Origin of the sequence: Lentzea sp. CC55 (assembly GCF_021056325.1) — a bacterium.
GTDB lineage: Bacteria > Actinomycetota > Actinomycetes > Mycobacteriales > Pseudonocardiaceae > Lentzea > Lentzea jiangxiensis.
The window spans coordinates 1-112,257 of the sequence record NZ_JAJCXE010000021.1 but is presented as its reverse complement, the minus strand read 5'-3'; the positions used below and the strand labels follow the sequence as shown (position 1 = coordinate 112,257).

95 protein-coding genes, 1 tRNA gene, 1 other RNA gene and 1 pseudogene are annotated in these 112,257 nt (G+C 71.3%); 38 read left to right on the top strand and 60 right to left on the bottom strand.

The features are described from left to right. Nucleotides 1-383 precede the first annotated feature (383 nt). Nucleotides 384-3,914 carry an FkbM family methyltransferase gene (locus L6E10_RS40805; RefSeq protein ID WP_236220237.1) on the bottom strand — a complete coding sequence of 1,177 codons (3,531 nt, stop codon included), beginning with the start codon at nt 3,912-3,914 and terminating at the stop codon, nt 384-386. A gap of 18 nt (nt 3,915-3,932) precedes the next feature. After that, complete coding sequence (gene glnA / locus L6E10_RS15530) at nt 3,933-5,276, bottom strand: type I glutamate--ammonia ligase (protein ID WP_236220236.1); 1,344 nt, start codon at nt 5,274-5,276, stop codon at nt 3,933-3,935. Nucleotides 5,277-5,317: 41 nt separating this feature from the next. Here glnA and L6E10_RS15525 point away from each other — a divergent pair, with 41 nt between their 5' ends. Beyond that, a complete protein-coding gene (locus L6E10_RS15525) occupies nt 5,318-5,953 on the top strand; it encodes an LppX_LprAFG lipoprotein (RefSeq protein ID WP_236220235.1) in 636 nt (211 codons plus the stop codon). An 11-nt stretch (nt 5,954-5,964) separates the two neighbouring features. Then, a pseudogene (locus L6E10_RS15520) lies at nt 5,965-7,482 on the top strand (MFS transporter); the annotation flags it as partial. On the opposite strand, the gene L6E10_RS15515 reads toward L6E10_RS15520, so the two are convergent. Both L6E10_RS15515 and L6E10_RS15510 read right to left on the bottom strand, forming a co-directional pair. Then, nucleotides 7,437-8,960: an alpha/beta hydrolase gene (locus L6E10_RS15515; protein ID WP_236220233.1), complete on the bottom strand. Its 1,524-nt coding sequence runs from the start codon at nt 8,958-8,960 to the stop codon at nt 7,437-7,439. The pseudogene L6E10_RS15520 and the gene L6E10_RS15515 overlap by 46 nt on opposite strands. Beyond that, a complete protein-coding gene (locus tag L6E10_RS15510) occupies nt 8,960-10,522 on the bottom strand; it encodes an alpha/beta hydrolase (protein ID WP_236220232.1) in 1,563 nt (520 codons plus the stop codon). Before L6E10_RS15510 ends, L6E10_RS15515 begins: the two co-directional genes overlap by 1 nt. 29 nt (nt 10,523-10,551) lie before the next feature. Here L6E10_RS15510 and L6E10_RS15505 point away from each other — a divergent pair, with 29 nt between their 5' ends. From L6E10_RS15505 to L6E10_RS15495, 3 genes are all read left to right on the top strand, one after another. Continuing rightward, the gene (locus L6E10_RS15505; RefSeq protein ID WP_236220231.1) at nt 10,552-12,264 is read left to right on the top strand and encodes an NAD+ synthase; all 1,713 of its coding nucleotides are present in this window, start codon (nt 10,552-10,554) and stop codon (nt 12,262-12,264) included. 69 nt (nt 12,265-12,333) lie between these two features. Beyond that, nucleotides 12,334-13,524 (top strand): sensor domain-containing protein, encoded by a 1,191-nt coding sequence (locus tag L6E10_RS15500; RefSeq protein WP_236220230.1) that lies wholly within the window; start codon nt 12,334-12,336, stop codon nt 13,522-13,524. A 3-nt stretch (nt 13,525-13,527) separates the two neighbouring features. Then, a complete protein-coding gene (locus L6E10_RS15495) occupies nt 13,528-14,175 on the top strand; it encodes a response regulator transcription factor (RefSeq protein WP_236220229.1) in 648 nt (215 codons plus the stop codon). 6 nt (nt 14,176-14,181) lie between these two features. Here the strand turns inward: L6E10_RS15495 and L6E10_RS15490 are convergent, their stop codons facing one another. Genes L6E10_RS15490 through lysX form a run of 3 tightly spaced genes read right to left on the bottom strand, consistent with a single transcriptional unit; the run spans nt 14,182 to nt 19,153 of the window. Further along, nucleotides 14,182-14,718, bottom strand: a complete 537-nt coding sequence (locus L6E10_RS15490; protein WP_236220228.1) for a hypothetical protein — start codon at nt 14,716-14,718, stop codon at nt 14,182-14,184. After that, nucleotides 14,715-15,794, bottom strand: a complete 1,080-nt coding sequence (locus tag L6E10_RS15485; RefSeq protein WP_236220227.1) for an ImmA/IrrE family metallo-endopeptidase — start codon at nt 15,792-15,794, stop codon at nt 14,715-14,717. The genes L6E10_RS15490 and L6E10_RS15485 overlap by 4 nt, the downstream gene beginning before the upstream one ends. Before the next feature lie 56 nt (nt 15,795-15,850). Then, on the bottom strand, nt 15,851-19,153 hold the full coding sequence (gene lysX / locus L6E10_RS15480) for a bifunctional lysylphosphatidylglycerol synthetase/lysine--tRNA ligase LysX (protein WP_236220226.1): 3,303 nt from the start codon (nt 19,151-19,153) through the stop codon (nt 15,851-15,853). Between lysX and L6E10_RS15475 the strand changes: the two genes are divergently transcribed. Continuing rightward, complete coding sequence (locus L6E10_RS15475) at nt 19,124-19,954, top strand: alpha/beta fold hydrolase (protein WP_236220225.1); 831 nt, start codon at nt 19,124-19,126, stop codon at nt 19,952-19,954. The two genes, lysX and L6E10_RS15475, sit on opposite strands and share 30 nt — an antisense overlap. Here L6E10_RS15475 and L6E10_RS15470 read toward each other — a convergent pair. Continuing rightward, the gene (locus L6E10_RS15470) at nt 19,932-20,291 is read right to left on the bottom strand and encodes a VOC family protein (RefSeq protein WP_236220224.1); all 360 of its coding nucleotides are present in this window, start codon (nt 20,289-20,291) and stop codon (nt 19,932-19,934) included. The two genes, L6E10_RS15475 and L6E10_RS15470, sit on opposite strands and share 23 nt — an antisense overlap. A gap of 125 nt (nt 20,292-20,416) precedes the next feature. Between L6E10_RS15470 and panB the strand changes: the two genes are divergently transcribed. Continuing rightward, nucleotides 20,417-21,271 (top strand): 3-methyl-2-oxobutanoate hydroxymethyltransferase, encoded by an 855-nt coding sequence (panB, locus tag L6E10_RS15465; protein ID WP_236220223.1) that lies wholly within the window; start codon nt 20,417-20,419, stop codon nt 21,269-21,271. A gap of 10 nt (nt 21,272-21,281) precedes the next feature. Here the strand turns inward: panB and L6E10_RS15460 are convergent, their stop codons facing one another. Further along, on the bottom strand, nt 21,282-22,139 hold the full coding sequence (locus L6E10_RS15460; protein ID WP_236220222.1) for a glutathione S-transferase family protein: 858 nt from the start codon (nt 22,137-22,139) through the stop codon (nt 21,282-21,284). A gap of 18 nt (nt 22,140-22,157) precedes the next feature. Between L6E10_RS15460 and pip the strand changes: the two genes are divergently transcribed. After that, nucleotides 22,158-23,099 carry a prolyl aminopeptidase gene (gene pip, locus L6E10_RS15455; RefSeq protein ID WP_236220221.1) on the top strand — a complete coding sequence of 314 codons (942 nt, stop codon included), beginning with the start codon at nt 22,158-22,160 and terminating at the stop codon, nt 23,097-23,099. On the opposite strand, the gene L6E10_RS15450 is transcribed toward pip, so the two are convergent. The 12 genes from L6E10_RS15450 to L6E10_RS15395 form a co-directional block, all read right to left on the bottom strand. Then, nucleotides 23,096-23,521 carry an RICIN domain-containing protein gene (locus L6E10_RS15450; protein WP_236220220.1) on the bottom strand — a complete coding sequence of 142 codons (426 nt, stop codon included), beginning with the start codon at nt 23,519-23,521 and terminating at the stop codon, nt 23,096-23,098. The two genes, pip and L6E10_RS15450, sit on opposite strands and share 4 nt — an antisense overlap. Before the next feature lie 50 nt (nt 23,522-23,571). Next, the gene (locus L6E10_RS15445) at nt 23,572-24,333 is read right to left on the bottom strand and encodes a helical backbone metal receptor (RefSeq protein ID WP_236220219.1); all 762 of its coding nucleotides are present in this window, start codon (nt 24,331-24,333) and stop codon (nt 23,572-23,574) included. Further along, the gene (gene npdG, locus L6E10_RS15440; RefSeq protein ID WP_236220218.1) at nt 24,333-24,998 is read right to left on the bottom strand and encodes an NADPH-dependent F420 reductase; all 666 of its coding nucleotides are present in this window, start codon (nt 24,996-24,998) and stop codon (nt 24,333-24,335) included. Before npdG ends, L6E10_RS15445 begins: the two co-directional genes overlap by 1 nt. A 423-nt stretch (nt 24,999-25,421) precedes the next feature. After that, nucleotides 25,422-26,828, bottom strand: a complete 1,407-nt coding sequence (locus L6E10_RS15435; RefSeq protein WP_236220217.1) for an RNB domain-containing ribonuclease — start codon at nt 26,826-26,828, stop codon at nt 25,422-25,424. Between the two features lie 18 nt (nt 26,829-26,846). Continuing rightward, nucleotides 26,847-27,041, bottom strand: a complete 195-nt coding sequence (locus tag L6E10_RS15430; RefSeq protein ID WP_236220216.1) for a hypothetical protein — start codon at nt 27,039-27,041, stop codon at nt 26,847-26,849. Further along, the gene (locus tag L6E10_RS15425) at nt 27,038-27,511 is read right to left on the bottom strand and encodes a hypothetical protein (protein ID WP_236220215.1); all 474 of its coding nucleotides are present in this window, start codon (nt 27,509-27,511) and stop codon (nt 27,038-27,040) included. Before L6E10_RS15425 ends, L6E10_RS15430 begins: the two co-directional genes overlap by 4 nt. An 18-nt stretch (nt 27,512-27,529) precedes the next feature. Further along, nucleotides 27,530-28,531, bottom strand: a complete 1,002-nt coding sequence (locus L6E10_RS15420; RefSeq protein WP_236220214.1) for a C40 family peptidase — start codon at nt 28,529-28,531, stop codon at nt 27,530-27,532. Nucleotides 28,532-28,533: 2 nt separating this feature from the next. Beyond that, entirely contained in the window at nt 28,534-29,130 is a 597-nt protein-coding gene (locus tag L6E10_RS15415; RefSeq protein ID WP_236220213.1) for a hypothetical protein, read from the bottom strand. Between the two features lie 12 nt (nt 29,131-29,142). Next, complete coding sequence (locus L6E10_RS15410; RefSeq protein ID WP_236220212.1) at nt 29,143-31,011, bottom strand: hypothetical protein; 1,869 nt, start codon at nt 31,009-31,011, stop codon at nt 29,143-29,145. Continuing rightward, nucleotides 31,008-33,869, bottom strand: a complete 2,862-nt coding sequence (locus L6E10_RS15405) for an ATP-binding protein (protein ID WP_374236685.1) — start codon at nt 33,867-33,869, stop codon at nt 31,008-31,010. Before L6E10_RS15405 ends, L6E10_RS15410 begins: the two co-directional genes overlap by 4 nt. After that, on the bottom strand, nt 33,844-34,320 hold the full coding sequence (locus L6E10_RS15400; RefSeq protein ID WP_236220211.1) for a hypothetical protein: 477 nt from the start codon (nt 34,318-34,320) through the stop codon (nt 33,844-33,846). The genes L6E10_RS15405 and L6E10_RS15400 overlap by 26 nt, the downstream gene beginning before the upstream one ends. Before the next feature lie 3 nt (nt 34,321-34,323). Beyond that, nucleotides 34,324-34,602, bottom strand: a complete 279-nt coding sequence (locus tag L6E10_RS15395; RefSeq protein ID WP_176960163.1) for a hypothetical protein — start codon at nt 34,600-34,602, stop codon at nt 34,324-34,326. A gap of 415 nt (nt 34,603-35,017) precedes the next feature. Between L6E10_RS15395 and L6E10_RS15390 the strand changes: the two genes are divergently transcribed. After that, entirely contained in the window at nt 35,018-35,281 is a 264-nt protein-coding gene (locus L6E10_RS15390; RefSeq protein ID WP_236220210.1) for a hypothetical protein, read from the top strand. Nucleotides 35,282-35,327: 46 nt separating this feature from the next. Here L6E10_RS15390 and L6E10_RS15385 read toward each other — a convergent pair whose 3' ends face one another. The 3 genes from L6E10_RS15385 to rnpB all read right to left on the bottom strand — a co-directional run bounded on the left by L6E10_RS15385 (nt 35,328) and on the right by rnpB (nt 38,592). Beyond that, entirely contained in the window at nt 35,328-36,914 is a 1,587-nt protein-coding gene (locus L6E10_RS15385) for a DUF6345 domain-containing protein (RefSeq protein WP_236220209.1), read from the bottom strand. A gap of 155 nt (nt 36,915-37,069) precedes the next feature. Then, nucleotides 37,070-38,194 (bottom strand): threonine synthase, encoded by a 1,125-nt coding sequence (locus L6E10_RS15380; protein WP_236220208.1) that lies wholly within the window; start codon nt 38,192-38,194, stop codon nt 37,070-37,072. 17 nt (nt 38,195-38,211) lie between these two features. Continuing rightward, nucleotides 38,212-38,592, bottom strand: an RNA gene (gene rnpB, locus L6E10_RS15375) — RNase P RNA component class A. Nucleotides 38,593-38,764: 172 nt separating this feature from the next. Between rnpB and L6E10_RS15370 the strand changes: the two genes are divergently transcribed. Continuing rightward, nucleotides 38,765-39,286, top strand: coding sequence for an NAD(P)H-dependent oxidoreductase (locus L6E10_RS15370; protein ID WP_236220207.1), 522 nt, complete (start codon nt 38,765-38,767; stop codon nt 39,284-39,286). Here the strand turns inward: L6E10_RS15370 and L6E10_RS15365 are convergent. Continuing rightward, nucleotides 39,279-40,415: a bifunctional RNase H/acid phosphatase gene (locus tag L6E10_RS15365; protein WP_236220206.1), complete on the bottom strand. Its 1,137-nt coding sequence runs from the start codon at nt 40,413-40,415 to the stop codon at nt 39,279-39,281. The genes L6E10_RS15370 and L6E10_RS15365 overlap by 8 nt on opposite strands. A 60-nt stretch (nt 40,416-40,475) precedes the next feature. On the opposite strand from L6E10_RS15365, the gene L6E10_RS15360 reads away from it, so the two are divergent. Further along, nucleotides 40,476-40,558: transfer RNA gene (locus L6E10_RS15360), tRNA-Leu, on the top strand. 95 nt (nt 40,559-40,653) lie between these two features. After that, nucleotides 40,654-41,856 (top strand): HNH endonuclease, encoded by a 1,203-nt coding sequence (locus tag L6E10_RS15355; protein ID WP_236220205.1) that lies wholly within the window; start codon nt 40,654-40,656, stop codon nt 41,854-41,856. A gap of 72 nt (nt 41,857-41,928) precedes the next feature. Here L6E10_RS15355 and L6E10_RS15350 read toward each other — a convergent pair whose 3' ends face one another. From L6E10_RS15350 to L6E10_RS15335, 4 genes are read right to left on the bottom strand one after another with little or no spacing between them, the layout of a single operon-like run. Next, entirely contained in the window at nt 41,929-42,666 is a 738-nt protein-coding gene (locus L6E10_RS15350) for a zinc ribbon domain-containing protein (RefSeq protein WP_236220204.1), read from the bottom strand. Continuing rightward, nucleotides 42,663-43,487, bottom strand: a complete 825-nt coding sequence (locus L6E10_RS15345; RefSeq protein ID WP_236220203.1) for a Nif3-like dinuclear metal center hexameric protein — start codon at nt 43,485-43,487, stop codon at nt 42,663-42,665. The genes L6E10_RS15350 and L6E10_RS15345 overlap by 4 nt, the downstream gene beginning before the upstream one ends. Beyond that, nucleotides 43,484-44,479 (bottom strand): Rv2231c family pyridoxal phosphate-dependent protein CobC, encoded by a 996-nt coding sequence (gene cobC, locus L6E10_RS15340; RefSeq protein ID WP_236220202.1) that lies wholly within the window; start codon nt 44,477-44,479, stop codon nt 43,484-43,486. The genes L6E10_RS15345 and cobC overlap by 4 nt, the downstream gene beginning before the upstream one ends. 36 nt (nt 44,480-44,515) lie before the next feature. Beyond that, nucleotides 44,516-44,722 carry a hypothetical protein gene (locus L6E10_RS15335; RefSeq protein WP_090104856.1) on the bottom strand — a complete coding sequence of 69 codons (207 nt, stop codon included), beginning with the start codon at nt 44,720-44,722 and terminating at the stop codon, nt 44,516-44,518. Nucleotides 44,723-44,872: 150 nt separating this feature from the next. On the opposite strand from L6E10_RS15335, the gene L6E10_RS15330 reads away from it, so the two are divergent. From L6E10_RS15330 to L6E10_RS15310, 5 genes are all read left to right on the top strand, one after another. Continuing rightward, entirely contained in the window at nt 44,873-45,325 is a 453-nt protein-coding gene (locus L6E10_RS15330; RefSeq protein ID WP_236220201.1) for a low molecular weight protein-tyrosine-phosphatase, read from the top strand. Further along, nucleotides 45,304-46,032: a fructosamine kinase family protein gene (locus L6E10_RS15325; protein ID WP_236220200.1), complete on the top strand. Its 729-nt coding sequence runs from the start codon at nt 45,304-45,306 to the stop codon at nt 46,030-46,032. The genes L6E10_RS15330 and L6E10_RS15325 overlap by 22 nt, the downstream gene beginning before the upstream one ends. Before the next feature lie 93 nt (nt 46,033-46,125). After that, complete coding sequence (locus L6E10_RS15320; protein ID WP_236220199.1) at nt 46,126-46,584, top strand: helix-turn-helix domain-containing protein; 459 nt, start codon at nt 46,126-46,128, stop codon at nt 46,582-46,584. Next, nucleotides 46,585-47,139: a PIN domain-containing protein gene (locus L6E10_RS15315; RefSeq protein WP_236220198.1), complete on the top strand. Its 555-nt coding sequence runs from the start codon at nt 46,585-46,587 to the stop codon at nt 47,137-47,139. Between the two features lie 21 nt (nt 47,140-47,160). Continuing rightward, complete coding sequence (locus L6E10_RS15310) at nt 47,161-47,985, top strand: SURF1 family protein (protein WP_236220197.1); 825 nt, start codon at nt 47,161-47,163, stop codon at nt 47,983-47,985. On the opposite strand, the gene L6E10_RS15305 is transcribed toward L6E10_RS15310, so the two are convergent. Then, nucleotides 47,893-48,825, bottom strand: coding sequence for a cobalamin biosynthesis protein (locus tag L6E10_RS15305; protein WP_236220196.1), 933 nt, complete (start codon nt 48,823-48,825; stop codon nt 47,893-47,895). The genes L6E10_RS15310 and L6E10_RS15305 overlap by 93 nt on opposite strands. A gap of 72 nt (nt 48,826-48,897) precedes the next feature. Between L6E10_RS15305 and L6E10_RS15300 the strand changes: the two genes are divergently transcribed. From L6E10_RS15300 to L6E10_RS15285, 4 genes are all read left to right on the top strand, one after another. Continuing rightward, nucleotides 48,898-50,370, top strand: coding sequence for a DUF2397 family protein (locus L6E10_RS15300; protein WP_236220195.1), 1,473 nt, complete (start codon nt 48,898-48,900; stop codon nt 50,368-50,370). Next, complete coding sequence (locus L6E10_RS15295) at nt 50,367-51,560, top strand: TIGR02678 family protein (protein WP_236220194.1); 1,194 nt, start codon at nt 50,367-50,369, stop codon at nt 51,558-51,560. The genes L6E10_RS15300 and L6E10_RS15295 overlap by 4 nt, the downstream gene beginning before the upstream one ends. Continuing rightward, the gene (locus L6E10_RS15290; protein ID WP_236220193.1) at nt 51,557-55,609 is read left to right on the top strand and encodes a TIGR02680 family protein; all 4,053 of its coding nucleotides are present in this window, start codon (nt 51,557-51,559) and stop codon (nt 55,607-55,609) included. Before L6E10_RS15295 ends, L6E10_RS15290 begins: the two co-directional genes overlap by 4 nt. Before the next feature lie 123 nt (nt 55,610-55,732). Then, nucleotides 55,733-56,752 (top strand): DUF2399 domain-containing protein, encoded by a 1,020-nt coding sequence (locus L6E10_RS15285; RefSeq protein ID WP_236220192.1) that lies wholly within the window; start codon nt 55,733-55,735, stop codon nt 56,750-56,752. Here the strand turns inward: L6E10_RS15285 and L6E10_RS15280 are convergent. Next, nucleotides 56,741-57,208, bottom strand: a complete 468-nt coding sequence (locus tag L6E10_RS15280; protein ID WP_236220191.1) for a MarR family winged helix-turn-helix transcriptional regulator — start codon at nt 57,206-57,208, stop codon at nt 56,741-56,743. The two genes, L6E10_RS15285 and L6E10_RS15280, sit on opposite strands and share 12 nt — an antisense overlap. A 56-nt stretch (nt 57,209-57,264) precedes the next feature. On the opposite strand from L6E10_RS15280, the gene L6E10_RS15275 reads away from it, so the two are divergent. Next, entirely contained in the window at nt 57,265-58,470 is a 1,206-nt protein-coding gene (locus tag L6E10_RS15275; protein ID WP_236220190.1) for an FAD-dependent monooxygenase, read from the top strand. A 24-nt stretch (nt 58,471-58,494) separates the two neighbouring features. Here L6E10_RS15275 and nudC read toward each other — a convergent pair whose 3' ends face one another. The 4 genes from nudC to L6E10_RS15255 are packed head-to-tail and all read right to left on the bottom strand — an operon-like array spanning nt 58,495 to nt 63,793. Beyond that, nucleotides 58,495-59,445, bottom strand: a complete 951-nt coding sequence (gene nudC, locus L6E10_RS15270) for an NAD(+) diphosphatase (RefSeq protein WP_236220189.1) — start codon at nt 59,443-59,445, stop codon at nt 58,495-58,497. Beyond that, complete coding sequence (locus L6E10_RS15265) at nt 59,442-60,863, bottom strand: pitrilysin family protein (RefSeq protein ID WP_236220188.1); 1,422 nt, start codon at nt 60,861-60,863, stop codon at nt 59,442-59,444. Before L6E10_RS15265 ends, nudC begins: the two co-directional genes overlap by 4 nt. After that, complete coding sequence (locus L6E10_RS15260; RefSeq protein ID WP_236220187.1) at nt 60,860-62,143, bottom strand: pitrilysin family protein; 1,284 nt, start codon at nt 62,141-62,143, stop codon at nt 60,860-60,862. Before L6E10_RS15260 ends, L6E10_RS15265 begins: the two co-directional genes overlap by 4 nt. Before the next feature lie 9 nt (nt 62,144-62,152). Continuing rightward, nucleotides 62,153-63,793 (bottom strand): DUF2207 domain-containing protein, encoded by a 1,641-nt coding sequence (locus L6E10_RS15255; protein ID WP_236220186.1) that lies wholly within the window; start codon nt 63,791-63,793, stop codon nt 62,153-62,155. A gap of 75 nt (nt 63,794-63,868) precedes the next feature. On the opposite strand from L6E10_RS15255, the gene L6E10_RS15245 reads away from it, so the two are divergent. The 3 genes from L6E10_RS15245 (at nt 63,869) to L6E10_RS15235 (ending at nt 67,406) form a co-directional block, all read left to right on the top strand. Next, nucleotides 63,869-65,149, top strand: coding sequence for a neutral zinc metallopeptidase (locus L6E10_RS15245; RefSeq protein ID WP_275676576.1), 1,281 nt, complete (start codon nt 63,869-63,871; stop codon nt 65,147-65,149). Between the two features lie 127 nt (nt 65,150-65,276). Further along, on the top strand, nt 65,277-66,500 hold the full coding sequence (locus L6E10_RS15240) for a neutral zinc metallopeptidase (RefSeq protein ID WP_236220185.1): 1,224 nt from the start codon (nt 65,277-65,279) through the stop codon (nt 66,498-66,500). 12 nt (nt 66,501-66,512) lie between these two features. Beyond that, nucleotides 66,513-67,406 carry a neutral zinc metallopeptidase gene (locus tag L6E10_RS15235; protein ID WP_236220184.1) on the top strand — a complete coding sequence of 298 codons (894 nt, stop codon included), beginning with the start codon at nt 66,513-66,515 and terminating at the stop codon, nt 67,404-67,406. Here the strand turns inward: L6E10_RS15235 and L6E10_RS15230 are convergent. From L6E10_RS15230 to L6E10_RS15220, 3 genes are read right to left on the bottom strand one after another with little or no spacing between them, the layout of a single operon-like run. Then, nucleotides 67,403-67,876, bottom strand: a complete 474-nt coding sequence (locus tag L6E10_RS15230; RefSeq protein WP_236220183.1) for a hypothetical protein — start codon at nt 67,874-67,876, stop codon at nt 67,403-67,405. The genes L6E10_RS15235 and L6E10_RS15230 overlap by 4 nt on opposite strands. A gap of 33 nt (nt 67,877-67,909) precedes the next feature. Next, on the bottom strand, nt 67,910-69,172 hold the full coding sequence (locus L6E10_RS15225) for a cell wall metabolism sensor histidine kinase WalK (protein WP_236220182.1): 1,263 nt from the start codon (nt 69,170-69,172) through the stop codon (nt 67,910-67,912). Next, entirely contained in the window at nt 69,169-69,837 is a 669-nt protein-coding gene (locus L6E10_RS15220; protein ID WP_236220181.1) for a response regulator transcription factor, read from the bottom strand. The genes L6E10_RS15225 and L6E10_RS15220 overlap by 4 nt, the downstream gene beginning before the upstream one ends. 80 nt (nt 69,838-69,917) lie before the next feature. On the opposite strand from L6E10_RS15220, the gene L6E10_RS15215 reads away from it, so the two are divergent. Next, entirely contained in the window at nt 69,918-70,487 is a 570-nt protein-coding gene (locus L6E10_RS15215; protein ID WP_236220180.1) for a hypothetical protein, read from the top strand. Nucleotides 70,488-70,532: 45 nt separating this feature from the next. Continuing rightward, the gene (locus L6E10_RS15210) at nt 70,533-70,994 is read left to right on the top strand and encodes a hypothetical protein (RefSeq protein WP_236220179.1); all 462 of its coding nucleotides are present in this window, start codon (nt 70,533-70,535) and stop codon (nt 70,992-70,994) included. On the opposite strand, the gene L6E10_RS15205 is transcribed toward L6E10_RS15210, so the two are convergent. After that, entirely contained in the window at nt 70,963-72,006 is a 1,044-nt protein-coding gene (locus L6E10_RS15205; protein ID WP_090099617.1) for a TrkA family potassium uptake protein, read from the bottom strand. The genes L6E10_RS15210 and L6E10_RS15205 overlap by 32 nt on opposite strands. Then, the gene (locus L6E10_RS15200) at nt 72,003-73,427 is read right to left on the bottom strand and encodes a M20/M25/M40 family metallo-hydrolase (protein WP_236220178.1); all 1,425 of its coding nucleotides are present in this window, start codon (nt 73,425-73,427) and stop codon (nt 72,003-72,005) included. Before L6E10_RS15200 ends, L6E10_RS15205 begins: the two co-directional genes overlap by 4 nt. A 62-nt stretch (nt 73,428-73,489) precedes the next feature. Here L6E10_RS15200 and L6E10_RS15195 point away from each other — a divergent pair, with 62 nt between their 5' ends. Both L6E10_RS15195 and L6E10_RS15190 read left to right on the top strand, forming a co-directional pair. Next, nucleotides 73,490-73,870, top strand: a complete 381-nt coding sequence (locus L6E10_RS15195) for a hypothetical protein (RefSeq protein WP_236220177.1) — start codon at nt 73,490-73,492, stop codon at nt 73,868-73,870. Between the two features lie 75 nt (nt 73,871-73,945). Next, nucleotides 73,946-74,485, top strand: coding sequence for a hypothetical protein (locus tag L6E10_RS15190; protein ID WP_236220176.1), 540 nt, complete (start codon nt 73,946-73,948; stop codon nt 74,483-74,485). Nucleotides 74,486-74,811: 326 nt separating this feature from the next. On the opposite strand, the gene L6E10_RS15185 is transcribed toward L6E10_RS15190, so the two are convergent. The 4 genes from L6E10_RS15185 to L6E10_RS15170 form a co-directional block, all read right to left on the bottom strand. Continuing rightward, entirely contained in the window at nt 74,812-78,177 is a 3,366-nt protein-coding gene (locus tag L6E10_RS15185) for an ATP-dependent DNA helicase (RefSeq protein WP_236220175.1), read from the bottom strand. Between the two features lie 30 nt (nt 78,178-78,207). Next, nucleotides 78,208-81,345, bottom strand: a complete 3,138-nt coding sequence (locus L6E10_RS15180; protein ID WP_236220174.1) for an ATP-dependent DNA helicase — start codon at nt 81,343-81,345, stop codon at nt 78,208-78,210. A 139-nt stretch (nt 81,346-81,484) separates the two neighbouring features. Then, on the bottom strand, nt 81,485-83,605 hold the full coding sequence (locus L6E10_RS15175) for a bifunctional diguanylate cyclase/phosphodiesterase (protein ID WP_236220173.1): 2,121 nt from the start codon (nt 83,603-83,605) through the stop codon (nt 81,485-81,487). 105 nt (nt 83,606-83,710) lie between these two features. Beyond that, nucleotides 83,711-84,526 (bottom strand): SAM-dependent methyltransferase, encoded by an 816-nt coding sequence (locus L6E10_RS15170; RefSeq protein ID WP_236220172.1) that lies wholly within the window; start codon nt 84,524-84,526, stop codon nt 83,711-83,713. A 164-nt stretch (nt 84,527-84,690) separates the two neighbouring features. On the opposite strand from L6E10_RS15170, the gene L6E10_RS15165 reads away from it, so the two are divergent. Further along, on the top strand, nt 84,691-86,004 hold the full coding sequence (locus L6E10_RS15165) for a cytochrome P450 (protein ID WP_236220171.1): 1,314 nt from the start codon (nt 84,691-84,693) through the stop codon (nt 86,002-86,004). 18 nt (nt 86,005-86,022) lie between these two features. Continuing rightward, nucleotides 86,023-87,021: an alpha/beta fold hydrolase gene (locus L6E10_RS15160; protein WP_236220170.1), complete on the top strand. Its 999-nt coding sequence runs from the start codon at nt 86,023-86,025 to the stop codon at nt 87,019-87,021. On the opposite strand, the gene L6E10_RS15155 is transcribed toward L6E10_RS15160, so the two are convergent. Next, nucleotides 87,018-89,027 carry a bifunctional diguanylate cyclase/phosphodiesterase gene (locus L6E10_RS15155; RefSeq protein ID WP_236220169.1) on the bottom strand — a complete coding sequence of 670 codons (2,010 nt, stop codon included), beginning with the start codon at nt 89,025-89,027 and terminating at the stop codon, nt 87,018-87,020. The two genes, L6E10_RS15160 and L6E10_RS15155, sit on opposite strands and share 4 nt — an antisense overlap. 634 nt (nt 89,028-89,661) lie before the next feature. Between L6E10_RS15155 and L6E10_RS15150 the strand changes: the two genes are divergently transcribed. Then, entirely contained in the window at nt 89,662-89,985 is a 324-nt protein-coding gene (locus L6E10_RS15150; protein WP_236220168.1) for an MGMT family protein, read from the top strand. Nucleotides 89,986-90,387: 402 nt separating this feature from the next. On the opposite strand, the gene L6E10_RS15145 is transcribed toward L6E10_RS15150, so the two are convergent. The 11 genes from L6E10_RS15145 to L6E10_RS15095 form a co-directional block, all read right to left on the bottom strand. After that, a complete protein-coding gene (locus L6E10_RS15145; protein WP_236220167.1) occupies nt 90,388-91,032 on the bottom strand; it encodes a sirohydrochlorin chelatase in 645 nt (214 codons plus the stop codon). Then, the gene (locus L6E10_RS15140) at nt 91,029-92,117 is read right to left on the bottom strand and encodes a uroporphyrinogen-III synthase (protein ID WP_236220166.1); all 1,089 of its coding nucleotides are present in this window, start codon (nt 92,115-92,117) and stop codon (nt 91,029-91,031) included. Before L6E10_RS15140 ends, L6E10_RS15145 begins: the two co-directional genes overlap by 4 nt. After that, nucleotides 92,114-92,428, bottom strand: coding sequence for a nitrite reductase small subunit NirD (nirD, locus tag L6E10_RS15135; protein WP_236220165.1), 315 nt, complete (start codon nt 92,426-92,428; stop codon nt 92,114-92,116). Before nirD ends, L6E10_RS15140 begins: the two co-directional genes overlap by 4 nt. Then, nucleotides 92,425-94,881, bottom strand: a complete 2,457-nt coding sequence (nirB, locus tag L6E10_RS15130; protein WP_236220164.1) for a nitrite reductase large subunit NirB — start codon at nt 94,879-94,881, stop codon at nt 92,425-92,427. The genes nirD and nirB overlap by 4 nt, the downstream gene beginning before the upstream one ends. A 111-nt stretch (nt 94,882-94,992) precedes the next feature. Then, complete coding sequence (locus tag L6E10_RS15125) at nt 94,993-96,294, bottom strand: MFS transporter (protein ID WP_236220163.1); 1,302 nt, start codon at nt 96,292-96,294, stop codon at nt 94,993-94,995. 101 nt (nt 96,295-96,395) lie between these two features. Further along, nucleotides 96,396-97,859, bottom strand: coding sequence for an FAD-dependent oxidoreductase (locus L6E10_RS15120; RefSeq protein ID WP_236220162.1), 1,464 nt, complete (start codon nt 97,857-97,859; stop codon nt 96,396-96,398). Next, on the bottom strand, nt 97,856-99,775 hold the full coding sequence (locus tag L6E10_RS15115; protein WP_236220263.1) for a molybdopterin oxidoreductase family protein: 1,920 nt from the start codon (nt 99,773-99,775) through the stop codon (nt 97,856-97,858). Before L6E10_RS15115 ends, L6E10_RS15120 begins: the two co-directional genes overlap by 4 nt. A gap of 106 nt (nt 99,776-99,881) precedes the next feature. Beyond that, nucleotides 99,882-100,679: a TIGR02569 family protein gene (locus L6E10_RS15110; RefSeq protein ID WP_236220161.1), complete on the bottom strand. Its 798-nt coding sequence runs from the start codon at nt 100,677-100,679 to the stop codon at nt 99,882-99,884. Nucleotides 100,680-100,811: 132 nt separating this feature from the next. After that, complete coding sequence (gene moeZ / locus L6E10_RS15105) at nt 100,812-101,984, bottom strand: adenylyltransferase/sulfurtransferase MoeZ (protein WP_090099641.1); 1,173 nt, start codon at nt 101,982-101,984, stop codon at nt 100,812-100,814. Nucleotides 101,985-102,063: 79 nt separating this feature from the next. Then, nucleotides 102,064-103,059 carry a DUF3152 domain-containing protein gene (locus L6E10_RS40800; RefSeq protein WP_236220160.1) on the bottom strand — a complete coding sequence of 332 codons (996 nt, stop codon included), beginning with the start codon at nt 103,057-103,059 and terminating at the stop codon, nt 102,064-102,066. Nucleotides 103,060-103,099: 40 nt separating this feature from the next. Further along, nucleotides 103,100-104,053 (bottom strand): alpha/beta fold hydrolase, encoded by a 954-nt coding sequence (locus tag L6E10_RS15095; protein ID WP_236220159.1) that lies wholly within the window; start codon nt 104,051-104,053, stop codon nt 103,100-103,102. Between the two features lie 127 nt (nt 104,054-104,180). On the opposite strand from L6E10_RS15095, the gene L6E10_RS15090 reads away from it, so the two are divergent. Then, the gene (locus L6E10_RS15090; RefSeq protein WP_090099643.1) at nt 104,181-104,810 is read left to right on the top strand and encodes a TetR/AcrR family transcriptional regulator; all 630 of its coding nucleotides are present in this window, start codon (nt 104,181-104,183) and stop codon (nt 104,808-104,810) included. Nucleotides 104,811-104,867: 57 nt separating this feature from the next. On the opposite strand, the gene L6E10_RS15085 is transcribed toward L6E10_RS15090, so the two are convergent. Together L6E10_RS15085 and L6E10_RS15080 are read right to left on the bottom strand one after the other, a co-directional pair. Beyond that, entirely contained in the window at nt 104,868-105,650 is a 783-nt protein-coding gene (locus tag L6E10_RS15085) for an alpha/beta fold hydrolase (protein ID WP_236220158.1), read from the bottom strand. Next, entirely contained in the window at nt 105,623-106,510 is an 888-nt protein-coding gene (locus L6E10_RS15080; RefSeq protein ID WP_236220157.1) for a diiron oxygenase, read from the bottom strand. Before L6E10_RS15080 ends, L6E10_RS15085 begins: the two co-directional genes overlap by 28 nt. 62 nt (nt 106,511-106,572) lie before the next feature. On the opposite strand from L6E10_RS15080, the gene L6E10_RS15075 reads away from it, so the two are divergent. Continuing rightward, nucleotides 106,573-107,256, top strand: coding sequence for a TetR/AcrR family transcriptional regulator (locus L6E10_RS15075; RefSeq protein WP_090099646.1), 684 nt, complete (start codon nt 106,573-106,575; stop codon nt 107,254-107,256). After that, nucleotides 107,256-107,570 carry a DUF4873 domain-containing protein gene (locus L6E10_RS15070; RefSeq protein WP_236220156.1) on the top strand — a complete coding sequence of 105 codons (315 nt, stop codon included), beginning with the start codon at nt 107,256-107,258 and terminating at the stop codon, nt 107,568-107,570. The genes L6E10_RS15075 and L6E10_RS15070 overlap by 1 nt, the downstream gene beginning before the upstream one ends. A gap of 66 nt (nt 107,571-107,636) precedes the next feature. On the opposite strand, the gene L6E10_RS15065 is transcribed toward L6E10_RS15070, so the two are convergent. Both L6E10_RS15065 and L6E10_RS15060 read right to left on the bottom strand, forming a co-directional pair. Beyond that, entirely contained in the window at nt 107,637-107,861 is a 225-nt protein-coding gene (locus L6E10_RS15065) for a DUF3107 domain-containing protein (RefSeq protein ID WP_090099650.1), read from the bottom strand. 210 nt (nt 107,862-108,071) lie between these two features. Next, entirely contained in the window at nt 108,072-108,713 is a 642-nt protein-coding gene (locus L6E10_RS15060; protein WP_236220155.1) for a ferritin-like fold-containing protein, read from the bottom strand. Nucleotides 108,714-109,032: 319 nt separating this feature from the next. Between L6E10_RS15060 and L6E10_RS15055 the strand changes: the two genes are divergently transcribed. From L6E10_RS15055 to L6E10_RS15045, 3 genes are all read left to right on the top strand, one after another. After that, complete coding sequence (locus tag L6E10_RS15055) at nt 109,033-110,661, top strand: DEAD/DEAH box helicase (RefSeq protein WP_236220154.1); 1,629 nt, start codon at nt 109,033-109,035, stop codon at nt 110,659-110,661. A gap of 5 nt (nt 110,662-110,666) precedes the next feature. After that, nucleotides 110,667-112,010, top strand: coding sequence for a hypothetical protein (locus L6E10_RS15050; protein WP_236220153.1), 1,344 nt, complete (start codon nt 110,667-110,669; stop codon nt 112,008-112,010). Between the two features lie 8 nt (nt 112,011-112,018). Next, nucleotides 112,019-112,257, top strand: a 239-nt coding sequence (locus tag L6E10_RS15045; RefSeq protein WP_236220152.1) for an alpha/beta hydrolase, incomplete at its 3' end; no start/stop codon positions are given.

Sequence of the window (112,257 nt, the reverse complement as noted above, 5' to 3'; positions counted from 1 at the left end):
GGCTGTGTTATCGGCACGCTGTTGAGTTCTCAAAGAACACGCGCTCACCGGATCCTCACTCCGTTTCCGGAGTTTCTCTCTCGGGGCTTGTGTTTGAAGCTTAGCCAGTTCGTTTTCGCTTTGTCAAATCGGCCGTTTCGGCTTCTTCGCTGCGGCGCAAACTCGCTTCGCATTCAATTTTGCTTGGTTCAGAAGTTATCTGAGTGGCTTTCCCGGTGTCAAATCGGGGTCATTTTCAGATCCCGGACAGCACGTTAGGCCGATCATTTACTTCTGGGGGTTTGACGCCGTGAGACTCTACCCGGCCCGCTTCGCGGTGTCAACCGCTCGTTCCGAGGTCTCGCTTGCGACTTGGAGAAAGTTACTCACGGGCAGGACCGAAGTCAAATCGCCTGGTCAGCGGGCTGCTTGATCGGCACGGACGGCGTCGGAGCAGCCGGCTTGGCCCCGACGGGACGCGGGCGCAGCCACAGGGTGACGGACCGAAGTCCCTCCATCGCCTTCACGATCTGGTCCGGCGCGGCGGCCTGACGGGTCGCCACCGGCACCAGGTCGTAGCCCCAGACGCCGAACTCCTTGAGCACCGTCACCGGATCGTCACCGAAGTCGGCCGTCGCGGTCGCGGAGAACTCGAGGAACACGTGCGGCCTGTCGCGGCGCAACAGCCGGACCAGTCCCGCGAGAGCGCGATGTCCACGTCCAGGCGTGTCGACCCGGACGACGGAAAGCTTCATGCCCTGCACCAACGCGATCTCGTCGAGCTCCTTGTCCAGGCGCACGGCACGGACGCGGGCGACGTCGTCCCCGGCGTCGCCGGCCAGCGGCGACACCGACACACCACCGGTCAGCGTCGGCGAGGCCGCGAGCTCGCCCGCGCTCTCCCACGCCGCGCCCTCGACCACGGTCAGCCGGGACGCCACGGCGGCGGGCAGGTTCGCCGAGACGTTGTGCCTCAGCAGAGCGGCGGCGGACGCGTCCGGCTCCACGGCGACAACGGCGCCCATCAACCCGAGCCGCGACAACACGCGGATCGAGTGGTAGCCGACGTACGCGCCGACGTCGAGGAAGATGCCGTCCGGCTCCAGCACGGAGTCGAGCAGTTCCACGAGGTCCGGCTCCCACACGCCGTTGGACGACAACAGCGGGAGCATGAACGCGTCGTCGGAGGGCAGCCGCATCATGCCCGCGTCGCACAACACCAGTGACGAACGCACTCCAGGCGCGTCGCCGGCGGCCTCGTGCTGACGAACCACCACGCGGCGCAACGCGTCCGCGGTCTGCTGCGCGTGGTTGGCCGCGCGGATCGCCACGTCGAGCCGCGAGTCCCGTTCGCGGAACACCTCGACGACCTTGGACTCCAGGCTGTCGATCCGGTCCAGCGTGCGGTCGAGCGCCACGGTCAGCTTGTCGATCCGTTCGGCGAGCACCTCGTCCGACTTGGCGCGCTTGGCCGCCTCGGCGACGACCGCGTCCTCGACGTCGCGCTGCCGGCGACCCTGACCGGCCATGTCCGCGCGCACGCGCACGACCCCGTCGTCGACGCCGACCAGCTGGTCGGCGAAGTGGGCCTGCCGGGCGGCGACCTGCTCGACCTCCGCGCGCAGGAGCTCCAGCTCACCGGCACCGACCCCGGTCTTCAGCGCGTCCTGCCGGTTGACCAGCTCGGACACCGTGCGCTCGACCCCGTCGATCAGGGTGTGCAGCACCTGGCGCATGTGGTTGTCGTAGTGGTCCAACGCGCGCAACACGACCTTGCGCAGCGCGGGTGCCATCGGCGTCCGATGGGGTCCGTCGACGGTCGGCTGGCGCAGCAACGCGTGCTTGGCCGACTGGAGGGCGAGCATCGGGTCGACCTCGTCCTTCGGCTTCGGCCGACGCGCCCGCCATCCGCGGTAGGCGTGCTCGACTCGTTCGCGAAGAACCTCGGCGACGCGCGCAACAGAACGCACGGACAACACGTGCTCACGTCCGGCCGCACCCAGCGCCACGGCCGTGGGCAGGTCGTCGGCCAGCGAGCGCAACAGCCGCGAGGCCGCCTGCACATCGGGTTCGGAGCCCTGGTGGCACGGCACGAGAACAGCCGTCTTGCCGAACAGCTCGGCGACGGCGCCGTGGTCCGACGCCACGATCGGCACTCCCCGCACCGCGAGCTCGGCGAGGCGCAACGCGATCCGGTCGTCCGCCCCGCCGCGGTGCAACGACACCACGGCGTCGGCGCTCAGCAGCACGTCCTGGTCTTCGACCAGCGAGATCCGCTGGTCGGAGGCCGTGGCGAGGCGCAACCGCTCGGCCGCCTCGGGGTGCTCGAACGCGCCGGACACGGCGATGCGCAGCTCGACGTCCGTGCGGTCCGGGAAAGCGCTGAGGAACGCCGACACGGCACCGAGCACGTTGCCGGACCGGTCGAGGGAGTGGTCCGCGATCGCCGCGAACACCACCACATCGCCGGAAGAGTGCTCACGGACGCCGAGGTCCTGCACCGGCACGGGTACCACGCGCCCGATGGGGCCGCCGATGCGTTCGGCGGCGGCCCGCGACACCTCGGACGACAGCCACAGCTCGTTCACGCCCGCGCGGTCGTCGGCGGCCGTGGCGTCCAGCGCCACCTCGACGACGAACCGCCCGTCGGGCACCTCGTCGGCGGAAGAGGTGCGCACGACCACGGGATACCCCGCGGAGGTCGACACCGGCAGCCCGGACGCCCGCGCGGCGGCGAGCACCAGCTCGGCCAGCGGCCCCGACCCGACGACGGACACCCCGAGCTGGTCGAGCAGGGCGGGCCCCTCCGACCGGGGCTGCGGCACGGCGGGTGCCGGCAACCGGCCGGAGGCCACGCCGACTCCGGCGCACCACTCGCGCCAGGCTTCCGCGTCCGCGCCGAAAGGCGCCGGGAACTGCTGCTGGAGCGACGTGTCGGCACGCCAGACCGCGTCGGCCCACCGCGTGCCGCCGTTCTCCGTCCGCTCGCACGCCCAGAGGAGGAACCCCCCACCACCGTCCTCGCCGAACGCGGGCGGTGGCGTCGGCACGGACGTCCGGTAGTCGGCGCGCAGCTCCGAGGGGATCGAGGTGCCGTCGATCAGCGAGTCGAACCGGTACGGCACGGGCACCGGGGACCAGCCGCAGCGGACCAGCTCGGCGCGGTAGGCCTGGCAGAGCTCGGCGACCTCGGGGTGCTCGGACAACAGCACGCGCGGGCATTCGGCGAAGTCGGCGGAGAGCAGCCACGGGCGACGGGGGTCGAACCCGCGGAAGTGCACGGTCAGCAGGTCCTGGCCGACGACGGCGAGCGTCCCGGACTCGGTGCGGTGCAGCGGCCGGTCGGCGACGTTCCACACCGACAAGCCGACCCGTGCGTCACGCACGACGTGATGCGGCACGATCGCCGGCATGTCCAGCGATCCCAGGTAGGGCTCGGAGCCTTCGCCGACGGCGATGAAACCGGGGTCGAACGCGCCCAGGTCGTGCAGCTCGGCGGGTCCTGGCTGCAGGCCGTCCGACGGCAGCGGCCGCAGGGTGCGCGGCAGCAGCACGACCGGTGCGGTGCGCAACGCCTCCAGCACGAGCTTCGTCAGCGACCCGAACACCTGGACCCACGGGTCGAGGTACAGCACGGGCATGCCCTGCGACAGCAACGCCTCCAGCAGCCTCGGCACCATCGCGGCTTTCAGCCCGGCGGCGTCCAGCGAGGTGGCGAGCTCCCGCAGCTCGACCTCGGTGACACCGATGTCGAGGGGCGTCATCAGCCCGGGGCCGGAGTGCTCCGGCTGCGCGTCGACGACCAGCGCGACGAACCGGCCCTCGGGGTGCTCCGCGAGGAACGAGCTGGACAGGACCTTGACCGCGGGCAGCTCGGCCGCCGTGGCGACCGTGCAGGCGCAGATCGCCGGCTGGAACTCGGGTACCTCAGTCACGGAGAGCACGGATCTGCCTCACAGCATGGGAAGAAGAGTGCGCAACTCGTACGGGGTGACGCTACGACGGTACGCGTCCCACTCCGTTCGCTTGTTGCGCAGGAAGAAGTCGTAGACGTGCTCGCCCAGCGCCTCGGGGAGCAGCTCCGAGTTCTCCATCTCGGCGAGCGCCTCGCCGAGGTTCTGCGGCAGGTTCGCGTACCCCGCCGCGCGCCGTTCGCGATCCGTCAGCGACCACACGTCGTCCTCGGCGGGCGGCGGCAGCTCGTAGCCCTTCTCGATGCCGCGCAGGCCGGCGGCCAGCACCACCGAGTACGCCAGGTACGGGTTGCACGCGGAGTCCAGCGAACGGACCTCGACGCGCCGCGACGACGACTTGCCCGGTGAGTACATCGGCACACGGACCAACGCGGAGCGGTTCGCGTGACCCCAGCACACGGCCGTGGGGGCTTCACCGCCGACGATCAGCCTCTTGTACGAGTTGACCCACTGGTTCGTGACGCCGGAGATCTCGCGCGCGTGCTTGAGGATGCCCGCGACGAACTGCTTGCCGATGTCGGAGAGCTGGTACGGGTCCTCCTCGTCGTAGAAGGCGTTGCGGTCGCCCTCGAACAGCGAGAAGTGCGTGTGCATGCCCGAGCCCGGCTGGTCCGAGAACGGCTTGGGCATGAACGAGGCGCGCACGCCCTGCGTGATCGCGACCTCCTTCACCACGTAGCGGAACGTCATGACGTTGTCCGCCATGGTCAGCGCGTCGGCGTAGCGCAGGTCGATCTCCTGCTGGCCGGGCGCGCCCTCGTGGTGGCTGAACTCGACGGAGATGCCCATGGCCTCCAGCGCCTCGATGGCGTGGCGGCGGAAGTGCGTGGCGGTCTCGTGCGAGGTCTGGTCGAAGAACCCGCCGTTGTCCGCGGGCTCGGGCTCGCTGCCGTCGCCGGGCAGGCCCTTGAGCAGGAAGAACTCGATCTCGGGGTGGACGTAGCAGGTGAACCCGGCCTCGCTGGCCTTCGACAGCGTGCGGCGCAGCACGTGGCGCGGGTCGGCCCACGACGGGGAGCCGTCCGGCATGGTGATGTCGCAGAACATGCGCGCGGAGTAGTTCGTGCCCTCCGGCGTCTGCCACGGCAGCACCTGGAACGTCGCGGGGTCCGGCTTCGCGACCATGTCCGACTCGTAGACGCGGGCGAAGCCCTCGATCGCCGAGCCGTCGAACCCGATGCCCTCGCTGAAGGCGCCCTCGAGCTCGGCCGGCGCGACCGCCACGGACTTCAGGAAGCCCAGGACGTCGGTGAACCAGAGCCGGACGAACCGGATGTCGCGTTCCTCTAGCGTGCGGAGCACGAACTCCTGCTGGCGGTCCATAGGGCGCAGCTTAAGGGCTACCGACTCTCTACGATCAACGCATGTCCGCCCGTTGGTTGTCGGTTTGCGCACTCGCCCTGCTCACGAGCTGCACGTCAGGGGGAGATCTCCCCGATGGTGCGACCTTGCTCTCGAAGTCCTCCGAGTCCATGAGCTCGGTGAAGAGCGTCCACTTCACGATCAAGGTCGACGGCGAGCTGCCGGACGTGCCGGTGAAGGAGGCCGACGGCGACCTCACCTCCGCCGGGGAGTCCAAGGGCACCGCGAAGGTGACGTTCGGCGGGCAGCTGCTGGCCGTCGAGTACGTGCTGACCGGCGGGAACCTGCACTTCAAGGGCCCGACCGGCGGGTACAGCAAGCTGCCGGCGGCGTTCGCGGGGCAGGTGTACGACCCGTCCGCGATCCTGGATCCCGGCAAGGGCGTGGCGAAGGTCCTCTCCTCGGCGAAGGACGCGAAGACCAAGTCGTCCGGTGACGTGTCGGTGGTCGAGGCGACCGTGCCGAAGGACGTCGCGGCCGGGCTGGTGCCGGGCATCTCCGCGGACGTGAAGTCGACCTTCTCGGTCGGCAAGGACAACAAGCTCAAGAACGCGCTGTTCGAGCTGCCGGGTGGCCAGAAGGTCGACATCGGGCTGACGGACTTCGACGAGCCCGTCACCGTGACGGCACCCGCGTAGAGGGTGCCCGGGAGATGAGACGGGTCGCTCTCGCCGCGTCCGGCGCGGCCGTGCTGCTGGGTGCGCTCGACGCGTACGTCGTCGTCGGTGTCCTCACGGACATGGTGCGCGACCTCGGCATCGCGGTGAACGAGCTTCAGCAGGCCACGCCGATCGTCACCGGGTACCTGCTCGGGTACGTGGCGGGCATGCCGCTGCTGGGGCAGCTGTCGGACCGGCTGGGGCGGCGGTTCGTGCTGCAGGTGTCGCTGCTCGGGTTCCTGGTGGGCTCGGTCGTCACGGCACTGGCCGCCGACGTGCCGCTGCTCGTCGCCGGGCGGGTGGTGCAGGGGCTCGCGGGTGGCGCGCTGCTGCCGGTGACGATGGCGCTGGTGGCGGACCTGTGGGAGGAGCACCGGCGGTCGACCGCGCTCGGGACCGTCGGCGCCGCTCAGGAGCTGGGGTCCGTCCTCGGCACCCTCTACGGCATCGCGGTGGCGTCGTTGTTCAACGCGTTGCCGTTGTTCGAGGCGTGGGAGCCGCAGAGCTGGCGCTGGGTGTTCTGGGTGAACGTCCCGTTGGCGGTCATCGCGATGGTGATCGTGCAACGCACCGTGCCGAACACACGGCGTGAGGTACGTATCGACGTCGTGGGCGGGGTGTTGCTCGCTCTCGCGTTGTCGTTGCTGGTCGTGGCGCTCTACAACCCGACGCCGGCCGAGTCGATGCTGCCGTCGTGGGGCTGGCCCGCGTTGGCAGCGGCCTTCGTGGTGCTCGGTGCCTTCTTCTTGTGGGAACGCCGTGCTGCTGTGCGGCTCATCGATCCCGAGGGCGTGCAGTGGCGGCCGTTCTGGGCCGTGCTCGGTGTCTCTCTCGCGGCCGGGGCGGCGTTGATGGTGACGCTCGTCGACGTGGAGTTGTTCGCGCAGACGGTGTTGCGCCGCGACTCGGCGGCCGCGGCGACCCTGCTCACCCGGTTCCTGGTCGCGTTGCCGATCGGCGCCGTGCTGGGCGGGTTCCTCGCGTCCCGGCTGGGCGACCGCTGGGTGTCGTTCGGCGGCCTGGCCATCGCATCGGTGTCGTACGTGTTCATCGCGCAGTGGCCCGCCGATGTCAGCGGGGTCGTGCTCACGCGTGACCTGGCCGTCGCCGGCTTCGGGCTGGGCCTGGTCATCGCGCCGTTGTCCGGTGCCGTGCTCCGGGTCGTGCCGCCCGTCAGGCACGGCGTCGCGTCGGCGTTCGTCGTCGTCGCGCGCATGACGGGCATGCTCGTCGGAGTGGCGGCGTTGTCAGCGTGGGGACTCCACCGGTTCCGCGAGCTCACGGCAGACCTGAACACACCGCTGCCGTTCGGCGTCGAACCCGCCGAGTTCCAGCGGCGGATGGCCGAGTACCAGCGCGGGCTCACCGAGGCGCTGCTCACCGAGTACCACGAGATCTTCCTGATCACGGCGGTGATCTGCGCCGCCGGCGCGCTGGGGTCGGTCCTGCTGCCGGGGAGGCGTCAGCAGACCGCGTCCGTTTCCGGCAGCCGCAGGTCGACCAGGTAGTTCGTGCCCACGCCGTCCACGCAGCCGACACCCGCGAGGAACGCCGTGTGCTGGTTGCCGTTGTACGTCAGCAGCCGCGCGCCGAGGGCCTGGGCGAGGTCCACACCGGACTGGTAGGGCGTCGCCGGGTCACCGGTCGTCGAGATCACCAGCACCTGCGGCAGCCCTGTCACGGTCGGCGGGTGCGGTTCCGACGTGTGCGGGGCCGGCCAGAACGCGCACGGGCCGAGCGCGGTCTCGTCGGTCGGGACCGTGTCGTTGCCCAGGAGCTCCAGCAGCCTCCGGCGGTTGGTCTCCAGGGTGGCGCGGTCCTTGATCGGCGGTTCGTCGACGCAGCGGATGGCCACGAACGCGTCCTGGATGCGGCTGTAGGTGCCGTCCTGGGCGCGGCCGAGGTACTGGTCGGCGAGCTGGAGCAGGGTGGTGCCCCTGTTCTGCCGCAGTTCCTGCAGGCCCTTGAGCGCCGTCTCCCACAGCCGGTCGGTGTACATCGCCTGGATGATCGCGGTGTTGGCGTCCGAGTGGGACAGCTTGCGGTCGCCGACCTGCAGCGGGGTCTTCTTGAGCGGCTCGATCAGCTGCCGGAACCTGGACTCCGCCGTGGTCGTGTCCCTCCCGAGGGGACAGTCGCGCTGGGCGCACCAGCCCGCGAACCGCTGGAAGGACTCCTCGAAGCCCTGCGCCTGACGTGCCGACGCGGCCACCTTGTCGCCGTTGACCTCCACCGCGCCGTCGAGCACCATCGCGCGCACGTTGCGGGGGAACATCTCGGCGTACAGCGTGCCGATGCGCGTGCCGTAGGAGTAGCCGAGGTAGCTCAGCTTCTTCTCCCCCAGCGCGGCACGCAGCACGTCGACGTCGCGCACGACGTCACGGGTGCCGACGTTGCGCAGGAGGTCGAGGCCGCTGCGTTCGGCGCAGCGGTCGACGAAGAACTTGTTCTCCTGCTCGGTCTGGTTCGCGCTCTCGCCCTTGGGCCGCAACCGTTGCGCGTCGCGTTCGGCGTCGGTCAGGCACTGCACGCGGGGCTGGCTCGCCCCGACGCCGCGCGGGTCGAAGCCCACCACGTCGAACCGCTTGCCGACCGGGTTGCCCGGCTGCATGTTCGCGACGTGCGCCATGCCCGACCCGCCGGGACCGCCGGGGTTCAGCACGAGAGAACCGACCCTGCGGTCCTTTTCGGTCGCAGGACGGCGCAGCAGCCCGACCGTGATCGTCCCGGCGTCCGGTTTCGCGTAGTCGAGCGGGACCTGCAACCGCGAGCACTGGATGCCCTCGCGCTCGAACAACCCCTTGCTCTTCGCATCGGTCGCGTAGGGCTGGCACGCGCCCCACGACAACACCTGCGAGTAGAAGCGCTCAATGCCCTTGCGACCGGCGACGGGCGAGCCGTCGATGCGCGCGTAGGACGTGGACGTGCCGAGTACGACGATCAAGGCGAACAGGGCCGCGGTGACTCGGGATCGCCTCTTCGTCATTAGGCGCACCGGGTTCCGTCGGCGGGCAACGTCTGGTCGACCAGGTACTTCACGCCGGCCGCGTCCACGCACGGGTCGCCCTGCAGGAAGACCGTGTGCTGCACGCCTTCGAACGTGAGCAGCCGCGAGTTGAGCGCCTTGGCCAGGTTCACGCCCGCCTCGTACGGCGTCGCGGGGTCACCGGTCGTCGAGATGACCAGCAGCGGCGGGATGCCGTCGGCCTTCGGCGGCGCGGGCGTGGCCGACACCGGGGCCGGCCAGAACGCGCACGCGTCGAGCGCCGCGCCGGGCGGGTTGCCGTCGTCGAGGAACGGCGCCGCCGCCTTGTACTGCTTCTGCGTCTCGAGCAGGGCGTTCTTGTCCGTGAGCCGCGGGTCGTCGACGCAGTGCACGGCGTTGAAGGCGTCCGTGATGGTCGAGTACTCGCCCTGCTCGTCGCGGTCGAAGTACGCGTCGGCCAGGCGCAGCAGCGTGGTGCCCTTGCCGTTCTTGAGCTCGTCGAGGCCGTTGACCAGCAGCGGCCACAGCTGTTCCGAGTACATCGCCTGGATCGCGGCGGTGATCGCGTCGTTGTAGGACAGCTTGCGGCTGCCGACGTCGACCGGCTTCTGGATCAACGGGGTCGTGAGCTGCCGGAAGCTCGCGTTGGCGTCGTCGCCGAGGGGGCACTCCCCCTTTTGGCGGCACCACTTCACGAACTCGTCGAAGGCCTTCTGGAAGCCGGCGGCCTGGGCGACCAGCGACGCGAGCTGGTCCTGGGTCGGGTCGACGGCACCGTCGAGGATGAGCGCGCGCACGTTCTGGGGGAAGGTTTCGGCGTACTCGGTGCCTATGCGCGTGCCGTACGAGTACCCGACGTAGCTCAGCTTCGCGTCGCCGAGCGCAGAGCGGAGGACATCCATGTCCTTAACTACGTCCCGCGTGCCCAAGTTGGCGAGCATTGCCGCCCCGAATTTTGTCCCGGCGGCACACTTCTCGGCATACGCCCTGTTCTCCTGCTCCGTTTGGGCGATTCCGGCCGGGCTGGTGTCGATGTCGAGGTCCAGGCGCTCGGCGTCGCGCTCCGGTCCGGTGAGGCACCGGACCGCCGGTTCGCTCGCCCCGACGCCCCGCGGGTCGAACCCGACGAGGTCGAACCTGGCCGCGAGGTCGGTCTTGCGGTAGGCGGAGACCATGCCGGCGGCCGACGCCATGCCGGACGCGCCGGGGCCACCGGGGTTGGTCAGCAGCGAGCCGATCTTCTGGCCGGTGGCCTTGTACCTGAGCACGCCAATCGTGATCGTGTCGCCGGTTGGCTTCGAGTAGTCGAGGGGAACCCTCAGACGGGTGCATTCGACATCGCGCTTCTTGCCGTATGCGTCCCTGCTGGACCCGGTCGTGGCGTACGGCTCGCAGTTCTCCCAGCCGAGCTTCTGGCCGTAGAACTCCTCCAGACCGGCGGGAACGACGCCGGCCGGGCCCGGCTTCTCGAAGGTCACGCCGGGCTTGGACGTCCCCTCGACGATCGTCGTGCAGGACGCGAGCAGCGGAATGACGAGCAACACGCTCAAGAGACGGACCACGACCCGATGGTATGGGAGATGATGAGGGCATGCCGCAGCTTCGGATCGCGCTCGCCCAGGTCAACGCCACTGTTGGCGATCTTGCGGGCAACGCTTCGCTGGTCGTGGAGTGGACGCGCAAGGCCCGGGAGGGCGGCGCCCACCTCGTGGTGTTCCCCGAGATGGTGCTGACCGGCTACCCGGTCGAGGACCTCGCGATCCGCACGTCGTTCGCACGGGCGTCGTCGGAGGCCTTGGAGGCGCTGGCCGGCTCGCTCGACGCGGCGGGCCTCGGCGAAGTCGCCGCCGTCGTCGGGTACCTGGACCGCGACTCGGAGGGCCCGCGCAACGCCGCCGCCGTGCTGCACGGCGGGAGCGTCGTGGCGCGGCAGTTCAAGCACCACCTGCCCAACTACGGCGTGTTCGACGAGCGGCGGTACTTCGAGCCCGGCTCGTCGCTCGACGTCGTGCGGGTCAACGGCGTCGAGGTCGGCCTGGTCATCTGCGAGGACCTCTGGCAGGACGGCGGCCCGATCACGGCGCTCGGCGAGGCCGGCGTCGACGTGGTGGTCTCGCCCAACGCCTCGCCCTACGAGCGCAAGAAGGACGACCAGCGGCTGCCCCTGGTCGCGCGCCGTGCGGCCGAGGCCCGCGCGCCCCTCGCCTACTGCAACCTCGTCGGCGGCCAGGACGAGCTGGTGTTCGACGGCGACTCGCTCGTCGTGTCGGCCGAGGGCCAGCTGATCGGACGGGCGCCGCAGTTCGTCGAGCACCTGATGTTCGCCGACTTCGACGTGCCCGGCGGCCTCGAGTACGCCGAGGGCCCGGTCAGGGGCTTCGAGGTGCGCCGTGTCGCCCTCTCCGACGCCGGTCCCGCCTACGAGCCGCTGCCCGCGCCGCGCGTGTTCGAGCCGCTGTCCGACGAGGCGGAGGTGTGGCACGCCCTCGTGACGGGTCTGCGCGACTACGTGCACAAGAACGGCTTCCGGTCCGTTGTGCTCGGTCTGTCCGGTGGCATCGACTCGGCCGTTGTCGCTGCTCTGGCCGTGGATGCTCTCGGTGCCGACGCGGTCTACGGCGTCTCGATGCCGTCGTCCTACTCCTCGGAGCACTCGCGCTCGGACGCCTCGGACATGGCCGCCCGCACCGGCCTGCACTTCACCACCGAGCCGATCGGCGAGATGGTGTCGGTGTACGTGGACCAGCTGAAGCTGACCGGCCTGGCCGAGGAGAACATCCAGGCCCGGTGCCGCGGCATGCTGCTGATGGCGTTGTCCAACCAGCACGGCCACCTCGTCCTCGCGACCGGCAACAAGTCCGAGCTCGCGGTCGGCTACTCGACCATCTACGGCGACGCCGTCGGTGGCTACGCGCCGATCAAGGACGTGCTGAAGACCCTGGTCTGGGACCTCGCCCGGTGGCGCAACGCCGAGGCGGAGAAGCGCGGCGAGACCCCGCCGATCCCGGAGAACTCGATCTCCAAGCCACCGTCGGCCGAGCTGCGCCCCGGCCAGGTCGACACCGACTCGCTGCCGGACTACGAGCTGCTCGACGACCTGCTCGACGACTACGTCGAGGGCGACAGGGGCTACGACGACCTGCTGGCCGCCGGGTTCGCGCCGGAGCTCGTGGACCGGGTGCTGCGGATGGTGGACAGGGCCGAGTACAAGCGGCGCCAGTACCCGCCGGGCACGAAGATCTCGAACAAGGCTTTCGGGCGGGACCGGCGGCTGCCGATCACGAGCGGGTGGCGCGAGGGCTGAGCCCGCACCACGGCAGGAGTGGAGCCTGCTCCACCGCGCGGCAGCGGCGCGTCCGGCTACGTTTTCGGCATGAAACGGATCTGGGCCGCGTTCGTCTACCTGGCGACGGGGCTGCTGACGGCCATCGTGTCGTGGCTTTCGGTCGGCGTCTTCCTGCTGTCCGTGGTCGTCCTGCCGTTGCTGCCCGTCACCGCGCCGCACCTGCGCCGGATCGTGGACTTCGACCGGTTGCGGCTCGCCCGCTACACCGGGGAGCGGCTGCCGTCGCCGCCGCCGCTCGACGGGCCGTGGCTGCTCAGGGCCCAGCGGGTGCTGGCCGATCCGGACGGCCGGCGGGACGGGATCTGGCTGATCGCGCACGCGGTGTTCGGCACGGTGTTCGGGGCGGTCGCGATCGGTGTCTCCGGGGCGCTCCTCCAGCAGCCGTTCGCATTCCTGACCTGGTGGTTCATCCCGGGTGGTGTCGAGAACTCCTTCGGCCTCCGCGTCGACTCGTGGCCGAAGGCGTTCCTGAGCGTGCCGATCGCGGTCGTGCTCGCGCTGATCGTCACCCAGCTGCCGCGGCTGGCGGACCTGGACGCGGTGTGGGCGCGCAAGCTGCTGTCGCCGCCGAAGGCCTCGCTGGAGAAGCGGCTGGCCGAGGTCGTCGCCACGCGGGCCGCCGCGTTGCAGGCGCACGGGGCCGAGTTGAGGCGGATCGAGCGCAACCTGCACGACGGGACGCAGAACAAGCTGGTCGGCGTCGTGATGATGCTCGGCATCGCGGAACGCACGCTCGAGCAGAACCCCGACAACGCGTTGCAGGCTCTGCTGCGGGCGCAGGACGCGGCCGGGGACGCGCTGGAGGAGCTGCGCAACGTCGTGCGCAGCATCCACCCGCCCGTGCTGGAGGACCTGGGGCTCGACGGGGCGATCCAGGCCCTCGCCGCCCGGTGCCCGGTGCCGTGCGTGCTCACGGCCGAACACCTCGGACGGCTGCCCGCGGCGGTGGAGGCCGCCGCGTACTTCGCGGTGGCCGAGGCGCTCACGAACGTGGCCAAGCACAGCGGCGCCCGGCACGCGTGGGTCAGCCTCGGCGTGAACGACGACAAGCTGGTCGTCGTGGTCCACGACGACGGCAAGGGCGGTGCGGACGAGAAGCAGGGCACCGGCCTGGAGGGCATCCGGGGACGGGTCGCGGCGCTGGACGGCACCGCGGAAGTGAGCAGTCCCGAGGGTGGCCCTACCGTTCTCACCGTCGTGCTACCTGTGGGGAAGTGACCTATGCGCATCGTGATCGCCGAAGACGACGCTCTGCTCCGTGAAGGGCTGACGTTGTTGTTGCGCAACGAAGGCATCGAAGTCGCTGCGGCGACGGACAACCCGGACGACTTCCTCGACGCCGTGGCCGAGCACGAGCCGGACATCGCCGTGGTCGACGTGCGGATGCCGCCGACGTTCACCGACGAGGGCCTGCGGGCCGCCGTGGAGGCACGCCGCAGGCATCCGAAGCTGGCCGTGCTGGTCCTCAGCGCGTGGGTCGAGCAGAGCTATGCGCACGAACTGCTCGCCGGCACCAACGGCGGCGTCGGCTACCTGCTCAAGGAACGCGTCGGCAAGGTCGCGGACTTCCTCGAGTCGCTGCACCGCGTCGCGAACGGCGGCACGGCGCTCGACCCCGAGGTCGTGTCGCAGCTACTGGTGCGGCGCAAGGCCGACGACGCGCTCAGCGTGCTGTCACCGCGTGAGCGCGAGGTCCTCGGGCTGATGGCGGAAGGTCTGTCGAACACCGCCATCGGCGAGAAGCTCGTCCTCAGCGCGGGAGCCGTGCACAAGCACATCGGCAACGTCTTCCTGAAGCTCGGCCTCAACAGCGAGGACGGCTCGGGGGACCGCCGGGTGCAGGCCGTGCTCGCGTACCTCGAACGCTGAGGAACTTCACAGCAAGCCGTGCTTGGTCGCGAACGAGGTGAACTGCGCTCCGGTGCAGGGCAACCGCATGCCGCTGTCGCGCAGCATGTCGATCAGGTTTCCCGCACCGGACTCCGCGATCTTGCCTTCACGGCACAACTGGGCCAGCAACCAGACAGTGCCGTGCACGTCCAAGCCGTTGGCACGGGCGACCTTGGTCGCCTTCTGGTCGTCGGTGAGCGCGATGCCGCCGAGCAGCTCGCTGACCGCGAACACGCTCGCTTCTCCGTGGTCGCGGTCAGTGGTGCCGATCAGTCTCGACCACTTCGCGAAGAGCTGGATCTCGTTCAGATCATCCAACGCCGCGACGTGCAGCCAGGGCAGGTCGAGTGCGTTGCGGAGCAGCGGACGGTCTTGGACTCCGTTGGCCATCTCGCCCTTGACGATCGCCGTGGTCCAGCATTCCTTGCCGCTCAGGAACTCACCGAGGACGTCCAACCGTTCGATCAGCGCGAAGTGCGACAAACACATCGTGTCCAGGACCAGCGGTCCGATCCGCGTCATGGAGCAACTTCGTCCTCTGGCACCACCGGCAGATCGCTCTCCACGAGCTGGCCGTGCATGAGCTCGACCGCGCGTGATGGTGTCACCTTGTTGCGCATCAGTGCGTCCATCACCGCCGTCGCGTAGCGACGGGGCACCCTGGTCGATTCCAGATCGGGTTGAGGGGCCCACCCGATCGCGTTCGAGAGCTCCGCCTTCGTGGGCCTCTGCTGACGCCACGCCTGAGCCTCGGCAGGGCCGATCACGCCGACGTGCACGGCCTGGTGCGTCGCCAACGACCACGACGTGCGGTAGCGAGCAGCGAGCTCGACCAGGCTCCCGCGTCCGTCCACCTCTGCCACCACGTCCGACGGGAGCAAGAGCTCGGCCGCGAACGCGTCGATGACCGACTCCCGGTCGCGTCTGGACGCGTTGACGCCGATGTCGTTGGAGTACTCGTCGCCGAGCACCATGTGTCCGAGTTCGTGTGCCGCCGTCGCCCGGCGCCGGCCCGGGTCTGCCGAACGGCTGACCACCGCCACCGCCAGCTCGTCGTCGACCACCATCGACGCACCATCACCCGGGAGGTCAGCGACCAGCACGAACTGCCCTGCCTGCTCGCAGACGTCCATGAGGGTGGGAATCGGGTCGAGCCCCAGCTGGAAGTGCGTCCTGAAACGCGAGGAAACGAGCCTTGCCTCGTCTTCGTCGGCCGCACCCCCGGACCGGTAGATCTTCGACGCGGAGAGTGAGCCGAAGCCGAGCAGCTGCTGAACGTCCCGCGCCCAGGCTTCCAGCCGCGCTTCCAGGCGGTAGGCCTGTCGCCCCGCATCCGTGGTGGTGTCTTCGCTCAGATCCGCACGCCTGGACAACACGGCTGGGGCGCGGTGGAGGAAGTAGTCCAGCGGGACGTCGAGTGCGCCGGCGAGCCTGGTGAGTTCCAGAGCGTCGACCTTGCGCGTGCCGGCCTCGATCTTCGCCACCATGGTCCGGTCGAGCGACAACGCCGCAGCGAGTTCGGCTTGGGAGAGCCCGGCGCCGATTCGGGCGTCGCGCACCCGCTCGCCCACCTCGCTCCACTCCCGCGCTTCCGCCATGGTGCGATTTTCGCACGGTTCGGCAGCCGCGGCACACCTGATCACCGGATCAGGCGTCACCGGGGCCGGACGAACGGGAAGAGCACCGTCTGCCGGATCGACGTGCCGGTCAGCATCATCAGCAACCGGTCGACACCCAGGCCGAGCCCGCCCGTCGGCGGCATGCCGTGCTCCAGCGCCCGCAGGAAGTCCTCGTCCAGCTCCATCGCCTCGACGTCACCGGACGCGGCCTTGAGCGACTGCGCCTCCAGCCGGCGCCGCTGCTCCAGCGGGTCGGTCAACTCCGAGTAGGCCGTGCCGATCTCCGCCCCGAACGCCACGAGGTCCCAGCGCTCGGCCAGGCGCGGGTCGGCGCGGTGCTGCCGGGTCAGCGGGGACACCGAGGTCGGGAAGTCGACGTAGAAGGTCGGGCCGACGGTGGTGGCCTCGACGAACGAGTCGTACGCCTCCTGCACGAGCTGCCCGTGGTCCCAGTCCTCGTTGACCTCCACGCCGCGGGACGACAGCAGTGAGCGCAGCTCCGGGACGGACGTGTCCGGTGTGACGGAGGCGTCCAGAGCCGTGGAGACCGCCGTGTAGACCGGAACCACCGGCCACTCCCCCGAGAGGTCGAACGCGCCCTCCGGGCGATGGGCGACCTCTTCGCCGAACGCTTCCCTCGCCGCGTGCTGGATCAGCTCGCGCACGAGGTCCAGCATGACCCGGTAGTCCGCATAGGACTGGTAGGCCTCCAGCATCGTGAACTCGGGGTTGTGCGTGGCGTCCGCGCCCTCGTTGCGGAAGTTGCGGTTCAGCTCGAACACCCGGTCCACGCCCGCGACGCAGAGCCGTTTCAGGTACAGCTCCGGCGCGATCCGCAGGTACATCCGCATGTCGTAGGCGTTGATGTGCGTGACGAACGGCCGGGCGTTCGCACCGCCGTGCACCGCCTGCAGCATCGGCGTCTCGACTTCGAGGTACGAGTGCGAGTGCAGGAACTCGCGCACGGCGCGGATCACGTCGCTGCGCAGCTTCAGCAGGTGGGCGGAGTCGGGGTTCACGACCAGGTCGAGGTAGCGCTGGCGGACGCGCGCCTCCGGGTCGGTGAAGCCCTTGCGCTTGTCCGGCAACGGGTGCAGGCACTTCGCGGTCATCGTCCACGACGACGCCAGCACGGAGATCTCGCCGTGGTCGGACTTGACCACCTTCCCGGTGACGCCGACGTGGTCGCCGAGGTCGACGTCGGACTTCCACGACGCCAGCGCGTCGCCCAGCGAGTCGACCGACAGCATCAGCTGGATCTCGCCGCTGAAGTCCCGCAACCGCGCGAAGCAGAGCTTGCCCATCTCCCGCAGCGCCATCACGCGGCCGGTGACCGAGACCTCCTCGCCGAAGCGCTCCCGTGCTCCCGCGAGGAGGTCGGAGCGTTCGAAGCCCACCGGGTACGGGTCGACGCCCGCCGCCACCAGCCGGTCGACCTTCGCGATCCGCACCCGGACCTGCTCGGGGCGGCGGACGGCCTTCGGCTCGACCCGGATCGCGTCGATCTCGGCGACCTTGGCCGCGAACTCGTCGCTGACGTCCGTCTTCTGCAACGCCCTCCTGCGCAACGACCGCAGCGACGGCACGAAGCCCTCGGCCACGCCGGCGGCGATGCTGACCCGCGGCAACGACCGCGACCGGGCGTAGCAGAGGAACCGCGGCTCCCACTCCGGCAGGTACTTGGCGTTCGACCGGTACAGCGACTCCAGCTGGAAGAACCGCGACGCGAGCGACAGCACCCTCCGCCACGCCCGCAGCACCGGGCCGGCGCCGATCTTCTCGCCCTCCTCGAACACCGCGCGGAACATGGCGAAGTTCAGCGAGATCCGGTGCACGCCGAGGTGCCCGGCGGCCGCCGCGAGCTGGGCGACCATGTACTCGTTCAGGCCGTTCTCCGCCGCCCGGTCGCGCCGCATCAGGTCGAGCGAGACGCCCCGGCGGCCCCACGGCACGAACGACAGCAGCCCGCGCAGCGCGCCCGAGGCGTCGTAGGCCTCGACCATCACGCACCGGCCGTCGCTCGGATCTCCCAGCCGTCCCAGCGCCATCGAGAAGCCGCGTTCGGTCTCGGCGCCGCGCCACGCCTCCGCGAGGTCCAGGATGGACGCCATCTCGTCCGGCGCGATCTCGCTGTGGCGCCGCACGCGCGTGGTGTACCCGGCCCGTTCGACGCGGGAGACCGCCTGGCGCAGCCCGCGCCGTTCCGGACCGGCGAGGTTGAACTCGCGGACGTCGAGGACCGCCTCGTCCCCGATCTCCAGCGCCTTCAGCCCGGCTTGGGAGTAGACCCGCGCCCCTCGCTCGGAAGCCCCCAGCACGCCGGGCATCCAGCCGTACGTGCGCGCCTCGGACAGCCACGCCAGCACGGCCTCGGGCCACGCCTCCTCGTCGCCGACCGGGTCGGCCGAGGCCAGCGTAACGCCGCCGATCACCCGGTACGTCAGCGCCGCCCGGCCGGACGCAGCGAACACGACGCTCTTGTCGCGCCTGGTCGCGAAGTAGCCCAGCGAGTCGGGCTCGCCGTCGGCCGCGAGCAGCCGGCGCACGTCGAGTTCCTGGTCCGGCGTGATCATGCTCTGGGTGCGGACACCCCGGAGGAACACGTACAGCGCGCCGATCGCGACCAGCGTGCCGCCGAGGCCCAGCACCACGCTCAGCCACTGCGGGCCCTCGGGGATGTCGAGCCGGCCCAGGCGGACGACCTCACCCGTCGCCTGGTTCGCCGCCCACGCGAGCTTGTCGGTCTGCGCGAGGAGCCTGCCGGGGAAGACCTCGGTGAGGGCCCAGCCCAGCAGCACCAGCGCGACCATGCCCAGCACGAACGCCGCCAGCGCCTGCCGCCACGCGCCGCGGGCCAGCCGGGCGGGGAACGCCTCGCGCACCACGAACAGCAGCGCGGCGAACAGCAGCGACGTCGTCATCCCGGTACCGAGGAAGACCCAGTGCGGTTCCTCACCCGCCTCCAGGACTTCTTCAGGCGCCAGGGCCAGGATGACCATGATGAACCCGACCAGCAGCAGGCCCGTCACCTGGAACAGCAGCAGCGCCCACAGCGCCGCTCGCTTGCGCCTGCGCAGGGCGGCGCCGAGGACGAAGAACACCAGGGCGATGAAGAGGTTGCCGTCGATGGGCAGGCCGAAGAGGTACCCGATGCCGTCCGCGACGTCGGTGAACCGGCTTTCTTCCGGGAGGACGACCCTGAGCAGCGACAGCACTCCGGCGAGGTACACGATCGTCGCGATCGCGCCCGCGGTCTTCCACTTCCACGCCGGTGCCACATCCACTCCCGAGGTCCGCCAGTGTCGGTCATGATCCCCTCTTCGGCGGGCCGGGTGCATGTCACCGCGTCCGGGCGTGTTGACCGGCCCGTCGTGGTCCTGAGCTCCGGCCTGGGCGGGGCCTGGTTCGACTGGGACCGGACCGTGCGGCTGCTGCGACCGCTCGCCAGGGTGGTCGTGTTCGACCGGCCGGGCCTCGGGCTGAGCGGTCCGGCGCGGCGCGGGCCGTCGCTGGCGCGCGAGGTCGCCGTGCTCGACGCGGTGCTGCGCGGGGTGCCGAAGGCGGTCCTGGTCGGGCACTCGATGGCGTCGATGCACGTCGAGGCCTACGCCCGGCTGCGGCCGCACCGGGTCGACGGGGTCGTGCTGCTCGACCCGGACGCGGAGACGCCGGGCGCGGGAGCCCCGTTCGACGTGTCGGCGGTGCTCGCGCAGGGTGTGCGGGCGATCGGCAGCCGCTGGCTCGGCGCCCGGCTGACCCGGCGGTACGGGCACTCGTTCCGCAACCTGCTGACCGCGGCGTCCACGCTCGGGGTGACCGATCCGGCGCCCGCCGACCTGGTCGAACTGGTCTACCGGCGGCCTGGGGTCGGCCGGGCGGTGCTGTGGGAGCTCGCGTCCTACCCCGGCCAGGTGGCGACGCTCGAACGGCTGCGGACACGCCGGCCGTTCCCGCGCGTGCCGTTCCTGGTGCTCACGGCCGGGCGGAAGGTCTGGCCGGAGCACCGGTCGTTGGCCGCCCTCGTGCCGTGGGGACGCAACGTGCCGGTGCCCGGCAGTCGGCACATGATTCAGATGGACCGGCCGGACGCCGTGGTCATGGCCGTGCGGGAGGTGCTCAGGGGTCTGCCCGACCACTGAGCAGGCAGAACTCGTTGCCCTCCGGGTCGGCGAGGGTGTACCAGCTCACGTCGCCCTGACCGATGTCGACGTGCGTGGCGCCGAGCGCGAGGAGGCGCTCCAGTTCCGCGGCCTGGTCGCGGTCCGTGGCCTTCACGTCGATGTGCAGGCGGAGCTTCTGCAGCTTGCGGTCGGGGTTGCGCAGGAACAGCAGGGTCGTGCGCCTGTCCGGCGGTCCGATCTCCACGGATTCGTCGTCGCGGTCGAGCACCTCGTAGCCCAGAACTCCTCCCCAGAAGGTGGCGAGACGTTCGGGATCGGTGCAGTCCAGTACGAGTTCGGTGATTCGCGCTGCCACGTGTGTGACGGTAGCCGCACTTGCCTCCCGTTTCAGGTCGGCGGTGTCACCCTGGAGTCCGGCAACCGTGCACCAAGCGCCCGGGGACCCGCTGACGCGGGCCTCGAGGAAAGGACCGGTCGACGATGACCACTGCCGAAGTTCCCGCGCCCTACGGCTCCGGAGCGGGCCAGAAGCCCCCCGCCAAGCGCGTTCGCGTCCACCACCTGCGGGAGATGAAGGAACGCGGCGAGGCGTGGCCCATGCTCACCTCGTACGACACGTTCACCGCCTCGATCTTCGACGAGGCAGGCATCCCCGTCCTGCTGGTCGGCGACTCCGCGTCCAACACCGTCTACGGCCACGACTCCTCGCTGCCGGTCACGGTGGACGAGCTCGTGCCGCTGGTCCGCGCGGTGACCCGCTCGGTCAAGCGCTCCCTCGTCGTCGCCGACCTGCCGTTCGGCTCCTACCAGGTGTCGGTCGAGCAGGCCGTGGCGACGGCGGTCCGGTTCATGAAGGAAGGCCAGGCGCACGCGGTCAAGCTGGAGGGCGGCTCGTACTTCGCGCCGCACATCCGCGCGATCACCGCCGCGGGCATCCCGGTCATGGCGCACATCGGCTTCACCCCGCAGTCCGAGCACCAGCTCGGCGGCTACCGCGTGCAGGGCCGTCACGACAACCACGACGTCGTGGTGCAGGACGCGCTGGCCGTGCAGGAGGCGGGCGCGTTCGCGGTCGTGCTGGAGATGGTGACCGCCGAGGTCGCGAAGCAGATCACGCACGACCTGGTCATCCCGACCGTGGGCATCGGCGCCGGTCCGGACACCGACGCCCAGGTGCTGGTGTGGCAGGACATGATGGGCCTGAACCGCGGCAAGGCACCACGGTTCGTCAAGCGCTACGCGGACGTCGGGAACATCATGCTGGGCGCGGCGGCCGAGTTCGCCGCCGAGGTGCGCGGGCACCAGTTCCCCGGTCCCGAGCACACCTTCCACTGAGTCGTGCCCTTCAGCGGGTCCAGGCCTCCGGGTCTGGACCCGCCGGCACGATCCCGGTCGGATTGATCTGGTGGTGCGTCACGTAGTAGTGGCGCTTGATGTGGTCCCAGTTCACGGTGTCGCCGAACTGCGCGTACAGGCGCTTCGCGTACCGCCAGAGGTTCGGCATCTCCGTGAGCTTGTTGCGGTTGCACTTGAAGTGGCCGTGGTAGACGGCGTCGAACCGGACGAGCGTGGTCCAGAGCCGGACGTCGGCCTCGGTGAGCTGCTCCCCCACCAGGTAGGTGCGGGTCGCGAGGTGCTCCTCGATCCGGTCGAGCTCGGCGAACAGGTTCGCGTACGCCTCCTCGTAGGCCTCCTGCGACGTGGCGAAACCCGCCTTGTAGACGCCGTTGTTGACGTTGTGGAAGATCGGCTCGATCCAGGCGTCGACCTCGTCCCGGAGGTGCTGCGGGTAGAGGGTGCTCTCCGGGCGCCACTTCAGGCTGAAGTCCAGGGTGATCTGCGGGTAGTCGTTGGTGACGACCTGCCCGGTGGTCGTGTCGACCAGCGCCGGGACCGTGACGCGGCCCTCGTAGCGCTCGTCGGCGTTGTCGTAGGCCTGCTTGAGGTAGTCGATGCCGAGGACCGGGTCGGTCTCGGGGAAGCGCCAGCCGCGGTCGTCGCGGATCGGGTCGACGACCGCCAGCGAGATCGCCTCCTCGAGACCGAGGAACTTGCGCACGACGACCGCGCGGTGCGCCCACGGGCACGCGAGGCTGACGACGAGCCGGTAGCGGCCCGGCTCGGGCTCCGGGCGTGCGGTGAAGCGGTTCGGCTGCCGGACGAACGCGCCGGTGGCCGACGTCTCCTTCGTGAACTGCGCCATGTGCTCGACGATAGGCCCATGTACCCGGAGATCGAGCCCCACACGTCCGGCCACCTGGACACCGGCGACGGCAACCTCGTGTACTGGGAGGAGTGCGGCAACCCGTCCGGCAAACCCGTCGTCTTCCTGCACGGCGGTCCCGGTGGCGGGTGCTCCCCGGCGCACCGGCGTCTCTTCGACCCGTCGGCCTACCGGATCGTCCTGTTCGACCAGCGCGGCTGCGGCCGTTCGACGCCGCACGCCTCCACGACGGACGACCTGTCGCTGAACACGACCTGGCACCTCGTGGCCGACATGGAACTGCTGCGCGAGTCGCTCGGCATCCCGCGGTGGCAGGTCTTCGGCGGCTCCTGGGGCTCGACGCTGGCGCTCGCCTACGCCGAGACGCACCCGTCCCGCGTCTCGGAACTGGTGCTGCGCGGGATCTTCACGCTGCGTTCGTCCGAAGTGGACTGGTACTACCGCGGTGGTGCGGCGCACCTGTTCCCCGACCTGTGGGAGAAGTTCACGGCGCCGCTGGCCGGACTCGCGGGTGATCCCGTCGAGCTGTACGCGCGGCTGCTGTCCTCGCCCGACCCCGAGGTGCACGGGCCGGCGGCCGTCGCGTGGAGCACGTGGGAGGGCGCGACGGTGACGCTGCTGCCGCGGCCGGAGCTGGTGGCGGAGTTCGCCGAGCCGTCGTACGCGCTGGCGTTCGCGCGGATCGAGAACCACTACTTCGTGAACGGCGGCTGGTTCGAGGAGGGGCAGCTGATCCGGGACGCCGTGCGGCTGGAGGGCATCCCGGGCGTGATCGTGCAGGGCCGGTACGACATCGCGACGCCCGCGGTGTCGGCGTGGGACCTGCACAGGGCGTGGCCCGGTTCGGAGCTGGTGCTGGTGCCGGACGCCGGGCACGCCTACGACGAGCCCGGCATCCTGTCCGCGTTGCTGGAGGCGACGGACCGGTTCCGCGACTAGCGGAGCCCGACCCACTTCGCGCTGGACGTCGTGCACGCCGCGACGGTCACCGTGGCGGTGAGGCACTTGCCGGTGCCGGCGTTGCGGAACTGGAACGCGGCCCCGGACGGCACGCGGCGCCAGCGCTGGGAGGCGCTGCCGCCGCACGCCTGTCCCAGGACGTCACCGGTGCCGGTGACGCCGAGGCACCTGTCGGTGGCGATGTTGTGCGGCCAGTCGACGCCGCCGCTGATCGGGACGATCCAGCGCTGGTCGTCCGAGACCTCGTCGCAGGTCCTCAGGACCACGTTGGTGCCGGTGTCGGCGAGGCAGCGGGTGGTGCCGGCGAGCTGGTAGACGACCACCGGCTCGGCGTGGGCGGGAACGGCGGTGAGCGCGGTTGCGGCGGCGACTGTCGCGATGATCGCGGCTGGTTTCCCCATGGGCGAGGATCCTGGCAGCGCGGGCGTTCCTCCGAATCCACCCGGGGTTGTCAACCCTGGCCGTAGGCGAGCGCCCGTTCCAGGCTGCGGCGCGCCTCGACGAGCGACGGGCCGTACCACGTCAGGTGCCTGCCGTTGACCAGCACGTACGGTAGTCCGGGGAAGCTCTCGGGGCCGTCTTCGTGCGTGAACTCGTACGGTTCGTCGGGCAGGACCACGACGTCCGGGCGCTTCGAGTTCAGCTCTTCGAGGCTCGGCCTGGGGTAGCGCTCGGCGTGGGTGGCGTAGACGTTCTCGAACCCCAGGCGCCGCAGCACATCGGTGGCGAACGTGTCCCGGCCCGCGACGATCCACGGACGCCGCCAGACCGGGACCAGCGCGGTGAGCGTGGCCGGTTTCGCCTCGCGCCAGAGGTCTTCCGCCCTGGTGAGCCAGTCCGGTTCGAGGTCCCAGCCGAGGCCGAAGAGCCGCCGCAGCGACCCCAGTGCCATCGGGACGGTCTTCGGCGCCTCGGTCACCCAGACGTTGATCCCGTTGGCGCGCAACCGTTCCACGTCCTCCGGGCGGTTCTCCTCGGAGTTCGCGATCACGAGGTCCGGGGCGAGCGCGAGCACCGCGTCGACGTCCGGGTACTTCGACCCGCCGACCCTCGCGACGTCCAAACCGGACGGATGCGTGCAGTAGTCCGTCGCGCCCACCAGGGAGTCCGGGACGGTCACCGCGACGGCCTCGGTGATCGACGGCACCAGGCTGACCACTCTGCGCGGCCGGTCCAGTGCGACCGGCTCGCCGAGGTCGTCGACGGGGAGCATCAGACTCCCGTGATCTTCAGACCGGCGTGGGTCTTGTAGCGGCGGTTGACCGCGATGAGGTTCGCGGTGAACGCCTCGACCTGGTGGGCGTTGCGCAGCCGGCCGCCGTACACGCCGCGGAAACCGGGCACGAGCTCGGCCAGTGCGCGCACCGTGTCGGTGGCCTCGCGGTCGTCGCCCAGCACCAGGACGTCCATGTCCACTTCGGACACCGACAGGTCGGCGAGCAGGACGGCGGACACGTGGTGGAACGCGGCCGTGACCTGGGACTCCGGCAGCAGCAGCTCGGCCTGCTGCGCGGCGCTGCCCTCGGTGACGGGCAGGGCGAACGGGCCCTGCTTGTCGAAGCCGAGCGGGTTCACGCAGTCGATGACGATCTTGCCGGCGAGCTGGTCGCGCAGGGCGGCGAGCAGGTCGCCGTGGCCGTCCCACGGAACCGCCACGAGGACGATGTCCGAATCCGCGGCGCAGTCCGCGTTGTCCGCACCCCTGACGTCGCCGCCCGCCGCCTCGACGATCTCCTTGGCCGCGAGTTCGGCGCGGTCGGCGCTGCGGGAGCCGATGATCACCTTGACGCCTGCAGCGGCCCAGCGGATGGCGAGGCCCTTGCCCTGGGCTCCGGTGCCACCGAGGACGCCGACTGTGAGGTCACGAATGTCTGTCACCCCTGCATCTTCACACGGGCGGGCGGGGGTGGGCTGTGCAAAGTGACCTTTGTCGGGCAGTGGTCTGGTCGCGAGGCGGGGTGGCTGGTGCGCGGGTCGGCTTGCGTTGGCCGGTTCCCGTTCCGGCGGAGGGGTCACCGGTTCGCGATGTCACGTTTGCGCGGTGGTCGCTGTATCGCGCGTGGTTGGGTCATCGCCGCTTCGCGACGATTGCGATCGGGGCTTGACTTCAGGGCCCTTGCGAGATGCCGGGCGGCCTGAAAAGCCGAGCGGGAAAGGCTCGGCCGATCCGGGCAACGGTAGCATCTCGCACCCGAAGTCAAGCCCCGATCGCCGTCGTGGTTGCGTCATCACCGCTGCTCAGAGGCGGATAGCTGGTGCGGCTCGGCTTCGCCATCGCGGCTCGGCTCGCCATTGGGTGGGTCAGGCGCGTTCGAACCTGACCTTGCGCTCCGCCGGGTCCGCCTCGGTCAGCTTCACGCGGATGCGTTCGCCTTCCGGAAGGTCCTTCCCCGAGCACTTGGCGAGCACCGGGGGTTCCGCCACGAAGATCTCGGCGTCGTTCTCGTGGGAGCGCAGGACCGCGGCGTCGAACTCCTGGCCCACGCGTCCGGCCAGCACCTGGGCTTCCACCTGGTCCAGGGCGGCGCGGTCCACCTTCGCTGCCAGGGAGTCGGAGGCGCCCATCAGCGGCGGGAGTCGCGGGAGTGCCTCCGCGAGCCAGGCCGGGAGGTCCTGTCCCGCGGTGACGGCCAGGCAGACCTCGGTGGCGAAGCGGTCCACGAGGCGGCGCAGGGGTGCGGTGACGTGGGTGTACGGGGCGGCTACGCCAGCGTGGGTGGTCAGTTCGGGGAGCTCGCCGTTGAAGGCCGAGTAGCCCGCGCCCCGCAGCAGGCGGGTGGCGTCGGTGAAGAGGGCCAGGGCTTCCGGGGTGCGCGCGTCGAGGCCTGCCAGGAAGGCTCCCGGGGAGAGGTCGCCGGGCCACGGGACCTGGAGGGCCGCCGCGGATTTGCGCAGGGACCTCACGGCCTCCGGGTCCGGGTCCGGCAGGGTGCGGAGGATGCCGACCCCGGCCTCGATCATGACCTCGGCGGCGGCCATGCCCGTCATCAGGGAGATCTCGGCGTTCCAGGCGTCGACCTCGGTCCGGGGGCGGGTGACGAGGCGCCAGCCGGAGCCGTTCGACTCGATCTCCTGTTCCGGGAGCTGGAGTTCGATGGCGCCGCGTTCCCGCGCGTAGGCGCGGCGCAGGGGGCCGAACTCCGCCAGGGCCGCCACCGAGGGGTGCGGGGTGCCCGCGTCGAACGACTCCTGGACCGCGGCGTAGTCGAACTGGGCCGTGGAGCGGACCAGGGCACGGCGCACCTCGACGGAGGTGGGCTTGCCTTCGGCGTCGCACTCGAAGGTCCACAGGACCGCGGGACGGGTCACGCCGGGCAGGAGCGAGGCCGCGCCTTCGGAGAGGACCGTCGGGTGCAGGGGGACGTTGCCGTCCGGGAGGTAGAGGGTCTGGCCGCGGCGGCGGACCTCGGTGTCGAGGGGGCCGCCCGGCGTCACGAAGGTGCCGAGGTCGGCGATCGCGTAGTGGACGGTGAAGCCGCCGGGGCCCTTCGTCACGCAGAGGGCCTGGTCCAGGTCCTTCGCGCCGGGTGGGTCGATCGTCACCAGGGGGATCGAGGTGAGGTCGGGGCGGTCTCCCGGGTCGCGGGAGACCGCCGCCTCCGCCTCGGCGAGAACGGCTGCCGGGAACGAGGACGGCAGACCGAACTCGGTGCGGATGCCGTCGAAGGAAACGTCAGCACGGCCAGTGCGGATCACCAGTGAAGCCACCCGCACAGCCTAGGCCGATCAGTCCTCGTCGTCGCCGCGCCACTTCTTGTCGGACTCGTCGGCCGCCCGGGTCCGTTCCCTCGCGATCTCCAGGGCTCGGGCCGCGGTGGCCTCGTCCGGGTAGGGGCCCATGCGGTCGGGGCCCTTGCAGCCCTTGCCGTGCTCCACCGCCTGGTGGGTCAGGCAGAAGTACCAACCGCTGCTGTCACTCATACGCGTTCGCCTCCCAAAGGCGCCGGGAATCCCCGCGGCGGCGTGGACTGGTTGGCGTTGGCGTACTCCGCCGGGATCGGGTCCAAACACGAGACCAGCACCGTGCGGTCCTCGGCGTTCTCGATCTTGCGTCCGGAGCGGTCGCGGTAGACGAGCGAACCGTCGGAGTCGATCTCCATGATCGCGCCGACCTCGGCCAGCTGGTCCTCGTCGAGGTCGCTCAGCTTCTCGTAGCGGGACGGCACCACGCGGTAGATCGGCCACTTGAGGTGGCCGTACGTGCGGTGGAAGTCCGCCAGCAGGTGCGTCAGGTGCTGCTGCCACGGCAGCGGCATGGCCTCGGCCAGGGCACGTGGGATGACCACGTAGTCCGCCGAGACCCCCGGAGCACCGGCCGCCGTGTAGTCACGCACCGGAGTGCTCGACGCGGGCGGTCCGGAAGGCCTCGGGATGGGGTCGTGGTTGAACATGCAGCGCCTCCCCGCGATCTACACGCCCGGCCGGACGGCCAGCGGCATCAACTCGTGATAGTTCCAGTTGATCTTGCTGATCTTCACGACATCACCCGTTTGAGGTGCGTGGATGTACTCGTCACCGCCGAGGTACATGCCCACGTGGTGCACCGTGCGCGGGTTCGAGGTGTCGGTAGCCCAGAAGATCAGGTCGCCTGCCTGGGCGTCGCGCACCGGGAGGTGGGCGCCGCCCTTCTCGTACTGGTCGTTCGCCACGCGGGGGATCTGCACCCCGGCCGCGCGGAACGCCTTCACCAGGATGCCGGAGCAGTCCCACGCGTCCGGGCCGTTGCCGCCCCACAGGTACGGCTCGCCCAGCTGTTCCTTGGTGAACTGGATGGCGATGCCCGCCGCGTTCGACGCCAGCAGGAACTCCCCCGCGCCCGAACCGCAGCCGGCCGGGTCGCTGACGGCACCGAGCTCGCCCAGCAGGAAGGCGGCCATGGCCTCCCAGTTGTGGTAGCGGTCGGGGAACGCCGAGCGCTCGACGGCCTGCGCCGAGTCGCCGGGCCGCTTGTTCTCCCAGTCCGGCACCTTCAGCAGCACGTCGTAGAACTTGTTGATCGAGTACGTCGGGTCGGTCACCTGGGCCGGCGACCCCCAGCCCATCGACGGGCGCATCTGGAAGATGCCCAGCGAGTCGCGGTCGCCGTAGTTGAGCGGCCGCAGGCCCGACTCGGTCATGCCCGCCTGGATCGCGATCTGCCACGCGAGCGGCGGCAGCTTGCGCTCCTGGCCGATGGAGATGATGCGCGCGACGATGTTGCGCTGCTCCTCGTTGAGCCGCGACGCGTCGTGGCGGCCCTTGTTGCCGCCGCCCGCGTCCCACGGGCCGATGGCGGCGTTGCAGCTCATCCGCGCGAAGTTCGCCCCCGCCGCCGGGTTCGTGGAGTTGCTGACGACCTGCGTCACGCCCGATGTCGTCACCGCGATCACCACGACGGCTGCGAGGGCCCCGATCAGCACCAGCAAGCGCATCGTCAGTCCGCCTTCGTGTAGCTGTTCACACGCCACTCGTTGGCCGGCGTCTTGACCAGCGTGATGACGACCTTGCCCGAGTCCGTGCCCACCTCGAAGTCGGCCGACGAGGTGAAGGACTTCTTCGCCTTGACCTTCTGGGTGATCTTGGTGGGCACGTTCTTCGGGTCGATGGTCGCCATCTGGGCCAGGAACTCCTCCGTGGTGTACGGGCGGAGCTGCGCGAGCCACTTGTTCACGTCGTCGTCCGGCGGCGGCTTGATCCAGTTCTCCGCCCACAGCTCGGCGATCAGCTGCGCGTCGGCCTGCGGAGGCGCGGCGGACGCCGAGATCGACGGTGGCGCCGCCTTGGTCGGCAGCGACGTGGCGCTGGACGGCAACTGGCCCACCTGGGTGCCCTGCGCCGACGTCGAGGGCTGACCGGCCGCCGACGGGTCAGCCGGCGTGCGGTCGAGCACCCGCGGGATGATCAGGCCGAGCGCGACGACCACCACCACGAAGATGATGATCGACGCGGCCAGGTGCCGCGGGGAACGCAGCGGCCATCCCCACAGCCTGCGGTAGACCGCGGCACGGCCGCGGTTGGTCCGGATCGGCACTTACGCCCCCTCTCAGCTGTTGTCCCGGACTTCGAACCCACGCGAAGGCCGGTAGATCACGTGCACCGGACGTCCTGCCACCACTTCTGTCTCGGCCCTGCGGGGTTCCTGCACGGGAGCGGAGTAGCCGCCGGTCCGCGACGGCACGAGCACCGCGTCGTCGACCCGGTCCCACTGCCTGTCGGTGACCGGCGGGCTGTCGACCACGCGCGAGCGGGCGACGGGCAGCGCCGCCGGGCCCGAGCCCGCGGGCAGCGCTCCCGCCCGCACGCCGTTGCCGTCCGGTCCGCTGATGATCTGGCCGGACTGGGAGTCGCGGTCGAGCCGCTGCGCCGTCGCCATGACCGGGTTCGAGGCCTCCGGGCGGACGCGACCGCGACCGCGCTGCGGGACCTCTTCGCCGCCCGCGTCGCTGTCGCGCACGGAGTCCCAGAACTCGTCCTGCGGCGTCGGCCCGGCCTGCTTCTTGCGGCCCATCATCTTCGACCAGACGCCCCCGCTCATCGGCAGGACGTTGCTCGCCGAGCCGACGGACATCTCGACCATCTGCCACATGCGCCGCAACGGTTTGCCGATCACGAAGCACACGAGCGTGAGCATCAGGCCGAGCAACGTGCGCGTCAGCAGCGACAGCCCCGTCGCGTTGAAGATCGCCTGCAGCAGCAGCGCGTGGACGCCCGCGAGGACCGCGAGCACCAGCACGTTGAAGATCGTCACGGCGGCGGCGCGGGCGACCTTGCGCAGCAGGTCGTGGTGCAGCAGCGCGACCAGGCCGATCAGCGGACCGGCGAGCGTCAGGATGCGCAGCAGCAGCTGGGCCAGCAGCACCGCGGCCTTCGCGAACAGCTGGAACAGCGAGAACGCGATGGACTGCAGCAGCGCGAGGAATCCCGCGCCGGTGCGGCTGCCGTCGGTGCCGTCGAAGTAACCCTTGGCGGTGCCGAGCTGGCCCTCCAGTGCCTTCCACTCGGCCTTCTTGGCGTCGAGCGCGGCTTGGTCGCCGTCCTTGCCCTCGGCGATCTCGGCCGTCGTCCACGCCTGCGTCTTGAGGATGCGCGGGCCGTACTCGGCGGCCTGCGGTGCCTCCGGCGTGCCGAACGCGCCGCGCAGCCAGCTCTGGTACACGACGGCGTCGTGCAGCTTCGTCGGCAGCACGTGGAGCGTGCCCTGTTCCTCGGGCGCCTCGATGAACCCGGCTTGGATCTCCGACGTCTTGGACACCAGCGTGTTGTCGAGGAGGTTGTAGAACTGGGGCAGGGCCAACGTGGACGTCGCCAGCCACATGGCCGCCAGCGCCCAGAGCCCGCGTTTGGAGATCGTGGCGAAGTCGCCTGTCCAGATCTGCCGGAACATCAGGATCGCGAGGATCAACGCCACCAGCCCGAACCAGCGCAGGTAGACGTTGTCGTAGACCTTCTGCACACCGTCCTTCACGGCGTCGTCCAGCGGGACCAGCAGACCGCGGCCCATCACGGTGTAGTGCAACGCGTTCGTGGCACCGACGATGTTCTTGCCGATGCTGAAGAGCTCGTTGCCCGCCCACGTGTCGAGCGTGGCGTTGGCGTTCGGCACGATCGAGCAGTTGGCCTGGTGGTAGTGCCACACCATGCCCGCGTAGCCGTAGTCGAGGTACGCCGAGCCCGGCAGGCCGTTGCCGACCGGCGGGTCGAGCGCGCCGACCATGCCCGCGCCGGGCCGTTCCGGGTTGGGCGCGTCGTTGCAGGACTGGGCGTGCGCCATCGGGGCACCGATGACCACCTGCAGCGCCAGGATCACGGACACCGCCATGACCGAGCGGGACTTCGCTGACGTGCGCAGCGCGAACCGCCGCCTCGCCCAGAGCAAGGCGGCGATCGCGAGCACGACCGTCAGCGCGGTCATGCGCCGCCGTCCCGGCGGCGGTGGGGCCCGTCACCGTGGCCCACCAGCTGGGCCTCTTCCTCCGTCAGTCCGAGCTCCATGTCCGCCGCCAGTTCGTCGTCGATCTCGTCGGGCACGTAGGCGGGCGGCTGCGGAGCCGCTTCGTGGTCGTCCGCCGGCACGAGTTCGCCCTTGCCGTTGTCGCGCTTGGCATCGGGCGTCGTGTCGAGGGCGTTGCGCAGGTGTTCCAGGTGCGGGCCGCTGAAGTCGATGCGGATCCGCTCCACGCCACCGGCACCGTCGCCGAAGATGAACTGCCTCGGCGCGCGGTCGCGTTCGGTCGCGGTGCGCTCGCCACCGGGGCGGCGGCCGAGCGAGGCGACGACCTGCTCGTAGCCGGCGCCGACCGGAACCTTGAGCAGCCGCAACGCGTCCGCCTGCGCCTGGTCGTCGTCGAGACGGCCGACGAAGACCGAGTCGAGCAGCGCGACGAAGCCCTGGATCTTGAGGAAGTCGGCGGGGATCTGGCTGGACAGCAGCACGCGGACGTTCCACTTGCGCGAGTCACGCGCGAAGCGGTTCATCAGCACACGACCGGTCGGGACCTCCGAGAGGAAGAACGCCTCGTCGATCCAGACGCCCTTGCGCTGGTCCTTGGGCTTTTCGTAGATCGAGCGCTGGGTGAGCCAGGCGGCGAGGTTCAGCATCTCGACGCCGAGCGACTCCGCGTCCGTCCAGTGCTCGCGGCCGACGCCGTCCTTGGGCAGGTTGAGGCCCGCCATCGTGAGGACGGTGAGCCGGTCGTCGCGCACCTCGTTGTACGGGTCGTGGTTCTCCTCGGGGATGAGCAGCGACATGCGCTCGCGCATCTCGTCGAGGAAGTCCGCGACCACGACGGCGTGCTCGTGGTGCTCGGACGCGTCCCGGCGCAGCGCCTCGAAGACGAGCCCGGGGTGGGCGTCGAAGCGGCCACCGACCGTGCGGACGGCGCGCAGCAGCACGATGCGCGTCTGCGGCAGGCGCGCGACCTCGAACGGCAGCAGGCCGGTGAGCACGTCCAGCACGAGACGGCGGCGGGTGGCGGCCGCGAGGGCCTTCTCCCGGCGCCAGGCCCGTTCCGGGTCGTCCTCGTCGAGGAAGTGCTCGATCATCGGCTCGGCGACCACCCGGTACGGGTTGAGGATGCCGGGCTGGGCGTTGAGCAGGTTGATCGGCCGCGCGTACGGCCGCAGCTCCGGCAGTTCGCACAGCGCCGAGAGCGGGCCGGACGGGTCGAGCAACGTCCAGTGGGCGCCCGCGCGCAGCGTCTTGTAGACCATGCCGCCGCCGAGGAACGACTTGCCGGCACCGAGGCCCGCGACCATGGCCGTGAGGCCCGAGGCGTCGCGGAGCTCCTGCGCCATCCACGGGTCCCACGCGACCGGGCGGCGGGTGGCCGTGACGGTCTCGCCGAGCAGGATGCCGCGGCGGTCACCGACCTCGGCCGTCGCCGTGGGAACGGCGCTGGCCGCCCACAACACGCTGCCGCGGCGCAGGTACGCGCCGTTGGACAGCGGTTCGCCGGGGATGAACTCGCGGGCGATCGCGTACTGGGCCTCGGGGTGCTCGATCGCGATCTTCGGCTTGTAGAGCTCCAGCAGCGACTGGGCCAGGCGCAGGGCCTCGCGCTCGGTCGGGCCGCTGACCGCGAGCCGCCACCAGCTGCGCACCCGGGTGCCCAGCGCGGTGAAGCCCGACGTCATCTCGTCGTCGATCTCCAGCACGCGGCCGGCCTGGCGGGCGAGCGACTGCGGCGGTTCGAGCTCGTGCTCATCGGTGTAGTGGCGGACCTGCGAGCGGACCTTGCTCATCTGCCGCGACAGCTCGCCCGAGACCTCCTCGGGCCTGCGCACGTAGATGCGGGCCGACCACTCGACGGACGCCGGCAGCCGGTCCGCGCGTTGCACCCACGGGTCGTCGACCTCGGGGATCTGCAGGCCGTGCATGAGCCCGACCGTGAGCACGGCGACGTGGCGCTTGATGCCCGCGTTCGAACCGGTGCGGCCGCGCACGGTGACCGTCGGCGAGTAGGGCTCCTGGTGGAAGTCCGCGGCGTCGGTGAAGCTGGCCAGGTCCTCCGGCTCCCACGCGGCGCCCGGCACGGCGGGCAGGTTGCGCGGCGCGGGCAGGCCCAGCGAGCACGACCGGTGCATCAGCCAGGACATCTCCTCGGCCGTCGCGGGACGGCCTTCGAGACCCGCGGAGCCGATGACCTGGTCGAGGTGCTCGACCTCGGAGTCGAGCGCCACCAGCTCGGCGTCGACGGCGTCCGGGAAGACCTTGCGCAGCACGGGGGCCGCGCGTTCGACCGCGCGGTCCATCATGTTGCGGGTCTGCACCTGGACGCCCAGGTAGACCTCTTTCTCGGCCATCGAGCGGCCCATCAGCTGCTGCTGCTCGCCGACCATGTAGTCGTCGAACGACAGCGTGCCCGGGGTGTCCGGGAGGCGCTTGACGGCGTTGTGCACGTGCGCCTCGGCCCACATGCGGATCGGGTACGGCCGCGTGGTGACCCGCAGGTGCATCCAGCGGCCCTGCAGCTCGGCGTACTGGCCCGCGATGGCGGCGATCAGGTCCTGGCGCTGCGAGTCGCTGCGGAACGACCAGCGCTGCGGCGCGAGCCGGTACCAGGCGTAGACCTCCTGGCCGGTGCGCAGCAGGTGACCGTCGATGCTGCGGGCGCTGATCGACGGCGTGTAGCTCGGCACGGCCTGCTCGCCGGGCAGGCGGCGGCCGCGTTTGGAATAGGCGGCCCTGTCGCGCTCACGGGGGTCGGCCGCGGCGTGCTGGGCGATGTGCTGGGCGGAGCGACGGTCACGGTCTCGCCGGCGTCCGAACACCGCGAACCTCCTTCTTACGGCTGTCTGACGTCCGGCGGGGCTGGGCCTGCTGTCTCGCCCGTTGTTGTTGTTTCTTGCTCAACTTGGGACGAGGCCGCTGCGGGGTGACCCGGATCCGGGCGGCGCTGGCCGCTCCGCCGGTGCTGGCCGTGCGTTCTCGAGGTGCGGTGAGCTCGCGGACCCACATCGACATGACGGCCGTGAGGGGCCGTTCATGGCTGATCCGCTGGGTGATGAACCTGGTGAGGATGATCGTCGCGACGAGGGCCCACGCGGTCGAGAAGAACCCGAACCCGATGCCCATCTGGCGCTCGATCGTGAGTACGAGGAGGAAAACGACGATCCCGACGCCCCACGCGACGTATCGCGCGCGCCAGGGAAAAGTCGCTTTGGGCGGGCCAAGCCAGACGGCGTCGACCCGGTAGACCTCGTCGTCGGTGCGGACCCGCACTTGTCAGCCTCCGACGAACAAACCGGCGAGCCACTGGCCGATGTTCGCGCCAGCGTCGGTCGTGACGGCGAGGCCGATGATGGCCAGAGCGACGATCACGCCGCCGAGGCGGCGCATGACGCCCGCGTTGTCGCCCTTGCCGCCACCCAGCCACAGGAGCAGGAGCGCGACTGTCAGCAGGAGCAGCGGGACGATGTTGTCCAGGATCCAGTTCCGGACATTGCCCGTGCCCGGCACCGTCGGCTGCTGCTGAGCGAGTGTCACCAGGTCCATGGCGGTCATTTCTTACTCCAGAGTGCGCGAGGGCTGGCGCTACGAGTAGAACACGAGTTCGTCACGACGTGTGGGGCTGTTGCTGCGGGCTGTTGATCAACTGGCCGTTCCCCCTGGGGAGAATTACGTCTAATCTGGCCGACACATCATCACCGAGGAGACGTCAGTGGGGAACACCCGTCCCAAGATTCTCTCCGTCGCCGACAAGGTTCACCCGACTGCGGGCGCGCTGGTCACCCACAGTGCGTGCGTCCTGAACCCACGCACGTGCACACTCATGTGATTGCCCTGAACGGCCGGTTCGCGACCCCGCCGCGGGTGCGGCCCGGAGCTACGACTCCGAGGAGATTCGCCCATGCTCGAACCTGACCTCGTGCCGGACGGAAGTGTGGACGGAATCACAGCCTCCCCTAGTGCTCCAGGCGTGGACGAGCCTACCGGGCAGACCCCGCAATCCCGGCGCCGGGTCCAGCGGACGATCAACTTCGACCGCTCCGTGCTCGAGCGGGCCCGTGCGGCGGCCACCTACCTCGCGTCGTACGAACCCCAGGCGGGGGTGCGGTCGCTCGCCGACATCGTCAACCCGGCCGTGCTGGCGTACGTGACGGAGCTGGAGGAGCTCTACAACGGCGGGGAGCCGTTCCGGCCGGTGCTGCGGATGCCGTCCGGGCGGCCGGCGAACCGGTGAAGCCCGGCGACCGGGAGGTCACCGGGCCGCACGGCCGGGCGGACGGTCACGAGGTGCCGGAGATCCTCCAGAACCAGCCGGTCGAGGCGTAGTCGGGCCCGACCGCGCCCTTGCCCCAGAAGTAGTCGTTGTAGTTGCCGAGCCCGCCGGTCGCCGGCAGGTACACGCCCATGCTCGCCCAGCGCACGGACGCGGGCTGCGTGTCGATGCTGGCCTGCGCCCACGCGTCGCGGACCTTCATCGGCTTGTTCCACCACAGGAACGGCGAGCGCCACATGTAGTGGCCGAACTTGCCGCCGTGGTTGGCGGAGTTGTAGCTGACCGTGGTGAAGCTGTTGATCTGGTGCAGGCCGCGGAACGCCTGGCCCCAGCGCTGCGCCCAGTTCTGGCCGCCGGTCGAGTCCTCGAGGACGAGGCAGGTGAAGAGGCTCATCCACTCGACGTCGCCGTTGCCCCAGCGCGCCTCGGTGTTCGAGAGCTTGGTGTCGTTGTGGTTCGAGCAGCCGGTGAAGTAGAAGCCGGTGCCGCTGCCGTGGCCCTGCCAGTACGTCAGGTCGACGTCGTCGGCCCAGTACGTGTCCTGGCCGCCCGCGAAGGCCGGGTCCTTGAAGTCGCTCTCCCACGCGTTGTGGTCGAGCCAGCTGAACGCCTGCGGGATGCCGTGGTTGCCCGCTTCGGTGTTGAACGTGCCGATGTTCGCGGCGGTGTTCGGCAGGCCCGAGCAGGTGCCGGTGCCCTCGCTGCCGACCTGGGTGCCGCCCGCCTGGACCTCGAACCGCGCTTCGGGGCGCGGGGACTGCGGCGGCTGCGGAACGGGCAGTTCGGCGCCGACCGCGGCGGGCAGGGTGATGGCCTGCGGGGCGCCGCCGTCGGAGTTGCGGCCGGTGCAGCGGAAGGACGGCTCGATCCTGTCGACCCGCTGCTCCAGCGGCGGTGCGACGTAGACGTAGGAGACGTCGGGCTTCACCTCGGCGCCCAGGTACTCGGCGCACAGCTTGGCTCCGTGCGCGAGGTCGTTCACCTTGACGGTGCCGGCCTCGTCGTAGGTGCGGGCGGCGTGGCTGACCGCCGTCACGCCCTGCGCGTCGAACGAGACGCGGATGTTCGCACCCTCGCCCTCCAGCGGCAGGCCGCCGAGCTGGAACGTGTACGACACGCTCGTGTCGAGGTTGGCCGTGAGTGTGTTGCGGCCGTTGGGATCCGCGAGTTCGAACGTCGTGTGCTGCGCGGTCGGCGCGGCGTTGGCGGGCAGGACACCGGCGGTGCGGAGCCCTTCCTGGGCGCGCTTGGTGGCCTCTTCGGTGGAGATGGTCCTGATGCGCTTCAACGCTTCGGTGTCGAGCGCGGTCTGCGTGGTGGCGTTGCCGTCCTCGTCCGGCTTGCCCTGTCCTTTGTCGACGGTCGGCAGGTACTGGTGGCGCCGTTCGTCGGCGAACGCCACCGCGCCCGCCTCGGACCTCTGGACGTCCTCGAGACCGAAGGCCCGTTGCAGCCTCTGGGCCTGTTCCTGGTCGAGACCGGAACTCGTCACCCCGTACACGGGCAGCTCCGTGGCATCGGCGTGCGCGACACCGGCCGCCCCGGCGGCGACGAGGCTGGACAGGGCCAGCACCACCGTCAGCTTGCGTTGCATGTCTTTTCCCTCCCTGGGTGACGGCCGGCTGCAGGGGCCGGCCGTCTGACAGGAGGATCAGGTGTTCCCGCTCGTGATACCGGGAGTGGCACAGCGCCCCGGACGCACCACCCGAACGGCCGAAGTTCTGTAACGCCCTTGGCGCGGCAACGAACCTAGAGGCGGACAGCTGGGTACTTGATGCCCGCTCCGGTGTTGAGCACGACCACCTCGTCCCGCGCTCCGAGCCAGCCGGACCGCCGAAGGTCCCGGACGGCGCTGATCGTCGCAGCGCCCTCGGGGCACAGGAAGACGCCCTCGCGTCGTGCGCACTCGGCCCGGTCGGCCTCGATCTGCTCGTCGGTCACGGCGATCGCGGTGCCACCGGTTTCCGCGATGGCCCGCAGGATGATGAAGTCGCCCAGCGGCTTCGGCACGTTGATGCCGAACGCGCTGGTGTAGGCGTCGTCCCAGAACGCCGACTCGGCCCGTCCCCCGTCGAACGCCCGGACGATCGGCGCACAGCCGGTGGACTGGACGGCGACCAGGCGCGGCAGCTCCCCGTCGATCCAGCCGAGCTCGCGCATCTCCAGGAGCGCCTTGTGGATCCCGATCAGCCCGACACCGCCGCCGGTCGGGTAGACGATCACGTCCGGCACGCGCCAGCCGAGCTGCTCGACGATCTCGTACCCCATCGTCTTCTTGCCCTCGATGCGGTACGGCTCCCGCAGCGTCGACGCGTCGAAGAGGTCGACGTCCGCGATCGCCCTGCCGGCGTCGGCGATGGTGCCCGGCACGATCCGCAGCTCGGCGCCGCTCGCCTCGACCTCCTCGCGGGTGATCAGCGGGGCGTCCTCGGGCATCGCGATGACGCTGCGCAGGCCCGCGCGAGCCGCGTACAGGGCCCAGGCGGCGCCCGCGTTGCCGTTGGTCGGCATCTTGATGCCCTTGATGCCGAGCTCCCTGGCCCGCGCCACGCCGACGGCCGCGCCCCGTGCCTTGAACGAGCCCGTGGGGACGAGCGACTCGTCCTTCATGAGGATCTTCGCGTCCAGCTCCCGGCTCAGCGCGGGCAGCGGCACGAGCGGCGTCATGCCCTCGCCGAGGCTGAACGCGGGGTCGGGGTCGCGGACCGGGAGGACGTCGCGGTAGCGCCAGAGGCTGTTGTCGTCGTTCGGCCGCCGCACGCGGGTGAGGTCGTAGCGGGCCAGCAACGGCGAGGCGCACTCGTGGCAGAGGTTCTGGACGGCGTCCGCGTCGTGTTCGCGGCCGCAACGGGCGCATTCCAGGTGCGAAAGCATGACGTCATGCATACAGGCGGATGAGCCGGCATGTAAGCCGGATCCTGTTCGTGGGACCGAGGTCCCAGTCGGCGGCCATCCATCTGGGCCTGCCGTCGCCGGCAGGCTCTAGCGGCCTACCCGCGAGCATCGGGCGGGCAGCCCTCGAACGCTCGCGCAGGCACTCGCGTGCCCTTTTGGCCTTGCTCCGGGTGGGGTTTACCTAGCCGCCCCAGTCACCTGGGGCGCTGGTGGTCTCTTACACCACCGTTTCACCCTTACCCCGGCTGACGCCGAGGCGGTCTGTTCTCTGTGGCACTGTCCCGAGGGTCACCCCTGGTTGCCGTTAACAACCACCCTGCCCTGTGGAGTCCGGACTTTCCTCGACGCTCGCGCGCCGCGGCCGCCCTGCCGACTCATCCGCACCCCGAGGATATCCCAGCGGCTGGAACCGGTTGTCCACCGGTGCGGACGTTGGTTGACTTCGCCCATGACACGACGTCGCCACGTCGACCACGGCCACGTGGCAGCCAGCCTGTGTTGCCTCCGCTGAGTGCGTTCTCACCGTCCGCGACCTCGGGGAGCCCCGTCATGTCCGATCTGCTGATCATCTCCGGCGCGCCGTCCCACTCCGCGCCCACCGGCGTCGTCGTGGCGCACGTGGCCGGCGTGCTGCGAGCCGCCGGGCACCGCGTCACCCTGCTCGACGTGCGCTCGCTGCCCACGTTGCCGCTGCTCACCGAGGACCTGCGGGACCAGGAGATCGCCTCCGCGGTCAGCAGCGTGCTGGCGGCGGACGGCGTGGTGGTCGCCTCCCCCGTGTACCGCGCCGCCTACAGCGGCCTGGTCAAGGCGTTGCTCGACCTGCTGCCCAAGAAGGCCCTGCGCGGCCGGGCCGTGCTGCCGCTGGCGACCGGCGGCAGCCAGGGCTTCCTCGTGGCCATGGACTACGCCCTGCACCCGTTGCTCGCCGCGAAGGGCGCCGACCAGGTCGTGCGCGGCGAGTTCGTGCTGGACCAGAACGTCGGCACCCCCGAGGCCTCGGCGGCCCTGGACGCGGCGGCCGACCGGCTGATGCTCGCGCTGACCCCGCGCCTGCGGAAGGTCAGCTGAGGTGTGACGTGTCGTTGACGAGCTTCACCGACGCGTGCCCGTCGGGGTAGAACTCGGCGATCGACACCCCCGTCAGGTCGAGGTGCATCCGGAACAGGAACTGCGGCCCGACGTCCAGCGCCTGGCGGAGCAGCGTCTTGATCGGCGTGACGTGGCTGACGACCACGATCGTCTTGCCGCCGTACTTCGCGATGATGTCCGCCCGGGCCTTCCTGACCCGCGCGTGCACCTCGTCGAAGCTCTCCCCGTTCGGCGGCTTCACACTCGTGTCGCCCAGCCACCTCCGGTGCACCTCGGGGTCCTGCTCGCTCGCCTCGGCGAACGTCAGCCCCTCCCACGCGCCGAAGTCGGTCTCGATCAGCCCCTGGTGGGTGACGACCTCGAGGCCGACCGCGTCCGCGACCTTCCGCGCGGTCTGCTGAGCCCGCTGCAGCGGCGACGAGATGACCGCCGCGATGCCGTCCAGTGTGGACAGCCTCTTCGCGGCCCTCTCCGCCTGCTCCAGCCCGAGCTCCGTGAGCGGGTGGTCACCCCGTCCGCTGTAGCGCCGCTCGACCGACAGCCTCGTCTGCCCGTGCCGCAGCAGGACCAGCCGTGTGGGCTCCCCCACAGCGCCGCTCCAGTGCGGCTGCCGGGCACCCTCGGCCTTTTCGGTCTTCTCGGCCTTCTCGGTCTTTTCGGCTTTCTCGGTCTTTTCGGCTTTCTCGGTCTTTTCGGCTTTCTCGGCTTTCTCGTCGTCCATGGCCTCGTTCGCGAGCCGGTCGGCCTGCTTGTTGCGCTCGCGGGGGATCCACTCGTACGTGATCGCCTTGAACGCTTGGGCGAGTGCCTGGGCTTCCTTCGCGAGAGGCTGCATCGAGGGGTGCTTGATCTTCCAGCGCCCGGACATCTGCTCGACGACGAGCTTCGAGTCCATCCGCACCGCGACCGTCTCGGCGTCGAGCTCCCTGGCAGCCCTCAGCCCGGCGATCAGCCCCTGGTACTCGGCCACGTTGTTGGTGGCGACCCCGATGAACCCCTTGCGCTCGGCCAGCGTCTCGCCGCTTCGAACGTCCCTGACCACGGCCCCGTAACCAGCAGGTCCGGGGTTGCCCCGTGACCCGCCGTCGGCCTCGACGATGACCTTCACGGGGCCGATCGTAACCCCGCGTTCAGACCCCTCCCGGCACTCTGTATCCTGTTCACATCAGTCTGGGTGGCGGAATGGCAGACGCGCTAGCTTGAGGTGCTAGTCCCCGCAAGGGGGTGGGGGTTCAAGTCCCCCCTCGGACACAGATGAAGGGCTCGTCCTGCGGGACGGGCCCTTTTGCATTGCCGCTATGCAAACCCTCAGTAACCCCGCCTCACCAGGCGCCGATGATCTGGGCATGCGCGCAACAGACGACGCCGGCGTCGTGCTCAACGCAGAGTTCGAGATCGAGCCGGACGGCGACCACCTGGCGTTGGTCATGAGGAGCGCGGGCGGCAAGGTCAACGGCAGTCCGCACGGCCGCAACCACCAGTACAACCTCGCCCTGGAACTCCTGCTGCGCCGCCTTCGCGAGCGCGGCGCAGCACTGGAGAGCGGCGTCGTTGACTCCGCTCAGGTCAAGCACCTGCCCGAGGCGGAACGCACCATCATCGACTCACGGGTCGTCCTGGCCGCGACGCCCGACATCGGGGCGTTGCGCAAGGAACTGGGCCGCGCGCAGGGCAAGATCGGCAGAAGCGGCGACGGCAACGCCACCAAGCAGATCCGGCTCAGGCTGCGGGTGCCCGGTTACGCCGCCGACGACGCCGACCGCCTGGCCACGGATCTCGCGAAACCGGCCGACCGCGGCAAGGCGCCGGACGCGCTGGCCCTGCTGCGCTCCCTCATCGGCGATCCCATCGAGACGGTGACCGGCAACGTGAACACCATCATCGAAGCCGAGCAGAAGCGAGTTCGAGTCTCCACCGGACGATCGCCGCTGGGACAGTGGGTCGACGTTCGCGACGTCGAGGCCGGCTTGGAGAAGCTGTACGCGCAGGGATCCGTGCTCGTGAATGTTGACGAGCTGGGTCACCGCTCCGCATTCGTAGGCGCCGTGCTGGCGACCATCCCCGGAACGGTCGTGACCCTCCGGCCCGCCGTCGTGACGTTGCACGACCCGGAGTTCCCGGTGCGCATCCGGAAGTTCGCCGTGCTCGACGGGACCGCACAGGTCACGATCCGTAAGGAGCAGCGGGAACTGCGCAGGCTGCTGCTCGGCGGCCGGACCTCCGCACCCTGCGACCTGTGCGGACACGACTACCCGGAGGAGTTCCTCGTCGCGGCGCACATCAAGAGGCGGTCGTTGTGCACCGACGACGAGCGCAACGACCTGACCAACGTGGCGATGCTGGCCTGCAAGTTCGGGTGCGACAGCCTGTTCGAGTCCGGTCACGTCACCGTGGACGACACCGGTCGCGTTCTCGCCCGGTTCGAGGACGGATTCGGCGGCCGGCTGCGCGATCACCTGAGCGAGCTGCACGGCCGTCGTTGCGGGGCACATCGCACCGGTTCCCGGCAGTACTTCACGTGGCACCGCGACAACGTCTTTCGCGGTTAGCGACGAGGGCCTTGCCGTGCAGAAAGCAAAAGGGCCGCCCGGCTGGGGCGGCCCTTCACGTGAAGCCCGGCTCTACAGGCCCGACTCCGTCGTGCGGACCAGGATCGCTCCGCACTCCTCGCAGCGCACGACCTCGTCGGCCGCCGCCTCCTTGACCTTCGAGACGGCGCTGCGGTCCAGCTCGATGCGGCACGCGCCGCAGCGGCGGGACTGGATGAGGGCCGCGCCGATGCCCCGCTGCTCGCGCTGGCGGTCGTAGGCCTTCAGCAGGTCGTCCGGGAAGCCCTTGGCCATCACCGAGCGGTCCGCGGTGCGGCGGGTTTCGGTGGCCTCCAGGTCGGCCAGGGCGGCGTCGCGGCGGCCCTGCGCGTCTTGGAGCTTCTCGCCCGCCTTGTCGAGTTCCACCCTGGCGAAGGAGACGTCGGCTTCCACCGCCTCGCGGCGTTCCATGAGCTCCAGGAGGTCGTCCTCGAGGATGCCCTGGCGGCGCTCGAGGGTGGCGAGCTCGTGTTCGAGGTCGGTGAGCTGCTTGGCGCCGACGGAGCCGGACTGCATCAGCTTGCGGTCGCGCTCGCCGCGGGCGCGGACCTGGTCGATCTCGGTCTCCTGGCGCTTCACGTCGCGGTCGAGGTCGCCCAGGGTCGTCTCGACGGCCACCAGTGCGTCCTGCTTGGCGCGGACGAGCTGCTCGGCCTCGGCGATCTCCGCGATCTCCGGCAGCGTGCGGCGACGGTGGGTCACACGCGCCAGTTCGGCGTCGACCTGGGCCAGGTCGAGCAGCCTGCGCTGCACTGCGGGATCGGCTTTCACGCATGTCCTCCTGCTGCTGTGCTCGACGCGCCGACGGTCCACGGGTCGGTCCGGCGGGTGGAGACGAGTACGTCGACCCTACCGCCGACGGCCGCGCGCAGGATCTCGGCCGCCTGCTCGCACCACGGCCACTCACTGGCCCAGTGCGCCACGTCGACCAGTGCGGGGCCGCCGGACTCGACGTGCTCCAGGGCGGGGTGGTGCCGGAGGTCGGCCGTCACGTACGCGTCGACGCCCGCTCGCTTGACCGCCTCCAGGAAGCTGTCACCCGCTCCGCCGCACACGGCGACGCGTTTGACCAGCTTGTTCGGGTCGCCCGCGGCACGCACGCCCTGCACTGTGGCGGGCAGGGCGCCGGCCACGCGCCGGGTGAAGGCGCTCAGCGGTTCGGCCTCGGGCAGCTCTCCGATGCGGCCGAGGCCGGTGCCCTCGGGTTCGGCCGGTTCGAGCGGGCCGGTGACGGTGAGGCCGATGGCCCGCGCCAGCGCGTCCGACACGCCCGGCAACGCGCTGTCGGCGTTGGTGTGCGCGCAGTACAGCGCGGCGCCGTTGCGGATCAACCTGTGCACCAACGCGCCCTTGGGGTCGTCGGCGGGAACACCGTTGACCCCGCGCAGGAGCAACGGGTGGTGCGCGACCACGAGCTGCGCGCCGACCTCGACCGCTTCGTCCACAACGGACGAGGCGGGGTCGACGCAGACCAGCACCCTGGTGACGTCCTCGGCCGGGTCGCCGCAGACCAGGCCCACCGCGTCCCACTTCTCCGCGGTCTTCGGCGGATACGCGGACTCCAGGACCGCGATCACGTCGGCGAGCTTCACGCCAGTTCCTCCATCACTACCCGCAGCGCGTCCACGAACACCGCGAACTCCTCCGGCGGCCGGATCGCCACGCGCAGGTACGTGTCGTCGAGGCCGGGGAACGTGTCGCAGCGGCGGACCGCGATCCCCTTGTCCCGCAACGCCACGCGCGCGCCGCGGGGCGCCTTGACCAGCAGGAACGGCGCTTTCGGCGGCACCACGACCAGGTCTTGGAGCTGCTCCAAGGCATACGCGGCGTGCTGTTCGGCCTCCTCCGCGAACCGCGCGGACTGCTCGAGCGCGTAGGGCTCGCAGCACGCGGTGATCGCTTCCAGCGTCAGGCTGCCGACGGGCCAGTGCGGACGGCCGTGGGCCAGGCGGCGCAGGGTCTCGGGGTCGCCGAGGAGGTACCCGGCGCGCAGGCCGGCGAGGCCCCAGGTCTTGGTGAGGCTGCGCAGCACCAGCACGTCGGGGTCGTGCGCGAGCGACTCGGGTTCACCGGGAACGGCGTCCATGAACGCCTCGTCGACGACCAGCCTGCCGGGCAGCGCCTTGAGCGCGGCGGCCTCGTGCAGCACGGACGTCGGGTTCGTGGGGTTGCCGATGACGGTGAGGTCGGCGTCCGCCACGACGTCGCGCAGGCGGAAGTCGCCGTCGAGCAGCACGTGCTCGACCGGGATCCCGGCGTCGCGGAACGCCACCTCGGGCTCGGTGAAGCCGGGGTGGACGATCGCGGCACGGCGGGGCGCGAGCTTCGGCAGCAGCGCGAAGCCCTCGGCGGCGCCGTTGAGCAGCAGGACCTCGTCAGGCGAGCGCCCGTGGCGGCGTGCGACGGCCTCACGGGCGCGCTCTTCTGCCTGGTGCGAGGGGTAACGCCCGAGCTCGCCGAGCGCCGCGGCCAGCCGTTCGCGCAGCCAGGCGGGCGGGTGCGGCACCCGCACGTTGACGGCGAAGTCGGCGAGGCCGGGTGCGGCGTCGACGTCACCGTGGTGGCGCAGGTCTGGGCTGGTCATCGCGCGGATTCTAGGCGACCGGCCCAGAGCTCCACGTCACTGCATGTAGCGGCGGAGCTCGGTGAGGTGGCTGATCAGCTCGTCCAGCTGGAACGTGTCGAGCTGCGCGGACTCACCGGGCGGGGTGCGGAAGCAGACGCGACCCTTCTCGTTGAGGTACACCTCGAACGCACGACGGCGCCCGAGGGCGTCGGTGCACCCGATGATCTCCCGTTGCGGGGGCACGTCGGTACCTGTCTGCATGGGCGGCCTCCATGTCGTTTGTCCGTACATCTTGCGACAACGGTTGAGCGTTACCGTGCGGCGGTGCTCAACCTCCGGCGGACAACGTGATCTCCCGAGCCTACTTGTGCTCGACGACCGGCACCGGCTCAACGGCCTAGGCTGCGCGGCATGCACGTCTCCTTCGTCTGCACCGGCAACATCTGCAGGTCCCCCATGGCGGCGCTCGTCTTCCGCGAGTGGCTGTCGCGGGAAGGGCTGTCGTCCCGGGTCCGGGTGTCGAGCGCCGGCACCGGCGGCTGGCACGTCGGCGACCCCGCCGACCCGCGGACGTTGAAGGCGTTGGCGGCCAACGGGTATCCCGTCGACCACGTGGCAGCGCAGGTCGGGCCGGAGCACCTCGACGCGGACCTGCTGGTGGCGCTGGACGCGGGTCACGCACGGGCGCTGCGCCGGATGGCCGGCCCGGACCGCGTGCGGCTGCTCCGCTCGTTCGACCCGGACGCCGACGGCGCGGACGTGCCGGATCCCTACTACGGCGACGAGGCCGGCTTCGACGAGGTGCTCGTCATGACCGAGGCGGCGATGCCGGGGCTGGTCGCGTGGGTTCGCGAGCGGCTCTGAGGACGAAGCGCCAGTCACCCCGGGCGACCGCGGCCGAGGCGGCCGGCCTGCGCTGGCTGCGGGTCGACGGCGGCCCGCCGGTCCCGTTCGTCCACAGCGCGTCCGGGGGCGAGCTGGTGATCGACGAGATCCCCCACGGCGAGCCGGATCCCCGGGCGGCCGTGACCTTCGGGCGCCGTCTCGCCGCGCTGCACCTCGCCGGGGCGGACGCGTTCGGCTCACCGCCGCCCGGCGGTCCGCGCGAGGCCACGATCGGCCTGGCGCCCCTGGTCAACGAGCCCGCGCCGGAGTGGCCGGAGTGGTTCGCGTCACAGCGGATCGAGCCGTACGCGCGGGAAGCGGGCATCGACGTGGGCGAGGTGTGCGCGAACATCCGGGAGCTGGCCGGTCCGCCGGAACCGCCCGCACGGCTGCACGGCGACCTGTGGAGCGGCAACGTGCTGTGGGGCGCCGACGGGCAGGTGTGGCTCATCGACCCGGCGGCGCACGGCGGGCACCGCGAGAGCGACCTTGCGATGCTCCAACTGTTCGGCTGCCCGTTCCTCGACCACGTGCTCGGTGCGTACCGGGAGGTCGCGCCGCTGGCCGACGGGTGGGAGGCGCGGGTGCCGTTGCACCAGCTGTTCCCCCTGCTCGTGCACGCCGTGCTGTTCGGCGGTGGGTACCGGGCGCAGGCCGTGGCGGCGGCTCGGGCGGCTTTGCGGTGACGACTCGGTTCCACAAGTCCCCGCTCACTCCAAAGCGGCGTTGCGTTTGCTTCGAATGTTGCAGATAATTCGAATAGCGGAAGGAGGGGACCGATGAGTTCTGCAGCACTACGAGCTGTCCAGCCCGACGATGACGCCGTCGTCACCGCCCATGCCGCTGTGAGCAGGGTCAAGGCATACCTGCACAGCCATCATGACGACGAGAGTGACGTCCGCGTCAGGGTCGAGGAGAACGACGACGTCCTGGTCCTGCCACGCGCCGCGGTCGAACTCTTCGCCCAGATCCTCGCTTACATGGCCGCCGGCCACGGTGTGTCCGTCGTACCCGCCGACGCGGAACTGACCACGCAACAGGCCGCGGACATGTTGAACGTGTCACGTCCATACCTGATCGGTCTGCTCAAGGCGGGCGAGATCGAGTACCGCATGGTGGGCAAGCACCGCCGCATCAAGGCTGCGTCCTTGATGGAGTACATGCGCTCGGACGACCAGCGGCGGCGACGGGCCGCCGACGAGTTGTCAGCGCTCACGCAAGAGATGGGCATGGCCTGAGTGAGCTTCGTCGTCGTCTACGACGCCAACGTCCTCTACCCGAGCACTCTGCGAGACCTGCTGATCCGGATCGCGGCAGCAGGTCTCGTCCAGGCGAAGTGGACTGAACAGATCCTGGACGAGGTGTTCCGCAACATCCGGAAGAACCGGCCGGACCTGTCCGAAGCGCAGCTGGGACGGACCCGTTCGCTGATGCTGACCGCCGTCCGGGACTGTCTCGTGACCGGGTACGAGCCGCTGGTCCCGGCGCTCGACCTGCCTGATCCGGACGACCGGCACGTGCTCGCGGCGGCGGTCCGGGCTCGCGCCCAGGTGATCGTGACGAACAACGTCAAGGACTTCCCACCGGAAGCCCTTCAGCAGTGGGACATCGACCTCAAAGACGCGGACGACTTCGTCTGTGACCAGATCGGGCTCGACGCCAAGGTCGTGTGGAGCTGCGCCCAGCAGATCGCGAACTCGTGGCGGACCCCTCCCGGGACGATCGAGGACGTCCTCGCCTCTCTCGAACGCTGTGGCCTGGTCCAGTCGGTGGCCGAACTCCGGGCGCTCTGAACAGTCATCTACCGTGAAGACGTGCGGTTCAAGTTCCTCCTCAAGCCGGGCTGGCTGGCGCTGACCCTGGCCGTCTGGGTGTTCGCGGGCGCCTGCGTCTACCTCCTGTCGCCGTGGCAGTTCGGCCGCAACGACGAGCGTCAGGCGCAGAACTCCGCGATCACCAAGTCGCTGGGGAGCGACCCGGCCCCGTACGGCGGGCGGCACGACGAGTGGCAGAAGGTCGAGGTCAAGGGCCGCTACCTGCCGGAGCTCGAGGCGCTCGCGCGGCTGCGCACGGTCCAGGGCGAGGCGGCGTTCGAGGTCATCACGCCGTTCGAGACCACCACGGGCCGCAAGGTGCTGATCGACCGCGGGTACGTGCGGCCGGTCAACGGCATCAAGCCGCCGGACTTCGCGGCGCCGCCGACCGGCGAGGTGACGCTCATCGGGCTCGCGCGGCCCAACGAGTCGAACGATCAGCCCGCCTTCGAGCAGGACGGCCGCAGGCAGATCTACTCGATCAACAACGACGCGGTCGGCCAGGGCATCGAGCCCGGCTACTTCCAGCTGCTCGAGGGCCAGCCGGGCGTGATCGCCTCGCTGCCGCTGCCCCGGATCGAGTCCGGGCCGTTCTTCTCCTACGCGCTGCAGTGGATCGCGTTCGGTGTGATGGCGGTCGGTGGCTGGCTGTACTTCACGATCCGCGAGGCGAAGCCGGGCGGGGTGCTGCACGAGAGCGGCACGAAGAAGCGCAAGAAGTCGATCGCCGAGCTACTTGCGGAAGAGGGCGATGAAGGCGCTGACGACGCCCGCCCCGAACCCGACGACGCGGGACAGCTCCACGGCACGCGTCACGTGCCCTGAGTCGGGGTTGCGGCCGTGGCCCAGCACCGGGCGTTCCTCGACGCCGTGCGAGTAGGCGGTGCGGCCGCCGAGCCTGATCTCCAGTGCTCCGGCGAACGCCGCCTCGACCTGGCCCGCGTTGGGCGACGGGTGCGCTGACGCGTCACGGCGCCAGGTCTCCAGCGCCTGCGAGGCCGAGCCGCCGACGACCGGGGCGCCGCCGACGGTGAGCAGTGCGGCCAGCCGCGAGGGCACGAGGTTCAGCAGGTCGTCCAGGCGCGCCGAGGCCCAGCCGAAGCGCAGGTAGCGGGGCGAGCGGTGGCCGACCATCGCGTCGAGCGTGTTGGCCGCCCGGTATCCCAGCAGCCCGGGAACGCCGGAGACGGCACCCCAGAACAGCGGCGCCACGACGGCGTCGGAGGTGTTCTCCGCCACCGACTCGACGGTCGCGCGCGCCAGGCCCGTGGTGTCGAGCCGGGTCGCGTCACGGCCGCACAGGTTCGGCAGCCGGTCGCGGGCCGCCTCGATGTCGCCGCCCGCGAGCTCACGGCCCATCGACGTGCCCTCGGTGGCCAGCGAGTTGCCGCCGAGCACCACCCAGGTCGCCGCACCGGTCGCCAGGGCCTGCGTCAGCCAGTGGCGGCGCGAGGCGCGTTCCACGGCCACTCCCAGGGCCACGGTGCCGCCCACGAGAACGGCGGAGTACACGGCACCGGCGGCCTGCGAGTCGGCGTACAGGCGCTTCTCCAGCGCCGCCGCGGACGAACCGAATGCCGCTACCGGGTGAAATCGGCGTGGATCGCCGAACACCGCGTCCGCGGCCACGCCCAGCAACAACCCCAACGCGCGACCCGCGCCCACGGCATCCTCCCCAGCTCGTCGAAGGCACGGTAGCGCCGGGCCGGGTCGGGTCGCGCATTAGGGTGGCCGGTCGTGGAGCACAAGCGGTTGAAGCTGTACGCCTACCTGGACGCGCGCGATCACCAGCGCACGTACCTGGCGATCATGCGGCTGTTCACCTCCACGCTGCTGGCCGACCTGTCGGCGGGCGAGGTCGCCGGGGCGCTGGCCGGGCAGGAGCGCGAGGGCCGCGTCGAGCAGGGCGAGTCGCGCATCGAGAACGTCATCAACCGCCTCAAGCAGCTGGTCGAGTGGGGCAACCTCGTCCAGGGCCGGCGCGAGGTCGTCGCGGCCAGCATCGCCGAGTTCCAGCACGGCAGCGTCCGCTACCAGGTCTCGAAGCTCGCCGTCCGCGTCCAGCGCGACGTCGACGAGCTGCTGCGGGTGCCGGAGGGCGCCCGCGAGGTCTCCCGCGAGCTGCTGCCCGCCATCGAACGCGGTCTCAACGAGCTGGGCGGGTCGCTGTCGGTCGCCCTCCTCAACGAGGGCGACAAGACGAAGGAGCTGCTCGCCGAACGCGTCACCACGCTGTTCCTGCAGCACGCCGAGCTCGCGGCGACCGTCCGCGACTTCTACGCCTACCTCGGCCAGGTCGTCACGAGGAACCACCTGGCGCCCGAGGAGATCGCGGGCTTCCGCAACCTGCTGGTCGAGTACATCCAGCGGGTCGTCGAGGACGTGCTGAAGTTCACGCCGCCGATCGCCGCGGCCCTCGCCGGTCTCGCGAAGGCCCGCGCGGAGCTGCTCAGGCTGCTCGGCACCGACCTCGGCCACCACGTCGAACGCGCCCGCGGCCGCACGCCGGAGGACTGGCAGGAGCTGACGGACTGGTTCGTCGACCGCCCCGGCCGTCCGAGCCAGGTGACGGCGCTGCGCGAGGCGACGGCCCGCGCGATCGGCAGCCTGCTGGCGAGCGTGAAGCGCGCGACGTCCGGGGGCGGCCTGCTGCCCGGCCGGCGTGCCGAACTGCTCAAGCTCGCGGCCTGGTTCGACAACTCCACCCGCGAGCAGGCGCACGAGATCTACGCCTCCGCGTTCGGGCTCTACAGCTCGCGCCACCTCTCCCCCGCGCCGGAGCACGACTCCGACAACGAACGCACGCCGTGGCGCGACGGCCCGGTCTGCGACGTGACCGTGTCGGTCCGCAGCAGGGGTGACCGCGGCGGCCGCGGCAGGCCGTCCCGGATCCTCGACGACCCGATGACCGAACAGTCGCTGCTCGCGGAGGCCCGCGAGGCGGACGAGATCCGCGCCCGGCACGTCGCCGAACTGGCCCGGGCGGCGGGCGACCTGGAGAACACCACGCTCACGCACGGCGCGCTGGAGGTGTTCTGCGAGCTGCTGACGCTCGCGATGGCCCAGCGCGACTCCCCGCAGGACGCCGGATCGGCCAGCGACCCCGTGCGCGGCCTCGCGCTGGAGATCGCCCACGGCACCACGACCCGGATCAGGTCCGCCGCCGGGACGCTCACCCTGCACGACGCGACGGTGGCGCTGAAGCGATGAACCACCTGGACAACCTCTCCGAGATCGACGCCGCGAACGTGGTGCGGTGCGCACGAACGTTGCTGCGCAGGCCTTTGCTGCGCTCCGACGGCCCCGACGGCGAGCTGCTGGGCCTCGTCTACCGGCACCGGGCGACGTTGCAGGACCTCTTCGCGGGCCTGCTCGGCTACCGGCTCGTCGTGGAACGCCGGTTCGCGCGCCTCTACAAGTCCGGTCCCGGCGAGGACGACACGCGCGGCGTGCTCAGCATGTCCCCGCGCGGCTACGCCTACCTGGCGCTGACCCTCGCCGTGCTGACCGGCACCGGCCGCCAGACGCTGCTGTCCCGGCTCGTCGCCGACATCCGTTCCGCCGCGGTGGAAGCGGGCATCGGCGCACCGGACGACGTCACCGAACGGCGTGCGCTCACCTCGGCCCTGCGCCACCTCGTCTCCCTCGGCGTGCTCCACGAGACCGAGGGTTCGGTCGCGCAGGACCTGCTGCCGCAGGAAGCCCTGATCACGATCGACACCGACCTGCTGGGCCAGCTCGTGACGGGCCCAGTCGGCGAGGCGCACAGCCCCGCCCACCTCGTCGAACTGGCGGCGCGTCCCGGTCCGCGCGGCGTCGAGCACGCGGTGCGGCGCAAGCTCGTCGAGACGCCGCTGGTGCTGTACGCGGACCTGCCGGACGACCAGGCGGAGTGGTTGCGGCGCAACCAGCGCAAGGAGACGGCGCTGCTGGAGCAGGCGTTCGGCCTGCACACCGAGTGCCGGGTCGAGGGTGTGCTGGCCGCCGACCCGGAGGAGTTCCTGACCGACCTGTCGTTCCCCGGCGTCTCGACGGTCGCGCGCATCACGCTGCTCGCGCTGCCCGAGCTCCTCGACGGCGAGGAGGAGGTCGCGCCCGCACGGCACGTCGTCACGGCCGGCCGCATCCGCGAGGTGTGCGCCGGTCTGGTCGAGGACTACCCCGCCGCGTGGTCGAAGCAGTTCACCGACGACCTCGACCGCCTGGTCGCCGAGGTGACGGAGCTGTTGCGCCGCATGGGGCTCGCCGTGAGGACCGATGAGGGCGCGTGGTCGATCAGCGCGGCCGCGCACCGCTGGCTGCCGTCGCCCGACGGCGACCCGGAACGAGAACAACCCGAACCCGTTGTGGTGCGCGAAGTGCCGAGCTGGTCCCTGTTCGACGAGGAGAGCGTTTCATGAGCAGGTGGCGGCTGCACCGCGGCGGCGTGGTCAACATCTGGCAGTACACCGAGCAGACGTTCGACTTCTCCGGTGGCCGCGCGATCTTCCAGGGCACCAACGGTTCCGGCAAGTCCCGCACGCTCGAGCTGCTGCTCCCGCTGTGCCTCGACGGCGACCTGCGCCAGCTCGGCTCGAAGGGCTTCGACACCGTCAGCCTGCGGCGCCTCATGCTGGACGACTACGACGGCGGCCCGAACCGCATCGGCTACGCGTGGGTCGAGCTGATCCGCGAGGCCGCCGACCACAGCGGCAACGAGTACCTGACGTGCGGCCTGGGCGTGAAGGCGTCGAAGACCTCGCAGGCGATCACGGACTCGTGGCGCTTCGTCACGCCCCTGCGCGTGGGCGCGGAGCTGCGGCTCGCGGGCCCGGAACGCGTCCCGCACGGCCCGGCCCAGCTGCGCGACCTCATCGGCGCGGACTGCATGTTCGAGGAGCCCGCGTTCCGCGCCAAGGTCGCCGAGACGGTCTACGGCGTGCCCGCGGCCCGCTACGGCGACCTGCTGCACCTCCAGCGGACGCTGCGCAACCCGGACGTCGGCCTGAAGGTGCTGGAGGGCCAGCTGGAGCAGATCCTCTCCGACGCGCTGCCGCCGCTGGACCAGGCGATGGTCGAGCAGCTGGCGACGTCGTTCGACGACCTGGAGTCGATCCGCGAGAACATCGTGCGACTGTCCTCGGCGGACAGTGCGCTCGGCACGTTCCTCAAGACCTACCGGGACTACGCGTTCGGCGGTCTGCGCTCGGCCTCCGAACGGCTGGAGGCCGCCGAGAAGTCCGTGGCGAAGCTCCAGCGCGAGCAGGCGAAGCTGACGCAGGAGCTCGACGTCACGCGGGTGGAGCGCGCGGCGGCCGAGCAGGCCCTCGCCGACATGGAGACCGGCGAGCAGCAGGCCGAGGAGACCATCGCGGCGCTGAAGGAGCTGCCGGCGTTCCGCGATCTGCAGGACCTCAAGACGCGCGAGAACCTGGTGGCGGAGAAGCGTTCCTCCGCCGTCGCCGCTCTCGAGGCGGCGCACCGCCAGCGCGCCCAGGAGGACGCGGCCGTCGACACCGTGCTGCGGCTGCTGCGGCGGCTGGCGGAGGACCTCCAGGCCGCGGACGCGCTGAGCGACCCGCTGCGCGAGAACCTGCGCCTGGCCGGCATGGACGCCGGTCTGGCGCCGGAGGTGCCGCAGGTCCCGGCGGCCGAGGCCACGACGACGACGGACTCCGTGCGCGCCAAGCCGGATCCCGAGGCCGGGCCGCTGCCGATCGAACGCCGCGTGCCGCCCGCCGCCGCCACCGAGGGCGTGCTGGCCGCGCTCGACTCGGTGGTCGACCAGGCCGCCGGCATCGCCTCCCTGGCACGGCAGCGGGGTGCGCTCGCCCTGGCGCTGCACGAGCAGGCGCTGGCACTGGACGCGCAGCAGCGCGAGGTGGAGTCGTTGCGGCAGAAGGCCCGTGACGCCCAGCTCGGCGCGACCGAGTCGACGTCGCTGCGCAACCAGGAGGCGCAGGAGCTCGCCGAGGTCGTGCAGGCCTGGCTGGAGCAGGTCGAGGTGTGGGCGTCGAGCGGCCCGCTGCTCGACGAACGTCCCACCGAGGCGCTGCGGCTGCCCGGGACCGCCGATCCGGCCGCCGCGAAGGAGCTGGGCGCGGCGGCACGCGAGTGGGCGGGACCGCTGGTGCGCAAGGCCCGCGACGCCGCGCACGCCTTCACGCAGCAACGCGCCGAGCTGCGCGCCCGCCTGGACGCGCTGGACGAGGAGCTGGTCGGGCTGCGTTCGGGCAACGAGCGCGTGCCCGTGCCGGGGCAGTACGTCTCCGCGAACCGCGACGCCTCCCAGGGCGCGCCGTTCTACCGCCTGGTCGACTTCGCGCCGTCGCTGACCGACGCCGGCCGCGCCGGGCTGGAGGCCGCGCTGCAGGCGAGCGGCCTGCTCGACGCCTGGGTCACGCTGGCCGACACCGAGCTGAACGACGTGCTGGCCGTGGCGAGCTCACCGGTCGGCGGCCGCACCCTCGCGGACGTGCTCGTGCCCGCGGTCGAGGGCTCACCGGTGCCGGAGGGGTTCGTCGCGGACCTGCTGCGCGCGGTGTCGCTGGACGACCGGGACACGTTGAGCCTCACCACGGACGGCGTGTGGCGCTCGGGCGTGCTGACCGGCCGCTGGACCAAACCGGAGGCCGAGTTCATCGGCGCGGGCGCGCGGCAGGCGGCCCGTGACCGGCGCATCGCCGCGCTCGAGGAGGAACTCGCCGATCTCCGCGCCCGGCTCGGCACCGCCGAGGACGAGCTGGCCCGCGCCCACGAGCACGTCGCCACCTGGGAGGCGCACCTGGCGGCGTTCCCCGGCGACGGCGAGCTGATCGCGAAGCACAGCCGTCTCCAGGCCGCCGAGGAGTCGGCCGCGCGGTCGCGGCAGCGCACGTCCGAACTGCGGGAGGCGTTGGAGGACGCCGGTTCCCGGCTGGAGGCGGCGCGGTCGGAGCTGACCCGCCAGGCCGGTGACGCGGGGCTGCCCGCGGACACCGAGGCGCTGCGGCAGGCCCGCGCGGCCGCGGGTGAGGCCCAGCGGACCGCCGACCTGCTCGGCGACGCGGTGAGGAGGCGCTGCCGGGGAACGATCTCCGACCTCACCGACGCCTCGCACCGCTACCACGAGGCCGTCGCCGACCGGCAGACCGCGGAGGCCGACGCCGACAGCCGCTGCGTCGACCACGCGGCCCAGGCCGGCACCCTCGCCGAGCTGACCGACGCGGTCGGCGGTGAGGCCAGGGAGATCAGCGAGCAGCTCACGTCGCTGGAGAAGGCGCGCAGGAGGATGCGCGAGGACCTCAAGGGCGTGCGCGAGAGCATCACGACCGCGCGCGAGCAGGCGGCGAAGCTGGAAGCGCTGCTGGAGACCAACGCCACGCAGGTCGCCGAAGCCGCCGAGGCGAAGCGGCGGGCGAGCGCCACCTTCACGGCGGCCGTGCGCGCGCCGGGGTTGGTCGCGGCCGCGTTCCCGGACCGGGAGGACGCCGACGACGAGGCGTCGGTGCGGGCGTTGATCGCGGAGACCCCGGACCGCCGCGGCGGCACCGAGGCGACCGTGATCGCGAAGCTGCAGGCGTTGCAGACCTCGCTGGCGGGAAGCCACGACATCGCCGCCGAGCAGCACGCGGGCCTGCTGACCGTGACGGTGACCGGCGAGGAGGGCGCGAAGCCCGTCGCCGTCGCCGCCCGCCAGGTCACGACGAAGCTGGCCGAGCAGCGCGGGTTCCTCGACGAGCGCTACCAGGGCATCTTCGCCGACTACCTGATCCGCGACCTGGCCGAGTGGCTGCGCGGCCAGATCACCGTCGCCGAGGACCTGACCAAGCGCATGAACGAGGTCCTCGGCCAGGCCCGCTCGAGCCAGGGCGTGCACGTCAAGCTGGCGTGGAAGTCGTCCGGCGCCCTCGACGACTCGACGCGGCAAGCGCTTGCGCTCGTGCGGCTGCCGTTCGGCGAACGCACGCCCGAGCAGGACGCCACGCTGCGCCGCGTCTTCACCGAGCGGATCGAGAACGAACGCGACGCGCACTCCGGCGGCTACGCCGAGATCCTGTCGCGCGCGCTCGACTACCGCACGTGGCACCAGTTCACCGTGACCGTCGCCGACACGGGCCCGGACGGCAACCCGCGCGAACGGCGGCTGCGGCAGCTCTCGTCCGGAGAGACCCGCCTGATCTCGTACGTGACGCTGTTCGCGGCGGCGGCGAGCTTCTACGACGCCGTGAGCGACGAGTTCGACCCGCTGCGGCTGGTGCTGCTCGACGAGGCCTTCGAACGCCTCGACGACCCGACCATCGCGCGCATGCTGGGCCTGCTGGTCGACCTCGACATGGACTGGGTGATCACCTGGCCGAGCGGGTGGGGCGTGTCCGACAAGATCCCGCGCATGCACATCTACGACGTGCTGCGGCCCAAGAACGGCCGTGGTGTCGCGTGCACGCAGACCACGTGGGACGGCGCGGCCCTGGACCGGGTCGACCCCTAGGAGGGCACCTCGGTGCCGAGCGGGGCCCTGACCCGGCGCACCGTCACGGCACCCGGCCCGTCGCGCGGCGCGATCCCCCGGGCGGCGTCGACCGCGGCACTCCGGGAGGCCTAAGTTGGGGTGGTGACCGAGTACGACCGCCCCGAACTCGAGGCCTTCTGGCGCCTCGCCCGCGAGACGCTGGAGGGTGGCGGCCGCTCGGCGTTCAGCTTCCGCGTCGAGGACGCGGAGACCGCCGCCGTCCTCGGTGAGCTGCTGCGCAAGCCGATCAGCCACCCGGCACGCCGGCAGATCTCGCTGGCGCGCCTGGACGAACACCTCCGCGCGCACGGCAGCACGTTGCCCGAGGTGCTGGAGTCGGTGCACGGCAGGCCGATCGGCCTCTCGACCACCCAGGAGGCCTCGACGGCCGATGCCGTGCTGAGGTTCGCCCTGCGCGAGCACGGGCTGCTCGGCGAGCCGTGGGCCGCGGAGTGGATCGAGCACGTGCGCCGGTACGGCAAGATCCCGCAGCCCGCGCTGCCGATGATCGCGAACCAGGCCGCGGTGGTCCTCGCCCGGCTGCGTCCGGAGCCGCGGCGGTGGACGACGCGGTTCGCGTTGGCGGGCAACGACCTCGACGACGGCAGGCCGCTCACCCGGATCGTCCACAGGGCACTGGCGCTGGCGGGACTCGACTGGGAGCGGGCCGGGGTGCTCCGCGACGCCTACGGCGACCCGGTCCTGACCTCGCAGGGCTACCTGACGCTGCACGACACGCTCGAGGCGGACGAGGTCACCGTCGTCCGCAACCCGCGCCTGCTCGAGTCCGGCCTGCCCGGCCCGCTGGTGGTGCTGCCGCACGGCCTGACGCCGCAGGCGAAGCACCACCTGGACGGCAAGACCGTGCTGTGCCACAACGACTTCACGCCGGACGGCATCCGGGTCGTGAACGAGGTCCTCGCCTGGACCGGCGGAACGGCGTGGCGGATGTCCTCAGCCGACTACCGGGAGGCCGTCGCCACGCTGATCGCCCGCGGCGTGGAGCTGCCGACGCTGAACAGCCGTCCGGTGGAGGCGAGCTGGGACGCCGACCTCGCCGGGACCATGGCCACCACCGGGCTGGTGGTCACCGAGGAGCACGTGCTGCCGTCACTGCTCTGACGGCGCGAACCTCTTCACGTCCCACCGGTCGTGCCCCTCCATCAGCTTGCGCCCGATCCGCCGCAGGTCGGCGAGGTCGCGCTCGCTGAGCAACTCGGTGAACTCCTCGGCCAGTGACGCCCGGTAGACCCGCGCCGTCGTCCCCACGCACGCCTCCTCGCCCTCAGGCGTGAGCACCGCGATGACCAGCCGCCGGTTGTCCGCGGGCTGCTCCCTGCGCACCCAACCGCGCTGGACCAGCCGCTCGACCAAGCGCGTCACACCGGACGGGCTGACGTCGAGCAGCTCGACGAGCTCGGACATCTGCAGCCGGCCGCCGTTGTGGTGGAGCTGGTAGAGCGCCACGTGCTCCAGCAACGAGCACCCGGCCTCGGCCTCCATGCGCCGCCCCAGCGCGGCCTTCACGGCGTCCACGCCCTGCTGCACGTACAGCCACGAATAGATCGGCTCCGTCACCACCTCATCCTAAAACACGTTTGACGCAGACACGTTTTCACGCTCAAATTTTGAGCATGAAAACCTCAGTGGACGTCACCGTCGTCGGCGCGGGTCCGGTCGGCCTCCTGCTGGCCTGCGAACTGGCCCTCCAGGGCGTCCGCACCACCGTGCTGGAACGCCTGACCACCCAGGCGGACACCATCAAGGCCCAGATGATCAGCGGCCTGACCCGTCAGATGCTCGGCATGCGCGGCCTGGGCCCCGCGATCGACGCCGCGAGCGAGGAGGAGGCGGACCGCCTCGCGTGGAACCCGCGGCGCTCCACCGGCCACTTCGCGGGATTGTTCAAACTGGACGGTCTGCCGCTGGTGATGCTGTCGCAGCAGGCGTTGGAACGGATCCTCGAAGCCCGCGCCCTCGACCTGGGCGTGGAGATCCGCCGCGGCGTCGAGGTCACCGACCTCGGCCTGGGCTCGGAGTACGTGGTGGGCTGCGACGGCGGCCGCAGCACCGTCCGCCGGCTCGCGGGTTTCGACTTCCCCGGCACCGGCCCCACCCTGACCGGCTACCAGGCGGTCGTCGACCTGGAGGGCGACCTCCCGCACGGCTGGCACCGCACCCCGCGGGGCGTCCACGCGTCAGGTCCGTTGCAGGGCCGCGTCATGCTCATCGAGTACGACGGCCCGCCGGCGACGCGCGACGTGACCCGCGAGGCGCTGGAAGCCGCGTTGCGCCGGGTGAGCGGCCGCGACGTCCGGATCACGCACGTCCACACCGCCACCACCTGGACCGACAACACCCGCCAGGCCACCACTTACCGCCGCGGCAACGTCCTGCTGGCGGGCGACGCCGCCCACGTGCACTCGCCGTTCGGCGGCCAGGGCCTCAACCTGGGCCTGCAGGACGCCCTCAACCTGGGCTGGAAGCTCGCCACCGGGGACTCCGCGCTGATCGACACCTACACCGCCGAACGCCATCCGGTGGCCGACCGCGTGCTGCGCAACACCCTGGCCCAGGTGGCGTTGACCCGCCCCGACCCCCGGTCCCGCGAACTGCACTCCCTGGTGAGCGACCTGCTCGACCTGCCGGAGGTGAAGGCGCGGATCTCGGCGATGGTGCAGGGCACCGACATCCGCTACGAGACCGGGTGCGACCACCCGCTGGCGGGCACGTTCCTGCCGGGGCTCGACCTCGCCGACGGCAAGGGCGCCACGACCGCGGTCGACGGCCGGGAAGCGGTGGTCCGCCCCGACGGGTACATCGCGCGAGTCGGGCGATGAGCCGCGGCCGGGGCGACCGAACGGCTAGGCCTCGGCGCCCGACCAGCTCTGCAGCATCCGGAACGCGATCGACGCACCACCGGCGAGGCCGAGGCCCGGGACGCTGCCCGGTTCCTCGATGGCCCGCCGCACGTCCGCCCGCGAGACCCACTTGGCCTCGGCGATCTCGCCCTCCGCGAGCCGCAACGGCTCGGCGGGGTCCGCCACCGCCTCGAACCCGATCATCAGCGACCGGGGGAACGGCCACGGCTGCGAACCGAGGTAGCGGATGTCGTGGACGGCGACCCCGACCTCCTCGGCGATCTCGCGCGCCACGCAGGCCTCCAGCGACTCGCCCGCCTCGACGAAGCCCGCGAGGACGGAGAACCGCCCCTCCGGCCACTCCGGGCCGCGGGCCACCAGGACCTGGTCCGCACCGTCGTGCACCAGGCAGATCACCGCGGCGTCGGTGCGCGGGTACTCCTCGCGGCCGCACCCCGAGCACACCGACGTCCAGCCGGACTTCTCCAGCACGGTCCGCGCGCCGCACTTGGCGCAGTACTTGCCGAGGCGGTGCCACTGGAACAGCGCCGCGGCGGTGGTGAAGAGGCCCGCCCCCAGGTCGTCCAGGGTCGCGCCCGCCTGCCGCAGGTCGAGCCACTGCGGCTCGTCCGTGAGCTCCGGCGGGCCCCAGGCGCGGCCGGCCGGTGCCACCTCGCCCTCCTCGGCGGGCATCAGGACGGCGAAGTACGCCACGCCGTCCTGCTCACCCAGCAGGACGGCGTTCACGGGCGGCTGGTCGCCGAACTCGACGGCCGGGCGGTCGACCACCCGCGTGCCGCGGTCGGCGACCAGGGTGCGGCCGCGCGTGTCGACGACCAGCACGCGTGCCTTGGGCCAGAGCGCGGCGAGCTTCTCGTCGTCGCCGCGCAACGGCTCGCACCTGTCGACCGCGGACCGCGACAGCGCGGGCAGGTCGGCCAGTCGGAAGCTCACCGGGACGAGACCTCGCCCAGGTCGACTCCGCCCAGGGCGGCGAGCTTCGGCTTGAGCTGCTCGGCGTCGCCGACGAGCACACCGGTGAAGTTCGCCGGTGCGAAGAACTCCAGCGCGGCCGCGGCCACCTCCTCGGCGGTGACGGCGGCGAGGCGCTGCGGGTGCGCCACGAGCCAGTCGATGCCGAGGCCCAGCGCGACGAGGTTCACGAGGAACGACGCCAGGCCGGACTGCGAGGACGTGCTGGTGAGCAGCGTGCCGACGGCGTAGCTGCGCGCGGTGTCCACTTCGGACTGCGACGGCGGCACGAGGCCGAGCCGCGCGAGCTCGTAGCGGGTCTCGAGCAGCGCCGCGGCCGTCACGTCGGACGCCGTGTCCGCGTCGATCAGCAGCGTCGCGCCGTGGACGGTGAACTCCGGGTGCGACCGGGCGCTGTAGGTGTAGCCCTTGTCCTCGCGGATGTTCTCGACGAGCCGCGAGGAGAAGAACCCGCCGTAGACGAGGTTCGCGAGCTGCAGCGCCGGGTAGCGCGGGTCGGTGCGCGGGATCGCCTGCGCGGCGAGGCGGATCTGCGACTGCACGGCACCGGCGCGGTGCACGAGCTTCACGTCGCCGCCGGACACCGCGGGCAGCGGCGGCAGCTGGACGGCCTCGCCGTCGCCCTGCCACGCGGCCAGCGCCTCGCCGATGCGGGTCACAGCCTCGGACGGCTCGACGTCGCCGACGACCACGAGGACGGAGCCGCGCGGCAGCAACGCCTTGCCGTGCAGCGCCACCACGTCCTCACGGCTGACGTTCGCGACCTCGTCGGCCTCGGGCATCTCCTTGGCGTACGGGTGGTCGCCGTACAGCAGCGTCTGCAGCGCCTCGCGGGCGATGACGTTCGGCTGCGACCGGGCGAGGGCGATGCGCTCGACGAGGCGGGCCCGTTCGCGCTCCACCTCCTCCGCCGGGTACGACGCCGAGGTCAGCACGTCGCGCAGCACGTCCAGGACGGTGTCGAGGCCGGTGGCCAGCGCGTTGCCGGTGATGCTCAGCCGCTCCGGGTCGACGACGGCGTCGAGCTCGCCGCCGACGAGGGCCAGCTCGGTGTCGATCCGCACGCGGGACCGGGACTGCGTGCCGGTCAGGACGGTGTTCGCGAGGATCTCGGCGATCGCGGAGTGCTGCGACCCGGCGCTGGAGCCGGACGGGTCGGCGAACGGGACGCGCAGCCGCAGCTCGACCATCGGCACGGTGGCGCGGCGGACCGCGATCACGCGCAGGCCGTTCGGCAGCGTCGTGTCCACAGTGGACAGATCGGCCGCCGCCTTCTGGGTGCCCAGCTCGGGCAGCGGGCGCGGGCCCGTCCCGGTGCGTCCGATCTCCTCGGCGGACCGGTGGGTCTTGCTCCCCGAAGAGGAAGTCGAGGCGGTCACTGGGATCCTCCGGTGGGCTTGACGAAGAGAAGGGCGCGGGAGTCGGGACGCAGCGCCTTGGCCGCGGCCGACACCTCGTCCACGGTCACGGAGGCGATCCGTTCGGGCAGTTCGTAGATGAGCTCGGCACGGCCGAACAGCAGCTCCGCCGAGCCGAGGCCCAGGGTGCGGTTCGTGAGCCGGTCGTGCTCCTTGTGCATGGTCGACGCCCAGCGGGCGGTGACCTTCGCGAGCTCCTCGGCCGACGGCGGCTCCTGCGCGAGCTTCTGCAGTTCCTCGTCGATGGCCGCGATGACCTGGGAGGCCTCGACCTCCGGCGTGTGGATCGCGGTGATGCTGAACGTGTCGGGGTCGCGGGCCTCGAGCGGGCCGAACAGGCCGCAGCCGGCGTTCAGGTCGATCACGATGCCCTCGCGGTGCACGAGGCGCTGCTGCAGGCGCGAGCTGTCGCCGTCGGTCAGCACGCCCGCGAGCACCAGGTAAGCGAGGTAGCCGTCGATGTCCGTCGTCGGGTCCGGCACGCGGTAGCCGATCGCGATCGCGGGCAGCGGGGCCAGCGCGTCGCCGTGCTCGTGGCGCACCTCGCCCTGCGGGGCCGGCTCGGCGAACGAGGGCCGCTCGGGCTTCGGCCGCGCGGGCACGTCGCCGAAGTGCTTCTCCACCAACGCCTTCGTGGCCTCGACGTCGAGGTCGCCCGCCACCGTCAGCACCGCGTTCGCCGGGCTGTAGTAGGTGTCGAAGAACTCCGCGCAGTCGTCGATCGTGGCGCTCTCCAGGTCGACGAAGTCGCCGTAGCCGTTGTGCGCGTTGGCGAACGTCTTGAACAACACCGGCGGCAGGAGGATCCAGGGGAACCCGCCGTACGGGCGGTTCAGCACGTTGAGCCGGATCTCCTCCTTCACCACGTCGATCTGGTTGCGGAGGTTCTCCTCGGTGAGCTTCGGCGCCCGCATGCGGTCCGCCTCGAGGAACAGCGCCCGCTCCAGGGCCGCGCTCGGCAGCACCTGGTAGTAGTCGGTGTAGTCCGGGTGCGTGGACCCGTTGAACGTGCCGCCCGACGACTGCACGTGCCGGAAGTGGGCCAGCTTCTCCAGGCTCTCGCTGCCCTGGAACATGAGGTGCTCGAAGAGGTGCGCGAACCCGGTGCGCCCCTCCGGCTCGGAACGGAAGCCGACGTCGTAGTGCACGCTGACGCCGACGACCGGTGCGCTGGCGTCGGGGGCGAGCACCACCCGCAGGCCGTTGGGCAACGTGAACCTGTGCAGTTCGGGTGAGGCCATGCGGCAAGCCTACGGGTTCGGCGCCCGGAGCGATCGCAGGTGGCCCGCCTGGGCGAGCACGCCGTCGAGCGCCCCGAGGAACGCCGGGAAGCTGCGCCGGAAGTCCGTGGCGTTGCCGTACCAGTACAGATCTTGCCGGCCGAACGCCTCCAGCCAGCGCTCGGTCTCGCCGAGCACCACCGCGTAGGGCAGCGACCGGGAGAACACCAGCTCGCGGTCGGCCTCGGGAACGTCCTGCGGTGTCACCCCGTGGAGGTACCCGCGCAGCCCGCGGACGTGCTCCAGCAGCTCGCTGCCGCGCTTGGTGCGGGCGGGCATCGACCGGGCGCCGAACGCGAGGGCGACGCCGCCGACCGCGACCGCGAGGCCGAACAGCGCGTTGCCGACCGTGAGCGCCAGCACGACGGTGGCCACCAGGCCCAGCACCGCGAGGCCGATGCCGACCCACCAGAACAGGCTGCGCTCGGCGTCGGGGCGGCGCACGAACCAGCGCTTCTCGACGACGTCGGCGTACAGCTCGGCGCGCACGCGGGCGAGGTCGACCTGACGGCCGCGCAGCTCCGACACCGTGACGGCGTCGGCGCCCTGCGGCAGCAGGGCTTCGTAGACCGCCCTCTCGTACCCGGACAGCGAGGCGTCGGCGGGGTTGCGGCGCACGATCTGCCAGTCGTGGCCGAAGCCGTCCTCCTGGCGCACCTCCGCGATCCACAGGTAGTTGCGGACCGCGAGGTCGATGACCGTGGCGGTCACGTCGACGACGTCCACGTGCTCGTCGACGACCGTGCCGACCTGGCCGGGCAGCACGCCGTCGGGCGAGGCGAACGCGACCCGGCCGCCGGCGTCGCGGACCAGCACGGAGACCGCGCCGACCTCGCTCGCGAGCGCCGCCGCGTCCCGGCCGCGCAGGTACCAGAGCAGGGCAACGCCGCCGAGCAGCAGCACCAGCAGCCCGCCGAGCGCGGCACCGCTGATCGGCGTCAGCGCGAACGCGGCCGCGAGCCCGGACTGCTCGACCACGACGGCGTTGGGCGGCACGACGCCCGCGGACAGTCCGATCGCGACGTCGACGCGTTCGCCCGCGCCGAGCTTGATCTCCTGTGCGCGCACGCCCTTGCCGTCCGCGAGGTCCGCGCTCGTGCAGGGCTGCGACGAGCCGACGGGGCCGGCGAGGCAGTTGACCGACGTCGGGGAGTCCGGTGCGGAGAACGAGACGGAGACCTTGTCGAGCTCGGTGTCCCAGCCGCCCGCGACCTGCCAGCGGACCTCCAGCGCGTCGCCGACGGGGGCGACGGCGCCGACGACCGTGTAGGTCAGCGTGCTCTGGCCGCCCTCGAACGTGGCGGAGAACTCGTCGTCGCCGACGGTGGTGCCGCCCCTGCCCTCGACCTTGGCGTCGGTGACCTCGTAGCGGCGCTCCAGGTCGTTGCCGACCGCGAGTCGCAAGGGGACGGTCCGCTTGACGGTCGTGCCGTCCGGGACCTGGACGGTCTCGGTGACGGAGAGCCGGGAGTCGCGCTCCAGCTTCATCCGCACCTCGGTGCTGACCGTGCCGGGAAGCGGCTGCGCGAGCGCGCCGGCGGTCGTGCCCGTGGACGTGGCGGACGTCAGCGCGACGGCGACGAAGATCGCCGCACCCCAGTTCTTCAACACGGCTGCGGACAATAGCGGAGTCCTCATATGCTCCGGCGGACTTTCGAACAGACGCCAACTGGGGGATTTTCGGCGATGACGCAACCACCGCCGCCGGGCTACCGGCCGCCACCACGCCCGGTGGGGCCGCCTCCCGTGCCCGCTCCGCCGCCGTACGGGCCGCCGATGCGTCCCCATCCGGTCCAGGGCCCGCCGCCCGGCACGCGTCCGCCGATGGGACCGCCTCCTCCCTACGGCGCTCCTCTCGCGTACGCACCGCCGCCCGGCCGTGCGCCGCTGCCACCACCGCGCCCGATGATGCCGCCGCCGCGTCCCGTGATGCCGCCGCCGTCGTGGGGTCAGCCGCACCCCGGCGGGTTCGGACGGCCGCCGTACCCGGTGATGCCCCCGCCGCGCAGGAGCGGCAGCGGCCCGGTCCTGGCTCTCGTGCTCGGCGGTGTCGTGGTCCTCGGTCTCGGCGCCATCGGCGTCTTCGCGGCGACGATGAACAACAAGGTGCGGGACGCGGGTTACTCGAACTACACGACGTACAGCCCGACTTACTCCTCCCCGGCCACGACGACGACCAGGGCCAGCACGACGACGCCGAGCAGGAGCACGACGTCCCCGAAGACGTCGACGCAGCCGACGCCGGTGGGGCCGAAGGCCGTCTACAAGCTCGCCGACCACCCGATCTTCGCCACCGGCGTCGGCGCGAACGACTTCGACTCGTGCCCGTTGCCGAAGATGGAGTACAACCCGGCGGGCGAGCAGCGGTTCCTCGCGGCCGCGCTGCCGTGCATCGAGAAGGCGTGGCAGCCGGCGCTGAAAGCGGCGAACCTGCCGTACCAACCGGTGGAGCTGCAGGTGTTCACCGGCACGACGCAGACGCCGTGCGGTTCGCGGCAGGCCAACTCGACGGCGATGTTCTGCCGCGGCGTCATCTACTGGCCCGGCAACTTCTACGCCAGCGAGGGCGGCACGACGGTCCGGCACCCCGGCGTCTACCTCGGCCAGCTCGGTCACGAGTACGGCCACCACGTCCAGTGGCTCACCGGCATGCTCCGCGCCGCCGACCAGGCCCAGTACGACGTCGGCGGGTTCGACACCCCGAAGGGCCTGGAGCTCAACCGCAGGCTCGAGCTGCAGGCGACCTGCCTCGGCGGCATGACGCTCGCGCCGTTCTCGCACAAGGGCGTCGTCCCGATGGACGTCGTGAACACCGGATTGAGTGACGCGGGCAAACGCGGTGACTACAACCGCAGGCCCGACCACGGCAGCGCGCCCAACAACGAGCGCTGGGTCATGCACGGCCACCGGCAGAACAACATCAAGGCCTGCAACACCTGGGCGGCGAGCCCCGGCGACGTCTCGTGAACCGGTCCCCCGGCCCGCGCGTCTCAAGGTCGTGGACAGGACGCGTTAGCCCGGTCGGGGGACACGTGATCTCGGTCCGCCTATGCTCGTACCCGACCCAGGACGACCAATGGGGGGACCTCAGGCGATGACGCAACCACCGCCGCCGGGCTCATGGCCGCCGCCGCGCCCGGTCGGCCCGCCGCCGATGCCCGCACCGCTCGGGCAGCGTCCGCCCCAGGGCCCCCCGCCCCCGTACGGCATGCCGCCGCAGGGCCCGCCGCCCGCGCAGTACGCCCAGTACGGGCCTCCCCCGCCACCCGGCCAGGTCATGCCGCCGCCGCAGCCGTCGTGGGGCACGCCTCCCGGTGGTTACGCGCCGTACCCGATGGGCCCGCCGCCGCCCCGCAAGAACAACGGCCCGATGATCGCCCTGATCCTGGGCGGTGTGGTGGTCCTCGGTCTCGCCGCGGTCGGCGTGTTCGCGGCGACGCTGAGCAGCAAGGTCAAGGACACGGGTTACTCGAACTACACGACCTACAGCCCGACGTTCGGGGCGCCGACGACCACGGACGCCCCCACGACCACGACGGCACCCTCGCGCGCGATGCCGTCGCGCAGCCCGTCCACGCCGGCGACCCCCGCGGGTCCGAAGGCCGTGTACGCGCTCGCGGACCACCCGTTCCTCAAGGCGAACTTCGGCGCGAACACGATCCCGGGCTGCGCGCTGCCGGCGATGGACTACTCCCCCGCGGGCCAGGACCGGTTCCTGCGCGCGGCGCTGCCGTGCATCGAGAGCATGTGGAAGCCCGCGCTGCAGGCGGCGAACCTGCCGTACCAGCCGGTCGAGCTGCACATCGTCACCGAGACCGCCCAGTACCCGTGCGGCACGGTCCGCCCGGACCAGACCGCGCGCTACTGCCAGGGCGGCATCTACTGGACGGCGAACGCCTACGCCGCCGAGCGCAACCCGAACAACCCGAACCACCCCGGCAAGTACCTGGGCCAGCTCGCCCACGAGTACGGCCACCACCTCCAGTGGCTCACCGGGATGCTCAAGGCGTCGGACCGCGCGCAGTACGACGCGGGAGGGTGGGATACTCCGAAGGGCCTGGACCTGAACCGCCGGATGGAGCTGCAGGCGACGTGCTTCGGAGGCATGACGCTCGCCCCCCTGTCGCACGGAGCGATCCCGATCGACGTGATCAGGGTCGGCCTGACCGACGCGGGCAACCGGGGTGACTACGACATCTACCCGACGAAGGACCACGGCACACCGCAGAACAACGCGAACTGGGTCGACCGGGGCTACCGGTCGAACAAGGCGTCCGAGTGCAACACCTGGGCCGCCGACCCGGCTTCGGTCTCCTAGGAAGGGGAGAGCGTGACCCCACCGGCCGACAACAACCCGGTCCTGCTCGCGGGAGTGTTCGTGCTGGTGGTCGCGTTCGTCCTCGGAATCGGTCAACTGAGCCGTCCCGCGGTCGTGGCGGGGCACGCCCTGGCGGGCTCACGGCCGGCGCCCGCCGCCTCGACCGAGCCGACGACCCCGATCCGCCCGAGGGCCGTCTACCGGCTGGCGGACCACCCGTTCCTCGTCAAACCCGCCTCGGTGCCCCCGGTGACCTGCACGTTGCCGCCGTTCGGCACGTCGGACCAGCAGCTGGCCGCCTACTACGCGGCCGGTGTGGAGTGCCTCGACACGGCCTGGGGCCCGCTGCTGTCGTCGGTGAACCTGCCGTTCGACAAGCCGGTGCTGGACGCGTCGCCGGAGCTGAAGGACGGCCCGTGCGGCGCTGCCCCGGAGTCCGGGCACGCGGTGGCGTACTACTGCGGCCGCAACCGCACGATCTACATGCCGACGTCCCGGCTGCGCGACAACGGCGGCGGTGAGGCCCCGGCCACCCACCTGGCCACGTTGTCGCACGAGTACGGCCACCACGTGCAGGCGCTCACCGGCATGCTGCGCGCGGCGGACCTGAAGATCATCGACGCGGGCGAGAAGACCCCGGCGGGCCTGGAGATGTCGCGGCGGATCGAGCTGCAGGCGAACTGCCTCGCGGGCATGTTCCTGGCGTCCGCGGCGGGCCGGGGGTCGCTGACGGCGAACCTCGCGCGGCAGGCGCAGGAGGACTTCCGGTTCGCGATCGAGGAGAAGCCCGAGAACAACGCCCACGGCTCGGCGCAGAACCAGGCGAACTGGGCGTCGGCGGGCTTCCGGGCGAACTCGACCGACGCCTGCAACACGTTCTCGGCGCCCGCGGCGCAGGTCGCCTAGCGCAGGTGCGTCCGCTCGTCGACGTGACGGGTGGGCCTGCCCAGGAACAGCTTGGTGTCGCCGATGGGCCCGTACGCGAGGTTCAGCGTGGTCAGCAGGTAGTTCCAGCCGCCGTCGCGGGGCCGCGCCCAGCGGTGGTTGATCTGCCACCGGACCCACTCACCGGGCGAGAGCCGCACCGGCGACGGCCGCACCTTCCGGTGGGGTGTGGCCATCATGGTGTCGTGCAGCTGCACGGCCAGCACGCCGTCTTCTTCGCGCAGCATGACGTGGACGCGGTCAACCTCCCGGCTCTCCGGCGACCACACGGGCGCGAAGTCCTCCCACTCGCGCAGCCGGACCTCGTGCACGGCGGGCTCGCGGTGCGGCAGCGCGAACCCGACGGGCACCGAGTTCCTCTTCACCGACTCGGGCGCTCCCCGGGACCTCTTCGTCCACTCCGTACGCACCCACTGCACCACCACGTCCACGTCCACACCTCGATGGAAGCAAACGCGGGCCCGCTACGCGACAGGATTAGCCGCGGGCAACACCACGCGGAAGGCGGCTCCCCGTTCGGACGGCTCGCACGTCAGGTCGCCGCCGTGCGCCCGGACCACGCCGCGAGCGATCGCGAGCCCGAGCCCCGACCCGCCCGAACGCCGGTCGCGGGCGTCGTCGAGCCGGACCAGCCGGTCGAAGATCCGCTCCCGTTCGGACTCCGGCACCCCGGGACCGTCGTCGGACACGGTGAACCCGGTCAGGTCGACCCGGATGCGCACCGTCCCCTGTGGACCGGTCGCCTGCCGCGCGTTGTCCACGAGGTTCGCGAGCACCTGCGCGAGCCGTTGGCCGTCGCCCACCACGGCGACCGGGACGCCCTCGGCGGTGATGTCGAAGTCCGGGGCCACGAACCGGGTGCGCGCGACCTCGGCCTCGGCCAGCGCCAGCAGGTCCACGGACTCGCGCTGCATCTCGTAGCCCGCGTCGAGCTGGGCGAGGGCGAGCAGGTCGTCCACCAGCCGTCCGGCCCGCCGGGCCTCGCGCACCAGCAGGAACGACATCTTCTCGCGGTCGGGCGAGTCGACGGGGGCCTGCACCAGGGCCTCGGCGACCGCCTGCACCCCGGTGATCGGGGTCCTCAGCTCGTGCGCGGCGTCGGCGACGAACCGCCGGGTCCGCTGCTCGGAGCCCTCCAGCGAGTCGAGCATCCCGTCGAAGGCGGCCGCGGTGCGGCCCAGTTCCGTGTCGGTGCGGGACGGGTTGAGCCGCCCTCCCCGGTGCCCGGCGGCGATGGCCTGGGCCAGCGAGGTCATGGCGTCCAACGGCGCCAACGCGCGCCGCACCACCACCACGATCAGCAGCCCGGTGATCACGATCGCCCCGAGGCCCAGGACCAGCAGCAGCTTGCGCAACCGGTGCTGGGCCTGCGAGATCGCCTCGGTGTCGGCGTAGAGGGTGACCTTGTTGCCGCCGACGTTGCGGGTCTTGCGCTCGAACTGCCCCTCGTCGGGCGCGGCGCCGACCACGGTGCCGTTGGGCAGCTCGATGGTGACGTGGATGTTCCGCTTCGACAGCTGGCGCGTGACCTCTCGCGGTGCCACGCCGTTGCGCAACGACACCACCGCGCGCGTCTCGGCGTCGCGCAGCACGCCGTCGACGTCGCGGGAGGACTGGCCGGCGAACGTGCGGTCGACCGCGATGACCAGTGCCACGAGCACGAAGAACAGCACCAGCAGCACGGACACCGCGACCCGTCGGCGCAACGAGACCGTGCGGAGGTTCATTCGTCGGCCCGCAGCACGTACCCGAGGCCGCGCACGGTGTGCACGAGCCGTGAGCCGTGTTCTTCGATCTTGCGGCGCACGGCGCTGACGTGGACCTCGACGAGGTTGGGGTCGTAGTCCTCGTAACCCCACACGGCCGTGAGGATCTGCGTCTTGGAGACCACGCGGCCGCGCTGGGCCGCCAGGTACACGAGCAGCCGCAGTTCGGTGGCGGTCAGCTCGATCGCCTTGCCGGCGCGCAGGACGACACCGGCGTCGGCGTCCACGACCAGGTCCCCGACCTGCACCGTCGAGGGCGTGCGACCGAGGCGGCGCAGCACGGCGGACACCCGCGCGACCAGTTCGGCGAGCACGAACGGCTTGCCCACGTAGTCGTCGGCTCCGCCGGAGAGGCCGCGCAGCCGGTCCGGCACGCCGTCGCGCGCGGTCAGCATGACCACGCCGGCCCCGGACGAGCGGCGGATGACCTCGAGCAGCTGGAAGCCGTCGCGACCGGGCAGCATCACGTCGAGCACGACCAGGTCGGGGCGGAACCGGCCGAGGTCGGCCTCGAGCTGGCGCCCGTCGAGGCGGTGCTGCACCTCGTACCCGGTTTCGCGCAGCGCGGACGACACCGCGGCACCGATCGCCTCGGCGTCCTCGATCACCAACACCCTGGCGGACACCACACCATTCTGCTGATCACCGGGAGTTCGGGCGACTCACCTTCAGCTCGCGCTCAGCATGGGCGCGCACCCTGAGGTGCATGTCGAAGAAATCAGCGTGGGCCGGCGCCGTCGTCGCGGCCGTCGGCCTCACCGTGGGCGGCATCGCGGTCGCGACGGCGGCCGAAGGTCCCGGCGGTCCCGCGGCGGTGTTCGCGGAACGCCACCCCGGCGGTCCCGGCAAGCCCGGCCATGCGGACACCGCGAAGCTCAAGGACGGCACCCTCGTGGTCGGACGGGTCAGGTCGGTCGAGTCCGGCAAGCTCACCGTCACCAAGGACGACGGCAGCGAGGTGTCGCTGACCACCGACGGCTCCACGAAGCTGCGCGGCGGCGACCTGGCCGGGCTCAAGGCCGACCAGCGCGTCACCGTGCGCGCCAAGGACGGCAAGGCGCTGGCCGTGGCGCTCGCGAAGGCCCAGGAGCGGGGCACGGTCAAGGACGTCAACGGCGACAACGCCACGTTGATCCAGGTGGACGGCCTGCAGACGCCGCTCGACCTGTCCGCGGTGAGCGAGAAGCCGAAGAACGGCGACCTCGTGGCCGTGACCGGGACGGTGACCGACGGCAAGACCATCAAGGTCGACCGGCTGCGGCAGCTGCCCGAGTAAAAACCTGGGCTCCACGCGGGCCGCCCCGTCTGCGACCATCGCACTGTGGCGGTTCCGCGAAGCCCGGACAGATGGGTGTTCATCCTGCTGGTCGTCGGACTGGTCGGGATCGGGGTCGCGGTCGCGCTTCTCGTGCCGCTCAAGGTGCTGGGCGCGACCGAGCCCCTGAGACCCGTGGCCGCGACCGTCGTCGAGACGGGGACGTGCGGTCAGGGCACGGACACCGTCGAGTGGGACGCGAACGGCGAGAAGAAGCAGGCGAAGCTCGACGGCTGCGGCCACACCAAGGGCGAGAAGGTCGAGATCGTGCTGACGGGCGGCGACATGGTCTCGTCCGCCGCCTCCGTCCCGTCCGGCCCGCCGATCACGAGCCGCCTCACCGCGCTGCTGCTGTGCCTCGCAGCGCTGGCGGGCGGCTTCTACGCGTTCCTCTTCCGCTACGCGCCGCTGCGCGCACCGGCCGTGCTGCCGGTTCCTACTCCTCGCCGGGCGGGGTCACCTTCTTGACGTAGAGCAGCCGGTCGCCGGGCTCGATCGCGTCGGCCTCCGGGGCGTCCACCCGGTAGAGCGTCTTGCCCCGCACCACGCCGAGCACTATGTCGGGCAGGTGCCGCGGCGACCCGCCGATCTCGCCGGGCTCCACGTCCCGTTCGGAGATCGCGAGACCCGCGTCGGGCGTGAGCAGGTCCTCCACCATCGCCACCACCGACGGCGTCGCCGTGGCCATGCCGAGCAGGCGGCCCGCCGTCTCCGACGACACCACCACGGAGTCCGCGCCGGACTGCTTGAGCAGGTGCTCGTTCTCCCGTTCCCGCACCGACGCCACGATCTGCGCCTTGGGGGCGAGCTCGCGGGCGGTCAACGTGACCAGCACCGCCGTGTCGTCCCGGTTCGGGGCGACGACGATCGCTCGCGCCCGTGCCGCACCCGCGACCCGCAGCACGTCGTTGCGCGTACCGGAGCCGTGCACCGTGACGAGCCCGATGGCGGACGCCGCGTCGAGCGACTCCTGCACGGTGTCGACGACGACGATCGAGCCGGGCTCGACACCGTCCCCGAGCAGCGCCGCGACCGCGGAGCGCCCCTTGGTGCCATAACCCACGACCACCACGTGGTCCCGCACGACCCGCCTCCACTTCTGAATCCGCAACGCCTGACGGGAGCGTTCGGTGAGAACTTCGAGTGTCGTGCCGACCAGCACGATCAGGAACAGGACCCGCAACGGCGTGATGACCAGGACGTTGATCAGCCTGGCCGACGACGACGCGGGCGTGATGTCGCCGTAGCCGGTCGTCGAGAGCGACACCGTCGCGTAGTAGAACGCGTCGAGCAGTGACACCCCGTCCTCGTTGACGTCGCGGTAGCCGTCCCGGTCCAGGTAGACGATCAACACCGCGAGCAGCAGCGCCGCCATGGCGCCGATGACGCGTTTCAGGATGGCGCGGACCGGGCTCTGCACCTGGTCCGGCATCCTGATCACGCCGACGAGCGAGTGCGCCGCTTCGTCAGTCAGGCTCATCGAGTCAACCTCTTCGCGATGTCCGCTTGGGCGAGGATCCGCCACAGGTGAGCTGCCGCCTCCGCACCCTTGAGGAGCAACGGCACCACTACGCGCTCGTTCGGAGCGTGGACGCGATCATCCGGCAAGGTCGCGCCGAGGTACACCAGGGGCACCCCTGCCAACGTCTGCAGCAGTGCCGCGGGCCCCGAGCCGCCCGCCCGCGCGAACCGGACGGGCTCGTCGAAGGCGAGCGACATGGCCTCGACGACCGCCTCGTTGGCGGGGTCGTCCGGGCGGATCGCGTACGGCGGCACGCCCTCGCCGCGCAGGACGACCTCGGACCGGATGCCCCGCGGCGTGTGCTCGCGGACGAACTCCCGCAGCTGGGCCGCGACCTTGTCGGGGTGCTGGTCGGGCACCAGCCGGAAGCTGATCTTCGCCGTGGCGGAGGCCGGGATGATCGTCTTGAAGCCGGGGCCGGTGTAGCCGCCGCTGATGCCGTTGACCTCGGCGGTGGGCCGCACCCAGATCCGCTCGAGCGTCGTGTAGCCCGGTTCGCCCTGGGTCGCCTGCGCCCCGCCCCCGTTGTTCGCGAGCCACCTCTCCTCGTCGAACGGCAGCGAGGCGTAGTCCTCCCGTTCCTGCGCGGTCGGTTCGCGGACGTCGTCGTAGAAGCCTTCGAGCCGGACGCGGTGGTCGTCGTCGTGCAGCGCGGCGACGAGTTTCGCGAGTGCCGTGGCGGGGTTGGGAATGGCGCCGCCGGCCCGTCCGGAATGCACGTCGTCGGTGCCGCCGGAGAACGTGACCTCCGCGCCGAGAACACCTCTTTGACCGGTGTTCACCGTCGGCGCGTCGCGTTCGTGCAATGCGGTGTCGGTGAACACCACGAGATCGCAGGAGAGCTGGTCCTCGTGGTCTTCGAGGAGCCTTCGCAGGTGCGGGGAACCCGATTCCTCCTCGCCCTCGACGAAGAGCTTCAGCGTGACCGCCGGCGCGCTCCGCCCGGTCGCCGCCAGGTGCGCCTTCAGCCCGAGCAGGTGCATCGCGACCTGCCCCTTGTCGTCGCTGGCGCCGCGACCCAGGAGCTCGTCGCCGCTGATCACGGGCTCGAACGGCGGGTGGTCCCAGCGCTCGACGGGATCGACGGGCTGCACGTCGTGGTGCCCGTAGACGAGCACGGTCGGCGCCTGCGGGTCCTCGGCCGGCCAGCACGCGAACACGGCGGGCAACGCCGGTCCGTGGTCCCAGACCTCGACCTCCGGCCACCCGTCCTCGCACAGCCGGTCCCGCAGCCACCCGGCGGATTCGTGCACGTCAGCGTGGTGCCGAGGATCGACGCCGATGCTCGGGATGCGGACCCACTCGCACAGCCGGGCCACGAAGGAATCGGTCAGCGCGGCCACAGCGGCGCGTTCGGGATGACGAGAATCACCTGCCACGCCAGTGGAGAATAGGCCAGCCCTGCCTCGCCTACGCCGCGTAGGCATGACAGGGTGACCGCATGGAGCAGAACCGTTCCCGATCGCGGTCCGCGCTGGCGCTCGCCGCACTGCTCGGCCTCGCGGGGGCGACCCACTTCACCAGGCCGAAGCACTACGACGCGATCATCCCGCGCTCCCTGCCCGGCACCCCGAGGCAGTGGACCTACGCCTCCGGCGCGGCCGAACTGGCCGTCGCGGCCGCGGTCGCCGTCCCCCGCACCCGCCGCCTCGGCGGGTTCGCCGCTTTCGCACTCTTCATCGCGGTGTTCCCGGCAAACGTGAAAATGGCTCTGGATTTCCGCGCCAAGTCGCCCCGAGCCCGCGCAATCGCCTACGGCCGCCTGCCACTGCAGATCCCGCTCGTCGCCTGGGCCTGGAAAGTCGCGAAAGCCGCACCTTGACCACCCTGGGCAATCGTTGACGAAGTGCCCCGCAAACGCTGTCATTTTCCGCGCGAGCAACCCTAGGATGCGCCTGTGCACACGCTCCTCCAGCGCGCCGCGACCGCGCTCGGCTGGGACGGAGTCGTCGTACCCGACGTCGCCGTCCTGGGCCAGCAGGTGTCCGCGGTAGTGCGCTTGCTGCCGGAAGTGCACGAGTGGAGAACCCAGAACGGCTGGCCCCCGAGAGCCGACCCGTCCTGGTTCCGCTCCTGGTTCGAACCGGCCGCACACGACCGCCTCCCGGTGGCCGCCGTGGAACTGGTCGGCGTCCTGGTGAGCGAGTCCACGACAGACCGCGCCCTCCAGTCGTGCGGCACCCTCCTGACCCTGGCCCCGTGCGCCGTGCTGCTCCCGCGCACCGACGAGTCCCTGGCCTGGTCGTACATCGAGCTCGACTACTACGGCATCGGCGTCGTGGTGGCCGACGACCTGTCGGCGGACCTGATGGTGCCGCCGGAGGACAGGTCGCCGGAGTTCGGGCCCTCGCTGTTCGGGCGGTGGCTGCTCGAGGTGTTGTACGAGCGGGTGCTCAAGGCTTCGCACGCGCCTGCGGGGAGCAGTCCGCAGGGGTGAGGCGGGCTTCCTGGGTGAGGCGGGCTTCCTGGGTGAGGCGGACTGCTGAGGCGTCCCGCTGGGCGAGGCGGACTGCTCAGGTGACATGCCTGCCGAGGTGACCGGCCTGCCGAGGTGACTGGCCTGCCGAGGCGGCCCGCCGGACGAGGGGCTTTCAGGGCTGAGCCGACCGCAGGGGTGGGTTGCCCTACTGGGCCCGGACGAACATCGCCGCAGGTCAGAGAGCCGCCGCCTGCGGACAACTCGCGATCATGCCCTCACTCCGCCTCATGACGTGATCTTCGGGCTCGCCGCCGTCCCGTCCCGTCCGCACCACCGCCTGCGCGTCACGACCCCACCGAGCGGATCAGGTCCTTCAGACCCTGCTCGTCCAGCAGGTCCGCCGGCCGCACCGTCACGTCGTGCCGCACGTAGTGGAAAGCCGCCCGCACGCGCTCCAAAGGCTCGCCGACCAGTGCCGCCCAAGCCAGCCGATACGCGGCGAGCTGCACCGACAGCGCGGGTAGGGCCTCGTCGTCCGGCACCGCGCCCGTCTTCCAGTCGACGACGGTCCAGCCGTCCGGGTCGCGGTAGACGGCGTCCATGCGGCCTCGCACCGAGATGCCGTCGAACTCCGCCTCGAACGGCACCTCCACGTCGTGCGGGGTGCGGTCTGCCCAGGTGCTGGCGAGGAACGTCTCCTTCAGGCGTTCCAGGTCCGCGTCCGGGGCGGCGTCGGCGTCGCCTGCTCCCGGTAGTTCGTCCAGGTCGAGCAGGCGGGTGGCGCCGAAGCGGTTTTCCAGCCACGTGTGGAAGGCGGTGCCTCGGCGGGCCAGCGGGTTCGGTGGGAACGGCAGCGGGCGGCGCAGGCGGCGGGCCAGTTGGTCCGGGTCCTTGGCCAGTTCCACCAGCTGTGAGACGGAGAGGTGGTCCGGGAGGGCCACCTGTTCCCGGCGGTTCTGGGAGGCGGCGCGTTCGGCCAGCAGCACGTCGACGTCGCGGGCCCAGCCTTCCGGGTCCTCGTCCTCGGGCATTTCGGGGTCGTCGGGGACCACGTCGTCGGGGAGCGGTTCGGGCTCCGGCGGGAAGTCGTCGTCCGGTGGCTCGTCGGCGGGGGGCGGGTAGTCCTCGCCGGTCACGTCGGCGGAGGTCTCGGGGGACTCGAACACCAGCGGCAACGGCTCCGGTGGGGCGTTGCGCAGGGCGTCGAGGGCCGCGAGGACCATCGAGGCGCCTTCGACGACGGCGTCGCGGCGCTTGCCCAGGGGGTCGGCGGGCCAGATGGACGACTTCACGTCCTCGGCGAGCGGGTTCGGGGTGTCGGGTTCGGGCTCGGGGGCCCACACCGAGATGTCGCCGGGCGGGTTGTCGCGTTGCAGGACCTCGTGCATCTCCCGCAGGAAGACCGACGGCCCCTTCGGCTTGTCGCCGGCCTCGGCCCACCAGTGGCCGGACATGAGCAGGCTGTGCTCGGCCCTGGTCACGCCGACGTAGAACAGGCGGCGTTCCTCGACGAGGCGGCGTTCCTCGAACTCCTCGGCGTGGATGGTCAGCGCCTCGTCGACCTCCTTGCGGTTGAAGCCGGCGGACAGCTTCAGCACCGGCAGGTCGGCCGAGTCGCCGCGCAGGGGGGCGGGGAGCTCGGTCACGGACTTGAGCCAGCACGAGGACTTCTTGCGGCCGGGGAACACGTCGCGGACCAGGTGCGGCAGCGCGACGATCCTCCACTCCAGACCTTTCGCGGAGTGGACGGTGAGGATCTGCACGCGGTCCTCGGAGACCTCGACCTCGCCCGGTTCCAGGCCGTCCTCGGCGTGTTCGGCGGTGTAGAGGTAGTCGAGCAGCGACGGGAGTGTCGCGGACGGCGAGGCTGCGGCGAAGTCCATGACGACGTCGGAGAAGGCGTCGAGGTGGGCGCGGCCGACCATGCCGGGGCGTGACATCGACTCGATGTCGAGCAGCAGGGTGCGTTCGACGTCGGCGACCAGTTCGGGCAGCGGCTGGTCGAGCCTGCGCCGCAGCGCCGCGAGCTCGCCGCCGAGCCGCCGGATGCGCCGGTAGCCGTCGGGTGAGTAGGCATCGGGGTCGCCGGGGTCGTCCACCGCGTCGGCGAGGCCTGCCTGTTCGGCGTGTTCGCCGGGCAGGGCGTCCGCCAGCACCAGCAGCGGATCATCCACAACGGACTGTCGTGGTGCGACACCGGCCAGCTCTCGCGCGCGTGACCACAGCGCGGCCAGGTCGACGGCGGCGAGGCGCCAGCGGGAGCCGGTGAGCAGGCGGGCCGCGGCGGTGCCGGCCAGCGGGTCGACCAGCACCCGCAGCGCCGACACCAGGTCGCGCACCTCGGGTTCGTCGAGCAGGCCACCGAGGCCGACGACCTCGACCGGCAGGCCTCGTTCGCGCAGCGCCGCCGCGATGGCCGCCATGTCCGAACGGCGCCGCACGAGCACGGCGGCCGTGGGCGGCACGCCTTCGGCGTCGAGGTGCGCTTCCCACTGCGCCGCGACGTTGTCCGCCATCCAGTCGAGCTCGGCGCGGATGTCGGTGTGCAGGGCCAGGCGCACGTCACCGGGCCCGGCACCCGGCCGGGCGCGCAGCTCCTCGACGTCCAGGCCCGCTTCCCGCAGTGGCAGCGACACGGCGTTGGCGAGCTCGAGGACCTCGGGCGGGTTGCGGAAGCTGGTCAGCAGGCCGTACTTGCGGGTCGGCGGGAAGTCGTCGGCGAAGCGCGGCAGGTTCGCGGCGGACGCCCCGCGCCAGCCGTAGATCGCCTGCGCCGGGTCGCCCACGGACGTGACCGGCATCGGCGTACCGAGCCCGAACAGCGACCGCAGCAGCACGCGCTGCGCGTGCCCGGTGTCCTGGTACTCGTCGAGCAGCACCGCGCCGTACCGCTCGCGCTCCCCCGAGGAGACCTCCTCGAAGGCGGCCAGCTGGGCGGCGAGCGACATCTGGTCCGCGAAGTCCAGCGCGGCCTCTTTGCGCTTGCGCTGCTGATACGCCTCCAGCAACGGCAGCAGGGCGATCCGCAATCGTTGCGCCGCAACGATTTCCTTCAGCTTTTCCGGCAACGCGTCGCGCTGGCGGGGTGCGCGCGGCGCGTTCTCGATCAACGCGCACAGCTCCGAGGCGTGCGCCTGCAGCGCCTCGGGTGTCACGAGGTGCTCGCCCAGCTCGCCGGCCAGCGACAGCAGGTACCCGGTGATCGTCGCCGGCACCTTGTCGGTGTCGAGGTCGCGCGCCCACGTCGACACCACGCGGTGCGCGAGCTGCCACGACGCCGTCTCGGTCAGCAGCCGCACGCCGGGCTCCACCGGCAGCCGCAGGCCGTGCTCGGTCACGAGCCGCCCCGCGTACGCGTGGTAGGTGAGCACGACGGGCTCGCCGGTCAGCACGGCCATCTTGCGCTCGCCGCTGGGGTCGAGCTCGTCGAGCAGCGACGACCCGGCCAGCCGGCGCAGACGGGCGCGCACGCGGTCGGCGAGCTGGCGGGCGGCCTTGCGCGTGAACGTGAGGCCGAGCACGCGGTCGGGCAGCACGAGGCCGTTCGCGACCAGCCACACCACGCGGGCGGCCATCGTCTCGGTCTTGCCCGCGCCCGCACCCGCCACGACCAGCGCGGGCTGTGCGGGTGCGGCGATGACCTCGGCCTGCTCGGGGGTCGGTTTGTTCAGCCCGAGCGCCTCAGCGATCTCGAACGGGCTGACGGTCACCGTGACATCTTCCTACGCACGCCGGAACGCCTATTCACTCACCTGTCGCCCGGACGGGTGGACGGGGCACGTGGTGCGTGCCGGGCACCTGTCGCAGTCCGCGTTCTCCCGCGCCGTGTACTCGGGTCCGAGCACCGACTCCGCCGCTCCCTGCACGACTTCCAGCCACGCCCGGACGCCCTGTTCGTCCAGGGGCGCCTGCGTGCGCTCGACGGCTCCTGTCTTCTTGTCCTCCTTCGCCACGTACAGCAACCGGGCGCCACCCGGCTCTGTTCCCAGTCCGATGTGGGTGAAGCCGCCCAGCGACGACGCCAGCTGGTAGACGGCGAGCTGCGGGTGCTCCTGCGAGGCCTCGCGGGACACCGGGCTCTTGCCGGTCTTGAGGTCGATCACGACGGGACGGCCGTCCTCGTCGTGCTCCAGGCGGTCGACGCGGCCGCGGACCTGCAGCCACGGCCCCCCGTCGCGCTTGGGGACCTCGACGACCATCTCCTCCTCGACCGCGACCTGGGTGAGCTGGCTGCGGCTCATCGTGAGCCACGCGAGGAACGTGTCGAGCATCTTCTCCACGCGCATCCGTTCGCGGCGGGAGAACCAGGGGGCGCCCGCGTCGACGGCCGCCCACGCCTCGTCCAGCTTCGCCCGCAGCTGCGCGGAGTCGGCGCCCGAGGAGGCGGCCTGCGCGAGTGCGTGGACCAGCGTGCCCGTGACCGAGGCCAGCTCGGCCGGGTCCTGGCCGCCGTGGCGCTCGACGACCCACCGCAGCGGGCACTTCGTGATCACCTCGATGGTCGACGGCGTCACGCTGACCTTCTGGTCCTCCGTCCACAGTGGAGCATCCGCGGACACCTCCGCCAAGCCGTACCAGGATTCCGGGTGCGCACCGGGCACACCGGCCTCCGCCAGCCGGGCCAGCTGCACGGCGGCGCGCTCGCGCCTGGCCTGGTCCTCGGAGTCTGAGCACACGACCCGGCGCAGTTCGCCGACGAGCTCGCCGAGCACCAGACCGCGCTGCGGTCGGTGCAGCTTGCGCTCGTCCTCGGACGACGACTCGATCTCGTCGAGGAACCGCGACGGCTGCTCGTCCTCGCCCCGAACGGCGCTGATCAGCAGCTTCGACCGCGCCCGCGAGGCCGCGACCAGCAGCAGGCGGCGTTCTTCCGCGAGGATCGGCGCCACCGCGGACACCGACGGCTCCAGCCCGGCCAGCACGTCCACCATGCGTTCGACGCCGAGGACCGTGCCGCGCAGCCGCAGGTCGGGCCAGCTGCCCTCCTGGACGCCGGGCACCGCGACGACCTCCCACTCGCGCCCGGCCGCGGAGTGCGCCGTCAGCACCGACACCGCCTCGCCGGTCGGAGCCGAGGCGGCCAGGGTGTCGCCGACGATCCGCTGGGACTCCAGGTAGTCCGCGAACCCGGCCACACCGGACCCCGGCAGCCGGTCGACGTACTTCGCGGCCGCCTCGAACAGCGCCACGATCGCGTCGAGGTCCCTGTCCGCCTGCATGCCCGGCATGCCGCGCCGCGCCGACTGCGCCACCCAGCGGTCCTGCAGCCCGGTGGCCGTCCACAGGTCCCACAGCACGGCCTCGACGGACTTCCCGGCCTCGACGGCCTTGCGCGCCAGCGACAGCAGGTGCGCGATCCGCCGCGCCGGCAACGACTCCGCGTCCTCCAGCGCCGCCAGCCGGTCCGCGTCCTCGACGACCTCCACCAGCAGGTCGCCGCTCGGCCGGTCGCCTCCCGCCGCCATCTCCAGGCGCCGGAGCCCTCGCCGCAACCGCCGCAGCGCCAGCGGGTCCGCGCCACCGTACGAGGACGACAGCAGCATCGCCGCCGTGTCCTCGTCCAGCGAGCCGGGTGAGGCGGCGGCGCGGATCAGGGCGAGCAGCGGGCGCACGGAAGGCTGCTGTGCCAGCGGCAGCTCGTCCGACGCCACCGCCACCGGGATCCCGGCGGCGAGCAGGGCCCGTTGCAGGACCGGCAGGGACAACGTCGCCGAGCGCACCACGACGGCCATCCGCGACCACGGCACCTCGTCGGCCAGGTGGGAGCGCCGGAGCTGGTCCGCCACCCACGTCGCCTCCTGCGCGGACGAGGCGAGCAGCCGCACCTGCACGGACCCCTCGCCGTCGACCGGGTCGACGGTGCGAGCCGGGGAGGCACCCGGCAGGCGGGCGGCCAGCCGCGCGACCGCGTCCCGGATCTCCGGCATCATCCGGTGCGACTGCCGCAGCACGACCGTCTCCCCCGCGACGTCCCGCAGGATCTCCGGGTCGGCGCCGCGGAACGTGAAGATCGCCTGGTCCGGGTCGCCCGCCAGGACGAACCGCGTGGCCCCCGCGCCGAGCGTGCGGATCAGCGAGTACTGCATCGGGTCGAGGTGCTGCGCGTCGTCGACCAGCAGGTACCGCACACGGCGCCGTTCGCCGAACAGCAGCTCCTCGTCGTTCACGAACGCCGCGTACGCCGACGACACCAGCTCGGCCGCGTCGTAGGCGGGTGCGTACGCCGTCGCCGAGTCCATGCCGGACAGCAGGTTCACGGCCTCGTACTGCGCGCCGAACCGCCCGGCGGCCACCCACTCGTCGCGCCCGTGCCGCTCACCGAGCTCGATCAGGTCTTCAGGCCCGAGGCCTCGTTCCGCCGCCCTCAGCAGCAGGTCCCGCAGCTCGTGCGCGAAGCCCGGCAGCTCCAGGGCGGGCCGCAGCCGCTCCGGCCACTTGAGAGCGCCCGACTCCACGTCACCGGCGAGCAGCTCGCGCACCATCGCGTCCTGGTCCGGACCGGACAGCAGCCGGGGCGGGGGCTCACCGAGCAGCACGGCCTGGTTGCGCAGCACCGCGAACGCGTAGGAGTGGACGGTCCGCACCAACGGCTCGCGGATAGCGGACAGACGGCCCGTCAGCAGCTGGGTGATCTGCGCGCGCAACGCCGCCGACGCGCGCCTGTTCGCCGTGAGCACCAGCACGTTCTCTGGATCGGCGCCGTGCTCCAGCACGACGTGCGCGGCCAGCTCGGCGAGCAGCGTCGTCTTGCCCGTGCCGGGGCCGCCGAGCACGCGCAGGAAGCCCTCGTGCGCGAAGACCCGCCGGGCAGCGGCGTCCCACCGGGGACGCGGGCGCGTCTCCGGCTTCCGGCGGACCAGCTGGGGTGCGAGTGCCACGGACCGATTTCACCACGCTGCACCGACAAGATCAGAGACGCCCGCCGAACGGAGCACGCCGGGGTGGTGCCGCCGGTGCTCGGCGAAGGGCCGTTGTCCAGCGCGCTCCCGCCGGCGGTGTGAGACCGCTCACCGAGGGTCAGCCCTGTTCGAGGTCCTGGAGGAAGTCGCCCGGCGTGCGGGCGGCGCCGAAGTGGTCGCCGGTCGCGAAGTCCGCCCCGGCGTCCCGCCACCACGAAGCCTGCTCGGCGCTCGAGATCCCGTCGACCGCGACCGGGACACCCTGCTCCCGCAGCAACGGCAGCAGCGCCGCCACGTACGGCGACCGGCTCTCGACGAGCCGGCGGGCCACCCGGACCGCCCGCACCGGCAGGTCGTGCGAGAGCAGGCCGAAGTCGAGCGGTCCCAGCCCGAAGTCGTCGATCGCGGTCAGCACGCCCATGCGCGCCAGCACCGCGAGGTTGTCCGCCGCGTCGGCCATCGGCAGCACGTCGCCGGGCATGCTGATCATCAGCCGGTCGGCGGGCGTCCCGGTCTCGTCGAGCACCTTCACCACCCGCGAGACGAGGTCCGCGTCGGCGGCCTGGTGGGCGGTGAGCCGCACGGCGAGGGCGTGGTCGAACTGCCCGCGCTGCCGCCACCACGCCGACTGCCCGGCGGCCACCCGCAGCACCCACTCGCCGAGCGGCAGGATCAGCCCGGTCTGCTCGGCCAGCGCGGCGCAGCGCTCGTGGTCCAGCACCGGCGAGTCCGGCCTGTCCCAGTGCAGGGCGGCCTCGACACCGGTGACCGCGCCGTCGGCGAGAGCGACGACCCGCCGGTACCGCACGGTGATCTCGCCGTCCTCCCACGCGGCCGGCATGGCCACGGCCAGCGCGTCGTCGCGGCGCTCCTCCGCGTCCTGACCGGCGTGGAACAGCTCCCACTGCCCGCGCCTGCCCCGCTTGGCGCGGCGCAGCGCCCGTTCCGCGGAACGCAGCACGTCGAGCGGTTCGGCGTCGCTGTCCGGCTTCTGCACGACGCCGGCGCTCATCGACACGGCGAGCCCGTGGCCGTCCAGGAACGTCGGCTCGAGCAGCAGGTCGTCGTTGATCTTCTTCATGATCGCGTCGATGTCCGGTGTGGCCGGCGTGTTCTCGAGCAGGACGCCGAACTCGTCGTCGCCGAACCGGGCGATCATGACCCTGTCGCCGGGCAGCAGCGCCTTGAGCCGCTGCGCCACGTGCTGCAGCAGCCGTTCGACGACCCGGCCGCCGAAGGTGTCGCGCAGCATGCCGAACGCGTCGAGGTCGAGGTGGAAGACCGTGATGCCGTGCGCGGGATCGCCCCTGCGCAGCGCGATCTCCAGCTGCGTGGTGAAGAACTGCTTGTTCGGCAGGCCGGTCAGCGGGTCGTGCAGCGCCTGGCGTTGCAGCTCGCTCTGCAGCAGCGCGAGCTCGGTGCCGTCCTCGACCACCACGACGAACTGGATCGGCTCCGAGTCGGCACCGCGCAGCAGCGACGCCGTCAGCGTCACCCGCGCGGTCTCGCCGTCCTCGCGCAGCAACCGCTGCGACTGCCGGACGCGCTCGGCGGCACCGGACGCGAGGTCGGCCATCGCCTGCCGCAGCACCTCGGTGAAGCCGTCCTCGACCAGGTCGAGCAGCGGCGTGCCGGTGAGCTCGTCGGAGGTGCGGCCGAGGATGTCGCCGACGGCCGCGTTGACGCTGAGCAGCCGCCCGTCGAGGCCGACCATCAGCACGCCGTTCGTGGAGGCCGTGACGACCTCGTTGAAGCGGGCCTCGCTCTCCTTGAGGTTCCAGTTCGCGTCGCGCACGGCCTTGAGCAGCGACCTCTGCATGCTCTCCTGCTGCGCGAGCACGGACTCGGTGTTCGCCCCGGTGAAGCCGGCGCCGATCGCGCCCATCGCGTGCGCGATCCGGTCGGCGTACCGCTCGGCGGGCTGGAACTCCGGCAGCGCGGGCAGGCCCCTGCCGAGCACCTCGGCGGTGCAGCGCAGGCCGAGTCTGCCGAGGTGGCCGAGACCCGCGAGCCCGGCGCCGATGCGCTCGGCCGCGATGGGGTTGAACTTCTCCTCGTGCAGCAGCGCGCACAACGCGTCGAGCTCGTCACCCAGCCGGGCGTCGAGATCATCACGGCCGAGCGGAATCGCGACCGCTCCGAGCAGCCGGTAGGACCATTTCCGGGCGAGCGTCTGCCGCGCCCGCACAGCGTCCTCGGGCGATGGCGTGACATCGGGTATTCGACTCGGCTTGGGCATTCGGGGGCTGCCTCGTCACGGCTCGGAATCTCCGGCAGTTTACCCACGCACAGTCGGCCCGACCTCAACCGGCAGCGTGAATCAACATCACTCTATCGATATTCCCTACGGCTTTCGACCGACCCCCGCGAACGCGATCCTGTTCACCGCCGGGTCGTCGGAGATGTCGCCGGGTCCGGTAGGACGCCATTCGGCGAACTTGACGAGTCCCGGTTCGACCAGTTCGAAATCGCCGAAGAAGGCCTCGACCTCGTGGCGGTCGCGGTAGGTGACGTCGCCACCGCCCGACTTGCTCATCCTGTCCGTGACGGCCCTGGCCTCGTCGTTGACGTGGTCACCCGCCATGTGCGAGATCGCGAGGTAGCTCCCGCTCGGCAACGCCTCGCGGTAGCGCTTGAGCAGGCTCTGCGGGTCGGCCTCGTCGGGCACCCAGTGCACCATGAAGAGCAGCAGCAGGCCGATCGGCTGGTCGAAGTCCAGCAGCCGCCTCACCTCGGGGTTGGTGAGGATGCTGTCGGGGTCGCGCATGTCGGCCTGCAGCACGCTGACCTGGTCGTTGCCCGCGACGATGAGCTCGCCGTGCGCGACGGCCACGGGGTCGCGGTCCACGTAGACGACCCGGCTGCCGGGCGCCTGCTCCTGGGCGACCTCGTGCACGTTGGCCACGGTCGGGATGCCGGACCCGATGTCGAGGAACTGCCGCACGCCCTGGTCGGTCATGAACCGCACCGCCCGGCGCAGGAAGGCCCGGTTGAGCCTGGCGGCGTTGCGCGAGTTCGGCATCATCTCCTCGGCCTTGTCGCCCATCAGGCGGTCGACCGCGAAGTTGTGCGCGCCACCGAGGAGGTAGTCGTAGACCCGCGCCGCGCTGGGCACGGAGACATCGACGTTCTGCGGAATCCAGCTCTGGTCTTGGGTCACGTCGATCCACCTCTTCGGGTTGCGGACGCACCAGCTTAGTCAAGCACTAAGCGCACACGGGTTAGGCCGCTCGTGTGAACGCATGCCACCCGATCGGCCACTGTTCTGCCCGACTGAACGACTCCTATGGTAGGGCGCCTCTTTCACCGTCGCGAGGAGCGATGATGCCTGTCCCGGTGGCACCCGGTAGGCTGCCATTTTTCGGACACACGTTGCCAATGCTCAGGAAAAGATTCGCTTTCACCGGTAATTTGCGCGGTCGTGGTGATCTCGTGGAAGTCCATCTGGGACCGTTGCGGACTTTGTTCGTCGCCAGTCCGCGGTTGACGCACCAAGTGCTGGTCACCGACGCGCCGAAGTTCCACAAAGGCCGGATGTACGACAAGTTCCGGCCGTTCGTCGGCAACGGGCTCGCCCTGTCCAACGGGGCCTTCCACCTGCGCCAGCGGCGGATGGTGCAGCCGGCGTTCCACCGGGACCGGATCGCGGGCTACGCCGCCACGATGGTCCGCGCGACGGAGGACCTGCTGGGGACTTGGCGGCCGGGCGAGGTGCGGCGGCTCGAAGCGGACATGCAGGGCCTCGCCGTGACGATCGTCGGTGAGGCGCTCTTCTCCGCCGAGATCGGCCGCAAGGCGATCGACGAGGCCCGCCGGTCGGTCTTCGTCATCATCAAGAACGGCATCCTGCGCGCGCTGTCCCCCGGCTTCGTCGAGCGGCTGCCCATCCCGGCCAACCGCGAGTTCGACGGGGCCATCTCCCGGATGCGCGCGATCGTGCACGAGGTCGTCGAGAGCCGCCGCGACGACGACACCGACCACGGCGACCTGCTCTCGACCCTGCTGGCCGCGCGGGACTCCGAGACCGGCCGCCCGATGACCGACGCGCAGGTCTTCGACGAGGTCGTCACGCTGCTCACCGCGGGGATCGAGACCACCGCACTCGCGCTGGCCTGGATCTTCCACGAGATCGCCGCCAACCCCGAGGTCGAACGGCGGGTGCTGGCGGAGGTCGACGAGGTGCTGGGCGGGCGTCCGGTCACGATCGACGACGTGCCGAAGCTGACGTACGTCGGCCAGGTGGCGAACGAGGTCCTGCGGAAGTACCCGCTCTGGCTCGTCATGCGCCGCACGGCCGAGGAGGTCGAGCTCGGCGGCGCCCGCCTGGCACCGGGCACCGAGGTGATCCTCAGCCCGCACACGCTGCACCACGACCCCCGGCACTTCCCGGACCCCGAGCGCTTCGACCCGGACCGCTGGACGCCCGAACGCGCGAAGCGGCTGCCCAAGGGCGCGTTCGTCCCGTTCGGCGGCGGCATCCACCAGTGCATCGGCAACCACTTCGCCCTGACCGAGATCGCCGTCGTGGTGGCGACGGTCTGCTCGCGCTACCGGCTGGTCCCCGACCGGCCCGTGCGCACCAGGTTCACCAATGCGGCCTACCCCAGCGACCTGATGATGCAGGTCGTCCCCCGCTAGTTGGAGGTTAGTTCCCCCATGCGTTTCCGTCGGCTCTGTGCCGCCGCGCTGCTCGCCGCGCTCCTGCCGGTTCCCGCACCGGCGAGCGCCGCCCAGACCACCTGCGAGGACGTGTACACGCCCGTTCAGTTCGGCCTCGTCCAGCAGGTGATGTACGGGAGGTTGTGCGTCCCCCGGGGCGCGAGGACGGTCCAGGTGCTCGTCCCCGGTGGCACCTACACGAGCGGTTACTGGGACATCCCGGTGGACAACGGGTCGCGGTCCGTCGTGCGTGCCATGAACAACGCGGGCGTCGCCACCATGGCGGTGGACCGCATCGGCTCCGGCAAGAGCTCGAAGCCGCTCAGCATCCTGGTCGACGTCCCCAACCAGGCACAGGCGGTGCACCAGATCATCCAGAAGCTGCGCCCGCGGTTCTCGAAGGTGTTAGTGGGCGGGCACTCCATCGGCTCGGCCATCGCGATGGCCGAGGCCGCCCGGTACCGCGACGTCGACGGCGTCCTCGTCACCGGCATGACCCACCAGTGGGACTACATCCGGGCCGTGCCCGCGCTGACGAACCTCATCCCGGCCGTGCTCGACGCGAAGCTGGCCCTGCGCGGTCTCGACGTCGGCTACCTGACGACGGCGCCGGGAACGCGTTACGCCATGTTCCACGCGCCGGGGCCGAACAACTCCGCGGTGGTCAGCCTCGACGAGTCCACGAAGGACGTCGTGTCCGCGAGCGAGTTCGTGACGACCGCGTTGATGTCGAACATCGTGCTCCCCGCCAGCAGCGCCATCGACGTGCCGGTGATGACGGTGCAGACCTCGGCCGACTACTTCTGCGGCACCCCGCCGCTGGGCGCCGACTGCTCGTCGCCCGCGGCGCTGGTCAGGTCGGAGAAGCCGTTCTACGGCAAGGCACCGCGGCTGGACGCGTTCGTGGTCAACGGGTACGGCCACGTCTTCAACTTCGACACGCAGAACGCCAACCGCTACCACGCGGCCCTCATCTCGTGGCAGCGCAGCCTCTAGAGCCGCCGCAGGAACTCCCCCGCGTCGCGCGGGGACCCGAAGTGGGCGCCGATCGCGAGGTCGGCGCCCGCTTGCTCCCACCACTTCGCCTGCTCGGCGCTCTCGACGCCGTCGACGCACACGGTGACATCCAGGTCGTGCACGGCCTGCACCAGCAGGGCGGACCGGGGGTCCTGCCGCCGCACCAGGTCCGTCGGCACGAGCACGGACGCCACGGGCAGCCGGGAGAGCCAGGCGAGGTCCCGCGGCCCGAGGCCGAAGTCGTCGAGCGCGATCCGCACACCCATGTCCGCGAGCGTGCCGAGGTTGTCCGCGGCGTCGGCCACGCCCAGCACGCCGACCGGCATGCTCAGGGTCAGCCCGCCGGCCGGCATCCCCGTCTCCTCCAGCACCTTCGCGACGCGGGACACCAGGTCCGCGTCGGTCGACTGGTGGTGCGTGAGCCGCACGCCGAACTGCTGGTCCAGCTCACCGCGCTGGCGCCACCACTGCGCCTGGCCCGCTGAGATCCTGATCAGCCACTCGCCCATCGGCAGGATGAGCCCGCTCGCGTCCGCGAGCGCCGCGCACCGGTCCGAGAGGTCCCAGTGCAGCAACGCCTCCACGCCGGCGAGCGCGCCCGTGGCCAGTTCGCGGACCGGCTGGTAGACCACGCCGATGTCGCCCTGCTCCCACGCGCCCGGCATGACGACGGCCAGCGCGGCGTCACGGCGCCCGGCGGAGTCCTCGTCGGTGTGGAAGACCTCCCACTGCCCGCGGCGGTCCCGTTTCGCCTGCCGCAGCGCCAGGTCCGCCATGCGCAGCAGCTCGACCGGGTCGACGTCGGGCGAGGGCTGGTGCACCACGCCCGCGCTCACCGACACCGCCAGGCCGTGATCGTCCACATAGGTCGGTTCGCCGAGGTCGGCGTTGATCGCGCTCATGATCGTCGCGATGTCCGGCGTGGTCGCGGTGTTCTCGAGGAGGATGCCGAACTCGTCGCCGTCGAACCGGGCGACCATCGCCTTCTCGCGGAACAGCAACGCCTGCAGCCTGCGCGCGACGTGCTGCAGCAGGTGCTCGCCGACCTTCGCGCCGAGGGTGTTGCACACCAGCCCGAACGCGTCGAGGTCGAGTTGGAGGACCGTGACGCCGAACTCGGGATCGGCCCGGCGCAGCGCCGTCTCGAGGTGGGTGGTGAAGAACTGCCGGTTGGGCAGCCCGGTCAGCACGTCGTGCAGCGACTGCCTGCGCAGCTCTCCCTGCAGCAGGGCGAGTTCCGTGTCGTCGTCCACCATCACCAGGACGTGGCTGGGCTTGCCCTGCTCGTCCCTGATCAGCGACGCCGTCAGCGTCACCCTGGCCAGCTCGCCGTCGTCGCGCACCAGCTGCACCGGTTCGCGCTCGAACTCGCCGCGCTCGGCGAGAACCCGTTCCATCATCTCGCGGAACACGACGATCGAGCTGGGCGCGATGAGCTCCATGAGCCTCGTGCCCGGCTCCGGTGAACACCCGATGATCTCGGCGATCGACCCGTTGCCCCACGCCAGCCTGCCGTCGAGACCGACGATCAGGACGCCGTTGGTGGACGAGGACGCGATGCCCTCGAACTTCGCCTCGCTCTGGCGCAGGTCCCGCTGCGCGTCGTGGGCCGCCTTGAGCAACGCCCGCTGCATGCTGTCCTGCTGGTCCAGGATCGAGCGCGTCCGCGCGGCGGTGTACCCGCAGGCGACCGCACCGATGCCGCCGACGACCCGCACGGCGTGCTGCTCGCGCCCGCGGAACTCCTCGAGCCCCAGCAGACCCTTGCCGAGCACGTCGACCGTGCGCTTGAGGCCGGGTTCGGTGACGTAGCCCAGGGCGACGAGCCGTTCGCCGACCTCTTCGAACGGGGCGAGGTCGAACGGCTCGTCGTGCAGCGCCGCGCACAGGTCGTCGAGCAGGGCGCCCAGTTCGGCGTCCAGCTCGTCTCGGCTCAGAGCGACAACGACGACGCTGCTGAGCAGGTAGCTCCACTTGCGCGACAAGGCTTCTCGCGCGCGGACGGCGGCGGTGTCCGCGGGTGGAGCGGCATCGGGTCTTCGGCTCGGTTTCGTCATTCCCGTTGCCCTGCATGGGTTGGAGAGTGTCCGGCAGTTTACCCACCGGTAGTCGGCGCCCATTGCGCCAACCGTGTGATCCTCCGACACTACAGCGTGGTTTAAGTCCGTACGACTGACCCCAGAGTACAAGGACACGTCCCTCAGCGCTCGTCCGCGCCCTCGCCCCGTGCGGTCAACGCGAGGAAGGTACCGGTGTGCACCGCGACGCGGTAGAGGCATTCGCCCCACTCTTGGACTTCCGGGTCTCCCATGCCGGGCTTCCTGGGCTTTCTCCCGGCATTTCCCTTGTCAGCCAACATGAACAGGTGGCGTCGCCGGCACGGGCGTCGAGGTGGGCGCCCGGCTGCCGGACCGTCCGAGTGACCTGCGAACCACCCTATCGGGCACTGTTGCCGTCACCCGAACGGCTTCTACGGTGGTCCGTTCCCCGGACGTTCCCGGGAGCCGGCCCTCCCGCGAGCCGAAGGGACCGAACCGCATGCCCCGACGATGGCTGGTGCTGTTCCTGCGCTGGCTGCGCACCGCTCCCCAGCCGGTACCGCCCGACTAGACTCCGCGCATGGACGAAGAGATCCACGAGCGAGTCCGCGACCGCATCAAGGCCATCCCGCGCGGACGAGTCGCCACCTACGGCGACATCGCGGATCTGGCGAAGGCCCCGTCCCCCCGCCTGGTGGGCCGCATCCTGAACGAGGACGGCCACGACCTCCCGTGGCAACGCGTCCTCAAGGCCGACGGCACCTGCGCCCCGCACCTGCGCGACACGCAGCTCCAGCTCCTCCACGAGGAGGGCGTCCCGAACCTGGGCGGCAAGGTGGACCTGCGGGAGTACCGCTGGGAGGACGCGCGCGCGGAAGCCGACGAGGAGCCGGGGCTCTGGTAGAGAGGCGCTGACGACCGCCGGGCGCGGGCGCACCGCGGCCTCCTCTCCCGCGAAGCCGAAGACGAGCCGTCCCCCCGGGAACCGCAGGGCGAGCCGCGCTCCCGCGAACCGCGGCGGCGAAGCCGAGCCGTCCGGACCATGCGCCTCTGAGCAGCGGTGATGACGCAACCACGACGGCGATCGCGGCTTGACTTCGGGTGCGAGATGCTTCCGTTGCCCGGACCGGCCGAGCCTTTCCTGCTCGGCTTTTCAGGCCGACCCGGCATCTCGCGAGGGCCCCGAAGTCAAGCTCCGATCGCAATCGTCGCGAAGCGGCGATGAAGCGAGCACGCGCGATACGGGAGCAAAGGCGACCACCCTGTGAAGGCGACCACCGCCCCGAGACGACCACCCCGCGAAGGCTCAAGCCGACCGGACCATCCCCGCCCGGGCCTCGGAGTACCGCCGCACCAACGCCTCCACCACCAGCGGATGCGCTCCCACCGGCGAGGAGACCAGGTCCGCCCCGCACCCCTCCAGCACGGAGTGGAACGCCCCGGGCGCCAGCAGCCACGAGGCGACCACCACCCGGCGCCGTCCCCGGACAGCCGCCACCACGTCGGCGATCCGGGGCGAAGCCGTGGCGACGTACCCCACCGCCTCGGCTCCCAGCATCCCGGCCGCGGCGCGGACAACGGCCAGCGCCCGGGCGTCGGAAGAGCCCGCCGCGGCGAGCACGACTGCGTCGCCGCGGCGGAAACCCGCCTCCCGCAACCGGTCCCGCACGGCGGGCACCGCGTCCAACCCCAGCGGCGGGGTCAGCACGACGTCGCCACGCGGCCCGATCTGCTCGGGGATGTCGACCCGGACGTGGTATCCGGCGGCCAGGAACACCGGCACGACGACGCAGGGTCCGTCCACTGCGGACCGGACGTCCGGTTGCAGAACGTCGGCGTAAGCCACCACAACCGGCACGTCGACGTGCGCCCGGACCAGGTCCGCGATCTCCGAGCACACCGCGATCCCGGTAGCGGACCGCGTTCCGTGGAAAGCCAGAACGAGCTTCATGCGGGCTCCATGGCCAGCCGGTACCCCCGCTTCACGACCGTGCACACCATCTGCGGCGACCCCAGGGCGGTCCGCAACCGCCCGATCGCCGTCTCGACGGCGTGCTCCTCCCCACCGGAAGGCAACGCGGCCAGCAGGTCCTGACGCGACACCACCCGGCCGCGCGCCGCGACGAGCGTCCGCAGCACGGCCATCGGCGCCGGTGCGACGGGCCGGAGCTCGCCGTCGACGACCACGGCCTGCGCTCGCATCTCCATGTCGCGGGACGCGATCCGCAGCCGGGTGGCGCGGGAAGGCAGCTCCAGGGCCAGTTCCCGCACCATCGACCCGATCCGCGACCGGGCGGGCTGCACGACGGGAATCCCCGCGGCCACCAGCGGACCGGCCGTGATGGCACCGACACCGACGACGAGCAGGCGGCGCAACGCGGCGACCAGGGCGGCGTGGTCGGGAGCCGTGCGCAGCATCGACGAGGCGGCCGGGGCGCTGGTGAACGTCAGCGCGTCCACCTGCCCGGCGATCACGGCGTCGATCAGCCGGTGCAGGGGGCCGATGTCCGCCGGGGGTTCCCAGCGGTAGACCGGGATCTCGACGACCTCGGCGCCGGCGGCCTCCAGGGTGTTCACGAAGTCGGGCAGCGGTTCGCCGTGCAGCTGGACGGCGACGCGCTTGCCGGAGACGCCCATCCTCAGCAGGTACTGCAGCAGCTCGGCGTTCGACTCGGACGACGGGGACCAGGCCTCGACCAGGCCCGCCGCGCGGACCGCGCCCTTCGCCTTCGGGCCACGGGGCAGGACGACGGCCGACGACAGCGCCCGGTGCAGGCGGCTCGCCAGGCCCCAGCCCTCGGCTGCCTCGAACCAGCCCCGGAAGCCGATCGCGGTGGTCGCCACGACGACGTCGACCGGGGAGGACACCAGTTCGGTGGTGGCGGCGTGCAGGGTGGCGTCGTCGGGCAGGGGGACGATGCGCAGGGCCGGGCCGTGCAGGACTGAGGCACCCTTGCGTTCCAGCAGCGCGATGAGCTCGTCGGCCCGCCGGGCCGCGGTGACGCCGACCGTGAAGCCCGCCAGCGGGCCCGTCACGTCAGCTCCACGACACCGTCACGCACGCGCACCGGGTGCACCGCAACGGACACCGACGGCTCGTCCAGGCACTTGCCGGTGGACAGCTCGAACGCCTGCTTGTAGACCGGCGACACCACGACGGGGACGCCGCCGCGGTCGCCGACGATGCCGCGCGACAGCACCGCGGCGCCGCTGAACGGGTCGACGTTGTCGAGGGCGTGCAGGGTGCCGTCGGCGGTCAGGAACACCGCCACCTGGGAGCCGTCCGGCAGCAGCGCCGCGACGCCCTGCTCGGGACGCAAAGCCTCGAAGTCGCAGATGACGGTCACCTAGCCACCTCCGGGATGCCGAGGGAGACGGGAACGCGCTGGCCACGCTCAGCGCGGAACGAGATCGTGGGGTCGGGGGTGCCGGGCGCGTTCACGAACGACGTGAACCGCGCGAGCTTCTCCGGGTCCTCCAGCACGCCGCGCCACTCGTCGGCGTAGTCGGAGACGTGCGCCGCCATCGCGGCCTCCAGCTCGGCGCAGATGCCGAGCTTGTCCTCGACGACGACCTCGCGCAGGTGGTCGAGCCCGCCGTCGAGCCCCTCCAGCCAGGCCGCGGTGCGCTGCAGGCGGTCGGCGGTGCGGATGTAGAACATCAGGAAGCGGTCGATCACGCGGATCAGCTCCTCGGTGTCCACATCGGACACGAGCAGGTCGGCGTGACGCGGGGTGAAGCCGCCGTTGCCGGCCACGTAGAGGTTCCAGCCGTTCTCCGTCGCGATGATGCCGAAGTCCTTGCTGCGGGCCTCGGCGCACTCGCGCGCACAGCCGGAGACCGCCGACTTGAGCTTGTGCGGCGACCGCAGCCCGCGGTAGCGCAGCTCCAGCTCGATCGCGAGACCGACCGAGTCCTGCACGCCGTAGCGGCACCACGTCGTGCCGACGCAGGACTTCACCGTGCGCAGCGACTTGCCGTACGCGTGCCCCGACTCGAAGCCCGCGTCGACGAGGCGGCGCCAGATCTCCGGGAGCTGGTCGACGGTCGCGCCGAACAGGTCGATGCGCTGGCCACCGGTGATCTTGGTGTAGAGACCGTAGTCGCGGGCCACCTCGCCGATGACGATCAGCTTCTCCGGCGTGATCTCCCCGCCGGGGATGCGCGGCACGACCGAGTAGGTGCCGTTGCGCTGCAGGTTCGCGAGGAACCTGTCGTTGGTGTCCTGCAGGGACACCTGCTCCGAGCCGAGGATGTGCCCGTTGCCGAGCGACGCCAGGATCGACGCGACCGCGGGCTTGCAGATGTCGCAGCCACGTCCGGTGCCGTGCTTCTGCACCAACGCGGAGAACGTCGTGACGCGGGTCGCCCGGATGATCTCGAACAGCTCGGCGCGCGAGTAGGTGAAGTGCTCGCACAGCGCCTTGGACTGCTCGACACCGCACTCGGTCAGCAGCTTCTTCAACATCGGCACGCACGAGCCGCAGCCCGTGCCGGCCTTGGTGCACGCCTTCAGCTCGGCCACGTCGCACGCGACACCGGACACGATCGCGTCGGTGATCGTCTGCTTGGTGACCGCGAGGCAGGAGCAGACCTGCGCGTCCGCGGGCATCTCGACGTCGACGGAGCCGCCCGGCTGCAGCAGCCCGGCCGGGACCTCCTTGCCCACCAACGGCCGCAGCGACAGGTACGACGAGGCGTCGCCCACCAGCACGCCGCCGAGCAGCGTGCTGGCGTCGTCCGACACCACGAGCTTGCTGTAGGTGCCGGCGACGGCGTTGTTGACGACGACTTCGAGCGCGCCCTCGGTCTGGGCGTGCGCGTCGCCGAACGACGCCACGTCCACGCCGAGCAGCTTCAGCTTCGTGGACACGTCGGCACCGGGGAACACCTTGGTGCCGCCGAGGATCCGGTCCGCGACCACCTCGGCCATCGAGTAGCCCGGAGCGACGAGGCCGTAGGTCACGCCCTCGACCGCGGCGCACTCGCCGATCGCGAACACGTGCGGATCGGCGGTGCGGCAGGCGGCGTCGACCAGGTAGCCGCCGCGCGGGCCCAGCTCCAGCCCCAGGTCGAGGTCGGTGCGCGGCCGGATGCCGGCGCTGAACACCACCACGTCGAGGTCGAGCTCGAGACCGCTCGCGAGCTTGGCGATCAGCCGCTGGCCGTCGCGTTCGATCGAGGAGGCGGAGGTGCCGGTGTGCACGGTCAGGTCGAGCTTCTCGACCAGGCGCTTGAGCAGCCCGGCTCCGCCCTCGTCGACCTGGATCGGCATGAGCCGCGGAGCCAGTTCGACGACGTGCGGCGAGACCCCCATGCCGCGCAGCGCGTTGGCCGCCTCCAGCCCGAGCAGGCCGCCGCCGAGGACCATGCCGGAACGCCGGCCGGGGCGGGAGGCCGCCTCCACCGTCGCCCGGATGTCGTCCAGGTCGTCGATGGTCCGGTAGACGTGGCAGCCGGGCAGGTCGCGGCCGGGCACGGGCGGCACGAACGGCACCGAGCCCGTGGCCAGCACCAGCACGTCGTAGGAGACCTCGACGCCGGAGGCACCGACCACCACGCGCCGCTCGCGGTCCACCGAGACGGCCTTCTCGCCGAGGCGCAGCTCGCACCCGGTCAACGCAGGCAGCTCCAGGTCCGCCGAGCTCCAGCTGTCCACGTAGGACGACAGCGCGACGCGGTCGTACGCGGGACGTGACTCCTCGCCGAACACCACGATCCGCCAGGACGACTCACGAAGGATCTCGACGAGCCGGTGGCCGACCATGCCGTTGCCGATCACGACCAATGTCTGGTTCATCGGGCATACCTCCTTCCGCCCGGTATGCTCACCGGGCGGCGTGTCATCCCAAGGTCCGCGGTATTTCGCGGCTGTTAAAGGAAACTCCCGCCGCAGTTCAGGCGGTGTGCGTCACACGCCCGCGTAGGCGAGCGAGGGCCGCGCCGCGAACACGTTGCGCCGCAGGTAGAACCACCACGTCGTGCCGAGGCAGAGCGCGTAGAAGACCAGGATCGCGGTCAGCGCGGGCGTCAGCGTCTTCGAGCCCTCCAGCGAGAACTTGAAGACGAGGTTCACCAGCACCCCGCCGGCGGCGCCGATCGCACCGGCGATGCCGACCACGGCGGCGGCCTGGCGCTTGGCCGACTTGTCGTCGTCGGACTGGGTGCGGAAGATCGCCGGGATCATCCGGTACGTCGAGCCGTTGCCGACGCCCGCCAGCACGAACAGCGCGATGAACGAACCGAAGAACAGCGCGAAGTTCCGCGAGTCGACGCTGACCATCACGCCGATCGTGCCGATCGCGAGCCCGACGAACGTCCCGAGCGTCACCTTCGCGCCACCGACCCGGTCGGCGAGCCAGCCGCCGAACGGCCGTGCCACCGAACCGATGAGCGCGCCGAGGAAGGCGAGCGCGACCCAGCCCCTGTGGTCGACGAAGCTCAGCTTGATCAGCGACGGGAACGCGAACGAGTACCCGATGAACGACCCGAACGTGCCGATGTACAGGAACGACATCACCCACGTGTGCATGTTCGACATCGCGAGCCGGTACGACTGCCCGTCCGGCTTGGCCTGCGTGAGGCTGTTCATGAAGAACCACGCGAGCGCCGTGGCCAGCACGATGAACGGCATCCAGATCAGCGCCGCGTAGGCGAGGTGGATCCCGGTGCCGATCGTGATCACGAACGGCACGACGAGCTGCGTGACCGCGACACCGAGGTTGCCGCCGGCGGCGTTCATGCCGAGCGCCAGGCCCTTCTTGCCCTCCGGGTAGAAGAACGAGATGTTCGCCATCGACGACGAGAAGTTGCCGCCGCCGAGGCCCATCGCGGCCGAGGTGAGCAGGAAGAACCAGTACGGGGTGCCCGGCGTGGACACCGCGTAGGCGAGCATCGTGCACGGGATCAGCAGCAACCCGGCGCTGATGGTCGTCCACAGCCGCCCGCCGAACCTCGGCACGGCGAACGTGTACGGCACCCGCAGCACGGCACCGACCAGGTTCGGCACGATCAGCAGCCAGAACTGCTGACCGACGCTGAAGTCGAAGCCCACGGAGCCGAGGCTCACCACCACGATGCTCATCAGCACCCACACGCTGAACCCGAGGTTTTCCGCGAAGATGCTCAACGCGAGGTTCTTGCGGGCGATGCGCTTGCCGGTGGACTCCCAGAACTCGGGCTTCTCCGGCTCCCAGTGGTCGATCCAGCTCATGAACGTCCTCCACAAGGGGTTCGGCGACTGACGAAGAACCTAGGAACAGCGGATTACCGAGGCGTTCTGCGCGGTGACGGCGGAGGCAACTCCGCCGCACATCACGCCGAGGCGGGCTGTGAGGCCCCGAGCCAGTCGAGCAGTCCGCACACCGCGTCCTTGCAGCCACCGCAGCCCGTCGTCGCGCGCGTGGCCTCCGCGAGCTGCGGCAACGACTGCGCGCCCACCCGCCAGGCCGACACGATCTGTGCCTTGGAGACGGTGTTGCACCGGCAGATCACCGCGCTGGACGGCAGGTCGGCGGGCGACGCGGCCTCCGCGGGCAGCGCGCGGCCGAGCAGCAGCGCGAGCCGGTCCGTCGGCGCGGGGATGCCGCGGTCGTAGAGCTGCGTGATCGTGGCGGCCGCGTCCGGCGCGCCCAGCACGATCGCGCCGGCCACGCGGTCGTCGCGCAGCACGAGCTTCGCGTACCGGCCGCGCGAGGGTTCCTGGAAGCACAGGACCTCCGAGTCCGGGCAGTCCACGTCGGTGTGCACGTCCCCCAGCGCCGCCAGGTCCACGTCCCGCGCCTTCAGCCGTGTGACGACGGAGGTGCCCCGGTAGCGGGCGGCCGGGTCGGCGCCGGTCAGGCGGTCCGCGAGCACCGCGGCCTGGTCCCACGCGGGCTGCACGAGGCCGGACACCGTGCCGGGGTGCTGCGCGCAGTCGCCGATGGCGTGGATGCGCGGGTCGCTCGTGCGCAGCGCGTCGTCCACGACGATGCCGCGGTCGACCGCCAGCCCGGCTCGGACCGCCAGCGACGTCTCGGCGCGCACACCGGCCGACACCACGACCAGCTCGGCCGGGACGTGGCTGCCGTCGTCGAGGACGAGGCCGTCACCGGGCAGGTACTTGGCGGCCAGGGCGTTCAGCCGGAACTCGATGCCGAGCCGGCCCAGCGTCCGGGCGAGGACGCTGCCGGCGCCGGGGTCGAGCTGGCGTTCCATGAGGTGGCCGACGGGGTGGACGACCGTGACCAGGCACCCGCGCCCGGCCAGGCCGCGGGCGGCCTCGATGCCGAGCAGGCCACCGCCGAGGACGACGACCGGCATGCCCTTCCGGGCGCCGGCCTCGATCCGGGCGCAGTCGTCGAGGGTGCGGAACGCGACGACGCCGGCGGCGAGCCCGCCGTCCTCGGTCAGGCCTTCGGCGGGAGGGACCCAGGGGACGCTGCCGGTGGCGAGCACGAGGGCGTCGTAGGGGATGGCCTCGTGGGCAACGGCTTCGGAGGAAGCCGGCTCGGCGGCGGGTGCGACCAGCACCGTGCGCGCGGCGCGGTCGATGCCCACCACCTCGCGGCCCAGCCTCAGGTCGATGCCGTGCGCCTCGGCCCACCCGTCGTCGTGCAGCCGCGTCGACTCCGGCGTCATCGCGCCCGCCACCACCGTCGACAACAGCACCCGGTTGTACGCGGCGTGCGGCTCGGCGCCGACCACCGTGATGGAGATGTCCTGGTCGCGGCGGCGGATCTCGTCCGCCAGCCGCGCACCCGCCATGCCGTAGCCCACGATCACAACTCGCCTCATGCCCGCTCCAATCGCACCGCGCACACCTTGAACTCGGGCATCCGGCTCGTGGGGTCGAGCGCGGGGTTGGTGAGCAGGTTCGCCCGCCCGTCACCGGGGAAGTGGAACGGCAGGAACACCGCGTCGGCGCGCATGCTCGGCACGCACCGCACGGCCGCCCTCACCGTTCCCCGCCGGGACACGACGTGCGCGAGCTCGCCCGCGGCGAGCCCCGCGCGGTGCGCCGTGTCCGGGTGCATCTCCACGTACATCTCGGGAACGGCCTTCAGCAGCTCGCCGATCCGCCGCGTCTGCGCCCCCGACTGGTAGTGCTGCAGGACCCGCCCCGTGGTGGCCTGCAACGGGAACTCGTCGTCCGGCGGCTCGGCCGGGCCCCGGTGGTCGACGGGGACGAACCGCGCGAGCCCGTCCGGGTGCGCGAACCGGTCGAGGAAGAGCCGGGGCGTGCCGGGGTGGTCCACCGACGGCACCGGCCAGTGCAGCTGCTCTGACTCCAGGCGTTCGTAGGTGATGCCCGAGTAGTCGGACGGGCCGCCGGCGGACGCCCTGCGCAGCTCCTCGAAGACCTCCCGCGGCTCCACGGGGAACCCGCGGTCCACGCCGAGGCGGGACGCGAGGCCGTGCAGCAGCTCCAGGTCGCTGCGGACACCGGGTGGCGGGTCGAGGGCCTTGCGCCGCCTGATGATCCGGCCCTCGAGGTTGGTCATGGTGCCATCTTCCTCAGCCCACTGCGTGACCGGGAACACAACGTCGGCCATCGCCGCGGTCTCGGACATCACGAAGTCCGCCACCACCAGCAGGTCCAGGGCCTCGAAGCACTCGGCGACCCCGGCCGCGCGGGGTGCGGACACCACCGGGTTGCTGCCGAACACGAGCATCGCCTTGATGTCGTCGGCGACGAGCAGCTCGTAGGCGCTGCGGCCGGGTCCGGGGAGTTCGGAGACGCCCCAGACGTCCATGACGTGACGGCGCGCCGCCGGGTCGTCGATCTTGCGGTAGCCGGGCAGCTGGTCGGCCTTCTGGCCGTGCTCGCGGCCGCCCTGGCCGTTGCCCTGCCCGGTCAGGCAGCCGTAGCCGGAGCCGGTGCGTCCGGGGAGCCCCAGCGCGAGGGCCAGGTTGATCCAGGCCGAGACGGTGTCGGTGCCGGACGCGTGCTGCTCGCTGCCCCGGCCGGTCAGCACGTACGACCGCCCGGCCAGCATCTGCACGGCCGCGCGCTGGTCGGCGGCGGAGACACCCGTGACGCGTTCGGTGTGCTCGGGCCACCACTGCGCCGCGATCCGCCACGCCTCGTCGAAACCGCTGGTGCGCTCGGAGACGTACTCCTCGTCGATCACGCCCTCGACGACGGCCGTGTGCAGCAGGCCCAGCGCGAGAGCCAGGTCCGTGCCCGGCGCGGGCTGCAGGTGCAGCGTCGCGCGTTCGGCGGTGGGCGTGCGGCGCGGGTCGACGACGATCAGCCGCGGGCCTTCCAGGTGCCGCAGGAACGGCGGCATGGTCTCGGCCGGGTTGGAGCCCGCGAGCAGCACCGTGTCCGCGGAACGCAGGTCCGCCAACGGGAACGGCAGCCCGCGGTCCAGCCCGAACGCCCTGTTGCCCGCCGCCGCGGCCGACGACATGCAGAACCGGCCGTTGTAGTCGATCTGCGAGGTCTTCAACGCCACGCGGGCGAACTTCCCGAGGGCGTAGGCCTTCTCGTTGGTCAGGCCGCCGCCGCCGAACACGGCGACCTCGTCGCGTTCGTACGACAGGATCTTCGCCGCCACGAAGTCGAGCGCCTCGTCCCACGAGACGGGCCGGCCGTGCAGCAGCGGGGTGGTGAGCCGGCCGGGGTGGCGCAGCAGCTCCCCCGCCGTCCAGCCCTTCTGGCACAGCCCACCGGGACCAGGGGCCACCTGGCCGTCGATGACGCTCATGGAGCACTGCAGCGCGCAGTAAGGACAGTGGGTCACACCGTCGACGCTAGAGAAAACCGCGTTAACCCGGTGCTCCGCAATGTTTCGAACCTGGAAACTGCCCCGCTCACAGCATGGCGGTCACGTGGTGAGCAGCTCGTTCCAAACCCGCGAAGGACTGCGGTGTCGACAGCGGGTGCAACGCGTGCACGGCCAGGCGGAACAGCATCGCGCGCACCAGCGCCTGCTCCCACTCGGCCTGGTGGCTCCAGCGGTGGAACAGGCCGGAGTCCGCGCCACCCCACGCGACGGCGTCGACCGCGACGACGGCGGCGGCCCACTCGGCGGGGCGCCAGTACGCGGTGAAGTCGATGACGGCGGGCGGGGCGTCGCCCGCGAACAGCACGTTGCCGAAGAGGTCGCCGTGCACGACCTGCGGCTTGAGGTTGAGCGGTTTCTGCGCCTGCTCCAGCAGCTCGAAGAGCCGGCCGCCGAGGTCGGCGTCGAGCGGCACGTCCACCTCGCCCCACGCCCTGCGGTCGGCGACGGCGAACACGTCCGTGCGCGCGTCCAGGAAACGGGGCTTGGGCAGCTCGGCCGTGGCCTGGTGCAGGCGCTGGGAGACGGCGATCACCTCGTCGTGCCGCGGCTCGGCGCGACCGGCGAGGAACTTGGTGGCGGACCAGCCGCCGACGACGTACCGGCCGTCGGTGGACCTGAGCGGCCTGCCGACGCGCAGGTGCGGCACGTCGAGGCCGTCGAGGGTCTTGGCGATCCAGGTCGCCTCGGCGGGCCTCGGCGCGGGGCGGATGCTGGCGTCGCCGCACCGCCACGCAGGGCCACCGTCGATCAGCTCTGGTTCGGCGTCACGTGCCCCGAACGCCGCACGCACGTGCGCTGGGGGCGGTTCGGGGGACCGGGTCACGGACGGGCACGCTACCTGCTTAGACCGTCCGGGTGGTGGATCACGACACGCCGCGGTTCGTGCCGCCACCCGAACAGCTCATCAACCGGTGCGTGCGTTCGGGCGCCGAAGCACCCGAACGCACGCAAGCCCTCAGTACGTGGGCAGGCTCGGGTCGACCTCGCGGGCCCACGCCAGCACGCCGCCACCGACGTGCACGGCGTCGGAGAAGCCCGCCTTGTGCAGCGCCGCGAGGGCCTCCGCGGACCGGGCGCCGGACTTGCAGTGCAGCACCAGCGGCTTGTCCTGCGGCAGCTCCGAGAACGCCTCGCCCGAGAGGATCCTGTCCTTCGGGATGAGCACCGAGCCCGGGATCTTCACGATCTCGTACTCGTGCGGCTCGCGGACGTCCACCAGCAGGAAGTCCTCACCGGACTCCTGCTTGTGCTTGAGCTCGAGCGGCGTGATCGTGTTGCCCGCGGCCGCCTGCTGCGCGTCCGTGGACACGACACCGCAGAACGCCTCGTAGTCGATCAGCTCGGTGATCTTCGGCGACGCCGGGTCCTTGCGGATCTTGATCGTCCGGTAGGTCATCTCCAGCGCGTCGTAGACCATCAGGCGGCCCAGCAGCGGGTCGCCGATGCCCGTGAGCAGCTTGATCGCCTCGGTGACCATGATCGAGCCGATGGACGCGCACAGCACGCCCAGCACGCCGCCCTCGGCGCAGGAGGGGACCATGCCGGGAGGCGGCGGCTCCGGGTAGAGGTCGCGGTAGTTGAGGCCCTGGCCGTTCGGGGCGTCCTCCCAGAAGACGCTGACCTGGCCCTCGAACCGGAAGATCGAGCCCCAGACGTACGGCTTGCCCAGCAGCACCGCGGCGTCGTTCACCAGGTACCGCGTGGCGAAGTTGTCCGTGCCGTCCAGGATCAGGTCGTAGTCGCGGAAGATCTCCAGCGCGTTCTCGGAGTTGAGGTGCGTCTGGTGGAGCACGACCTTGACGAACGGGTTGATCTCGGCGACCGAGTCGCGCGCCGACTCCGCCTTGGGGCGGCCGACGTCGGACTGGCCGTGGATCACCTGCCGCTGCAGGTTCGACTCGTCCACGACGTCGAAGTCCACGACGCCGAGCGTGCCGACCCCGGCCGCGGCCAGGTACAGCAGTGCCGGGCTGCCGAGGCCGCCCGCGCCGACGACGAGCACCTTCGCGTTCTTCAGCCTCTTCTGCCCGTCCACCCCGACGTCCGGGATGATCAGGTGCCGGCTGTAGCGCGCGACTTCTTCCTTGGTCAGCTCCGCGGCTGGCTCAACGAGCGGCGGAAGCGCCATGCTGGTCCTCCTCGACGAATGTCTCCGTGTCCGAGACAACGTCTACCCTGCCTCGACTCTTCCCGGTTGGAAAGCCGTCTCAGCCTGCGGGAAACGGGTTCGTCTTGCAGACCTTGCCGTCGGCGGGCACGACGTCCTGGCCCGCGTTGAGCTGCGAGACGAAGTCGTTCGAGACGCCGAACGTCTGCTGCATCATCACGGGAGCCGGCGCGTCGTTGTCCGGGCACGGCGCGTGCCGGCTGCCCAGGGCGTGCCCGACCTCGTGGTTGATCACGTACGTGCGGTAGCCGGCCAGGTCGGAGCCGTAGGCCATGGCTCCGCGCACCCAGCGGGCGACGTTGATGATCACGCGCTTCTGGTCGGGGTTGTAGCAGGAGGTCTCGAACGGGATCTCCCTGCCGCAGAGCGTGTGCGACGTCTTCGTCGTGGCCAGCGACACCACGAAGTCCGGGTTCTGGTTCGCCTCGACCCGCTGCAGCGCGACCTGCTTGGTGCCGATCCAGCTGCGCGGGTCGGACAGGATCCCCTCGACCGTGCGCGCGAACGCGGCCGCGTCGTCGTTGTAGTCGGCGGGCTTCACGCCGTCCTCGATGGCGATCGCGTACTTGCGGAACTTCGGCGCGTTGCCCTCGCCGACGCGCTGACCCGCACCCCCGATCACCTTGAACGTGCCGACGCCGTCCTCGGAGAACGCCGGTCCCGCGGGCAGTTCCGCGGTCGGGATCTTCAGGTCGGGCTTCTTGCCCGGCACCTCGGTCGGCGGCGCCTCGGGTGTGCTGACGGGCGTCTCGGCGGCGTTCGTGCCGGCGTCGGTGCCGGACGAGGGCGACTGCGGCTGCACCGTGTCGAGCACCACGAGCGCCGTCAGCACGAGGAGCACCGGGATCGCGTAGATGCGCCAGCCGTAGCTGGCGACGAGCCTCTTCACACCGCGGCTCTGGCGGGGCCTGCGCAGGGCCTGCGTGCCCTCCGGCTCCCAGGCGGCCGCGAGTGGTTCCGCACTGGTCCGCCGCTCGCCACGGCGGTAGCGGTCGGCGGGCGGAGCACTACGTCCTCGCTCGGGGGCGCGATTCACGTCGACCAGGGTCCCACATCGCCCGTACGGCCGTTGCCCGTCACCACGAGTGGCGGTCGACCGCCTCCCACATGCCCAGCACCGCCCTCGCGACGGTGGCGGGCCGCTCCATCTGGGCGACGTGGCCGGTCCTGGGCAGCACCAGCAGCCGCCCCTTCGGCAGCAGCCGCGCCGTGCGCGGCCCCTTGCGCACGCTCACGAGCCGGTCGTTCTCGCCCCAGAGCACCAGCGTCGGCGCCTGGACCGACGGCAGCAGCCGCCACAGCGACTTCGCGCCGGGGGTGAGCCAGCTCTGCATCAGGCCGAACGTGCTGCGGTTGAGCGCCTGCCCCGCCCAGTGCTGCCGGGCCCGCTCCTCGTTCTCCTTGATCGACTCCTCGATGCGGTTGTCCGGCACCAGGCTCGGGTCGGCGAAGCACAGCTCGAGCATCTGCCGCGTGCGCTGGTGCGCGGTCAGCTTCGCGAGCTCCCGGCGCACCCGCGGGCCGACGACCGGCAGGACCGCGAGGGCCATCCGCGGGTCGGACATGCGGTCCAGGCGCGGCCGCAGGTCCGGCACGGCCGGGGAGACCAGCGTGAGCGTCCTCACGAGATCGGGCCTGGTCGCGGCGACGATCACCGAGATCGCGCCGCCCATGGAGTTGCCGAACAGGTGCACCGGCTGTGAGAGCGTTTCCAGGTACTTGACGACGGTGCGCGCGTGCGTGGCCAGGCTGAAGTCGTAGCCGGGGATCGGTTCGGAGCGGCCGAACCCGGGCAGGTCGATCGAGTAGCCGCTGACGTGGTCCTTCAGCTGGGCCGCGAGGTCCGTCCAGTTCGTCGCGGATCCGCCGAGCCCGTGCACGTAGACCGCGGGCGGCCCGTTGCCCGGCGTCACCCTGACGTGCACCTCGTGGCCGTCCACCTGCTGGAACTCACCGGGCCAGGGCGTCTGGGAGGTGTCCAGCGGGGGCAGTTCGACCGTGGACAGCGGGGCGGGGATCAGGGTGCTCACCGGACCAGGATGCGGGAAAGAACGCCGAGATGGTTCCCGGAAGTCCGCTACCAGCGAGTAAGGTTGCGCTCACGCCTCGGTCTGGCAATCCCTGTCCGACGGCCGGAACACTCGTGCTGGAGGCACCATGACGGAGACGGCGCAGAGCGCACCCGCAGGCAGGGGCGTTCGACTGCCGCGCACCGCCCGCCGCGCGCAGCTGCTCGCAGCGGCGCAGGACGTGTTCGTCGCGAACGGTTACCACGCCGCGGCGATGGACGAGATCGCCGAACGCGCGGGCGTGTCCAAGCCCGTGCTGTACCAGCACTTCCCCGGCAAGCTCGAGCTGTACATGGCGCTGCTCGAGTCCCATGTGGACGAGCTGGTCGGCCGAGTGCGCACCGCCATCGGCTCGACGACGGACAACAAGCTCCGCGTGCGCGCCGCCGTGGCCGCCTTCTACGACTTCGTGGACGGCGAGGGCCAGGCCTTCCGCATGGTCTTCGAGTCCGACCTGCGCTCGGAGCCGGCCGTGCAGTCCGCGGTCGAGCGCGCCACCACGGACTCCGTGGACGCCATCACCGACACCATCACCGCGGACGCGGGCCTGGACGAGGAACGCGCCCGCCTGCTCGCCGTGGGCCTGGTCGGCCTCTCGCAGGTCACCGCCCGGTCGTGGCTGGCGGACAACCGCCGGGTGCCGAAGGAGGAAGCGGTCGCGCTGATCTCCAACCTGGCGTGGCGCGGCATCGGTGGCGGCTTCCCGCTGCAGCACTGACAACGCTGACGCGCGAAAGGGCCCGCGGGTGCGGGCCCTTTCGCGCGTCCGGCGGTCTCACATCAGCGCGGCGATCCGCCGGGCCACGTCCTCCGGCCGCTCGAGCGGCAGCATGTGCCCCGTCTTCGGGTAGATCACGAACTCCGCGCTCGGCAGCGAGTCGGCCAGCACCCGCGAGTGCCGCAGCGGCGTCAGGACGTCCCAGGCACCGGCCATGACGACGGTGGGGATGTCCGAGAGCACCGACAGCGCCTCGCGCCGCTGGTGCAGCGTCAGCTCCTCCCGGATCCCGACGAACGCCTCGCACGAGGTGTTCCCGGCCATGGCGGCCGCGGCACGGACGTCGGCCCACCGCGGCCGCCGCCCGAACGTCACCCGCAGGCCGGGCGCGATCACCCGCCCGAACCCGACCTTGGACCTCTTCAGCAGCCACTTCCCGGCCAGCCGCTCCACCGCCCGCAGCGGCGGCAGGTCCCCGCACGAGGTGGCGATCAGCGCCACCCCGGACACGCGGGAGAACAGCTCGGGCCACTGCTCCGCCAGAGCCATGATCGTCATGCCGCCCAGCGAGTGCCCGGCGAGCACGACCCGCCCGGTGGGCGCGCACTCCTGCAGCACCGCGGCCAGGTCGTCGGCCAGCTCCGAGATCGTCCCGGTCCCGCCGGCCGAACGCCCGTGACCGCGCACGTCGTAGCGGACCACGCGGCCCGGCAACGCCGGCGCCACGCGGTCCCACGTCGTGAGGTCCATGGTCCAGCCGTGCAGCAGCACCGCGGTCACGTCCGAGGCGGGGTCCCCGGACGTGACGACGTTCAGCCGATCAAGAACGAGCGGCGCCACGAGCGCATCCCCGGCTTTCCGACGAGTCCGGCCTCGTCCAGGAACGACATGATCCGCTCCCCCGACCAGCGGATGGTCTCCTGGAACTTCGGGTTGGCCAGCGCCTGGCGGTGCGCCTCGCGCACGTCCAGCCCGACCGCCGCGTAGACCCGCGGGTTGATGATCGCGCGGGTGATCATCATCGACACGTACCCGATGAGCCACTTCTGGTAGGGCTTCTCGTAGCCCTTGAGCCCGGCCATGCCGCGCTGCAGCTCCTCGCGGGCGAACCGCACGTGACGGGCCTCCTCCAGCACGTGGATGCGGTTCACCATCCGCACGATCGGCTGGACGGTCTCGTCGTTCATCGCCTCGCGCTGCAGCCGGTCGAGGATCTCCTCGGCGACCAGGATCGAGCCGTACATGGCCGGACCGTAGCCGATGATCGGCAGCAGCTTGCCCAGGCGGTGCGTGTGCTTCGTCGGGCCGTACGCGGGGCAGCCGACGCGTTCGACCAGGCGCGCGAACATCGTCGAGTGGCGGCACTCGTCCGCGACCTCGGTCAGCGCGTACTGGGCGTGCCTCGTGGTCGGGTCGCTGTTGTAGACGACCTTCACGAGCATCTGCATGAGCAGCAGCTCGAACCACAGGCCCACGGACGCGATGGACGCCAGCTCGTGCTTGGACAGCTCGACGCGCTGCTCCTGCGTGAGCGAGTCGTAAAGAGGCGTGCCGTAGAGCGAAATGCGCTGTTCAGGAATGTAGAAGAGCCCGTCGGCCAGAGGTGCGGACCAGTCGATGTCCACCTCGGGGTCGTAGAACTTCTCGGCGGACGACTTGAGCAGCCTTTCCGCTGTCTTCTCCCGATCGGCGACCCTCATCGGTTGCCCCTCCCCGGTAAGTGTTACTTGAGGTAACGGTTACTTCTGGTAGCGTGCGTCACATGGCACGCACTGTCAAGGGGCCGGACGCGCGACGGGAGCGGTGGAAGGGTCATCGCGAGCAGCGCAGGGCGGAGTTCGTGGAGGCCACGATCGCCGCCGTGGCCAGGAAGGGCCCCGACGTCGGCATGGAGGACGTGGCCGCGGAGGCGGGCGTCAGCAAGCCCGTGCTCTACCGGCACTTCACCGACAAGTCCGACCTGTACCTCGCGGTGGGCCAGAAGGCCACCGAGCTGCTGATGGACCGGATGGGCCCGGCACTCGTCGCCGACGGCCCGATCCGCGCCCGCATCGAGGGCATCGTCGACGCCTACCTGTCGGTGATCGAGGAGAACCCGAACCTCTACCGGTTCGTCGTGAAGGGCTCCTTCGTCGACCGCCCGGTCGAGAAGGACGTCGTGGCCGAGGACAAGAACCTCATCGCGACCACCCTCGCCCGCATCCTCGGCGACTACCTGCGCGCCTTCGACATGGACTCCGGCGGCGCCGAGCCGTGGGCGCACGCGCTCGTCGGCATGGTGCAGAACGCGGGCGACTGGTGGCTCGACCGCCAGACGATGTCCCGCGAGAACCTCAGCGACTACCTCGCCACGATCATCTGGCACGCGATCGACGGGCTGCTGCGCTCGGCGGGCGTGCAGGCGGACCCGGCCAAGCCCCTCACCCCTCTGCGATTGGTGGACTGATGAGCGAGCACGAGCACGACGAAGAGGGCTACACCGGCGAGGCCACCCTCGTCTTCGGCTCCGACGAGGTCGCGGTCGAGGTCGAGCTGCGCGGCTACTTCCAGCCGATCGACGGCCGCTACCACTGGTACGGCCGCGTGAAGGCCAACGACGACGTCACGAGCCGGGTCGAAGGCGGCGCGCGGACCGCGCTGCTGCGCACACCCACCGGGCAGGCCGAGGGCACGCTCACCGACCAGGACCCGTGGGGCCGCTACCGGGTCGGCGGCACCTCCACACCGCCGTACAAGATCGAGGAACCGGCCGGCCGCTGAGCCGTCCCCCGACGCGCGGGAGCCCCGGCCGGCAACTGCCGACCGGGGCTCCCGCGTTCTGCGAACCTAGGCGCCGAACCCGACCTTGCGCGAGTCCTGCGGCCCGATCTCCACGTACGCGACGCGGCCAGCGGGCACGACGAACCGCGCACCCTTGGCGTCCACCAGCGACAGCACGGCGGACTTGCCGGACACCGCGTCGGCCACCAGGCCCTCGACCTCGGTCGGGCTGAGCTCACTGGTCACGACGAGTTCCCGCCCGCTGTCCGCGACGCCGATCCTGACCTCCACGCTGACCTCCGTGCTCAAGAGAAAAATCTAGGACCGAGCCTACCCAGTGCGGCGACCACAATCACCGCCAGACGCTCCCGGTGTGCAGCAGGGCACCTCGCGGTGTCGACCCCCGCCCCCCATATGCCCGATATGAGGGGCGGGGGTCGACACCGCGATGCACCCGTCTGACCAGCGAGAATCGTCCGTCGGCGGTTAGTGGTCGCCGCACTAGCCGAGTCCGAGCTGCGTCATGCGCCGCGCGTGCGACTGCTGGAGACGGCGGAACAGCTGGCCGATCCCGGCGAGGTCCCCGGACCCCCTGATGATCAGCTCCGAGAGCCCGTCCCGCTCCGCCACCACGTACTGGGCCTGCGTCAACGCCTCGCCGAGCAGCCGCCTGCCCCACAGCGCGAGGCGGTCGCGGACCCGCGGATCGGTCTCGACGGCGGCCAGGACTTCGCGCTCAGCGAACGCCGAGTGCCCCGTGTCGGCGAGCACGTGGAGCACCAGCTCCTTGGTCGGCGCGTCCAGCCACTCGGCGATCTCGCGGTAGAAGTCGGCCGCGAGACCGTCACCCACGTACGCCTTCACGAGCGACTCGAGCCACGACTTGGGGCTCGTCGACTCGTGGAACGCGTCGAAGCCCTTCACGAACGGCGCCATCGCGTCCTCGACGGCGATGCCCTCGGCGGCCAGGTGCTTCTGCAACAGCGTGAAGTGCCCGATCTCCGCGGCGGCCACCTGGGCGAGCGCCGCGCGTCCCGCCAAGGTCGGCGCCGTGCGCGAGTCCTCCGCCATCCGGTCGAAAGCCGAGAGCTCGCCGTAGGCGAGCGCTCCCAGAAGATCGACAACACCCTCCGCAACACCCATGGGACCGAACTCTAGTGCGGCGGGTCGCATCGGCCGATCGACGCGGTCGCACGGACGAACCGCGGTGATGCCGCATCCGCCACATGGAGGCGTGAGGGGCGGTGCCACGAGGCGTCCTGCCGGGTGCCGCGAACGGCCGAAGGGGACCGGATTCGCCGCATGAGGTGGTCAATCGGCTCTGGCCAGGTAGAATGGGGGTGGACGCCCGGCGTGACGAGTGTGACGACCACGCTGCGCGGCGCAGAAATGGTGCGCGTACACCTTTCCCGCAGCTGCTCATCTAGCGCGGTCGAGAGGCCCGGCAGGGGCTCGTACGCGCTTGGTACGAGAGAGGCTGATCACCCTGACCGCTGAAGTAGAAGCACATCTGGACCCGGTTCTCCTGGAGCACAGCGAAGCCGGAGTCCCCGAAGAAGACACCTCGCACCCGCTGCTGGCAGACGCCCCGGTCGAGCACACCTCCCCCACGTTCGCCGAGCTCGGCGTACGCGACGAGATCGTCAAGGCGCTCAGCGAAGCGGGCATCGAACGCACCTTCGCCATCCAGGAGCTGACGCTCCCCATCGCGCTCGCCGGCGACGACGTCATCGGCCAGGCGCGCACCGGCACCGGCAAGACCCTCGGGTTCGGCGTGCCGCTGCTGCACCGCGTCGAGTCGCCCGGTGACGGCACCCCGCAGGCCCTGGTGGTCGTCCCGACCCGTGAGCTGTGCCTCCAGGTCGCGCACGACCTCACCGACGCGGGCAAGCACCTGGACCTGCAGGTCGCCGCGATCTACGGCGGCATCCCGTACGAGCGGCAGATCGCGCAGCTGCGCAAGGGCGTCGACGTCGTGATCGGCACGCCCGGCCGCCTGCTCGACCTGGCCGAACAGCGCCACCTGGTCCTCGGCAAGGTCCGCATGCTCGTGCTGGACGAGGCCGACGAGATGCTCGACCTGGGCTTCCTGCCCGACATCGAGCGCATCCTGACCATGGTCCCCGACCAGCGCCAGACGATGCTGTTCAGCGCGACGATGCCCGGCCCGATCATCACGCTGGCCCGCACGTTCCTGAACCAGCCGACGCACATCCGCGCGGAGGAGAACAACGCTCCGCAGACGCACGAGAACATCTCGCAGTTCGTCTACCGCGCGCACTCGATGGACAAGCCGGAGATGCTGGCCCGCGTGCTGCAGGCGCGCGACCGCGGCCTGACGATGGTCTTCGCGCGCACCAAGCGGACGGCGCAGAAGGTCGCCGACGACCTGACCGAACGCGGGTTCGCCGCGGCCGCCGTGCACGGCGACCTGGGTCAGGGCGCACGCGAGAAGGCGCTGCGGGCGTTCCGCGCCGGCAAGGTCGACGTGCTGGTCGCCACGGACGTGGCGGCGCGCGGCATCGACATCGACGACGTGACGCACGTCATCAACTACCAGTGCCCCGAGGACGAGAAGACCTACGTCCACCGCATCGGCCGCACGGGGCGTGCCGGGCGCATGGGCATCGCGGTCACGTTCGTCGACTGGGACGAGACGAACCGCTGGAAGGTCGTCGACGACCTGCTCGGCCTCGGCGCGCCGCTGCCGGTGGAGACCTACTCCACGTCCGAGCACCTCTTCGCCGACCTGGGCATCCCGTCCGGCTCGACCGGCCGGCTGCCGCTGAGCCACCGCACCCGCGCGGGCCTCGACGCCGAGGAGGAGGAGCAGCTCGACACCGGCAAGCGCAAGCGCCGCCGTCGCACCGGCTCCACCCGCGGCGGTGCCGAGCAGGCCGCGGAGACGAACGAGGAGACCAGGCCGAAGCGCTCCCGGTCCCGCACGCGCAGCCGCGGCGGCGTGCCGCAGGACGGCGCGCAGGCGGAGTCCGGGGCACCGGAGTCCGCCGACAAGCCGGCCTCCGACAAGCCGCGCAGGCGCCGTCGCAGCCGTTCCTCTGCCGAACAGGCCGCTCCTTCGGCAGACTGATCACCATGTCGTCCCCCGGTTCCGACGTCACCGACATCGAGGACGTCCTCGACGAGCCCGCGCACGAGCCCGACTCCGGTCCCGGGCCCGTCGAGGAACGCCCGCCCGCGCGGTCGTGGCGCACCCGCCGCGACTTCCTCGCGGTCGCGCTGATCGCGGTCGCCGCGCTCGTCGCGTCCGTGCTGACCTGGGCGTTCAGCGATGCTCGCGCCACGACGTCGGTCACCGGGCCGTCGTCGTGGGAGCAGCTGCCCGAGGTGACGTCGTTGCCGCCGTCGCTCGCCGAGGTCTGGCGGGCGCCCAGCGGTGCCTCGCAGTCGCCCGTGGTCGTGCAGACCGCGTCGAAGGAGACCGGCGAGGAGAAGCCGTCCACGGTCGTCACCGGCGACGGCGGCCAGGTCGACGGCCGCGACCCGCTGACCGGTGACGTGCGGTGGACGTACCGGCGCGACCTGCCGCTGTGCGTGGTGAGCACGGCGTGGGGCCGGGCGATGGCCCTGTACTCCAAGGGCACCAACTGCTCCGAGCTCACCTCGCTCGACGGTGTCACCGGCGAGCGGAAGGCTCAGCGCAACGGCGACGCGGAACCGGGCACGGCTCTGCTCAACGAGGGCTCGCACCTCATCACCACCGGCTCGAAGTTCCTCGAGGTCTACCGGCGCGACGACCTGGTGCGCTCGCTCGAGTTCGGCGGCCTGCGCGCGATCGTGAACCCGAACAAGCAGCCGCGCGTCGGCTGCGCCTACGGCTCGGTGGCCGTCACGACGGGCAAGTTCGCGGTCGTCGAGCGCTGCCCGGAGGACGCCTCGGACCGCGTCACGGTGCTCAAGCCGAACCCGGACAAGTCCGACGAGCCCAAGGTGTTCGCCAGCGTGCTCACCGGCGGTGCGAACGTGCAGCTCGTGGCCGTGACGGAGAAGCTGTTCGCCGTGGCGGTGCCGAAGCCGGGCCGGTTGCTCGTCTTCGACTCCGAGACCGGCAACCAGGTCACCGAGGTGCCGCTCGACGTGCCCGAGGCCGACTTCGCGGATCCGGCGAACCACGTGACGCAGGTGTTCTCCACCAAGACGAACGTCTTCTGGTTCACCGGTTCCCGCACGATCGCGCTCTCGCGGGAGACTCTCACTCCACTGTGGACCGCGCAGGGCACGCTGGGCGCCGGCACGACGCTCGCGGGCCGCCTGCTGGTGCCCGTCGAGAACGGCCTGCGGGTGCACGAGCAGGCCACCGGCGAAGTCGTGGGCACGATCAGGGTGAACCGCGAGGGCCACACCGGCCCTGTGCAACTGGCCACAGCGGGTCCCGTCGTACTCGAGCAGCGTGGCGGAACCCTGGTCGCGCTGCGATAGTTCTGCTCGTGCACTCGCAGATCAGCCCCCACCGGGCACAGCGCGCCGACCTCCCGGGCCGTTACGGCACGATCGGGGCGTTGCGCGCGCCCGCGATGGGCGACGACGCGATGCGCACGACAGCACTGCTCGTGCCCGGCTACACGGGCTCCAAAGAGGACTTCGCGCCGATGATCGACCTGATCTCGGACGCGGGGTTCGAGGTCGTCGCGATCGACCTGCCGGGCCAGCAGGACTCGCAGGGCCC

Bases quoted from the DNA above. Each gene is read 5' to 3' on its own strand.
- L6E10_RS15245 (WP_275676576.1), top strand. From the start codon at position 63,869: ATGACGCAACCACCGCCGCCGGGCTACCGGCCGCCACCACGCCCGGTG.
- L6E10_RS15060 (WP_236220155.1), bottom strand. From the start codon at position 108,713: ATGGGTGTTGCGGAGGGTGTTGTCGATCTTCTGGGAGCGCTCGCCTAC.
- L6E10_RS15090 (WP_090099643.1), top strand. From the start codon at position 104,181: ATGACGGAGACGGCGCAGAGCGCACCCGCAGGCAGGGGCGTTCGACTG.
- L6E10_RS15385 (WP_236220209.1), bottom strand. From the start codon at position 36,914: ATGCAACGCAAGCTGACGGTGGTGCTGGCCCTGTCCAGCCTCGTCGCC.
- L6E10_RS15505 (WP_236220231.1), top strand. From the start codon at position 10,552: ATGCCGCAGCTTCGGATCGCGCTCGCCCAGGTCAACGCCACTGTTGGC.
- L6E10_RS15205 (WP_090099617.1), bottom strand. From the start codon at position 72,006: ATGAGCCTGACTGACGAAGCGGCGCACTCGCTCGTCGGCGTGATCAGG.
- L6E10_RS15050 (WP_236220153.1), top strand. From the start codon at position 110,667: ATGTCGTCCCCCGGTTCCGACGTCACCGACATCGAGGACGTCCTCGAC.
- L6E10_RS15225 (WP_236220182.1), bottom strand. From the start codon at position 69,172: ATGAACCTCCGCACGGTCTCGTTGCGCCGACGGGTCGCGGTGTCCGTG.
- moeZ (WP_090099641.1), bottom strand. From the start codon at position 101,984: ATGGCGCTTCCGCCGCTCGTTGAGCCAGCCGCGGAGCTGACCAAGGAA.
- L6E10_RS15450 (WP_236220220.1), bottom strand. From the start codon at position 23,521: ATGGGGAAACCAGCCGCGATCATCGCGACAGTCGCCGCCGCAACCGCG.
- L6E10_RS15320 (WP_236220199.1), top strand. From the start codon at position 46,126: ATGAGTTCTGCAGCACTACGAGCTGTCCAGCCCGACGATGACGCCGTC.
- L6E10_RS15175 (WP_236220173.1), bottom strand. From the start codon at position 83,605: ATGCCCAAGCCGAGTCGAATACCCGATGTCACGCCATCGCCCGAGGAC.
- L6E10_RS15420 (WP_236220214.1), bottom strand. From the start codon at position 28,531: ATGCGCTTGCTGGTGCTGATCGGGGCCCTCGCAGCCGTCGTGGTGATC.
- L6E10_RS15525 (WP_236220235.1), top strand. From the start codon at position 5,318: ATGTCCGCCCGTTGGTTGTCGGTTTGCGCACTCGCCCTGCTCACGAGC.
- L6E10_RS15070 (WP_236220156.1), top strand. From the start codon at position 107,256: ATGAGCGAGCACGAGCACGACGAAGAGGGCTACACCGGCGAGGCCACC.
- L6E10_RS15075 (WP_090099646.1), top strand. From the start codon at position 106,573: ATGGCACGCACTGTCAAGGGGCCGGACGCGCGACGGGAGCGGTGGAAG.
- L6E10_RS15195 (WP_236220177.1), top strand. From the start codon at position 73,490: ATGGAGCAGAACCGTTCCCGATCGCGGTCCGCGCTGGCGCTCGCCGCA.
- L6E10_RS15475 (WP_236220225.1), top strand. From the start codon at position 19,124: ATGATCCCCTCTTCGGCGGGCCGGGTGCATGTCACCGCGTCCGGGCGT.
- L6E10_RS15370 (WP_236220207.1), top strand. From the start codon at position 38,765: ATGTCCGATCTGCTGATCATCTCCGGCGCGCCGTCCCACTCCGCGCCC.
- L6E10_RS15355 (WP_236220205.1), top strand. From the start codon at position 40,654: ATGCGCGCAACAGACGACGCCGGCGTCGTGCTCAACGCAGAGTTCGAG.
- L6E10_RS15410 (WP_236220212.1), bottom strand. From the start codon at position 31,011: ATGACCGCGCTGACGGTCGTGCTCGCGATCGCCGCCTTGCTCTGGGCG.
- L6E10_RS15160 (WP_236220170.1), top strand. From the start codon at position 86,023: ATGCGTTTCCGTCGGCTCTGTGCCGCCGCGCTGCTCGCCGCGCTCCTG.
- cobC (WP_236220202.1), bottom strand. From the start codon at position 44,479: ATGACCAGCCCAGACCTGCGCCACCACGGTGACGTCGACGCCGCACCC.
- L6E10_RS15380 (WP_236220208.1), bottom strand. From the start codon at position 38,194: ATGCTTTCGCACCTGGAATGCGCCCGTTGCGGCCGCGAACACGACGCG.
- L6E10_RS15295 (WP_236220194.1), top strand. From the start codon at position 50,367: ATGAACCACCTGGACAACCTCTCCGAGATCGACGCCGCGAACGTGGTG.
- pip (WP_236220221.1), top strand. From the start codon at position 22,158: ATGTACCCGGAGATCGAGCCCCACACGTCCGGCCACCTGGACACCGGC.
- L6E10_RS15445 (WP_236220219.1), bottom strand. From the start codon at position 24,333: ATGCTCCCCGTCGACGACCTCGGCGAGCCGGTCGCACTGGACCGGCCG.
- L6E10_RS15240 (WP_236220185.1), top strand. From the start codon at position 65,277: ATGACGCAACCACCGCCGCCGGGCTCATGGCCGCCGCCGCGCCCGGTC.
- L6E10_RS15425 (WP_236220215.1), bottom strand. From the start codon at position 27,511: ATGTTCAACCACGACCCCATCCCGAGGCCTTCCGGACCGCCCGCGTCG.
- L6E10_RS15275 (WP_236220190.1), top strand. From the start codon at position 57,265: ATGAAAACCTCAGTGGACGTCACCGTCGTCGGCGCGGGTCCGGTCGGC.
- L6E10_RS15460 (WP_236220222.1), bottom strand. From the start codon at position 22,139: ATGGCGCAGTTCACGAAGGAGACGTCGGCCACCGGCGCGTTCGTCCGG.
- L6E10_RS15120 (WP_236220162.1), bottom strand. From the start codon at position 97,859: ATGAGGCGAGTTGTGATCGTGGGCTACGGCATGGCGGGTGCGCGGCTG.
- L6E10_RS15150 (WP_236220168.1), top strand. From the start codon at position 89,662: ATGGACGAAGAGATCCACGAGCGAGTCCGCGACCGCATCAAGGCCATC.
- lysX (WP_236220226.1), bottom strand. From the start codon at position 19,153: ATGCACCCGGCCCGCCGAAGAGGGGATCATGACCGACACTGGCGGACC.
- panB (WP_236220223.1), top strand. From the start codon at position 20,417: ATGACCACTGCCGAAGTTCCCGCGCCCTACGGCTCCGGAGCGGGCCAG.
- glnA (WP_236220236.1), bottom strand. From the start codon at position 5,276: ATGGACCGCCAGCAGGAGTTCGTGCTCCGCACGCTAGAGGAACGCGAC.
- L6E10_RS15430 (WP_236220216.1), bottom strand. From the start codon at position 27,041: ATGAGTGACAGCAGCGGTTGGTACTTCTGCCTGACCCACCAGGCGGTG.
- L6E10_RS15395 (WP_176960163.1), bottom strand. From the start codon at position 34,602: ATGACCGCCATGGACCTGGTGACACTCGCTCAGCAGCAGCCGACGGTG.
- L6E10_RS15145 (WP_236220167.1), bottom strand. From the start codon at position 91,032: ATGAAGCTCGTTCTGGCTTTCCACGGAACGCGGTCCGCTACCGGGATC.
- L6E10_RS15260 (WP_236220187.1), bottom strand. From the start codon at position 62,143: ATGGCCTCACCCGAACTGCACAGGTTCACGTTGCCCAACGGCCTGCGG.
- L6E10_RS15490 (WP_236220228.1), bottom strand. From the start codon at position 14,718: ATGACGCGGATCGGACCGCTGGTCCTGGACACGATGTGTTTGTCGCAC.
- nirB (WP_236220164.1), bottom strand. From the start codon at position 94,881: ATGAACCAGACATTGGTCGTGATCGGCAACGGCATGGTCGGCCACCGG.
- L6E10_RS15500 (WP_236220230.1), top strand. From the start codon at position 12,334: ATGAAACGGATCTGGGCCGCGTTCGTCTACCTGGCGACGGGGCTGCTG.
- L6E10_RS15330 (WP_236220201.1), top strand. From the start codon at position 44,873: ATGCACGTCTCCTTCGTCTGCACCGGCAACATCTGCAGGTCCCCCATG.
- L6E10_RS15495 (WP_236220229.1), top strand. From the start codon at position 13,528: ATGCGCATCGTGATCGCCGAAGACGACGCTCTGCTCCGTGAAGGGCTG.
- L6E10_RS15115 (WP_236220263.1), bottom strand. From the start codon at position 99,775: ATGAGCGTCATCGACGGCCAGGTGGCCCCTGGTCCCGGTGGGCTGTGC.
- L6E10_RS15515 (WP_236220233.1), bottom strand. From the start codon at position 8,960: ATGACGAAGAGGCGATCCCGAGTCACCGCGGCCCTGTTCGCCTTGATC.
- L6E10_RS15165 (WP_236220171.1), top strand. From the start codon at position 84,691: ATGCCTGTCCCGGTGGCACCCGGTAGGCTGCCATTTTTCGGACACACG.
- L6E10_RS15125 (WP_236220163.1), bottom strand. From the start codon at position 96,294: ATGAGCTGGATCGACCACTGGGAGCCGGAGAAGCCCGAGTTCTGGGAG.
- L6E10_RS15215 (WP_236220180.1), top strand. From the start codon at position 69,918: ATGTCGAAGAAATCAGCGTGGGCCGGCGCCGTCGTCGCGGCCGTCGGC.
- L6E10_RS15485 (WP_236220227.1), bottom strand. From the start codon at position 15,794: ATGGCGGAAGCGCGGGAGTGGAGCGAGGTGGGCGAGCGGGTGCGCGAC.
- L6E10_RS15290 (WP_236220193.1), top strand. From the start codon at position 51,557: ATGAGCAGGTGGCGGCTGCACCGCGGCGGCGTGGTCAACATCTGGCAG.
- L6E10_RS15335 (WP_090104856.1), bottom strand. From the start codon at position 44,722: ATGCAGACAGGTACCGACGTGCCCCCGCAACGGGAGATCATCGGGTGC.
- L6E10_RS15080 (WP_236220157.1), bottom strand. From the start codon at position 106,510: ATGAGGGTCGCCGATCGGGAGAAGACAGCGGAAAGGCTGCTCAAGTCG.